This window comes from Mesorhizobium sp. M0633 (genome assembly GCF_040320645.1).
In the GTDB taxonomy this organism is placed as follows: domain Bacteria; phylum Pseudomonadota; class Alphaproteobacteria; order Rhizobiales; family Rhizobiaceae; genus Mesorhizobium.
On record NZ_JAMYQC010000002.1, the window covers coordinates 1 to 109,165 of the forward strand.

Below are 109,165 nucleotides of genomic sequence, written 5' to 3' on the forward strand. Positions count from 1 at the left end.
CAGGTGACATTGGCGGCGATCGCCTTCAACATGCGCCGATGGGCCGCCATCACGGGATAGGTGCGCCCGCAGCCCGGCCGCCCGGGCCGAAACCGCCGCCGAAACCCCAAACAAGGGAGCGGAGCTCACAAATACGAGCGAAATCCCTGCGATCCCGCCCCATCCAAACATCCCCGGTTACTGCGCAACAGGCCCACAAGGGGAGAAGGAAGGTTGTACTACCCCACCTTGGCCCCCGCCCGGCTGATCGGCTCCCGTACCGTTCCATACTGGCTGCCCCAGCGGTCGGTCATCGCCCAGCGTATGTCCCAGAGTTCCGGGAAGAAGCGGTGGCGGGCGCCGGCTTCCAGCAATTCGACCGGCCGGCCCTTCAGCGATTTCGCGCCGAGGCCGATCGTGCGGTGGATGAGATAGAGGTGGTTGGCACGGAATTTCTGGAACAGCTCGTCGAACTCGATCAGCGCTTCGGCAACGACATAGCTGTCGCCGTGATCGTAGCCGGTATCGTAGACATCCTCGACCGAAAGGCCGCGGTCGTCGAGGTACGACGCCTTGAAGGCCCGCCACAGATCGGGCGGCAGGCGCAGCAGCTGCTTGAAGCCCGGCGATTCCTGGCCGCTGCCATTGCCGAGCTGCAGCCGGATCTGCTGGTATTCCTTGGGCGACATGGTTTCGAGCAGGTCGAGCTGCGCCGTCATCAGCCGCATCAGCCGGTGCACGCGCGCCATCAGCGTGACGATGCGATGCGTGTCCTGCTTTTCCAGGAAATCGACGACGTCGATCAGCGTGTAGGCGATGAGCTTCATCCACAGCTCCTCGACCTGATGAACGATCTGGAACTGCAGCTCGTCGGCATTCACCATCTCGGCCAGCGGCTTCTGGCAGGCAAGCAGCCTGTCGCATTTGAGGTAGACGCCATAGTCGCGCATCTCAGGCGTTTCGATGCGGGCATAATAATCCTGCTTGTCCATGGCCATGCTCCTTGCCCCGGCCGTTGGGCCGCAGGCGCTTGTTGGATCCCGGTCCCCCGAGTCTAATCGCTTTCTTGCCGAACATTGTCCCTTCTGTTATTCGATTGGCGGGAACGAAGGACGAAAATTGTCGCTGAAGCAGATTGGAAGAACGAATGATGCTGGACGCGGTCGACCGGAAGATCGTCGCGGCGCTCGAACGCGAGGCCCGCATCTCCTTTGCCGCGCTCGCCGATGAGGTCGGCTTGAGCAAGACGCCGTGCTGGAAGCGGGTGAAGGCGCTTGAGGACGCCGGCGTCATCCGCGGCTACTCGACCCGGATCGACCCGGCCAAGCTCGGCTTCGGCATCGAAGCCTTCATCCAGGTGTCGATCGATTTCGAACTGTCGGACGCCTTCGAGGCGGCGGTCAAAAAGCATCCGCTGATCCGCCGCTGCCACGCCACGACTGGCGAGGCCGACTATCTCCTGCAGATCGTCACCGTCGACATGATGGCGCTCGACAGGATGCTGCGCGAGGAGCTCAGCCGGCTGCCCGGCGTGCGGCGCACGATCACCTCGATGGCGATGCGCGAGATCAAGGGCGGCATCTCGTTCGCCAATGCCGTCGGGCATACGCAGACCAAGCGATAGACCGGTCAGGCCCTGGTCATCAATTCGCGTCCCAGCCGCTTCGGTTGCTCGGCGCGCAGAACCACATTTGTCGTCACCGTGCCGTAGTGGCCGATGCTGTCGACGATGCTTTCAAGATCGGGCGGTGACGGGACCACGACCTTGACCAGAAAACAATCCTCGCCGGTCACCCGCAGCACCTCGACCACCTCCGGCAATTGGGCGAACCTCTTCAGGCAGGCCTGGATATGCTCATGCGTGGTGCGCAGGCGGATGACCGCCATGGTGCCGAGCCCGAGCGCTGCCGAATTGATCACCGCCTTGTAACCGGTGATGACGCCGCGCTCCTCCAGCCGCTTCACCCGTTCCGAGGTGGCGGGCTGGGACAGTCCGACGCGGCGGCCAAGCTCGGAGATGCCGATGCGGCCATCCTCCTGCATGATCTCAATGATCGCCAGATCGGTGGGGTCGAGCCTTGGCCGATAATCGCCGTTCCGCATGATCGCCTTTAATCCATCGGATTTCGTCGCTGCTTTCCGATGATCTCTCATTCCGCCACCTGGAAGAAGACCTAGAATTGCACGCGCTGCATCAGGAAAGAAGGGCTTCGCATGACCGACTTCATCATTGTGCCGGGCATCGGCGGATCGGGCAAAGCCCACTGGCAGACACGTTGGCAGCAGGCAAACCCGGCGATGCGGCGGTTCAACCCGGCGAGTTGGGACGCGCCGGACCTCGACGACTGGGTGGCCGCGCTGGAAACGGGTGTATGCCAGGCAAGGACACCGCCGATGCTCGTCGCCCATAGCCTCGGCTGTCTGCTCATCGTACACTGGCAGCGGATCTCCCCCCGCTCTATCGGCGGCGCGTTGCTGGTCGCGGTTCCGGACCCTGCGTCGCCGGCCTTCCCCTCCTCCGCCCGGGCCTTCGCCGACGCACCGCAACAACGGCTTCGCTTTCCGTCGCTGATTGTCGCCAGCACCAACGATCCCTACGGCTCGCTGGACTATGCCAGGGCGAAATCCGAGCGATGGGGCAGCGATCTCCATATCGCCGGACCGCTTGGCCACATCAATGGCGACAGCGGGCTCGGCAACTGGCCGGCGGGAATGGAGCTGCTGACAGCTCTAAGTCAAACGCAGGCAATCGCCCGAGGCGCCGTGCTTCAGCCGTAACCGCACCAGGACGGCTATCGCGCCGCCGTCCTGATCTGGTTTGCGCCGCGCCTCAGTTCGATGCTGCGGCAGGCGTGCTGAGTTCGAGGAACGGTACGGTCGAGCCCGGGATCATCGACTTCGGCAATTCGCCGTTCCATCTCTCCGCCTTGGTCAGTTCGACCAGCAGCGGATTGTTGGCGATTGCGGCGGCGCGAGCCTTGATGGCGCCCGCGGTCGCATCGCCTTCGACCCTGGTCTTGTAGGCGCTGGCCTCGGCTTCGGCCTTGACGCTGTCGGCGCGGCCCTTGGCCTGGGTGACGGCGATATCGGCCTTGATCTTTTCCTGCTGCAGGTTCTGTTCCTGCTTCTGCACCTCGACCTGAGCCGTCATCCTGGCTTCGACCGCCTGCTCGTAGGCGTCGGAGAAGTCGATGTTCTCGACCTGCACGCTGTCGATCATCACCGGGCCGTCGGTTACCGCCGCGATGGCCTCGGCGACGTCCTTGTTGAACTTCGCCCGGTTCTGGATAACCGACACCGCGTCGTACTGGCCGAACACCGTCTTGATCTCCTGCGGTGCTTTCCTGGCAATGACACGGTCGGCCAGTGCCTCGATCGATCCATAGTTGGTGTAGACGTTGCTGACTTCGGCGGCCGGCACGTGGAAGTTGACGGTGACGCGCATGTCGGCCGGCTGCTGGTCGCGCGAATAGGCCTGCATGGCCGGCAGGCCGCTGCAATCGTTCTGGTTCTCGCAGCCCCATTTGAGCACCTGCTGGCGCAGGCTGATCTTCTCGACACGCTGTAACCACGGCAGCTTGAAATGCAGTCCGGGATCAACGACCGAACTCAGCGCTCCGTTGGTCAAGAGCACGCCGCGGTCGCCCTGGTCGATCGTGTACCAGGATCCAAACAGCGCAAAGACGCCGAGCGCCACGATGACGAGTGCGATCAGGCCGGAACCGATCGACCCCGATGCCATCCCCGGCTTGCCCTGCGGACGGCTTGAATTACCTTGCGTTTCGGTCATCACCCCACCCCAACCTGATTGCCCGTGCTGCTTTTGCCCACAATAGTGGCGGCATTGCAATCCTCTGGATATGGAAGGACCTTCGCGCCAACCGGCCGGACCGGCGGGTGGTTCAGGCTGGCTAGCGGATTTCCCCTGCAGCCGCGGCAGCGGGCTGGGACGCGTTGCCTGGCGTCTCCTTCTGCCGTTCGGCATCGGTTTTGCGCTTCGGGCAATCCTCGTAGTCGTGGTCGCGCCCGCCGCAGTAGGAGCAGCATTTTGCTGGCGCGTCGGAGCGAAGCATCGTTGGCATGCACAAGAATGCACGAAACCCGACAGATTGCGAAGGCTTGCACACCGGCAAGGTCGATTTCGCCACGGAACCGCTGCCGCCGCATGAAAGTTATCCGCTCATTGCAACGGGAGCACAGGACATGGCCGACGACCCGAACCGCTACGAGACCGGAGCGAGGAAATATCCGGCAAAGACGAGCCCCGACGCGGCCGACGAATTTTCGCAGGATGCGGCCGGCAACAAGCCACCTCCCGGCGGCATGGGATTGACCAGGCCGGCTGACGATTTCGACGACAGGACCCTTCATTCGGAGGGCCAGAACCCGCCGCGCGCAGCGATCCGGCCAGACGGCAAGGCCACCGCCAAGAAGCCCGGCAAGGACGCAAGACGATGAACGTCGCCAATCTCCAGCTCGAAGGATTGATGATGGCGATCGCGGCCGTCAACAACGCGCTGGTCCACAAGGGCCTGCTGTCGGTCGACGAGGTCGACATGGCGTTGCGCCGGGCCGAGGCGGCGATGACCAGCGACGAGCGTCTCTATGAAGACATGTCGCCATCCAACCGCGACGCCGTCTGCTTTCCGCTCAGGCTGCTGCAGGCGGCCAACAACGCCCAGGGCGAAACCGGCGTGCCGACCTTTGCCGAACTGGCCAGGATGGTCGGCCGGACCAAGGAGCCCTATAACGACCAGATGTGATGGAGGACGCCATGGCCGACGACAAATCCAAGACCAAGCAGGATCGCAAACTGGTCTCCGGCGAAGAGCCATACGAGGTCGCTGCGTTTGCCCGCAAATACGGCATACCGCAAAGCGAGGCCGCGACCATCATCAAGCGTTACGGCCCCTCGAGGAGGAAGCTCGACGCGCATATGGCGAGCCGCAACGCCTGATCCAATTCTGGCGGCGGCCGCCGTTCACGCCGGAAGCGTCCCTGCCCTGCCGCCTTGTCGAGAGTATCCGCACCGCCGGGCGGCCCCTCGGGCCCGCCGCTGCGGGATTCAACGCCCGGTTTCGATAGCCGCGGAATACTACCGCGGCGCAACAACTCATTTACCTCGACGCTGTACCAGTCCGGTGAGCAAAGCCGGGGGTCGGATGCAGGAACAATTATTGCGCTACGAATGTGTCATGGAGCCGGACGGCCGTTGGATGGTGTGGGACATCGTTCACGATCTGCCGGCGCAATTTTCGGAAATCGCGCTGATCGGCCTGAGCCGTCGTGAAGCGGTTTCGCTCTGCCGGCTGCTCAACGAGACGAGCCGTTCCGAGACGCGGCAGAGCCGGGCCTCCTGAGAAGCGTGCTCTCAGGCCTGCCCAAGCGCGGGGGATCTACATGCGATCGACAATATTCGGTCTGGTCTTGCTGCTGCCGGCCGCCGCCCTGGCGGAGCCGATCGAGACCCAGAAGATCATCACGGCGGCGACCGGCGACTGGAACGGCGACGGCGCCGCCGATCTGGCGATGATCGTCGAGACCGAGCCCGGCTCTCCCATGGACCTGTATTTTTTCCTCAAAGATCGCGATGGCGATTTTCTAAAACCTGCCGGGATCGTGCATGATCAGATTGACGGGGAATGGAAGGATTACGACCGGCCGGGCCCCGCCACATCCGACACCGAGCCCGAACTCACCGGGCTCCCCAACGGTTCGATCAAGCTCGATATTCCGGCGATGGAGATCGGCAGCGAGCGGACCAACAAGACGCTGACGCTCGCCTGGCGCAACGGCACGTTCGTCGTCGCCGGTTTTGCCTACGAGTATTGGGATTACATGGACGACAATGTTGCCGGCGACTGCGACTACAATGTGCTGACCGGCAAGGGCAAAAGCAGCAAGAAGCTGGCGGACGGCAGCACCAGGCAAGCGACCGTATCGGTCGAAGGCAAGGTCATCCCATTTGCGGAATGGACCCCGGGCACTGGCTTCAGCGCTTGCGGAGAGTGAGAGGTTTCGGTTGCCTCACTGCAGCGGCGGCTTCCACAGCAGGCTGTTGCGATCGGCGGACTTGACGCGCAGCCAGGTTTCGCGGCCATCGCGCAGCACCCGGAGCGGGATCTCGGCACCGGCCGGGCCGCTCTTCCAAAGCTTGCGATAAAAATCGGCAAGCCCATCGACCGCCGTGTCGCGGACATCCGAGATGACATCGCCTTGGCGAAGGCCCGCCTGGGCGGCCGGACCGCCCTCGGCGACGCTCATCACCACGACCTTGCCGTCGCTCTCGGCCGAGAAGGCGCCGAGCCACGGCCGCGGCGGCCTGGCGACCTGCCCGCGCGTCAGCAGATCGTCGAGGATGGGCGGCAGAAGATCGATCGGCACCACCATGTTGATGTCGGCGACCTCGCCGTTGCGGCTCATCTGCAGGCGCAGCGAACCGATGCCGAGCAGCCTGCCATCCGCGCCGATGAGGCCGGCGCCGCCCCATGAGGGGTGAGCCGGCGCCGTGAAGATCGCCTCGTCGAGCAGATATTCCCAATAGCCGGCGAATTCCTGCTTGGTGACGATCCGCGCCCGCACGGAGCGGCCGACGCCGTCGGCGAGCACGACGGGATCGCCGATCTTGGCCCTGGACGCATCGCCGAGCGCAATGGCGGGCAGCCCGAGCGGCGCCAGCGCCTGCACCAGGCCGAAGCCCGACTCCTGGTCGTAGGCGAGCGCATGGGCGGGAACCACACGCCCGTCCTGGTCGGCCAGCCAGACCTCCTCGGCCTCAGTGATGAGATAGCCGATGGTAAGTACCAGCCCGTCGCCGCGGATGACCACGCCACTGCCCTCGCGGCGGGTGCCAAGTGTATTTGCCGTGAAGGCGTCCTCTGGCACGGTGGCGCGGACGGCCACGATGGATCGCAAAAGGGGTTCGATATTCATGCTTTGGTTCCTGGCAATGTTCGCAGGCTGATATGGGCTATAGGTATGGCGCAGGTGATCAGGCGCAAGAGGTGGCGCCGGCTTTGGCGTGGACCGGCGCCGCGCCGTTCGCGCCGGGGTTTTGCAACAGCGCCGGCAGCCCTATCTGTACCTACGGCTATCCCAAGCTGCCCTATGCAAAGTTCCTCCGCCATTACCCACGTTGATATCTGATATCCTCCCAACCCAACCCTTCCAAAGGCCTCCCAAATGAACGACTACGCAACGGACCAATACACGCCGCCAAAAGTCTGGACCTGGAACAAGGCAAATGGCGGCGCTTTCGCCAGCATCAACCGGCCGATCGCCGGCCCGACGCATGACAAGAAACTGCCGGTCGGCAAGCATCCGCTGCAGCTTTATTCGTTGGCGACACCGAACGGCGTCAAGGTGACGATCATGCTGGAGGAACTTCTGGCGCTCGGCCACAGCGGCGCCGAATACGACGCCTGGCTTATTAGGATCAACGACGGCGACCAGTTCGGCAGCGGCTTCGTCGAGGTCAACCCCAACTCGAAGATCCCGGCCATGATGGATCGCAGTGGGAAAAAGCCGGTCCGCATCTTCGAATCCGGCTCGATCCTGCTCTACCTCGCCGAAAAATTCGGCGAATTCCTGCCGACGGAGCAGCCGGCTCGCGCCGAGACCCTGTCATGGCTGTTCTGGCAGATGGGCTCGGCGCCCTATCTCGGTGGCGGCTTCGGCCATTTCTACACCTATGCGCCGACGAAGATCGAATATGCCATCGACCGCTTCGCCATGGAAACCAAGCGGCAGATGGACGTGCTCGACCGACGCCTCGCCGAAAGCGAGTATTTAGGCGGCAGCGACTATACGATTGCCGACATTGCGGTGTGGCCCTGGTATGGCGGGCTGGCCAAGGGCCGTATGTATGACGATTCCGGCGAGTTCCTGCAGGTGGAGCAGTACAAGAACGTGCAGCGCTGGGCCGACGCCATCGACGCGCGGCCGGCGGTCAAGCGCGGCCGCATGGTCAACCGCACCTTCGGCGAGCCTTCGATGCAGCTGCACGAGCGCCATGACGCCAGCGACTTCGAGACGAAGACGCAAGACAAGCTCGAGGCGGCCAAAAGCTAAGCGGACGACGCGCCGATCTCCCGCCTTGTAGGGGAGATCGGCAGCTTCGGCCGACTGCTCAAGCTCGCCTTCACCGCCGCCATCCACAGCCGGTCGATGTTGGCCAGGAATTTCTCGTCGAGTTTGTTGAGGTGCTTCCAGTACATGCCGTCCTCGAAGAAATAGCCGAGTTCCTTCTCGATCCTGTCGGCCTCCTCCGCCTGATCGAGCCGCAGGCCGGCAAGCATCTCCGCCTTCATTTCCGAAAGCTGCGAGGAAGAAAGCGCGCCGAGTTCATCGAGCGTCAGCCGCGGGAAGATCAGCCGGCTGCGCGGCAGGTCGGATAGGTTGACGCACAGGCAGCCGCGCCGAAGCGCATGGATGAGCAGGCGGGCCGACTTCGCCTCGAGGTTGCGCAGGGTGACGTCGTTGCGCAGCGGATCGGCGCGGCCGACGCCGTAAAAATGCGTGTTGCCGGGCTGGTCGTAGATCATGTCGCAGCCAAGGAATGCCAGCACGTCCGGCTTCTGACTGTGGATCGTCCAGTAGGCCGCCGTCATCGACATGGTGCCGCCGGCATAGACGAAGCCGCCAAAGCTGTTTTGCGCCGGCACGTAGTGCGAGGCGCTGAAGATCTGCGCCTGCTGCAGGGGACCGCCTTGCGGCATCCGCTCCGCCGAGAAATCGCCGGCATGGACGAGGAAATCCCAGTCGGGGCGCACGCGCCAGGCGTTGTTGATGGCGACGATCTTGCCGAAGGCCTGCTTGGGCCAGGCGGCGCAGCGCACCACATCGGGGGCGCTACCGATCAGCAAGATCACGTTTGGCGTTCCGTCGATCACCACAACCCTCTCGACCGGCCGAAATGCATCTCGATGCCGCCCGGTTGAACGGCTTTATAGCCTCAACGGCCCATCGAAAACACCAGCCGGATTTAAGCTGGCATCAACAAAAGGGAGCTTGCCAGCCGGTTGTAAAATGTGGCCTTAGGCACCGTCGTACAAGCAGCAGGCAGGTTTTCCCGCTAGCCCAAAAACGACGATATGAGTTGGGTGATATATATTAGTTGACTAAACTAGCGGAACGTCCAATGCACATTCCCAGAACCGAACATGTCCTGTCTAGACCATGATATCTATATGGGACATTACTACATAAGCTGAACGCGACCTCGACGGCTCGGCGGCACAGCCCTCAGACGCCGCGGCTTTGCCTCCGCGCTTTTCGCCCCAGATCCGTAGATCAACCGGACGACGAACAGGAAATATCCAACCTGCATGACGATCAAGGTCAAGATCGTCCAGGCCAGCGTCTTCCAGATTGAACCCGTCGCAAGGTAAGTCGAGATCGCCACGATGGACGATGTGGTGGTCAGCCCCACCAGGAACTGTGGAAAGTTCATGACTTTTCTGCGCCGCCCCGGAACTGGCAACAGCCGGGACGAACTCCCCTAACCCTTTACCCCGGACCAACGTTTTCACTATTTTAGCAATTGCGCAAGCACCAAATAGGACAGCAGTTAACGCATGCTTCCGTGATCAAGGGCTGCATGTCAGGTCACCAAGGTGGGCTGGCTTGGACGGCGGCTGCGCGTCCCCTCCTCCCCAACCAGCTCTCCATACCCCCTCACCGCCCCATCAAGCCCACGTATTCGCCACGTCTCCCCTTCCCGTGCCTCAAGATGGGACGGGCCGAGCGGCACTTTCCCTCCGCCGTCCGGCAGGTCCAGCACGTAGACGGGATTGCAGATGCCCGACAGGCGCGCACGCAAGGCGCTGACCAGCGCCTGGCCCTCGGCGATCGTGGTGCGCCGGTGCGCCATGCCGCGCACGAGATCGCCGTGGTGCAGGTAATAGGGTTTGACGCCAAGGCGATACATCAGCTCGCGGCACAGCTCTTCCAGCACCTCGACCGTATCGTTCACGCCTTTCAGCAGAACGCTCTGGTTCAGCAGCACGAAGCCGCCCTGCCGCAACGTGCGGCAGGCCCGCTCGGTCGCCTCCGTGATTTCGCGTGGATGGTTGAAATGGGTGACGACAGTGACCATCAGCCGACCCTGCAAGGCTTGAATCAACCCGCCGGTGACGCGCGACGGCAGCGCGACGGGTACGCGAGTGTGGATGCGCAACAGCCGCACATGCTGGATCGCCTCGACACGGGCGCGGATTTCCGCCAGCGCCCTGTCCGGCAGCGATAGCGGGTCGCCGCCGGTCAGGATCACCTCGCGGATTTCCTGATGGGCCGCGATATAGGCGAAGGCTTCGTCGAGAGCTTCGCGCGTGTAGCCGCGGCCGATCGACGTCAGCTGCTCCTTGCGAAAGCAGAACCGGCAATAGACCGCGCATTGATAGGTCGGGAACAACAGAACCCGGTCGGCATGTCGATGCGTCAATCTAGGCACGGGACTGAAGGCGTGGTCGGCGATCGGATCGTCGAGTTCGCCCTCCTGCTCTGCCAGTTCGTCGGGCGACGGGATGACCTGAAGCCGTATCGGATCGGCGGGGTCGTTCCAGTCGATCAGGTCGAGATAGGCCTTGGGAATGCGAACCTTGTGGCGCGTGGCCGCGGCTTCGGCCGCCGCCCGCTCGGCTGGCGACAGCGGCAGCGAATCCAGATCGCCTACATGCCGCACGCCCTCGCGAACATCGTCCCGCCATGCGGCATCCGCCTCGCGAGCGCGCCGGTCATCGGCTGCCACGCCGGCCGCATCGACCGCCATGCTGGCGTCGGGGATGTCGGGATGTGAGGTCATCGCAGGCTCCTTGAATTTCGGGCCGGGGTACAGCATTGGAGCCAGGACTTGAAGGCAATAAGCGGTGTTTGGCCGGGTTGGAGGGCGCGGCAGGAAGCCACAACCGGCCACTGATCAGAACAATCGTCCAACATCGCTGACGCAAAACATTAGCTTGCTCTTATATTAGCTTGAGCGTATACACATAAACGGCCGGTGATCTACCCCCCAACCGGTTAGGCTCGGCGCCAGTTCCCCTCCCTACCCCTCAGGTCAACGACGCCGGGCCGCTCGGGATCCGCCCGGTCGCCCGCGGTCGAGACCGGATCGTCGACCTCTTCGATGTCGATCATGCCCCCTGCTCAAGCCCCCAACTGAACATACCAGCTGAACACATCGGCGATGCCCGCGTCTCTCGGCCTTCCCGTCGCCGGCCGCGGTCGCTAATCTCGGATTGCGAAAAAGCTGGAGAAGAGCGTATGGCGAACGACTTGTCGCCAAGGCTTTTGGAGATCGTCAATGCGCTGCCCTTGCGGCAGGGCATGCGAGTGCTGGAGATCGGCTGCGGACCGGGTGCTGCAGCGCGCGAGATCGCGCGCCGGATCGGCGGTGGGCACGTGCTGGCGATCGACCGCTCGGCCAAGGCCATCGCGCAGGCCGGGGCCGCCTCGCGCGCCGAGATTGCGGCAGGCCGGCTGAGCCTTCGCCAGATCGCCATCGAGGATTTCGAGTTGGAAGCCGATGAGAAGCACTTCGACATTGCCGTTGCGGTGCGCGTCGGCGCGCTGGACGGGCGTCATCCCGAAGCAGGAAAAATTGCCCTGCGACGGCTCAAGGCGGCGTTGACCGCGCAAGGCCGGCTGTTCATCGACGGCGGCGATCCGCTGCGCGAAATTGCGATACATGGCTGAGCACCTCGTGCTTGGCCTCCGGAACCGAGCGTCTACGTGACCGTGAGCGGCAGAGCCGGCCTCAGCTCCGCAACCCCGGCGCCTCCTGCCCGGTGCGCTCGACATATTCGGTATAGCCGCCGCCATAGGTGTGGATGCCCTCGGGCGTCAGTTCCAGCACCCGGTTCGACAGCGCCGCTAGGAAATGGCGGTCATGCGAGACGAACAGCATGGTTCCCTCGTACTGCGACAGTGCCGTGATCAGCATCTCCTTGGTGGCGATGTCGAGGTGGTTGGTCGGCTCGTCCAGCACCAGCAAATTGGGCGGATCGAACAGCATCAGCGCCATCACCAGCCGCGCCTTCTCGCCGCCCGACAGCACGCGGCATTTCTTCTCGATCTCGTCGCCGGAAAAGCCGAAGCAGCCGGCCAGCGCCCTGAGCGGCGCCTGGCCGGCCTGCGGAAATGCATCTTCCAGCGTCTGGAACACGGTGCGCTCGCCCTCCAGCACTTCCATGGCGTGCTGGGCGAAATAGCCCATCTTGACGCTGGGCCCGCGCGCCACCGTGCCATTGTCCGGCTCGGAAGCGCCAGCGACCAGCTTCAGCAGCGTCGACTTGCCCGCACCATTGACGCCCATGATGCACCAGCGCTCGCGGCGGCGCACCTGAAAATCCAATCCCTCGTAGATCGAGCGGCTGCCATAGCCCTTGTGCACGTTCTTCAGCGTCACCACGTCCTCGCCGCAGCGCGGCGCCGGCTGGAAGTCGAACGACACCTTCTGGCGGCGCTTGGGCGGCTCGACACGGTCGATCTTGTCCAGCTTCTTCACCCGGCTCTGCACCTGGGCGGCATGTGAAGCCCGCGCCTTGAAGCGCTCGATGAAGGCGATCTCCTTGGCCAGCATCGCCTGCTGGCGCTCGAACTGCGCCTGCTGCTGCCGGTCGGCAATCGCCCGCTGCTGCTGGTAGAATTCGTAGTTGCCGGAGTAGGCGGTCAGCGAACCGCCGTCGATCTCGACCACCTTGTTGACGATGCGGTTCATGAACTCGCGGTCGTGCGAGGTCATCAGCAGCGCGCCGTCATAGTTCTTCAGGAACTGCTCCAGCCAGATCAGGCTTTCGAGGTCGAGATGGTTGCTCGGCTCGTCGAGCAGCATGGCGTCGGGCCGCATCAAAAGGATCCTGGCAAGTGCTACGCGCATTTTCCAGCCGCCGGACAGTTTGCCGACGTCGCCGTCCATCATCTCCTGGCTGAAGCCAAGGCCGTCCAGCACCTCGCGAGCACGCCCATCCAGCGCGTAACCGTCGAGCTCCTCGAAACGGTGCTGCGCCTCGCCGTAACGGGCGATGATCTCGTCCATTTCACCGGCGCGATCGGGGTCGCCCATGGCGTGCTCGAGCTCGCGCATCTCGGCCGCCACCTCGCTCACCGGGCCGGCGCCGTCCATCACTTCGGCAACGGCGCTGCGGCCGGACATGTCGCCGACATCCTGGCTGAAATAGCCGATGGTGACGCCGCGATCGACCGAGACCTGGCCTTCGTCGGGCTGCTCCTCGCCGTTGATCATGCGAAACAGCGTCGTCTTGCCGGCGCCGTTGGGCCCGACCAGCCCGACCTTCTCGCCCTTCTGCAAGGCGGCGGAGGCTTCGATGAAGACGATCTGACGGCCGTTCTGCTTGCTGATGCTTTCGAGACGAATCATGGTTTTCCGGAAAGGCCAAAGGAGCGTTCCCGCGCCAATACGCGATAGGCCGCGCCGGCGGAAGCCCGCAGTGGTGAGGCGCCCCGCGCCAAATTGTCTGAACCCGCCAGTTGCTTCCCGGCTGGATCAGGCTTTGACGGCGTAGGGATGAGCCGGCGGATCAGCTATCGGTCAGGGCTTTTGTCGTCGCAAGTTTGACCCCGGCGGCGGCAAATGCCGCATTGTGCCGGGCGATGATCTCCGCGGCGGTCTCGCTGGCGGCGTCGAGCGTGCTGTGGGCGTCGGAAACCACGGTGACGCCCAGGCCCGCTGCAAAGGCGCCCTTCACCGTGGCCGCCACGCAGAAATCGGTCTGCGCGCCGATCAGAACGACCTCGCCGGCGCCCTGCCCGACTACCCATTCTGCAAGCGCGGCATTGCTGAACGCGTCGCCGACACGCTTGGCGAACGTCGGCTCGTCCCCGGCCTGGCCGAGCGCCGGCCACACCGGCCAGCCCGGCTCACCCGGCGCCAGTGGATCGCCCTGCAGCCCGTCATGCCTGATGAAGGCGACCTTGCGCCCGCTGCGCCGTGCCCACTCGATCAGCGCGCGGGTGCGGGCAACCATGCCGTCGGCATCATGGATCGGCGGCTCGGCGACACCGTCGAACATGCCGGTCTGAAGGTCGATCACGATGAGCGGCGCAGCGGCCGCGGGGCTGGTCCCTGACATGGTTTTTTATAGCACGAGGGCGGAGCTGATCAAGGATCAGGGCCGCGATGGCGCGCACGGGCAACCGCAAGTGGCTGGAGTTCGAGATATGTGACAATCCGCTTGCGGCAGCGCTAACATAGCGCGCCATTGGGATGTGGGTCAGTTCGAAATTCTGGCTATCGGCCGTGACCGGATTGCATTCGTGGCAAGCTCCTGCGAAGAAATTACCATGACACATGCAGCCGTAGCTTTCCTTGCGATCGTGACTTCGGTGTTGGTCGCGATCCTACCCGCACAATCGCAAGAGTGGACGCCCTCGGAGGACGCGGTTCGAGATGCAACGGAAACGGTTGGTCGCTATTTCCTTTCGCTCGATAACCAAGAATATGGGCGGGCATACGAAATGAAAACTGATACCGCCAAAGCTTCGATCCCATCGAACGCCTTCGTGGAGCAAAGTAAACATTTTCATTCTCAGGCCGGCGCTGTGCGCGAGCGCCGGCCACTCAAATTCACGTGGTTGAAGGACCCGGCGAACGCTGCCTTTCCTGGCGTTTATGCCGCAGTCGACATAGCGGCGAAATTTGAAAACATCGATCGTTACTGCGGCTATATTGTTCTCTATCAGCGGCCGTCAGGTGGAAATTTTCGAGTCATGCGGGTCGAAAGCAACTTCATCGACAACGCTACCGCGAAAAGCATTGAAAAGACCCAATCGAAACTCGAATTGGATCGAGCATGGGCCGAGTTGTCGGCTAACTGTCCGAATTTTCCATCGTGAAGGTGAGGCAATTTTTTTGTACTTTCCGCGCACCATCGGCTCTCGGCTTCCCTCGCTTCGATCAGCGCAACGATGTCGGCGATCTCTTGCAGTTTGCCGGCCCTACGACGCGAACGCAGCGAGAGCGCAGCTTTTGTCCTCACCCAATCCGCCCGTCACGGCATAGGCGCCGGCGGTGCGCTTGTCACTAAACCCAAGCGCGATGTTATCTCGTCCGATCGCCCTTCGCAAAGTAGCCGGCGGCCCGGACGATCACACCCGGCCCGATGTCCCATCCTCGCCAAAAATCCCGGTCACCCAGTCGATGAACACGCGTACCCGTGGCGCCAGCTGGCGGTTCTGCGGGTAGAGCGCCGACAGCGGTGTCGGCGACGGCGGGTAATCCGGCAGCACTTCGACGAGCGTGGCCGCGTGCGAAATCCCCGGCGAAGCGGTAGTGCGGCGCCTGCACCAGGCCGAAGCCGAGACGCGCCAGCTCCGCCATGGTGTCGGAGCCGTTGACCGTCACCCGGTTGGGCAGGCTGACATAGCGCAACGCGCCGCCGACGGTGAATTCGAGCGGCATGACCTCGCCGGTCCGCGACGAGCGGAAGCCGACCATCAGATGGCCTTCGAGATCGTCGAGGGTTGCCGGCATGCCGAAGCGTTCGCCCGCGAAGCGGCGCGGCCAACCTGACTGGTTGCCGCCCGGAAAGGCGGCGCCAGCCTCCGTGCCTCACTTCAACTCCACCCAGACCGGCGCGTGATCGCTGGCGCCGGTCTCGCCGCGCACGTCGCGGTCGATGCCCGCCGCTACCAGCCGGCGCGACAGCTTCTTGCTGAGCAAGATATGGTCGAGGCGCAGGCCGGCATCGCGCGGCCAGCGGTTGCGGCGATAGTCCCAGAATGTGTAGAGCGTCTCGTTCGGGTGCTTCTTGCGCAGCGCGTCAAGCCAGCCCTGGTCGACCAGCCGCTGGAACGATGCGCGGCTTTCCGGCTGGACCAGCGCGTTGTCGTCATAGGAGCGGGTCGGGTAGATGTCGCGCGGCTCGGGCACGATGTTGTAGTCGCCCGCCAGTACCACCGGCAGGCCGGTGTCGAGCAACTGCGCCGCATGCGCCTCCAGCCTTTCGTGCCAGGCCAGCTTGTACTGGAATTTCGGGCCGGGCTGCGGATTGCCGTTCGGCGCGTAGAGGCAGGCGACGACGATGCCGTTGACCGCTGCCTCGATGTAGCGCGCCTGCTGGTCACTGTCGTCGCCGGGCAGCGCCTCGCGGGTCAGAACGGGTTCTGCGCCACGCGAAAGGATGGCGACGCCGTTCCAGGTCGGCTGCCCGACCCAAACTGCGCCGTAGCCGGCGGCCGCCAGCGCAGTGCGCGGAAACTGCGTCTGTCTGGCCTTGAGCTCCTGCAGGCAGGCGATGTCGGGTTTGGCGGTGGCCAGCCATGCGAGCAGGTTCGGCAGCCGGCTGTTGATGTTGTTGACGTTGAAGGTGGCGATCTTCATCGGCCTGCTTCAGCGCACGATGCGTTCGGTCCACGCCTTCACCGCATCAGCGAGCGTCTTCAGATGATCGGCGGTGGAGAAGCCGGAGATGTTTTTGCGCGGCTTCAGATCATGGTCGCCGTCTTCCAGCCAGAAGATCTCGATTGCGTCGGACAAAGCATAGGTCGCGACCTCGTCTTTGGTCCCGAACTCGTCGCGCGTGCCCTGGAAGATCAATGTCGGCGTCTTGAGATCGGCGAGGTGCTTTGTCCGAAGCTGCGTCGGTTTCCCCGGCGGATGGAAGGGATAACCGAGACACAGCAGCCCTGAAATCTCGCCCTTCGAAAACATCTCGTCGGCGATCATCGAAGCGACGCGTCCGCCCATCGACTTGCCGCCGATGATCAGCGGACCCTTCACGCCCTTCGCCCGGAGGTCGGCGATCGCCTTGACGTATTCCGGGTTAACCGTCTCGGCGCGCGGCGGCGGCTTGCGGTGGCCGTAGCGGCGAGCCGCCATGTAGTGGAATTCAAAGCGCGCAACGCGGAAGCCGGCCTCGGCCAGCGCTTTTGCCGTGGCTGTCAGCGAGGGGGAGTCCATAGGAGCGCCTGCGCCATGGGCGAGCAAGATGGTGATTGGGGCGGTGTCGGGGCCGTCGAAGAGGAAGGTTGTCATGGGGACTCCAACGCTGGTGACCCCTTCTCCCCTTGTGGGAGAAGGTGGCCGAGCGAAGCTCGGTCGGATGAGGGGTGTTCCAGGGAACGCCGACGCCTCATTTCTTCCGGCACCCCTCATCCGTCTTGGCGCGTCGCGCCAATCCACCTTCTCCCACAAGGGGAGAAGGAGGCGCTACTACCTCACCCCGCCGACATCCGCGCCAGCTGCAAATCCACGAACTGTATCCCCTTGGCGGCCGTGCGCGCCCATTCGGAGTTGGGATCGAGTTCGAGGTAGCGCACCCAGCGACGCCGCGCCTCGGCGAGATTGCCGGCGTCGAACTCCAGCCTCGCAAGGTTGAATACCGCGTCGGCATAATTGGGATCGAGTGCGATCGCCTTGAGCAAATGCCGTCTCGCCGACGCCACCCGCCCCTCTTCGCTCATCAGCCCGGCAAGATTGAACCAGGCCTCGACGAAGCCGGGGTCGCACTTGATGGCGCGGGCATAGTCGTGCGCCGCCTCGGCCGCGTGGCCGGCGGCGCGCAGGCAGTTGGCGCGGTTGAAGGCGGCGATGGCATCGCTTGGGTCGATGGCCAGGCAGCGCTGGTAGAGCGCCGCCGCCTGCTCGTGGTCTTCAACCCCTTCCGCCGCCTCGGCATCGGCGAACAGCTCTTCCAGCGTGTCGTCATCCTGCGTTCCCAGATCGAACAGCAACTGGCCGTCGAGTTCGCTCTGGCCGCCCTCAAGATAGATCGCATCGGCCCGCCCATGCTGCGAGCCGACGGCGAGCGACTTGGCGGTGAGCGAGGCGACCGGGCCCGAGCGGTGCACCGAGCGCGCAATCGCCCCCCACGAGGCGCCGCCGGCAACCAGCCCGGCATATTTGCGGGCGAGGATCAGGTCGCGAAAGGAATACGGTTCGCAATCATGCTCGAAGGCATCGAACAGCGACAAAAGGTCGAGATCCGCGCCGGTCAGCCGCGACTGGTCGATCAGCGACTGCCGCGACAGCGCCGAAGCCTCCGGCGCTTTCATCAGGCCGAGCAGGCGCAGGAATCCGTTCTCGCTGACCAGCTTGCGCCCGGCCGCACGCTCGGTGACGACGCGGCGCTCAATCTCGGCATCATCGGCCTTGGCGAGGAACGTCCGCCCGAATACCACATGGGTGGTCCGTCTGGTGACTCCGCGCCGCAATTGGCCCTGCCGGCGCGCGACCTCGCGCGCCGCCATGCGAAGCGGAAACGCCGCGAGCGCGCCGATAGTGCCGAAGATCGTGCCAGTGGGCGCCGTCACCCTTTGCTCTTACCGACGGCCTGCAGCAGATTGGCCTTGAGCGGGTTTTCCTTGGCGCCGCCCTTGGCGGACTTTGCTTTGGCTGCCGGTTTCGTCGCCTCATCGGCCTTGCTCTTGGACTTGGCCGGCGGCTTGGCCGATTGGGACAGGCTGGCCTTCAGCGCATCCATGAGATTGATGACATTGCCGCGCTCGGGGGCCGCCGCGATGATCGGCTTATGGCCCTTCAGCTTCTCGCGGATCATCGCCATCAGCGCGATCTCGTAGCGGTCCTCGTAATTCTTCGGATCGAAGGTGGTTTCCTTCTGCTTGATCAGCGCCTCGGCCAATTGCAGCATTTCGGGATCGGGGTTTCCGGCCGGGATATTGCCGAAATACTCAGCCGTGGCACGCACTTCGTTCGGATTCCTCAAGGTGCAGACGAACATGCCGTTCTCGCGCGCGCCGATCGTCACCACGCGCTCGCGGCTGGACAGCACCAGGCGGGCGATCGCCAGCTTGCCGGATTTGCGCATGGCTTCGCGCAGCACGGCGAAGGTCTCCTCGGCCATTGCGCCGTCCGGCGCCAGGTAATAGGGCGCGTCCTGATAGATGACGTCGACCGAATGCTCGTCGACAAAGGCCTCTATGTTCATCGTATGATTGGATTCGATGCGTACCGCATCGAGATCGGAGTCCTCGATGATGATGTACTGCTTGTCCTCGTATTCGTAGCCCTTGACCAGGTCTGAACGCTCGACCAGCCCGAGTTCGGGGTCGACCGGCTTCATGTTGATGCGGTTGTGCGTCTTCTTGTGCAGCTGGTTGAAGCTGATGCGCTCGCTGGCGCTGGTCGCCGGATAGAGCCGGACCGGACAGCTGACCAGACTGAGCTTGAGGTAACCTTTCCAACTTGCCCTGGGCGCCATGAAATACTCCTACGCGGCCTTGTGCTGTCGAACTGTTCGCAGCGTTCATTCGTCCGGAGGACGAACGGGACTGCCGAAATCCTACATTGCCCCTTACAATACCGGCAAATCCCTAGCGAAATCTTCCATCTCGGCTGAGGGGTCGGCGGTGGGACCCGGCGGGAAGAATAATTCAAATTTTCTGGAGCGTCGATGGAGTCTAGATGGGGCGGCTCGCAGGGTGCAGATGCCGGCGGGACAGCGCCCCCCTCTGTCCTACCGGACATCTCCCCCACTTGGGGGGAGATCGGCAGCTTCAGCGCTCCGCTCAATCCTGCGACGTTGGCGATTTGCGAAAGCCGAGGCGACGTCCAATCTCCCTCCTTGTGGGGGAGATGTCCGGCAGGACAGAGGGGGGCGCGAAGGATCGCGACGGATGTCATTTCGCGCCGTTGCGTTTACTTGTTCGAAAACGCCGGCAAATCCCTGGCGAAATCTTCCATGTCGGCCCAGGGATCGCCCGACGTCGCCAGCAGGCCCGGCAGCGACGAATAATTCAGATCCTGCGGAGCGTCGATGGATTCCAGATCACTCCAGCTCACCGGCGTCGAGGCCGGCAAATTGGTGCGGGCGCGCAGCGAATAGGGAGCCGCAGAAGTGTGGCCGCGCGCATTGCGGTGATAATCGATGAAGATGCGCCGCTTGCGGTTATCCTTGCCCATGGTGGTGGTGAAAGTGTCGGGCGCGGTGGCGGCAAGATGCGTCGAGATGGCGCTGGTCGCCTGGTGCAATTTCTTCCAGTTCTGCTTTTGCGTCACCGGCACTGATATGTGGATGCCGTGGCCGCCGGACGTCTTGGCGAACGGCACCAGCCCTAGCGCTTCCAGCTCGCCCTTAATGTGCACCGCCGCCTCAACCACCTCGCGCCAGGCGATCCCCTCGCCCGGGTCGAGGTCGAAAACGATCAGGTCCGGCTTGTCGAGCCGCGTGCGATGGGTGCCCCAGGTGTGGAACTCGACGACACCGAACTGCGCCAGCGCCAGATAGCCCTTGGCGTCTTCCACCGAGAGATAGGATTTGGTCTCGCCCTCCGAATTGGTCGCTTCGAAAGTCGCCACAGAGGACGGCATGCCGGTGAAGGCGTGGCGCTGGAAGAAACAGTCCTGCGGCCTGCCGGTCGGGCAGCGCACCAGCGACACCGGCCGGCCGAGAATGTGCGGCAGCATGAAATCGCCGACCAGCGCATAATAGACGGCAATGTCGAGCTTGGTCGGGCCGGTCTTGCCGAACAGCCGCCGCGTCGGGTTGGTCACCCAGATGGTGGCGAGGTCGGCCTCGGCGATCAGCCGCTTGCGCTTGGCCGAAACCGGCGTCGACAGGCCGACGTCGCGCAGGCCGCGGAACACGGCATGGCGCAGCGCATTGTCGGTGGTCCGGTTGGCGTAGTGGATATGCGCCGAAAGCAGCGGCCGCACCCAGTTCATCTCGCGCATGATTTCGCGGGGAACCCCTTCGGGCGCGGACGCCCCGGCGCGCAAAGGCTCCAGCCGGGCCAGCAACTCGGTGGCGGTGGCGGCATCGAAGCCGGTGCCGACCTTGCCGCGATAGTGCAATTCGCCATCCTCGAATTCGCCGAGGCCGAGTGCGGCCAGCCCCTCGGCCGCGTCGGAGACAGTGTAGCCGGCGATAACGAAGTCGCCGGTCTGAAGCGCCTTGGTCTTGGTCCAGGTCTTGGTACGGCCGCTCTGGTAGATTGCCGTAGCACGTTTCGAGACGACGCCCTCCAGCCCCATTTCCGATGCCTGGTCATAAAGCGCCTGGCCGTCGCCCTCGGCGTGATCGCTGTACTGGATGGCGGAGTTGGCGCCGAGACCGGACAGCAGCTGCGAAAGCAGCGTCTTGCGCCGGCGGAGCGGCACTTGCCTCAGGTCCCAGCCGTCGAGATAGAGAAGGTCGAAGGCATAGAAGTGGAGCTTGTTGCCGGCGCCTTCGGCCAGCGCATCCTGCAAAAGGGCAAAGCGGCTGATGCCCTTGGCGTCGAGCGCGACGACCTCGCCGTCGATGATCGCCTCGCGGCACGGCAGCCTGGCGAAGGCAAGCGGAAGGTCGCCATAGCGCTTCGTCCAGTCGAGGCCGGCGCGGGTGATCAGCCTGACTGCGCCGTTAGCGAGATGCGCCATGGTGCGGTAGCCATCGAATTTGATCTCGTGCAGCCAGACTTCGCCCGTTCGGGCCGCTGGGTCATCGCCGCCCGGCGGCTTCGGAACCTGCGTAGTCAGCTGCGGCTCGATCCGGGAAGGCGGCGGCGCCTTGACGGCGCCCGGCAAAGCGCCGGGTTTCAGCACCACCGGCCTGGCAGGTTTGGCGGCCGGCTTCGGCGTTGCCACCAGCTCCTCGATGCGGCGTCCGGATTTGACGCTTTCCGGGCGGGCTTCCAGTATGTCGAGCTTGGCGTCGGCGGCCAGATCGCGCTCCTTGAACAGCAGCCAGTTCTTCTTGCCCTCATCCTCGCCGGGCTTCGGTTTCAGCCGCGTCAGCATCCAGCCGCCATTGAGCTTTTCGCCGGCGAGGCGGAACTTGAAGGAACCGGTGCGCAGGCCCTTCTCGACATCGTCCATCGGCGCCCAGACGCCGGTGTCCCAGACGATCATCGGCCCGCCGCCATATTCGCCTTCGGGAATGACACCTTCGAAGTCGATATACTCGAGCGGATGGTCCTCGGTCTCGACCGCCAGCCGTTTGTCGGCGGGGTTGAGCGACGGGCCGCGCGGCACCGCCCAGCTCTTCAGCACGTCGCCGACCTGCAGGCGCAGATCGTAGTGATCGGCGGTGGCGTGATGCTTGTGGACAACGAAACGATTGCCCTCACCGGCAACCAGACCGCCGGCTGGTTCCGGCGTCCTCGTGAACTCGCGCTTGGCGCGATAAGGCTTGAGCTTCGAAGGAGCTGGCATGGACTAGGCGCGGGTGGTGGGCAAAAGCAACGAGCGCGGCATCAAAATCCCATCGCAGCGGCGCTCCAATGTCACGGCATGGATACCAGGGTCTCCGCGACGTCGCTTAGCTCCTGCTCCGCCCTGGGATGACGAAGGATGGCAGGTCACGCCGCTCAATCGTCGGTGGCCGGCGTCAATTCGAGCTCGGCCGGCGACAGGCCCTGCTGCAGCTGGCTGAGCCGGAATTCGTCGACCCAATAGGCCTCGCCGTCGACCAGCACGCGCGCGCTGTAGCTGCCGGCCGAAAAACGCTGCGCAGTGATGTACACCTTGTGGCGGTCGAGCGCGTTCCGCACCGCGGCGCGCTTGGATTTCTGACTGGCGACGGAACTGGCCATGCTGGTTACTCACGCACAAGCCGCAAGGCGGCGTGCCTTAAGGATGGCCGAGAGCGGCTCGGCTGTCAATTTGGCGGCCGTAGTGAGCCCTCGCGCGGTGGCGCCTCCCGCTCTGTGGAAACCGAGCCGGTGCGCTATATTGCCCTGGCGGCTTGGAACGCGATGCTGATCCGGAGAGCTTCACATGACATTGACGATGCGCAAACTCGGCAGCCAGGGGCTGCAAGTCTCGGCAATCGGTCTCGGCTGCATGGGCATGAGCCAGTCCTATGGCCCGGCCGACGAGGCGGAATCGACCGCCACGCTGCACCGCGCCATCGAACTCGGCTGCACCTTCCTCGACACCGCGGAAGTCTACGGGCCGTTCACCAACGAGGAACTGCTCGGCCGCGCACTGAAGGGCCGGCGCGATGAAGTGACGATCGCGACGAAGTTCGGCTTCCGCATCGAAAACGGCAAGCAAGTCGGCACCGAGCGCGACAGCCGGCCCGAACATATCCGCGAGGCTTTGGAAGGTTCGCTGAGGAGGCTCGCCACCGACCACGTCGACCTCCTCTATCAGCACCGCGTCGATCCGGCGGTGCCGATCGAGGATATGGCGGGCGCTGTCGGCGAGCTGATCGCTCAGGGCAAGGTCCGCTTCTTCGGCCTGTCGGAAGCCGGTGCCGGCAACATCCGCCGGGCGCATGCCGTGCATCCGGTGTCGGCAGTGCAGAGCGAATACTCGCTATGGGAGCGCAATCTGGAACCGGAAATCATTCCGCTGCTGAAGGAGCTCGGCATCGGCCTGGTGCCGTTCTCGCCGCTCGGCCGCGGCTTTCTCACCGGCGACGTCAGGCGCGCCGAAGATTATCCGGAGGGCGATTACCGGCGCGGCGACCCGCGCTACCAGGGCGCCAACTATGATGCCAACAGGCGGGCGGCGGCCACGGTACTCGACATCGCCGCGGCCAGGCGCGTCAAGCCAGGCCAGATCGCGCTGGCCTGGCTGCTCCACAAGGGGAGCGGCTTCGGCATCGACATCGTGCCGATCCCCGGCACCAAGCGCAGAAAATACCTCGAGGAGAACGTCGCCGCGGCTTCGATCAGGCTGGACCCAGCCGAGATGCAAGTGCTGGACGACGCGCTGGCGCCGGGAAAGGTCGCCGGGCCGCGCTACGGCGAGCGCACCATGGTGATGATCGATCGGTAGGTCTTGCCTGCTCCCGTTCTTGCGCAAAGCTCCGGCCTTGGCTAGCATCCGCCGGCAGGCACCGAGCGGAGGAGAACGTCGCGGTGGACCGGCTGGAGCGCCGTTGCGTCCCTTCAAACACGAGTTGGGCGCTCGAAGGACACTCCATTTTTGAATCGACGCAAGGAACCTTCCGGAAAACCCATTCCGGTTTCGGGGTCGTGCGCTCATCTGGGAGGAGACTAAATTGATCAACAGACGTGAATTCCTGCTGTCGACCGCGGCGATGGGCGCTTTGGCGCTGGCCGCTCCGCAACTGGCTTTTGCCCAGGACAAGCTGACCATCCTTGGTTCGGTGCCGAGCCTCGGCTTTCCGTTCTTCGTGCACATGCTGAACCAGATCAAGGCGGAAGCCCAGGCGCAGGGCGTCAACCTGGTCGAAAGCGACGGCCAGAACTCGGCGCCCAAGCAGACCGCCGATATCGAAGCGGCGCTGGTGCAGAAGGTCAACGCCATCGTCATCTCGCCGCTCGACGTCAACGCGCTGGCCCCAGCCATCGAGGAAGCGGTCAAGGCCGGCGTTCCCGTCGTCACCATCGACCGCCGCGTCGAAGGCGTCGAAGGCATCCTCGCCCATGTCGGCGCCGACAATGTCAAGGGCGGCGAGGCCGAAGCACAGGCCATGGTGGCGGCGTTCCCGAACGGCGCCAAGATCTTCCATCTGCAGGGTCAGCCCGGCGCCGGCCCGGCGATCGACCGTAACAAGGGTGTGCACAACGTCCTCGATCCGATGAAGGACAAGTACCAGATCATCTTCGAGCAGACCGCCAACTTCGCCCGCGCCGAGGCGCTGTCCGTCACCGAGGCCGGCCTTGCCGCCAACGGCAAGCCCGACGCGATCATCTGCGCCAACGACGACATGGCGCTTGGCGCGGTTGAAGCCTGCGCGGCGCGCAACTTCACCGACGTCAAAATCTATGGCTTCGACGCGCTTCCCGAAGCGCTGGTCGCCGTGCGCGACGGCAAACTGGCCGGCACGGTCGAGCAATTCCCCGGCGAACAATCGCGCACCGCCGTGCAGATCGCGGTCGCCTACGCCAGGGACAAGACCGAGCCAAAGGAAAAGTTGGTGCTTTTGACGCCGATCGTCATCGGCAAGGACAATCTCGACAAGGCGGAGAGGCTGGGCGAGACGAAGTAGGCGAAGCCGACGGGACAGCACCCCCCTTTGGCCTGCCGGCCATCTCCCCCTCAAGGGGGGAGATTGGATGTCACGTCGGCTTTCGCTAGTTTTCGATCTTGCAGAAGAGGCGAAGCCAATGAAGCTGCCAATCTCCCCACTTGAGGGGGAGATGGCCGGCAGGCCAGAGGGGGCGCTGCCCCGCCAGCCTTGCGTGACAACCGAATGATCGAGGAGCAAACTTTGCCCAAGGCAGCCGCCATCGCGCCCTCTCCCGCCCTGCTCACCGTCGAGGGCGTGACCAAGCGCTTTGCCGGCGTCACCGCGCTGAACGACGTTTCGCTCGAAGTCCGCCTCGGCGAGATCCTCGGCCTGCTCGGCGAGAACGGCGCCGGCAAATCGACGCTGCTCAAGATCCTGTCCGGCGTGATGCCGCCGTCCAGCGGCCGCATCGTCTTCGATGGGGTCGAATTCAGCCCGCACAATCCGCAGGATGCCAAGCGCCACGGCATCGTAACAATCTATCAGGAACTGAGCCTGATCCCGACGCTGACGGTGGCGGAGAATATCTTCATCGGCCGCGCACCGCTCGGCCGGTTCGGGCTGGTCAGTTGGCGGAAGATGGAGGAAGATTCGCGCGCGATCATCGCTCGCGTCGGCCTCGACCTCGACCCGGCGACGCCGGTGTCGGCGCTGTCGGTGGCCGAGCAGCAGCTGGTCGAGATCGCCCGCGCGCTATCGCTGAAGAGCCGGCTCATCATCATGGACGAGCCGACCTCGGCGCTGACCGAAACCGAAGTGCACAGGCTGATGTCGATCATGGACCGGCTGCGCAAGGATGGCGTCGCCATCATGTTCGTCACCCACCGGCTGGAGGAGGCCTCGGCGATCTGCGACCGCATGACGGTGCTGCGCGACGGCAGGCTGGCCGGCCATCTCGACCGCGAAGGCGGGCCGATCAAACTGCCGAAGATCATCGAGAAGATGGTCGGCCGCGCCGCTTCCGAGCTCTATGCCAGGCCGACGCAGCGCGACGTCGCCGGCGACGTCCGGCTCTCGGTGCGCGGCCTGCGCACGGTGCGCGATCCGCAGGCGCCGCACGCCATCGTGCTCGAAGGCGTCGATCTCGACCTCAAGGCGGGCGAAATCCTCGGCGTCGCCGGGCTCGTCGGCTCCGGCCGCACCGAGCTCGCCCGCGCCATCTTCGGCGCCGACCGCATTGCCGCCGGCACCATCATGCTCGACGGCAAGCCGATCGCGCCCGCCTCACCCGCCGACGCCATCGAGCTCGGCATCGGGCTGGTTCCGGAAGACCGCAAGCACCAGGCAATCTTCGCAGCACTCGCCATCCTCACCAATTTCTCGATCGCCGCGCTCGACCGCTACTCCAATGTCGGCTTCATGGCCGAGCGGCGAGAGCGCGAGGCGCTGGCGAACTATAGGAAGACGCTGTCGATCCGCATGGCCTCGCCCGAGCAGGCGATCGAGGGACTGTCCGGTGGCAACCAGCAGAAGGTCATCCTTGCCCGCTGGCTGGCACGCGATCCCAAGGTGCTGATCGTCGATGAACCGACGCGTGGTGTCGATGTCGGCGCCAAGGCGGAGGTGCACCAGATCCTGGTAGAGCTCGCGGCGCGCGGCATCGCCATCATGATGATCTCGTCCGAGCTGCCCGAAGTGCTTGCGGTGTCGGACAGGATCGTCACCATGCGGCGCGGGCGCATCACCGGCGAGATGCCTGGCATCGAGGCGACCGAGGAGAAACTGATGGAACTGATGGCGCTCGACCAGAAGCAGGAAGCAACGCAATGACCAGCACGACCGAACGGAGCCAGCGCCGCGGCGTCAATATTGCGCGCCTGCTGATGAGCTTCGGCCCGCTGATGTTCCTGGCGTTGCTGATTGTCGTCTTCACCGTGCTGAAGCCGAGCTTCATCGACCCGATCAACCTGTTCAACATCATGCGCCAGATCTCGATCACCGGGCTGATCGCGCTCGGCATGACCTTCGTCATCCTGACGGCCGGTATCGATCTGTCGGTCGGCTCGCTGCTCGCCTTCTGCGGCATGGTCGCGGCGGTGGTGGCCAAAGGCGGCACCGCCAACACACTGTCGCTGTCGACGTCTGGCACGCAAGGCTACGGCTGGTTCGCCGCCCTTCTCGCCGCCGTCGTCGTCGGCGCCATGGCCGGCGGCGTCCAGGGTTTTGCCATCACCAGGCTGAAAGTGCCGCCCTTCGTCGTCACGCTCGGCGGCCTCACCGTGTTTCGCGGCCTGACCTTGACGATTTCCAATGGCGGCCCGATCTCCGGCTTCGACGCCTCGATGCGCTGGTTCGGTACCGGCCTGATCGGCCCGGTGCCGGTGCCGGCGATCATCTTCGCGATTGCCGCGATCCTTTGCCATATCGTGCTGCGCTACACACGTTACGGCCGCGCGGTCTATGCCGTCGGCGGCAATGCCGAGGCGGCACGGCTCTCCGGCCTGCGTGTCGACCGCATCCTGATCTCGGTCTACATCATCGTCGGCTTCTTCGCCGGCCTTGCCGCCTTCGTTTTGTCGGCGCGGCTCAACTCCTCCGAAGCCGTCGCCGGCATCGGCTACGAGTTGACGGTGATCTCGGCGGTCGTTATCGGCGGCACCTCGCTGTTCGGCGGCATCGGCAGCGTCGGCGGCACGGTGGTCGGTGCAGGACTGATCGGCGTCTTGCAGAACGGGCTGCAGTTCAACAACGTGTCGTCCTACACGCAAAGCATCGTCATCGGCCTGATCCTCATCCTCGCGGTGGCCTTCGATCGCTGGCTGAAATCGCGGGTGAGGCGGTGATACAGGTGCCATACCTATCCAGGTCGGCGGGCCAGCACCCCCCCTCTGTCCTGCCGGACATCTCCCCCTCAAGGGGGGAGATTGGACGTCGCTCCAGCTTTCGCCAATCTCTAAAGAAGGGAGAACTTTCGGCGAAGCTGCCAATCTCCCCCCTTGAGGGGGAGATGTCCGGCAGGACAGAGGGGGTGTTCAAGCGCAGCATAGAGAAGATGGGCAAGTTTCGCGCTGAGGAATAGAAGTAGTGAATCACTATCCCGTACCTCCCCGTAACCGCGGCAATGCGCGCAAGATGCGCAAGGCCATGACGGCTGCCGAGCTGAAGCTCTGGAATGAGGTCCGGGCGCATCGACTCATGGGGCTGGCATTTCGGCGGCAGATGCCAATTGCAGGCCATATTGTCGATTTTGCCTGCCCGGACAAAAAGCTGATTGTCGAACTGGATGGCTCCCAGCATGCCCGGGCCGATGCCTCAATATGGGACGCTACCAGAAGCGCACGGCTTGAAGCGCTGGACTGGACTATCCTGCGGTTCTGGAACGACGACGTCATTCGCGATATCGATAATGTCTGCCAGCACATAGTCATGGTGGCCGGCGCGGATGTGCGCTGAACTCAGCCGTGCAGGGTCGGCGGGACAGCACCTCTCTGTCTTGCCGGACATCTCCGCTCAAAAGGGGCAGGTTTCTGAGGCGAGGTGCCAATGACCCAGATAAGAACCATGACCGAACAGGACGTTCCGGCGGTGTCGCGGCTGCTTGGAGGGTCCTGGCGCTACACCTATTCGCCGATCCTGGGTGCCGAGACCACGGCGCGGCTGTCGGATGAGAGGCACGCGCCGGAGCGGCTGGCGGCCGAGCTCAGGGACGACAGCAAGATGTCCTTCGTCGCCGAGCGGGCTGACGGCTCGCTCGCCGGTTATGCGATGGCCGCGATGGACGACAAAGGCGAGGTCATGCTCGAGCGGCTCCATATAGACAAAAGCGAGTACGGCACCGGCCTTGCCGCCGACCTGCTGCATGCCGTTCTTGCCGCGCATGCGGGTATTCCCAGCATCGCCCTGGAAGTGATCGAGGGCAACGACCGCGCAATCGCCTTCTATCGCAAGCACGGCTTCGAGGTCGTCGAGCGCCGGCCGGCTGCACACGGCGTGGGCGGCCACGCCTCGCTGATCATGCGCCGGCTGCTACCACGGGCTTAGCAAGCGAAAGCGGCTGAGCGCGTAATCTCCCCCCTTGAGGGGGAGATGTCCGGCAGGACAGAGGGGGGCGCCTCGCGTGAAGCGCCAACCTTCTCTTTCGTCCCACAGGGCGTCGCGCCAGGACGTACCGACCCTCTCTGTCGCCTTCGGCGACATCTCTCCCTCAAGGGGGAGATTGGCGACTTCTCCGACCGCTCAGACCGGCGTTAACGCGCTGTGCGCGCGTTGCCCAGTCGGCAACCGTCGCGCCAGCAACGCTCTCGCCGGCAACCATCCCGCTCGTCTGCGGCGCAAGCAGGTCGTTGCGGCGGGCGAGGGCGACGAAGGCGGACACGGTCCATCTGCCGTTTCGAAGTCGCGCTTTGGAAGCCTGGCCTTAGAAGTCCATGCCGCCACCGCCGGGCATCGGAGGCATGGGCGTTTCCTTCTTCGGCTTCTCGGCCACCATCGCCTCGGTCGTCACCAGCAGGCCGGCAACAGAGGCGGCACCCTGCAGGGCAGTGCGTACGACCTTGGCCGGGTCGATGACGCCTTGACTGTAGAGGTCGCCGAACTCGTTGGTCTGCGCGTTCCAGCCATAGCCGAAATCGGCCGTCTCGCGCAGCTTGCCGACGATGATCGAACCTTCGGCGCCGGCATTTTCGGCGATCTGGCGCACCGGGGCCTCGATCGCGCGACGCACGATCTCGACGCCGGTCTTCTGGTCCGGATTGTCGACCTCGATATTGTCGAGCGCCTTCGCCGCCCTCAGCAGCGCCACGCCACCGCCGGGCACGATACCTTCCTCGACCGCCGCGCGTGTGGCGTGCATTGCATCGTCGACGCGATCCTTGCGCTCCTTGACCTCGATTTCGGTCGAGCCGCCGACACGGATGACGGCGACACCGCCTGCGAGCTTGGCCAACCGCTCCTGCAGCTTCTCGCGGTCGTAGTCGGAGGTGGTTTCCTCGACCTGCGCCTTGATCTGGCTGACGCGCGCCTGGATTTCATCCTTGCGGCCGGCGCCGTCGACGATGGTGGTGTTTTCCTTCTCGATCAGCACCTTCTTGGCGCGGCCGAGCATCTCCAGTGTGACGTTCTCGAGCTTGATGCCGAGGTCTTCCGAGATCGCCGTGCCGCCGGTCAGGATGGCAATGTCTTCGAGCATGGCCTTGCGGCGGTCACCAAAACCCGGCGCCTTGACAGCTGCAACCTTCAGGCCACCGCGCAGCTTGTTGACGACAAGCGTCGCCAGCGCCTCGCCTTCGACGTCCTCGGCAATGATCAGCAGCGGCTTGCCGGATTGCACGGCGGCTTCGAGCACGGGAAGCATGGCCTGGAGGTTGGAGAGCTTCTTCTCGTGGATCAGCACATAGGGTTCTTCGAGTTCGACGCGCATCTTGTCCTGGTTGGTGATGAAATAAGGCGAGAGATAGCCACGGTCGAATTGCATGCCTTCGACCACTTCCAACTCGGTCTCGGCGGTCTTGGCTTCTTCGACAGTGATGACGCCCTCATTGCCAACCCTTTCCATCGCCTCGGCGAGGAAGCGGCCGATCTCGGCATCGCCATTGGCAGAGACGGCGCCGACCTGGGCGATTTCGTCGTTCCTGGTCACCTTGCGGGCATTGGATTTCAGGTCGGCGACGACGGCGTCGACCGCCTTGTCGATGCCGCGTTTCAGGTCCATCGGGTTCATGCCGGCAGCGACGGCCTTGGCCCCTTCCCTGACGATGGCCTGAGCAAGAATCGTCGCGGTCGTGGTGCCGTCGCCGGCGGTATCGCTGGTCTTCGAGGCGACCTCGCGCACCATCTGCGCGCCCATGTTCTCGAACTTGTCCTCAAGCTCGATCTCTTTCGCCACCGTCACGCCGTCCTTGGTGATGCGCGGCGCGCCGAACGATTTGTCCAAGACAACGTTGCGGCCCTTGGGACCGAGCGTCACCTTCACCGCATTGGCAAGGATATCGACGCCGCGCAACATCTTCTCGCGGGCTTCGGTATGAAATTTCACATCTTTGGCAGCCATTGGAACACTCCTCGATAGGCAGCTTTTCGTTGACTGGAATGCTTGTTCAGGCCCCGCTCAGGCAGCCTTCCTCATTTCGCCCGTGGCTTCGATCACGCCCAGCACGTCGCTCTCTTTCATGATGAGCAGATCCTCGCCATTGAGTTTGATCTCGGTGCCGGACCATTTGCCGAACAAAATGCGGTCGCCGACCTTGACGTCGAGCGGCTGCAACTGGCCGCTGTCGTCGCGCGCGCCGGGGCCGGCGGCAATGACCTCGCCCTCCTGCGGCTTCTCCTTGGCGGTGTCGGGGATGATGATGCCGCCCGCTGTCTTTTCGTCGACCTCGATGCGGCGGACTAGGATGCGGTCATGCAATGGACGGAACGCCATGTCGTTCTCCTCTCGGGACAAACAGATTTTCGAACATCCTCCTGACCGGACCGGCAATATCGGCCCGGCACGGGGTGCGCGACCCCTTCATCAGGCATCGCGCGCATACGAACTAGTCGCGCTTTTTTCAGCTTTCAAGAGGATAATGCAAAAATTTTAGCACTCGACGCCTGAGAGTGCCAATACGCTGTAATTGTTCGCACATTCGCCGTTTCCGGCGCGATGACCCGGCCGGATTTCCAAATCTGTCCGTCTCCTGAGCCGCTTGCGGCGGCTGGAACCTATGTGGAAGGCGAGGCGTTTTGCAGACCGAGGTTCATTGGGAAAGGAAGGATTGCATGACCAGCAGGGACTTTCAGCTCCAGATGCAAGGGTTTGGCCTCACCACGGCGGAGATCCACTACCGTCTGCCCGACCATCGAAGCCTGCTTCAGCTCTATATCTGGCAGGAATACGATATCGCCCCTGATTTCCCGACGCTGAAGCATTTCCTCGATTTCTGGGAGCGCGAGATCGAAGGCCCGCTGCATTCGGTGCGCGTCGCCCATCATCACCTGATCCAGCCCTCCGAATGGCGGGCCGTAAACGGCATTATTACCGTCCACTGAGGAGCAACCCGATCAGCCGCTAGACAGCGGACAAAGTCTCCGAAGCGGGGGAGAGAGGTAGCTAACTCTCCCCCACTTGTTTTGGGTCTCACAATGTCGGAGGGGTCCGGGCTAGCCGGCGTGGTCGACAGGCTTGCGGGCCGATGCGAGCAATCCAGCCTTGCGCGCCGCCCTGACGAAGGCCTTGCGCGCATCACGCGCGGTGCGCCAGCCGTCGAGCGCGTCGCGGCAGGTCCGATAGGCGGCGCGCCAACTCCGGCCGCGTGCACGGTCCGGCCACTGCTGGCGCATGCATTCGATAGCTTCCCAACTGCTGGCGACCTTGCGCTCGCTGGATTGGAATTTCAACGTGATTGGCTCGGCAAAGCGGACGTCGTCCATCACTTCCTCCTTGTTTTCTGATCGTCTTCTTGTTTGAGCAAGCAACGTTATGCTGGCAGGCACCGGCGGCCGGCCGGCGCCGCTGAAGGACATGGTTCGTCTCTCTGCGCGGTTCAAGAGCATCGCGGCAACAGCCGGTTATTCCTCCTCGTCGGGCCCTTGCAGCAGTTCGATCAGCGTCGCTACTCTTGCCGTCGGCAGCGGTCGGCCCTCGTTCACCAACGCCTCGTCGGCGGCGATCCAGGCCAGGGCCTCGCGCAATTCCTGGACCGTCCCGTCCGTCGCCGCAATGTCGGCGATCACGGCTTCGTCGACCGGGCCCAGCACAGAAATGATCTCGTCGCGTGTCATGGTCAGCTCCATCTGCGAGTGCCGGGAACGGGCCCGGCAACACAAGAAATCTGGGTCTTGACCTGCTGCTGACAATAACCGGCCGGGGAAGTCAGCGTTGGCGATTGAAACCAAACAGGCAATCTCCTGCCGGACATCTCGCCGCAAAAAGGGGGATTGGCAGCCTCGCCGAGCCGACCGAAAACCGGCCCGAAAAACCGGCAAAGCGAAAGCCACCGGGTCTTGACTTGCGGCGGACAATAACCAGATCGAAGGCACCGGTCGCCGAAATGGGGCCGGCGAAGCCAGGGAGCGCCAGCTCTTTGGCGCTCCTCGTATCTATGTTGCTCGATGGAGGATGTAGCTATGAGAACCGCATTCGACTTTTCCCCGCTCTATCGGTCGAGCATCGGCTTCGACCGCGTCTTCAACCTGCTGGAAAATGCGCCGCAGGCTTTCGACGCCTGGCCGCCCTATGACATCGCGCGCAGCGGCGAGAACAACTACCCCATCACTATCGCCGTAGCCGGGTTTTCCGAGGACGACCTCGAAATCACCCATGAACCCAACCTCCTGATTGTCTCCGGCCAGCACAAGGAGCCGGACAACGCGGAGTATCTGCATCATGGCCTCGCCACACGGCCCTTTACCCGCCGTTTCGAGCTTGCCGATCACGTCAAGGTCGCAGGCGCCTCGCTCGACAACGGCCTGCTCAGCATCGATCTGGTACGTGAGGTGCCCGAGGAGATGAAGCCTCGGCGCATCGCCATCGCGACCGATGTCGCCTCGCCGAAGACCGGGCCGAAGGTCGCGCAGGTCGAGCAGGCTGCCTGAATGCACCAGTCGAGAAAGGAGACTATGCAATGGCTATTCGTGATCTCATTCCCTGGGGCCGGGAGAACAATCAGGCCCCAGCCTGTTCCGTGACGCCGATCGCGATCCCTTCCTGACGCTGCATCGCGAAATGAACCGCCTGTTCGACGAGGCGTTCCGCGGCTTCGACACGCGGCTGCCGTCGCTCGGTGGCCTCTCCGCGGCCAGCGCCAGCTGGCCCAGTATCGACATCGCCGATGGCGAAAAGGAGATCCGCGTCACCGCCGAGATCCCCGGCATGGACGCGAAAGATGTCGAGCTGCTGCTCGATGACGGCGTGCTGACGCTGCGCGGCGAGAAGCGCGAAGAGACCGAGGACAAGGACAGGCAGTTCTCCGAACGCTTCTATGGCCGTTTCGAGCGGCGTATCCCGCTCGGCTACGAAGTCGACGAAAACAAGGTGAACGCCGCGTTCCGGAACGGTGTGCTCAGCGTGACGCTGCCCAAGACGGAGCGCGCCCAGGCAAAGGCCAAGCGTATCGCCATCAGCGGCGGCGACGGCAAGACCTGACAGCTCGCAGGACGACGCCCCCTTCTGCCTGCCGGTTCCGGCGGGCAGAAGCGGGCAAATGTCGATGACCCGTTCTCCCGACGCTCCGGTTCCGCCTGACCAGGCGCAGCACGCCCTGCAGTGCCTGACGACCGAGCATTTCGTGCTGCAAAACGCTCGCGCCGCGACCATTCAGGAAGCGAACCAGCGAGCCGATCTGTTCCTGACCTCGGTCTCGAGCGCAACGATTGCCTTGTCCTTCGTCGCGCAGGTCACGGAGATGGGCAGGCCGTTCATCCTGTTCAGCCTGATCTTGCTGCCTTGCCTGTTCTTCATCGGCCTGGTCACCTTCGTACGCGCTGTGCAGGTTGCCATCGAGGACATGGTGCATGCCCGCGGCATGGCCCGGATCCGCCACTATTTCGTCGAGCTGGCGCCCGTGCTGCAAAAATACCTTGTCAATTCCACGCATGACGACCCCTCGGCGGTGCTGGTCGACAAGGGCCTCAGACCCTCGCCGCTGCAATATTTCATGACCACCGCGGGGATGGTGGGCACGATCAATGGCGCCATTGCCGGCGTCTTCACCGGCATCGTTGTAAAGTCTGCTTTCGGCGGGGGCATGACGCCCGGCGTGATTTGCGGGCTGCTGGTCTTCGCCGCATGCATTCTCATCCTGCGGCGTTACCATAGTCGCGCCTGGGCGGCGGCCGAACAAAGTTTGCCCGCACTGTTCCCGGGCGACACGGTCAAAGCGAGGACATAGCCGTCCGGCAAGTTTGCGGAAAGTAGTGGGCGCCGCCCTTGCGTCTTGCGCGCCAATTGACCATCCTCGCCAACATCAATTTGCACCGCGGCCGGGGGGTTCGCATATGCCAACGCTTTATGCGCTGAAACCGGCCTTCCAGGCCAGGTTGCGGCCGCTTGCCGACGGACTGGCCAGAGCCGGCATCACCGCCAACCAGATCACGTTGCTGGCCGCGGCCCTCTCGCTCGCCACCGGCCTTGTGGTGGCAGCCCTTGCCGGCCACCGCGTGGTCTTTCTGCTGATGCCGCTCGTGCTGTTTACGCGAATGGCGCTGAATGCGATCGACGGTATGCTCGCGAGGGAACATGGCCAGGCCTCGAAGCTCGGCATGTATCTCAACGAGCTCTGCGATGTTGTCTCCGATCTCGCTTTGATCCTGGCCTTTGCCGTCATTTTTCCTGCCTGGGGCGTCGTTGCATTTGCGATCGCGGCTATGATCACGGAGTTCGCCGGCGTGCTCGGCATCGCCGCAGGAACCGGGCGCAACTATGCCGGCCCGTTCGGCAAAAGCGACCGGGCGCTGGCGCTCGGCATCCTCGCCGTGCTTATCGCGTCCGGCCTGTGGGTCCCGGCGCTCACGCCGCTCGTGTTTCCGGCCATGGCTACACTCTCGCTGGCGACCGCCATCAACCGGATACACAGCGGCCTTAACGGGAGCGGCAGCTGAATTCCGGTCTCGCCAGGGAGAACAACATGCTTCACCAACAGACGGTTGCGGCAGTGGCTTCAGCCAACATCGAGCGGGTGGCGCAGGAGCGCAGCTTCAAGAGCCATGACGGCACCGAGATCTTTTACCGCTGTTGGCCGGCGCTGTCGGAACACCGCAAGGGTGCCATCCTGCTGTTCCATCGCGGCCACGAGCATGGCGGCCGCATGGCGCATCTGGTCGACGAGCTTGAGATGCCCGACCACGCGTTCTATGCCTGGGATGCGCGCGGCAATGGCCGCTCCGCCGGCGAACGCGGCTATGCGCCGTCGTTTGCGACGCTGGTGCGCGACATCGATTGTTTCGTGCGCGAGATTGGCAGCGACGGCTTTGCCCGGCGCGACATCGCGCTGATCGCGCAATCCTTCGGCGCCGTGCTTGCCGCCGCCTGGGTGCACGATTACGCGCCCGACATTCGCGCCCTGGTGCTGGCCTCGCCGGCCTTCTCGGTCAAGCTCTACGTGCCCTTCGCGAAGCAAGGCATTGCGTTGTGGCAGAAGCTGAAGGGCCGCTTCTTCGTCAATTCCTACGTCAAGGCGAAATTCCTGACGCATGACCCCGAGCGCATCGCCTCCTTCGACGCCGACCCGCTGATCACCCGGCCGATCGCCTCCAACATCCTGGTCGAGCTCTACGACCATGCCGCGCGCATCGTCGCCGACGCCCGCGCCATCACCGTGCCGACACAGCTTCTGATCTCCGGCAGCGACTGGGTGGTGCGCCATGGACCGCAGCACGAGTTTTTCGTCAATCTGGCGAGCCCGGCCAAGGAGCGGCATATTTTGCCCGGCTTCTTTCACGACACGCTGGGCGAGCGCGACCGCCACAAGGCACTCGACCTGATCAGGCCTTTCCTCGAAAGGCAGTTCACAGCGCCGGAAAAGCCGGTCGACCTGACCGAGGCCGACCGTGCCGGCTACACACGCGACGAGGCCGACCGGCTGGCCTCGCCGCTGCCGCTGCTGTCTCCCAGGGGGCTCTACTGGACAATCAGCCGCGCTTCGATCCGCATGGGCGCCTGGCTGTCGTCCGGCATGAAGACGGGGATTGCCACCGGCTTCGATTCCGGCTCGACGCTCGACTATGTCTATGAGAACGAGGCGCGCGGCATCAGCCCCATTGGCCGCATGATCGACCGCACCTTTCTCGATGCCATCGGCTGGCGCGGCATCCGCCAGCGCAAGCTGCATCTGGAAGAGCTGATCGGCAGCGCCGCCGCCTCGCTCAAGGCCGCCGGCCGGCCGGTCCATATCGTCGATATCGCCGCCGGCCATGGCCGCTATGTGCTCGATGCCGTGCAGAAAGGCGCCGCGCCGCCGGCAAGCGTGCGGCTGCAGGATTTCTCCGAGCTCAACGTCTCGCTCGGCCGCAAGCTGATCGCCGAGCGCAAGCTGCCGGCGAGCGTCACTTTCCATCAAGGTGACGCCTTCGACGCCACGATGCTGGCCGGGCTCGACCCGGCGCCGGATCTCGCCATCGTCTCGGGGCTCTACGAATTGTTTTCCGACAATGCCATGATCGCCCGCTCGCTCGGTGGACTGGCCAGCGCCATGCAGCCCGGAAGCCTGCTCGTCTACACCAACCAGCCTTGGCATCCGCAGCTCGAGATGATCGCGCGCAGCCTGACCTCGCACCGCGGCGGCCAGGCCTGGGTGATGCGCCGCCGCACGCAGACCGAGATGGACCAGTTGGTGGCGGCCGCCGGCTTCGAGAAGCTCGACCAGCGCATCGACCAGTGGGGCATCTTCACCGTTTCGGTCGCGCGGCGCGTCTGAACATGGACTTGCCTGCCTCTGCCTTACCTCGCGATGCCCCTGCCCTTCCGGCCTTGCCGCACGAGCCGTATCCCGGGATAGTCCTGCGCGCCGCGCTGTGGCTGGCATTTCTGGCGCCGTTCTTCTACGCCACCTACGGCTTCGCCAACTGGCTGGCGTCGCGGCGCGACGACCTCGGCAGCATCGTGTTCGGCTGGGAGCATGGCGTCGCGTTCCTTGCCTGGACGATCGTGCCCTACTGGTCGATCAACCTGTTCTATGGCTTGTCGTTGCTGTTGAACAGTTCGAAGAGCGGCGTCGACCGCCTTGCCGGCCGCTATCTGACGGCACAGATCGTCGCCGTCGCCTGCTTCATCCTGTTCCCGCTGACTGCGACGTTCGTGCGCCCGCAGACGAGCGGCCTGCCCGGCTTCATGTTCGCCGTGCTCGGCGGCTTCGACAAACCCTTCAACCAGGCGCCGTCGCTGCATATTGCGCTGCTGGTCATCATCTGGGACCATTGGCGTCACCGATTGACCGGCATCGCCGGCGTCGCCTGGCATGTCTGGTGTTTCCTGATCGGCGCCTCGGTGCTGACGACGTGGCAGCACCATTTCATCGACATTCCGACCGGCGCGCTGCTCGGCCTTTTCGCGCTGTGGCTGTTTTCGCGCGACGGCGAGCTGCCGTTCGCCGGCTTCCGCCTGAGCACTGATCCGAAGGCGCGGCTTCTGGCGCTGTTCTATGCGCTCGGCGCAAGCCTTGCGCTGGCCGGCGCCGCTGCCGGCGCATTGGTCTCGGCGCTGTGGCTCATCCTGTTGTGGCCGGCACTGGCGCTGGCCATAGTCGCTTTCGCCTATGCCGGCGCCGGCGCCAAGGTGTTCCAGAAAACAGCCGATGGCCGCGTGTCGCTGGCCAGCCGTCTTCTGCTGTGGCCCTACCGGGTTGCCGCCAAGGTCAATGTGTGGGCATGGACGCGAAAGCTTCCGGCGCAGATCGTCATTGCCGACGGTGTTTCCCTTGGCCGTTTTCCGACCGCCGCCGAGGCCGACGCCTTCGGCACGGTGATCGACCTTGCCGGCGAATTGGAAAGGCCGCGCGGCGCCTCGATCCGCTGGTTGAGCCTGCCCATGGTCGACCTTTTGCCGCCGTCTCGCGAGGCGCGTGCGCAAGCGGTGGCGGCGATCGAGACGGCGCAGAGCAAGGGCACGGTGCTGGTCTGCTGTGCGCTCGGCTTCCAGCGCAGCGCCGCCGTCGTCGCCGAATGGCTGGTCGCCAGCGGCCGGGCCGCCACGCCGGATCAGGCGCGAGGCCAGCTCGCCGCTGCCGGCCGGCCTGTGCATCTTGGCATGGACGCGCCGACATGACCGCCTTTCGAGACAAGGCCGAGACGTTCGCCGCCGGACTGATGGTGCAGGTTGCGTGGCCGCTGCTGTTGATTGCTGCTGCCTTGCTGGCGGCGCCGGTCATCGGCCTGGCGGCTGCGCCGCAAACATCGTCGCTGTCCGCGGCGGCCTGGCTGATCGCCGCCGCGGGTGCCATAGCCACAATTATTCTCTCGGCCCTGCTTTTGTTCGACGCGCTGCTGTTCCGGCTGATGGCCAGCCACGCCAGCGAGGCAGGCGGTGGTGCGGCGATCGACGACGTGCTGGCGCGCATGCGGCTGAAACCCACGGCGGCCGCTGGCCGCTCGCTCGACCAGCGGATGGCCGGCACGCGCCGTCTGCTCGCCAAGCAGCGTATCGCCTTCAGCCTGTTCGCGGCGGCCTCGGTCGTCGCGGCATTCTTTTGAGCCCGTCCATGACAAAGCTTCGCGTCAGCACCTACACCTTGCTGCAGACGGTGACCTCGGTCGGCCTGTCGGCGCTGGCCTGGGTGGTCACCGGAGTGCGGCCGATCTGGAACGGCAGCCAGCCATCGGACCGGCAGCGCATCTACTTCGCCAACCATGCCAGCCACGGCGATTTCATCCTGCTGTCGGCCTGCCTCAGCGAGAAGGAGCGCGCCCGTACCCATGCGGTGGCGGCCGCCGATTATTGGAGCAAGACGCGGCTGCGCCGTTTCATTGCCGAGGACATGCTGTCTTCCGTGCTGATCCACCGGCAGTGGACGGATGAAACGCAGCACCCGATCTCGATCATGCTGTCGGTGCTCGACCAGGGCCATTCGCTGATCCTGTTTCCCGAAGGCACGCGCAACATGACCGACGAACCGCTGCTGCCGTTCCGCTCCGGCCTCTACAATCTGTCGATGGCGCGGCCCGATGTCGAACTCATCCCGTGCTGGATCGAGAACATGTCGCGGGTGCTGCCCAAGGGGCAATTCGTGCCGGTGCCGCTGCTCTGCCGCGTCGTCTTCGGCGCGCCGATCGCCATTCAACCGGGTGAGGAACGCCGCGCCTTTCTCGACCGCGCCCGCGAAACGCTGCTGGCGCTGAACCCCCGGCCGCAGCGAGACGATTGAGGACCAAGGCAAAATGCTGCCGATGATGCACGAAACCCTCATTCTGATTGTCGGCCTGCTGGCGGTGCTGATCAGCGCCAGCGTCGTCGCCGGCGTCTTGTCATGGCGCGCGCCAAAGCCGTTGTCGCCGACGCTGGTCAACCTCACCCAGCGCATCAATGCCTGGTGGGTGATGGTGGTGGCGATCACCGTTGCCTTCTTCTTCGGCCGCCCCGGCATGACCATCCTGTTCGCGCTGATTTCGTTCGCCGCGTTGCGCGAATTCGTGACGCTGACGCACAGCCGCCGCAGCGACCACTGGGTGCTGCTCGGCATGTTCGGCATCGTCATCCCGTTCCAGTACTGGTTGGTGTGGACCGCCTGGTACGGCCTGTTCACCATCTTCATCCCGGTCTACTGCTTCCTGCTGATGCCGGCGATCACCGCGCTGCACGGCGACACCGAACGCTTTCTCGAGCGCGTCTCGGCGCAGCAATGGGCGGTGATGATTTCGGTCTACTGCGTCAGCCACGTGCCGGCGCTGCTGACGCTCGAGGTGCCAGGCTTCGAAGGCCGCAACCTGTTGCTGATCGCTTTCCTGATCATCACCGTGCAAGGCAGCGACGTGCTGCAATATATTTTCGGCAAGCTGTTCGGCCGGCATCTCCTGGCGCCGACGGTCTCGCCGTCGAAGACTTGGGAGGGGCTGGTCGGCGGGCTGGCGGCATCGAGCCTGCTCGGCGCGCTGCTGTCGTTCCTGACGCCGTTCTCGCCGCTGCAGGCAGCCGGCGTCGCCTTCATCGCCTGCCTGATGGGCTTCCTTGGCGGGCTGGTCGCCTCCGCCATCAAGCGCGATCAAGGCGTCAAGGACTGGGGCCATCTGATCGAAGGCCATGGCGGCATGATGGACCGTGCCGACAGCCTGGTCTTCGCCGCCCCGGTCTTCTTCCATACGGTGCGCTATTTCTGGACTGTATGAAGGTTGGCCCCGTTTGCCGCGGCGGACGGTTCAGCGCGACCTTGCGAAGATAACCTGATCCGTTTCGTTATTACCACTTTCGCGAAAGCGGTAATAACCCGACCTGCCGCAGTCTTCGCCGCGCTCATTTTGCCGCGGCGAGCGGCTCTTTCTTGCGCGCCGGCGTCAGGCGGCGCATGCGGCGTTTGGCGGTGGTCTTCAGCGCCACCGGCGGAGCGCTGGACAACGCACCGAGCACCGCGCCTACCATGCCATGTGCGACGAAATCGGCGTTGATCTCGTTGGCCAATCTGGCATCTGCCTCCTGGTTGTCGCTGTCGGCTTCCGACCACAACACGATGCCCACTCGCAACCGTGGTTTGGCGCGTTTCAGCCGACGGACCAGGAACCGCCCGTGCTTGACGGAATCCCGGTTCAAAAATCCGACGACGACAGTATCGACGGCGTCGAGCTCAAGGCGGCGAATGCTCCCCGGTTCCATCTCGGCGAAGCTCGCTCTCAACACCGTAGCGCCCTGGACTTCGAGCACCTGCGCCAGCATGGCGGCAGCCGCGTCGTCGAGTTCGCCGCGCCCTCCGGCGCACAGCACCGACATGCCCGTGCCATCCGGCAGTTCGGTGTCTTCCTCGCCCTGAACCTCCCCCTGAACGTGCTTGTCCTCGCGTGAGCCGTGGTCCTCGGCCGCGGCCGTGTCGTCCGCTTCCGCCTCCTCCTGCGCGCTGTCGTCGAGGTTCGCCACCATCGTCAGCGCGCTGCCCGCGACCTGCTGTCTTTGCTCATCGCTCAACACACCACGCACCCGGTCCTGCTCGCCGAGCAGAAGTGCGGGAATCGCGACCTTGTCGTAGAACTCGACCAGATATTCTTCCTCCAGCATCTCCTCGGCATGGTCCGTCGCTTCCTCGGGATCGCCGGCCAGCAGCCGCTGGTAAAGCCGGGCGTGCGGTTCGAGCACGGGTTCGTTGCCGAACAGAACGTCGAGGAATTCGAACTGCGGCACATGGCGGCCGAGCACGACGAGGCAGACCGTGAGCGGCGTCGACAGAACCAGGCCCAATGGCCCCCAAAGCCAGGTCCAGAAGATCGCCGCAACGATGATGGCCAATGGCGACAGCCCGGTGCGCGAGCCGTAGAGCCAAGGTTCGATCACGTTGCCGGTGATCAGTTCCACCACGACGAAAAGCCCTGCGGTCCAGAGCACGAGCGACCAGCCGGGCGCCACGGCCAGCGCCAGGAACAGAGGCAACAGCGTCGCTATGACCGGGCCGATATAGGGAACGAAGCGCAGCGCCAGCGCCAGCAAGCCCCACAGCAATGGATTGGGTATGCCCAGCAGCCAAAGTCCGATTGCAATTGGGACGGCATAGACGATGTTCACGACCAGTTGCATGAGCAGATAGCGGCCGACGCGCTTGCCGGCATCCTGCAGCGCCTCGGTGGTTCGGTGCAGATCGCCGTAGCCGACGAGGCGTATGAAACGATCGCGCAGGTCCTCCCGCTCCAGCAGCATGAATATGACGACCACGACGATCAGTCCGGCCGATGCCAGCGGGCTCAGCAGCGGGCCGATCAGATTCTGGAGAACCTCGAGCGGTCGTTCGCGCGCGACGATTTCGACCGGGATCGGTTCCCGCGGAGGCTGATCGGCGGCGGGTTGTGCGGGCTCGGGTCTGTCGAGCTCCTGGCCGACGCGTTCGATCACCCGGCTCAATCTGGAAACGATGCCGCCGCCGACGCCGGTTTCCTTGAGCGACCGGACCTTGGTCAGGATATTCGCCTGGTAAAGCGGAATGTTCTGCGCCAGTTCACTGACCTGCGTGGCGACGATGAAGGAGAACAGAGCCAGCACCGTGAATGCGCCGAGCACACTGGCGATCACGGCAGGAAGACGCGGAATGCCGGCTCGCTTGAGTGCCGACACCATGGGCACGAGCGCAAAGGTAAGCAGCAGCGCGATTGCGATCGGCAGAAAGACCTCGCGCCCGAAATAGAGCGCCGCGACGGCCGTCACGACCGACGCTACGCTGGGCAACGATGTGCGCGGAAGCGCCCTGGCCGCGGAAACAATGCCCGCCCGCCGGGGCTCCGACAGGTGCGCGTCGTTTCGACGATTTGCCGCCACTTGATACCTCCGCCCCGCCGTCGCCATGATCGGGCATATTGAGCCGGCGTGCAACTTCGCAGCGTCTCACCCAGCTGGACGCCGATTGCCCTGGTCGGCAGCGCGGCAAATTCAGTCATGGTAGAATTTTTTGCATTAATGACGTCACGGGCAATCCTGTTCCATGTCTGCGCCAGAACGTGGAACTTTTGGGTCAAAACACCGTTCCTTCGTAGATCGCTGATGGACAACCTCAAAGCAGCAGCTCAGGAGGAATGATCATGAACATCAAGACGCTTTGCATGGGCGCGATGGCGCTTTCGATGATGACCGGCGCAGCGCTTGCCGCCGGTGCCACTGGCACTTCGGCGCTCGACGATCCGCAGAAAATGAACCCCTTCTTCACCGACGCCGGCATGAAGACCATGAAGTCGGAAGCCGAATTCAAGGCGGCATGGATGGCCATGTCCACGAGCGACCGGGCCATGATGTTGAAGGAATGCAGCGACGCAGGCATTGCCACGATGCATGCCGACTTCTGCAAGATGGCCAACCAGCTCGGTGGCGCCAACAAGTGATCGTTGCCAATTGAAATAACGCACCAAGCGAAAGGGCGGGCAGGTCTGTCACTGCGACCTTCCTGTCCGCACGGGCGGGCGCTCATCTATTTGAACTCGTGCCGGAATATCCGCGTAAAAGGCCACGACTTCGATTGCCGTGGCGCCATTGGCATGGCTTGGCCGGAGCGCATGTCGCGAAGCGGCAATGCCACTACCGCCCAGGGGGTCCCAGTCTGCTCACAATCCGGGTTTTCCGGTCGGCCGTCCGCCTGGCATTAGCGGTCGGCACGCTTGGTTACCGGCACGCTGCCCCCGGCACGCTTGACCTCGCCGCCAACCGTGGGATAGGCCGGGTAATGAGCCAACCACCTCCGCACCGGAGTCCCACGAAAGACCTGCCATGACCGACGCGATCATAAGAGACAGCAATGGTACGGCGCTGCACGAGGGCGACTCCGTGACCCTGATCAAGGATCTCAAGGTCAAAGGCACGTCGGAGACGATCAAGCGCGGCACGCTGGTGAAGAATATTCGCCTCACCGGCAATCCCGGCGAGATCGAATGCAGCACCAGGCAGGTGAAGGGCCTGGTGCTGAAGACCGAGTTTTTGAAAAAGGCGTGATCGCCTCGGCACCCTTCGCTTCGCTTCCATATCAGTCGCTCTCGAATCGCTCCTGTGAGTGAGCCGCCCACGCGAGGAACTGGAGGAGCCGCGCCCTCCCCCTATGTTGCACTGCGTTAGATTTGTTGCATTGCAATATCGTCGCATCGGGTCGAGCCTCTGCGAGGTGGGCATTCCTTGCATGAGGTGATTGTGTCGGCATCATTTCGGCCTGACATCGAAGGGCTGCGCGCGCTGGCGGTGGCGGGTGTCATCGCCTTCCATTTTGGTCTGTCCGGCCTGCCCGGCGGCTTTGCCGGCGTCGACATCTTCTTCGTCATCTCCGGCTATCTGATTACAAAACACCTGATTACGGAAATCACCGAGACCGGGCGGCTGAACCTCTGGCGGTTCTACGCCCGGCGCGCCCGGCGCCTGTTGCCGGCGGCACTGTTCGTCATCCTCGCCACGCTGTTCACGGGTTACTTCATCCTGTCGCCGGAGGAACAGGCGCTTTATTCGAAAGGCGCCATGTTCGCCTCCGCCTACATGATCAACCTTTGGCTGATCCGCTGGTCGTTCGACTATTTCGCCGCCGACGCCACCAACAACCCGTTCATCCACTTCTGGTCGCTCTCGGTCGAGGAACAGTTCTATTTGGCATGGCCGGCGCTGCTTCTTGCCGCCGCTTGGCTGCGTCCCGGCAAGCGCGCCGCTATAATCGTCATCGGCGTCGCCGGCGCGGCCTCCTTCGCCGCCTGCGCCTGGCTGACGGAAGTGTCGCAGCCCTGGGCCTTCTATTTCTCGCCGCTCAGGGCCTGGGAATTCGCCGCCGGCGGCCTCGCGACCATGGCGCCGGCAAAGATCTGGCGCGACCGGCCGCTGCTGGCCACGCTCCAGGCATGCCTCGGTCTGGCGCTGATCGCCTGGGCCTATCTGATGCTGGACGAAGACTCGCCGTTTCCCGGGGTGAATGCGCTGGCGCCTGTTGCCGGCACCGTGCTGCTGCTGCTCAGCGGCAGCGGCGGCCGCAATCTGGCGAGCGCCGTGCTGGCGCTGCCGCCCATGCAATGGTTGGGCCGGCTGTCCTATTCGCTCTATCTCTGGCACTGGCCGGTCATCGTCTATGCGGCGATGGTGGTTCCCAGCCTGTCCATCCTGGACCGCCTTGCCTGCGCGGCGCTGACGCTGCTTCTATCGATGTTCACCTATCATTTCATCGAGAACCCGATCCGCCGCAACGGCTGGCTGATGGCCGGAGCAGCGCGGGCGCTGGTGCCCGCCGTCGCGCTGACCGGCGCCGGCGTGGTCGCGGCCTATGGCAATGCGCGCTTTGCCGAGCACAATCTCAGCCCCGAACAGCACGTCATCGCCGACAGCGCCGCCCAGCTCTCCACCGTGCGCGCGACCAATGGCGGCTGCGTGCTCGATTTCGAGACCGTCAAGCCAAAACCCTGCATGTTCGGCCGCAAAGATGCCCAGCGCTCGGTCGTGCTGTTCGGCGACTCGCATGCCGACCATTGGTCGACGCCGCTGATCAAGGCGGCCGAGAAGAACAATTTTCGCGTCGTCACCTTTCTCAAATCCTCCTGCCGGGCTTCGCGGGTGACGACCTGGAACTGGCGGCTGAAGCGCGACTACACCGAATGCGATCAATGGCGCGAGCAGTCGGTCAAGGACATCATCGCGCTCCACCCGCAACTGGTGGTGATCTCGGAGTTCTCGATCGGCAATGTGATGAAAGAATCGCCCGAGGAGTTGAAGCACGCCGATTGGCAAGCGCAGTGGCGGACGGGCCTCACCTGGACGCTTCAAGCCTTCAGCCAGGCCGGCATCAAGGTCGCGGTCATCAGGGACGTTCCCTACAATGCAAGCTACGCCGACAAATGCGTGGCGCGGGCGCTGTGGCGGGGCCAGACGCCCGCGACATGCGACACGCCGAGGATCATGGCGGCAAACGACGACATCGCCACCATCGAGCGCGATATCGTGCGCTCGACACCGAACGCTGCTTACATCGACATGACCGACCGCTTTTGCGACCAGACCACCTGCCATGTCTTCATCGACGGCAAACTAGCCTTCCGCGACCGCCACCACCTGGCGACGCCCTTCGCCGAAACGCTGGAACCGGCAGTGGAGCGGGCGCTGTTTTCGGATGTGATGGCGGCGGCTGTAAAGTAACGGTTCCGGATCTTGTCGGATCCGACGCGGGGGTCAGCTAAGGATGAGACCCGCCAGGAAAACCGTAAGAATAAGCGACAGCGGAACTGCAAGAAGGCAGCACAGCTCGAAAGTATTGGCTCGCCAAGAAGTCATTGGGCGCTTTTCCATGTTGGCCTCCTCCCTCAAACGGCCAGACCGAGACGGCAGTTCCGCTTAGATGGTGCTCATCCCCACCACTCATCATGCAATTGGCGCAACTCGTTCCGCTTCCTGGTCATCCATCGTGCACGCGCCAGATGTGTCGCCCACGCCCGGAAAGCCCTCTCCGGCTCCTGCTCCGGATCAATGTGCAGAACGATGCGGGCGACCTCACGCCAATCGGTCCCTTCAGCCGACGCGTCGAGCAGCCGGATATAAGTAAGCATGCGATCTTCGTCATAACCGGTCGGCACTGAAGACGTCGGCGCTGCGTTCGCGATATGAGAGTTTGGCGGCTTTGGCATTGCGACCTACCAGCAATGGCGCACCGTAGCAGCCTATAAAGAAGCCCGCGCCGTTTGATCGGAGGATGCGCCGATCGAGATTCGCCTCGACGGTCGGCAAATGGCGGCCTCAGGCGGAGTTCACCGCCCAGCTGGGCTCACGCCTCACCACGTCGTGATCGGGTCGAGGCAATCTATCTATTTTAGTGGAACCTAATTTAGTCGACGCAATTATGCGTGCGTGAGAAAGCGTGAAATCCAGACCGTCACTGAAAGCCGGCTATCGCGAGATCAGTTGGCCGATGATCCAGTGATTGCAGTCGATTTGACGGAACGGATATTACAGGCGGCCGACAACGACAGGATTGTCTGCCTCGTTGTGGCAACGGAGCAACTGGAAACCGACCGCATCGAGAAAGCGGAGCCTAAGGAGACCAGGATTGCCACAAGCTTCGTCCGGGACTTTGAGGTAATTCTGCTTGTTCTTTATGCGGCCTACGCCCTCGCTGTGCTGGGTGCGACCGCGTTCGTTTTGCTGGAATTGGGCCATGTTCTGTAGGCAGACGTCGGCAAAAGACGGGACTGACGCGCGATTGCCGCTGTTTGATGAGAGGAGCGGCCACGCTGCGTCGACGATCCGACCCCGGCGCAGCCAGCGGCGTTTTCGCGCCAGCAGGCGCTAAACTTCGGGCCCGTCCGTTCCTTACATCTTGCCAATCTATGGAACGAGGCTGCCCCTCGGGGGTTTTTCTATTAGAGGGACGTTAAAGAAGGAGGTAGCTATGAAGAAGCTCCTGCTTGCCTCGGTGATCGCCATCGCCTCGGCGGCTTCCGTGATCGGCCCGGCGAATGCCGGCGGCAGCGTCACGATCGGCATCGGCAACGGCTATGACGACGACTATTATTATCGCCACCATCGGTATTCCGATTACGACGATGAGTACGTCCCCCGTTACCGCTATGATGTCTACGACGAGGACTACAGGCCGCGCTACCGGTACCACCACCGGCGCTGCCACACCGAAGTCATCAAGCACTGGCGTCATCACCACCGGATTATCGAAAGAATCCGTGTCTGCCGTCGTTGACGGATCGATCCGGCCGGTATTGCCGGCCGGATCGGCGGGGCTTCTCACCTCGGCTTGCGCATCAGCATCATGCCGTAATGCACGGCCAATATGTCGAGCCCGATCTTGAGTAGTTTCACCACCACGTCGCGCGGCTCGCCGGCCTGTTCGGCCAGGCTCTTGACCGTTGCGTCGGCACAGCAGACCTTTTGCACGATGCCGGCGATCTCCCAATGGACAAGCGCCCTGGTTGCCTCGGCATGGTCGCGGCCGGCGGACAGGATGTGTTCGGCGACGCCGCTGCCGGTACGGCCGCCGTCGACGCGCTCGGCCCAAGCCATCGGCTTGGCGGTTGCCTCGGACGAGTTGCGGAAATCCTGGCGGTAGCGCGTACCCGCCTCGCGCTGCTGGCGCGACAGCGAGGTGAGGCCGCTCAGCGGGTCGACGTTGCGCACCCGCACGATGCCGCCGGTCGCTGTGTGGCCGTCATTGGAGACCTCATAGAGGCGCGCTCCCTCCTGCGTCCCCTTCGCCAGCCGCTTGCGGCCGAACCGGTCGTCCTTCAGTGCGAAATCATGGCCGATCTCCTTGCGGATGCGCACCTGCTCGGCCTCGCCTTTCGGCAATCGCGGTGGCCTGGCTGTGGCCTTTTGGGCGGTTTTGGTGCTCATCGGCTCGGTCCTCCTAGGTTTTGGTCGTCGGGCTCTGGCGAACTTCCAGCCTCATTGCAGCGGGCTCAAATCGCTTCGGCCGGCAGCGTGCGCAGGAAGCGCGCAGCGTGATAGGCGCAGTAGCTTTTCGAAGGCTTTGTGCGCAGCCCGCAGCACAGCATGTCCAAACCGGGGCGGCTGCCGGGGGCGTCGTTTTCCGCATCCTCCTGCGGCGTCGTGTCGAGCGGCGCGCGGCAGCGCTCGAACAGGCAATCGATGAAGCGCATGGCAACGAAATGCGGCTGGCGACCGCCGGCGGCGATCGGGCGCGGCGCCGGCATTTCGAGCGGCGCGCCATCTGACCCGGTGATCCGAGTCGGACACGGCTGCCAGGCCGGCGGCGCCAGCCTGGCCGACAGCCTTGCCGGGCGGCAGCGTGGCTCGGCCTTCGGAGCCGACTCAGCTTGATCAGCAGTGCTTGATGGCTCAGGCGCCGAATTTCCGAGCCGGCCGCCAGAGCGTCCGCCACACCAGCCCTTGGATCCGGCAAGGCCGATGGCGCGCAGACGGGCGGTGCGGTGGACGATGCCGATGATGGCCGCGCGCGAGGCCGGGCGGCCGCGCAGCGCGGTCAACCGGGTGGCGATCTTCGCGGCCGACAGCCCGCTCATCAGCCAGTTCTCGATTTGTTCCAGTTCCGAGGCGGAATAGCGGGCGGCCATGATGTTTCATTTCCTGCAAAAATGGTTGTGTGCGGCGCCGGCTTCGCCGGCCTCAGGCTCGAAAGCCGGTCAGCCTTCGCGTGGTCTGCTGCGATCGAGCTTCATCTCGGCCGCCTGCCTTGTTGCGCCGGACACTGCCTTGCCCGTCCGCTCGTCGAAGGCGATGACCGCGCCGTCTTCGGTGCGGGTGCAGGAAACTGCGGCTTCCGCATTGCCGGCCGGCAGGCAATTCGTGGCCGGAGCCGTGAGGGGAACGGCTCCGGCCGTTCCGGCCGCTTGCGCTGCCGGATCCGAGGCGCGAGCCTCGGGCATCGTCCCGGCCGGGGAGGAGGACGGTCGGGACGAAGGGGACAGGGTTGGCACATGCATGGCCTTGGCGATCGGTGGCGCTACCGCCTCCAGGCGAGCGCTGCCGGCGCGCTGAAGGGCGGATTCGAGGACCGAAAGCTGGCGAAGCGACTTGTGCATGACCATATAAGAGCATAACTCAATCTATTATGCAAGCGATTCTTGCATAGACGAAACCGATTCTTATGCCTCAGATGGAGCCATGGCGAAAACTGCACTGTCGATCAAGGTCGGAGCGGCGATCCGCCGGGCGCGCAAGCAGCGCGGCCTGGTGATGCGCCACATTGCCGAGCACAACGACACCGACGTCGCTGCCGTCGGCAATTGGGAGACCGGGCGCAACCTGCCCAAGACCGAGAACCTTTTGAAGACCGCCGCTTTCCTGCGCGTCGACCCGGTGGCACTCGGCAAGGGCGAGGTCGTTTTCCTCGAAGATGCCGGACCGGTCGCCGATGCCGAGATCGTCACCGATCCCGGCCCCCTGCCCGCCGGGCCGATGGACATCCAGCTTCTCGGCACCGCCGTCGGCGGCGACGATGGCGACTTCACCTTCAACGGCCAGCCGGCCGGCTATGTCCAGCGGCCGCCGGGGATCCGGCATCTGCGCAATGTGTTTGCGCTGCACGTGCTGAGCGATTCGATGGTGCCGCGCTACGAGCCCGGCGAGATGATCTATTGCGGCGGCCGCGAAGCGTTGCCCGGCGACCATGTGGTGATCGAGACCCTGCCCGAGGAGAACGAGCAAAACGGCAAGGCCTTCATCAAGAAGCTGGTCAAGCGCACCGCCGCCGAGCTGATCGTCGAACAGTACAACCCGCCCAAGACGCTGTCCTTCAACCGCTACGCCATCAAGAACGTCTTCCGCGTCATCCCGCTCAAGGAACTGCTGGGGTATTGAGGCTTGTTGCCTTCTCCCCTTGTGGGAGAAGGTGGATCGGCGCGCAGCGCCGAGCCGGATGAGGGGTGCTGGAAGGAACGCGGCGGAGGAAATGTAGAAGCGATTTTTAAGCACTTACGCCATCAAGGTAGCGATCCGTCCAACACCCCTCATCCGACCGAGCTTCGCTCGGCCACCTTCTCCCACAAGGGGAGAAGGGAAGAGCAGCACGCCCGCCCCCTCAAGCCCGCCTCGACTGCAGCTCTCGACCGTTGAACAGGCGCGCCTCGGCGCGGGTCCGTTGCCGGTCGTCGATGAAGGCGGCCTGGATCGAGACGGCGGCGCCCGGCAGGCCGTCGGCCCGGCAGGCCTTGCAGATCAGGCGCCCCGAAAGTGCGGCCAGCGGTGTCTCCGGCATCACCCCATGCCGCTTGAGCTCGGCCGGCTTCCACCACCTGTTACGGCCGCAGTCGATGCATTCGACGGCAATCGAGACAACATCGGCGATCGTCGCTTCCTTGCCTGCCAATGCCATGGTCATCCCCGTCGTTGTTCCTGCTTTGTTCGCAACATTATCGGTTTTTGGAGCGGAGTCGAGTCGGTTCCGCTTACATCAACGTGAAAGTTTCACTTGTTCGATTATTTGAGTTATGCTTATACATGGTGTGGACTGGAATCGGCGCGAGCAACAGAACCGCGCCCGCTCCGTCCGCCGGCAGCAAGGGAATGACGATGGACCCAGCCCAGTTCGCCCATGCCTGCGGCTATAGCGGCGACAGCCCGGCCATGCTTGCCGCTTTCGCGGCCATCCGCCAGGACGGCATCCGCAAGGCACGCCAGGGTCATCGCCAGCGCAAGGCGGCGATTGACCAGATGAAGCCGAGCCGCGCTGTGTTCCTGGCGGCGATCCGCCCGGCGCAGTCAGCCGAGGAGGCACTCGAGGATGCCGCCCGCTTCCTGTCGATGTTCCGCGACATGCCGCGCTGGCGGCAGGAAAGGCGCGCCGCCGACCTCACCCGCGCCAGGCAGCAGCGCCTGTTCGCCCGCTTCTTCCGCCGCTACGGCCACCGCCTCTGGGCGCTCGAGGCCACCTGAAGGCGCGCGGGCCTCCCTTGCAAGTCAAAACGGATATTGCGATCGCTGACACCGCGCCGTATGTCTCCGCGCGATGAGCGAGATCGAATTCCGTCGCGCGCAGGCGCCCGACCTGCCGGCGATCGTTGCAATGCTTGCCGACGATGTGCTCGGCGCGAACCGGGAAGACCCGTCCACGCCGCTTGCGCCATCCTATCTCGATGCCTTCAGCGCAATCGATACCGATCCCAACCAGTTGCTGGCCGTCGCCGTCAACGCCGGGCAAGTGGTCGGAACGCTGCAGCTCAGCTTCCTTCCAGGCATTTCGAGAAAAGGCGCCTGGCGCGGCCAGATCGAAGGCGTTCGCGTCGCCTGGCAATGGCGCTCTCGCGGCGTCGGCAAGCTGATGATCGAATGGGCGATTGAAACATGCCGTTCGCGCAATTGCAGCTTCGTCCAGCTCACCACGGACAAAGGTCGACGGGAGGCGCACGCTTTTTACGAGCGCCTCGGCTTCACCGCCAGTCATCTCGGCTACAAGATGGCGCTGTAGAGATCAGCATTTCATCGCATTCAGCGCCGACCGCTCATCTTCGCAACCCACTCTGGATGGAGCATTGACAAGCCGGCCTTTCGCCCTGCTCCATCCGCCCATGATTTACGACCGAACCTGGCTTGAGAAAACCTTTCGCGCAAAGCCCCGGCAGAAGTTCCTGTTCTTCTGGGGCCATCAGCCGTCTAAGGACGGCCGCATAACCACGTCGTGCTTCAGCCAGTGGTGGCATGCGCCCTTTACCGTCGATGGCCTGAGCTATCCGACTGCCGAACACTGGATGATGGCCGAGAAGGCACGACTGTTCGGTGATGCTCCGACGGCAACACAAATCCTCAGGGCGGCGAGCGCCAAGCAGGCAAAGCAGCTTGGCCGCCAGGTGAGCGGCTTCGATGGCACCAAATGGGATGCAGACAAATATCGCATCGTGACTGAAGGGAGCTTTCAGAAGTTCCATCAGAACGCGGCGCTGCGCGAATATCTGTTGTCGACGCATGACCGGGTGCTGGTCGAGGCGAGCCCTGTCGACCGGGTGTGGGGTATCGGCCTTGCGGCGGATGACGAGAGGGCGGTGAACCCGCTGCTGTGGCGCGGCGAGAACCTGTTGGGATTCGCGCTGATGCAGGCCCGCGATCGGCTGCGCGGCTGAACATTGCCGTGCGCTCGTCATCTGCGGCAGCCTCCGCGCTGCTTGACAATCCACCCACAATGTTCTCTTTATGTTCTCATCACAACTCGACACAATGCGGCGTTCGAACCGCCGCGGGCGAACGGGCCGGATGGAAGCCAACATCCTCCACGCGGATCTGGATGCCTTCTATGCCTCGGTCGAACAGTTGCTCGACCCGGCCTTGCGCGGCAAGCCGATTGCCGTCGGCGGCGGGGTAGTGCTTGCCGCATCCTATGAAGCCAAGGCGTTCGGCGTGCGCGGCGGTATGCCGGGACGGCGGGCGCGGGAACTCTGCCCGCAACTCATCTTCGTCGGCGGCCATTTTAAGGACTATCAGCGGCTGGGCGATGCGGCAATCAAGGTGCTCGGCGATTTCACGCCGGTGGTCGAGCGGATTTCGATCGACGAGGCCTTTGCCGACGTCGCCGGCTGCACCCATTTGTTCGGCTCGCCGGCCGAGATCGCCGGCAAGATCCGCGGCCGCGTGCGGGCCGAGCTCGGCCTGCCGATCTCGGTCGGCGTAGCCCGCACCAAGCATCTGGCCAAGATCGCCTCACAGGTCGCAAAACCGGACGGGCTGGTGGTGGTCGATCCGCGCCACGAGCTGGAGTTCCTGCACCACCTGCCGGTCGAGCTGATGTGGGGCGTCGGCCCGGTCACCAGGCAGCGGCTGGCCGGCATCGGCGTCAACACCATCGGCGAGCTGGCGAAGACCAATGGTGGGGCGCTTGAGCGCCTGCTCGGGCCGGCGGCGGGAGAGAAACTCAACGCGCTGGCGTGGAACCGCGATCCGCGCAAGCTCGAGACGCAGCGCCGGGCGCGCTCGGCGGGTGCGCAGTCGGCGCTTGGCCGAAAACCGGCCGAGGAGCAGGTCTTCGTGCCCGCTTTGCTGCATCTGGCCGACAGGGTCGCCACAAGATTGCGGGCGAAATCCCGGCCCGGCCGCACGGTGACGGTTCGCGTCCGCTTTGCCGATTTGCGCTCGGTGACGCGCTCGATCACGCTCGACCAGCCGATTTCGGCAACAGCCATGCTGGCCGAGATCGCCGAGGCGCTGGTGCGCAAGGTGCTCATCGACTATCCGCACGAAAAGACAATCTCGCTGCTGGCGATCGCCGTATCGCATCTGGAGCAGCATGCCGGCCTGCAACTGGAACTGCCGCTCGGGCTCGACGACGACCGCCGTCGCCCCGGCACCAGCAAGGGCGCGGCGCGCTGGATCGCGGATCGCGCCGTCGACAAGATCCGCGACCGCTTCGGCTGGGAGGCGGTGGGCTACGCCTCGGTCGCGCTCGGGCTACAGCGGTCGGTTCCCGACGCGTTTCGCGAGCTGGCCGAAAAGGAACTGTGAGCCTCGATTACACTTTGGTTGCCAAGTCGCCGGAATGACCTTGAAGGCTGCGGACTTGTGAATTTATCTTCGGTCCAGTTGGTCGTGCACCGGTTTTGGTATCAGCCAGACAGGGCAGCACCCGCTCGCAAATCCTTCCGCCTTCATTTCGAACGACAGGGGATCGGCATGGGACAGAACGCCGGATATTTCGCACTCATCGTTGCCGGACTGGTGACCAATGCAACGACGCTGGCCAAGCCGCTCAACCCGGACCGGGCGATTCCATCCCTGGGCGATATCAACTCGCCGCTGGCCAGCCCGCTGTTCAAGCAGGTCAAGGCCGGCCCGCTGGAGATAAAGCTTGAGGAAACCACGCTTGCCGATGTCGAAAAAGCCTTCGGCGGAGCGATGCACGATGAAGGTGACGCCGGAGATTCACGCCACTGGCTTTGCTATGCCGGCCCCGACGCCGGCGGATCGCCGTCGATCTTCTGGTTCGTATCCGGCGAGATGGGCGGCTCCGACCACGGTGTCCTGTCCGTCGCCCTGCAGCCGAACCCGGAAGGCAAGGTGCCGGAAGGATGCGCCGGCGCGCCTGCCAGCTATTGAACTCGATACGCCCGGCGTCGGAGCGCCGCTGAGCGACGTGGCCGCGAAATTTGGCGCCGCCAAGCCCGATCGTTACGGCCATTTCGGCTTCGCCGCCTCTTATCCTCCTTCGTCTCCCGACCAGAAGGACGCCACGGTCACGCAGACGCTCACCTACACAGCCGGGAACGGCAGGATAACCGGCGTGGCGGTGACGCAAGTCACCACCAATTAGGGTGTCCCCGCTCGGTTGGCGAATGGTTCACGTGTGAATGATCTGCCGCGCCCAAGCCAGGCGGCCTGGTTGCTGGCCACCTCGTTATGCAGATTGGTTCTGATGTGCCGCCCGGGCCCGCCCTCCACCTGCAAATGCGACATTCGAGGCAGCCCTGGTCGTCAGACCAAAAGCGTTGCGCCGCCCCAAGCGATCAGGGCGGTGCCGGCCGCACGGCCAACCCACGGGCCGGCAGGAAACACCGGTTCGACGAGAACCCACGAAGGTCCGGAAATGACCCAGAAGCGGGCGATCGGCAGCGATCCGAGCAGCAACGATTTTGGCAGGACCGGAAATCGGCATGGAATGCTGCAATCATCATCATGTCCCGCCCAAGTTGTGGACAGTTCCTTCTCAAAGGCGCACTCTTAGCATGCGAAACGCGAGCTAGCGTTTCGTGCAACGCTTCACATGCTTGACTTGCGTCGGTGATTATCTGACCTACCCGGATACTTCCGGGTGGGCAGACCTCACATTGTGTCGCCTATCCGTGATCAGGCTACGGCCTAAGGCACGTTGCAGCCCGTTCCGGATCAACTGGGAGGTAAACAACATGCCTGATTTTCAGCGCAGAGAACTTCTTGTTCAAGGAAGCGCGGCTCTTGCCGCAATTGCTGCTCTCTATACCTCGCGCCGGGCTTACGCTTTTCCAACACGGCCGAACGAGGAAGTTATTCCGTGGCTGGATCAGCCGACCGAAAATCCCGATCCGGCGGGTATCCAGAAGCAGCTTGTCTGGGAGGATTTGGATAGCTGGATAACGCCAAACGACAAGTTCTTCAGCATCTCGCATTTCAACCGACCAACGATCGACGAGAAGACATGGTCGATGGAGATCGGAGGCCTGGTTAAGAAGCCCCTGGAGTTAACGCTCGCCGACATCAGGGCGCGACCGCGGCAGGAGGTCGTTTTCACAGTGGAATGCTCGGGCAACCATGGGTTTCCCTTTTTCACCGGCGGCATCGGCAATGCTCGCTGGGCAGGGACGCCGCTCGCCCCGATCCTCGAGGAAGCCGGCGTTCTGGAGAAGGGCATCGAGGTCGTCTTTTTCGGTACCGACACAGGCGAGATCCCGATACGCGACGTCAAGATGCGGCAGAACTTCGCTCGTAGCATGTCGCTCGCCGACGCGATGAACCCGGACAATCTCCTCTGCTATGAAATGAACGGGGCCGCCTTGCCGGCGCCCAATGGCTTCCCGGTACGGCTCATTGCGCCAGGCTGGTACGGGATCGCCAACGTCAAGTGGCTAAAGCGCATCGAGGTTCGCGATACGCGGTTCATGAGCCTTCTGATGGCCCGCGACTATGTCACCATCCGGGAGGAGGACCACAACGGCGAGACCGTATGGGCCGAGACGTCAGTCGGGCGAGCGCTGATAAAGTCCGCGCCTGCGAAGGTTACCCGGAAAGACTCGGATTACCGCATCGTTGGGGCAGCCTGGGGGGCGCCGATCGACCGGGTCGAAGTGCAAATCGATCAAGGGCCTTGGACACCAGCGACCATTGACCACAGTGAGGAGGCAGAACACGCTTGGAAAATCTGGTCCCTGGCTTGGGCAAATCCCTCTCCTGGAGAACACACGGTGACCTCGCGCGCGGTCAGCACCACAGGACAAATTCAACCGGCGATGGACGATCCCTTGATTGCCAAGAAGCACACATACTGGGAAAGCAATGGCCAGGTGACGCGCCGCGTGCGTATCGGCTAGAGCATTTTGCAGCCAAAAGGAAACATTTGGCGTCCGCATAGATGCGGGAAAACAGATAGTTAGAGCGAGTTACCGGTTCCAAGAGAACCGGAACCGCTCTAAGAACGTGCTGCCATGTGGCAATTGCGTTTGGGTCACCCAGGAGGAGGCTGCCTGATCGCCATCTCCGTACCATTCCAGCCTTCTACTCACCCGTCCACCGTTTCAATCTCCGCGTCGACCAGACACCAGGGCGCATAGCGGAAATCGCGGATCTGGATGACCTGATCGTCCCTCCATTCGACCAGCATGAAGCCGCGCACAGCGCCGTCGGCCGCCTGCGGGTCGCGGATGAGGATCGCCGGCCTGCCGTCGACGACGCCGAGCGACAATGTCCAGTCGCTGATACGGTCGTAATTGCCGAAATAGGTCGAAACCTCGGCCTTGCCGCGCAGGCGGACGCGGTTGACGACGTCGAGCCGCACGTCCTCGGCGATCAGTGCCCGCACAGCGTCGAAGTCGCGCGCGTTGAACAGGTCGACATAGCGCCGCAGCCGGCGCTCGTCATCGGCGTCGAGCCTCGGCGCGAGCGCCTGCTCGGGCTGCAGCGCCAGCACCTTGAGCTGCGCCCGCCCGCGATGCAGCGCGGCCTTGGTGGCGGCGAGCGTCGCGCCGGTCACTTCGCAGGTCTCATGCAGGCTGAGGCCGAGCACGTCGACCAGGATCACAGCGCTGCGCTGCGGCACCGAAAGCTGCATGAAGGAGCGCAGGCTGGTCTGGGCGGCGAGCCGGCTGTCGGCGCTGCCGGAGGGATCCTCGATGACGCTCATGTCGGCCTCGGTCATGCGCGACCTTTCCCGATTGCGCCGCCGCAGGTGATCCTGTGCGGCATTGTGGGCGATGCGAAACAGCCATTGCTCGGCACGTTCGACGATCGCACCCCCGTCGATCGCCTGCAGCGCCTTGATCAGGACCTCCTGGACGATGTCCTCGCCGTCGATCACCGAGCCGGCCATACGCGCGCAGTAGCGATGCAGCCTTGGCCGCAACCCGACGAGCATCGCCTCCAAAGTCGCCCTGTTCATTTTCGGCGTAGCGTCCCATTCCTGCGCGAGCGGCACGGCAGGCGCTACCCGGCTTTCTGATCCGCCAGCATACGGTAATTGCCGATGACTTTAACAGGCGATCGCAATGCCGGGGTCGAACGGCGCTCGGCGTGGTTTTCCGTAAACGCCCTGAAGGCCGCAAGCCCGGTCAGCGCCGACGAATCGCCGTCCTGGCCGACGATGTGGACGAACGAGCCGTCGTCCAGCTCGAGCACGAGATAACGCACCGTCGGCGGTGCCGCCTCGCCAAGCGCTTCGAACACTTTTTCGACCAGCGCGCGGTTATCTTCCAGGTCGGCTTGGTTCACACCGTATCGAATGAGCGCGTAGTTCATCGTCGTCTCCTGACTGGTTGGTATGAACGAAGGACGACCGGCTGCGCTGAAAAGATTCTCCTTGCCGAAGAATCTTTTCGGTTGCCCGCATCGTCTTTCCCGCGTGGGCGGCTGCGCGGCAGCCATCAAGCAGGAGAGACGATCATGCATATCCAGTTTGCCGAGCTTCCGGTGTTCGAGCAGGACCGCGCCAAGGCGTTCTACACCAGGCATCTCGCCTGCCAGGTCATGGCCGACCAGAAGATGGGTGATGGGGGCTGGCGCTGGATCGAGCTGGCATTTCCGCATGCCGTGACGAACCTGCATTTTGTCAGGCGCGCCGACGACGCACCCGGCGTGGAGCCGGTATTGGTGCTGGTCGACGAAAATGTCGGGGCAATGATCGCGGCCATGAAAGCGGGCGGCGTCGAGATCATCACCGAAGCGCATGAGGCGCCGTGGCAGCCGGGGCGCACGGTGGCGGAGTTTCGCGACAGCGAAGGCAACCGCATGGTCCTCGCCAGCCGATAAGGCACCGGAGCCCTCTGTCCGGCGGGGCGTCATACCTAAGTCCTACCTCCGGCCGGACCATCGGCCGTACTTCCTTCGTATTATTATTTCGTGACCTCTGCGCGCCGGAACCTTCCCTTGCATCGGGCGTTCGGGCGCTGTATCGCGATGCCTCATATTTAGGCAGGCGGAGGAAATACGAATAAGGGCGGATGGCAAAACAAACATGGGCCGGGGAGGAGCATCTTACCATGTCGAACCGTAAAATCGGAATGTCCCACAGTTTGGGGCTGCGCGTCGCTGACCTCAAATCCAGAATGCAAAGTGCCCAGATTACCGAGCATGAGATCAAGACGTTTCAAAAGGTTGCCGCCATCATGGGCGGCGCCAAAGGCTCACTGCGCCTCGATGCGGACGATCTGATCGCCGCGTCTTTCCTTGTCGATCCCTTGGAAGATCTCCCGCTCTCCAGTTGAAGGCGCCGAACGCAGGTCGAAATCCTATCGGGTTTGAACCTGCGATTGCCGCCGGCGGAGCATCCGCCAGCCCAAGCCGCATGCGAGGATGACGTTGGCCAGCGCCAGGCCGGAAAGCGCGGCCAACGTCCCGTGCGGGCCGAAGCGCTGCAGCAGCAATGCGCCGGCCGAGGGTGCCGCCGCCTGGGCGATCAGGCTCGGCATGGCGAGGCGGCCCATCAGCTTCGCGTAGCCGTTCGAGCCGAACAGCGCGAGCGGCAGCGTTCCCCGGGCGATGGATTCGAGGCCGATGCCCGCGCCGTAGAAGCCGAGCGCCAGCGGGATGATCGGCATGCCGGCCCAGAGCGTCGAAACGCCGATCGCCACAAACGTAACCGAGGCAAACTTGGTGAAAATCGGATGGTGATAGCGCGCGATCATCATCTCGATCGCGCGGGCCGCCACCTGGGACGGGCCAACCAGCACGCCGAGCCCGACGGCTGCGGCAAGCGCCATGCCGCTGCCTTGCAGGATGGTGAGCAGATGCACCGACAGCGTCGAGGAGATCACAGCCGCAAGTGTGAGGGTCGCGGCCAGAACGATCACGATCGACGGATCGGCTTGGTTGTCAAGAATGGGTGCCGCCTCCTTCAATCCTGGTTTGACTGCCGGTTGCGGCGGCTCCCGGGGCAGGATCACCAGATAGAGCGGAAGCGCAATTGCCAGCTGAAAGGCGGCGTAGACCAGGCAGGTGCCGCGCCAGCCGACCTCCCCCAGCAGCAAGGCTGAGATCGGCCAGCAGATGGTGCTCGCAAGGCCGCCGAACAGCGTCAGCATGGTGATGGCGGAGCGCGCGCCGTGGCCGTAGTGGCGGCCAAGCGTTGCGAAAGCGGCATCGTAGAGCCCCGCCCCCATGCCCAGGCCGATGACCAGCCAGGCCGCGATATAGGCCGCAAGATTAGGGGCAAGAGCCAGCCCGATCTGGCCGAGCCCGATGCATCCGGCGCTGAACGCCAGAACGTTGCGGCCGCCATGCCGCTCGATCGACGACCCGACGCGCGGTGAGATCAATCCGGCCACAAGCAAGCCAAGAGACAGGCCGCCGACAACCCATGCCAGCGGCCAGCCGGTATCGGAGGAGACTGCCGGCGCGATGACCGCGGGAAGATAGTAGGAAGAACCCCACGCCATGATCTGCGTCAGGCCAAGCGCGGTGATGATCGCGCCGCGGCTGCGCAAGATGGTGGGCGAAGGCGCCAGAAGGCTCATGCCGCGACGCTGCAGCCACAGCCGCCTTTGCCGACCGCCTTCGCCTTGGCGTCGGCGACACAGCACGCATCCACCGCTGCCGGCGCCGGACCGCCGCAGCACCCCTTGTCGGCCACGCCGATCCGCGGCACGGTGCAGACGCCGGTCTCGGGCAGCACGAGCTGGACATTGTCGGCCGCCACCATGTCGCCGGCGATCGCCGCCGCGACCGAGCGGACCTGCTCATAACCGGTCAGCAGCAGGAAGGTCGGCGCGCGGCCATAACTCTTGATGCCGACTGTGTAGAACCCGTGCTCGGGATGGCTGAGCTCACGGTGGCCGTGCGGCGGCACGTCGCCGCAGGAGTGCTCGTTGGGATCGATCAACGGTCCCAGTGCCTTGACGCTTTCCAGCCATGGATCGAGCTCGAGCCGAAGCTCACGGGTCAGCGACAGATCCGGGCGTTGTCCGGTCGCGGCGATGATGCGGTCGACCGGGCCAAGCGCCTGCAAACCGTCCCTGGTCTGGCCTTCGACGACCAGCCGGCCGTTGGCATCGCGGATCGAAACAGCCGCAAAGCCCGTCACCAGCCTGACGCCGCCGCTCTCGGCGAGTTCGCGCACTTCGGCGCCGAGTTCGCCGCGTGCCGGCAATTGGTCGGCATCACCGCCACCATAGATGCGCACCAGGTCGGTGCCGCGCGTTGTCCAGATGAAAGCGGTGCCGGCCTCCACATTTGCCAGGCTGGCGAGATCCAGCACCGCATTGGCGGCCGAATGGCCGGAGCCGGCGACCAGCGTCGTCTTCCCCGCGTAAAGGCTGCGGTCGCGGCCGAGAATATCGGGGATGCCGTAGGCGATGCGGTCGGCAAACTCGGCTTCGCCTTCGGCATGAATTCCGCCGGCGCCGAGCGGGTTCGGCATCTGCCAGGTTCCCGAAGCATCGATGACGGCACGTGCGCTGTCGCGTCTTGTACCATCGGCAGTCTCGACCGCCAGCATGAACGGCCGGTTCTCGCGTCCCTTGCTCAGCACCTTGTCGGCGCCCCAGCGCGAAATGCCGACGACGCGGGCGCCGGTTTCGATCGACGGCGACAATTGCGGAAGCTTTGCCAGCGGCTCGAGATAATCCGCGACGAGGTCGTCCGCGGTTGGGAATGCCTCGGGCTCAGGCATCCGCCAGCCATGCGCCTCGAGCAGGTTTCTGGCCGCCTGATCGACGCAATAGCGCCAGGGCGTGAACACACGGACATGGCCCCAATCCCTGAGATTGGATGCAACCGCATTGCCGGCTTCGTAGACTTTGACAGGAATGCCCCGCGCGATCAGGTGGACCGCTGCCGCCAGACCGACCGGCCCGGCGCCGATCACCGCAACGGGGAGCTTTTCGATCATCTCCATATCTTCTATCCTTCCGGTAATTTCGAATTATAATGGCAAAAAAAATCATGCCGCCGTTTTGGCGGCCGCTTCCGCCGATGCCGGCGCACAGGTGGCGTCGGCGCAGCATTCGTCTGCGAGGTATCCGATGAGCCCGTTCATGGCGGGATAGTTGGCCCGGCAGATCAGCGTGGTCGCCTGGCGCTCCTGTGTCACCAGGCCGGTGTCGACCAGCCGCTTGAGGTGATGCGACAGCGTCGAGGCAGCGATGCCCAATCTGTCCTGGATACGCCCGACCGGCAGCCCCTCATCGCCCGCCCGCACCAGCGTCCGATAGAGCTGCAACCGCGTCGGGCTGCCGAGGGCTTCAAGTTGCGAGGCTGCTTTTTCGAGTTTCATGGAAATAAGCTATTTCCAGAATCGCTGCACGTCAAGAGAATTTCGACAAAGATCGAAATAAGACGATATCTAGCCGACGCGCTTGCCGCTGGCGTCGATGACGACCTCGCCGTCCTCCTTGGTGAACGGGCCGATATCCGGATTGGGCAGGATATCGAGCACCGCTTCGGAGGGTCGGGCGAGCATGGTGCCGAGCGGCGTCACCACGATCGGCCGGTTGATCAGGATCGGATGCGCCAGCATGAAATCGAGGATCTCGTCGTCGCTCCACTTCGGGTCGCCCAGGCCAAGTTCGGCATAGGGCGTGCCCTTTTCGCGCAGCAATTGGCGCGGCGTCATGCCCATCGCTGCGATCAGCTCGACGAGCTTTTCGCGCGACGGCGGATTTTTCAGATATTCGACCACCTCAGGCTCCTCGCCGGACTGCCTGATCATGGCCAGCGTGTTGCGCGAGGTGCCGCAATCGGGGTTGTGATAGATGGTGATGGTCATTGCGCAGCTTTCATCTGTCCGGCTGGTTTCGGTTGGACGATCAGCCACCCTGCCAATGCCATGGCGAGCAACGCGCCCAAAAGTTCGGCGCCGATGAAGCCCGGCAGATCGGCGGGGCGGATCCCGGCAAAAGTGTTGGAGAACGCACGGGCGATGGCGACGGCCGGATTGGCGAAGGATGTCGATGCGGTGAACCAGTAGGCGGCGGTGACATAGAGCCCGACCAGCCAGGGGATCGAATCCGGACGGGAACGCAGGCCGGCGAGGATGGTGAAAACCAGCCCGAAGGCGGCGACCAGCTCCGCAATCCATTGCCCGCTTCCGGTCCGCACCGTCGCCGACACTTGCAGGATCGGCAGTTCGAACATCGCATGCGCGAGCAACGTTCCAGCGATGCCGCCGGCAATCTGGGCGGCGACGTAAGCCAGCGCTGCGTTCGTTTCGATCTCGCGTCGAAGCGCGAATACCAGCGTCACCGCCGGGTTGAAGTGCGCTCCGGATATCGGCCCGAATATGGTGATGAGCACGACCAGGATCGCCCCGGTCGGCATGGTGTTGCCGAGCAGGGAGACGGCGACATCATTGCTCAGCCTGTCAGCCATGATGCCGGAACCGACCACGGTGGCGACCAGCAGAGCTGTGCCGAGGGCCTCGGCAACAAGGCGGCGGGGAAGATTGCCGGAGCTCATCTAGCTAGCAGTTGCAGGTCACAGCCTGGATGACAGGCTGGCAAAGTTCCGGCGCGCCATTGCAGCAATCCTCCATGAGATAGGCCAGCAGATCGCGAAACCTGGTCATGTCGGCGAAGTAGCGCACGCTGCGGCCCTCTCGTTCGGTCCGCACCAGGCCGGCATGCGATAGTATCTTGAGATGGGCCGACATCGTATTCGGGAACGCGGCGAGCCGTGAGGCGATCTCGCCCGCAGCCACGCCCTCGGCGCCGGCCCGCACCAAAAGGCGAAAAACGTCCAGCCGGGTCTCCTGGCCGAGCGCGGCAAGCGCCGAAAGGGCGAGCGTCTTATCCATGTTTCCAGATTTCCAGAAATGGGGAATAGAGTCAACGCGCGAAGACTGTGTTGAGCAACGAAATCTCACCGAAGGCGGGGAAGTCCGTAGCGGCGGCAGCTAAGGCGACAGCTCGCGCAGGGCTGCGTTGGCGGCAACAAATTCGTAGGAGTTTTTGGGGCAATCGCTGGCGGCGAGCCGATAGAGCCGCAAAGCTTCATCGCTGTGCCCCTGCAGTCGGCTCAGCTCGGCGCTGAACATATTTGTCTCGCACAGGTTTCCGCGTTTCTTTATCGCATCAGGGTCGTCGGCTTCTGCAATTGTCGCGGCGAGAGTCTGCTCGCCAAGCAGCATTCGAACAGCCGGCGCCGGCCATCGCGTCATGTCGAGCTTCTTGGTCGCTTCCTGCAAATGCCCTGTTGCGCCATTGCGACGCTCGGCAAAATCGAGCCAGATCGCAACATACGCATCCTCTGGTTTGACTGTGGCGGCTTGCGCGAAATCGGCTTGGGCTTTCTCCATGGCACCGGAGTAGAAATGGACGATACCCCGGCCCAAATAGGCGTAGACAATCGTCGGATCGAGGCTGATCGCCTGGTCGTAATCTGCCGTTGCACGTACGTATTCGCCTTTTATTGACCAGACGAGACCTCTGCTGAGATAAGCATGGGCATATTTCGGATCGAGCCCAATTGCTTTGCCATAGTCCTCGAGGGCGCGGTCGTATTCGCCATTCTTGTCCCATATCCAGCCGCGCTTCCTGTAGGCACTGGCGTGTTTCGGGTCGAGCAGGATTGCCTGATCGAAGTCGGCAATCGCGCGGTCGTCATCGCCTTTGTGTGCCCAAGCCGTACCTCGATCGTCGTAGGCATTGGGGTCTTTCGAATCGAGGCCGATCGCCTGGTCAAAGTCGGCGATGGCGCGGTCATAGTCGCCTTTGTCAGCCCAAACGTTGCCTCTGTTGTAGAAGGCACTGGCGCGTTCCGGATCGAGACTGATCGCCTGGTCGGCGTCGGCGATGGCGCGGTCGTAGTCGCCCTTATATTTCCAGGCCCGGCTTCGATTGCCATAGGCACTGGCGTCTTTCGGGTCGAGGCTTATCGCTTGGTCGTAGTCGGCGATCGCACGATTGTAATCGCCTTTGATTGTCCAAGTCAGGCCTCTATCGAGGTAGGCACGGGCGTTCTTCGGATTGAGGCTGATTTCCTGGTCGTAGTCGGCAATGGCGTAATCAGAATCGCCTCTGAGTGACCAGGCCATGCCTCGATGATGATGGACTCCGGCGACATTCGGATCGAGGCTGATCGCCTGTCCGAAATCGGAAATGGCATGGTCATAGTCGCCCTTGAGTAGCCAGGCCATGCCCCGATTGTCGTAGGCGCTGGCTTCCTTCGGATCGAGGCTGATCGCCTGGTCATAATCGGCGATGGCACGGTCGTAGTCCCGCTTCCTTTTCCACACGAGACCTCGGTTGTTATAAGTTCGGCCATCGCGGGGATCGAGGCTGATCGCTTGGCCGAAATCGGCGATAGCGCGGTCGTTGTCGCCCTTGCGTGCCCAGGCCAGGCCCCGGTCGCCATAAGCTCCGGCATTCCGGGGCTCGAGGGTGATGGCCTGATCGTAGTCGACAATAGCTCGGTCGTTGTCGCCTTTGTCGAGCCAGGCAGAGCCTCGGATGCGGTATGCATCGCTCTTCGGGTCGAGGCTGATCGCCTGGTCGAAATCGGCGATAGCGCGATCAGCGTCGCTCTTGAGTGCCCAGGTGATGCCTCGGTAGTAATAAGCACTGGCATCTTCCGGATCGAGGCTGATCGCCTTATCGAAATCGGCAATGGCGCGATCATAATCATTCAGCCTCGCCCAGGCGACGCCGCGCTTGAAATAGGCCGTCAAACGGCTGCTGGCGGGCTCCGTCACATCCTCTATCATGAGTGTACAAGCGGCAATTCGCCGAGCCGCATCGGCCTCGTCGTCCCCGACACAATCGCTGCTGGCAGCCAAAGCTGGGCCGCTCAGGGCAAACAAGACCACGAGCCCACGCAGCAGCGACCGACAAAAAGACCTATGCCATTTTCGAATCATCGGCTCACGGATCATGTCGTTTATTTGCATCGCAGTGCGCTTGATCAAGAAGGCCTTGATCTTTGCAACCCAACACTGCAACCATTCTTGGGTCAAGGTGAGACTTGATTTTTTTGACCTTTGCCAAACCGACACCCGCCCGTGACATTCGGCGGAGACAGCGGCGGCTCGCCTGGTCCAAATCAGCCAGGCACTGTGGCGGCGACCGCATCAGCGCGACCAAGGCCGGCAACCGCTTTTCTGACCCGCTGCAGATGCGCCTGGCGTCCGGCGGCCGAGACGCTGTCCATCCGGTAGAGCGCCAGGAATTTGGTCCGGCACAGCGGATGGCAGACGGAGCGGAAGCCGCGCAGCAGGGTCCGCCGGCCGGGCTGTCCCATGATCCACGACATCAGCGGCGTGGCGCCACATGTGGTCATTGCCATCACCCGGCGTATGTGCCGCAATTTGGGCCGCGGGCCGCGTCGTGCCGTCGGCATCTCGAAAGCGAAGCCTGGTACCAGCACACGCTCCAGCCAGCCTTTCAGCATCGCCGGCAGGCCATACCACCAGGTCGGATAGATGAAGACGACCGCCTCCGCCCAGAGCAGCTCCTGCGCATGTTCGTGCACCGGTTGCAGGTTCGCCGCCTTGTCGTGGTAACCGCGCCATTCCCGCGTGCGCATGACTGGATCGAAGCCGGTCGCATAGAGGTCGAGCAGGTGGACCTGATGGCCGCTTTCGGCAAGCGTCTCCAGCACCGTGTCGCGCACGGCGCCGTTGAAGCTGTCGGTGCAGGGATGGCAATAGACGACGAGGACCTTCATCTTGCGCTCGGTCGCGAGAGTGCATGCAAGCGCGTCGCATGCAAACAAGCCACCCGCAGACGTAGTCGATCAGCTGTTTTCATGCGAAGCCCCGCAGCCCCCGTATCAAGACGCAACAGCTCCAGTCACGTCAAGGCCCGCTCGTCAGCTCAAAGGAAATTGCGCGCACATGGGCTTGCCGGCGGGCACTGTCCCGCATGCCTTGCGGTACTCTGCGAGAAACGGGCGCTGCCGCGTATTGCGCCCAGGAACTCCAACAGTGGATTCGGTTTTCGATCAGCATTGTTGCCCGAAAGCCTGCGCCCTAGCTTCACGGCGTGTCCAAAGCGTCAGGAGAGAAAACATGCACACAGGAAAACTGAGCGGCAAGATCGCCTTAGTGACGGGCGCCTCTTCCGGCATCGGCGAGGCCACCGCCTTGGCGCTGGCGGCCGAGGGCGCCACGCTGGTGATTGCCGCGCGGCGCGCCGAGCGCCTAGACGACCTGGCGAGGCGGATCCGTGAGACCGGCAGCGCGGCGCTGCCGATTGCGGCCGACGTGACCGACGAAGCGCAAGCCGCGGCCATGGTCGAACGCGTCCTGCGGGAGTACGGCCGGCTCGACATGCTGCTTGCGGTTGCCGGCGTCGGCGTCGCCGCGCCGTTCCGCAACACGACGCCGGAAGAATACCGCCGGATGGTCGACGTCAACATCCTGGGCCTGCTTTATCCGATCCATGCGGCACTGCCGTCGATGCAGCGGCAAGGCGCCGGCCACATCGTCGTGGTCTCGTCCGGCACCGGCCGTTACATCCACCCTTCGGTGGTCTATTCCGGCACCAAGCACGCGGTGAGCGCGATGGCGGAATCGCTGCGCCGCGAGATCGGCAAGGATGGCATCCGCGTCACCTGCATCGAGCCTGGCGCCGTCAAGACCGAGTTCACCCAGAATATGCGCGCCGATGTGCGCCAGGCGGTCGAGCAAAGGCTGGGCGACATGGAGCAGCTGGAAAGCGAGGACATCGCCGCCGCCATCCTGTATGCGGTGAGCCAGCCGCCACGGGTCAACGTCAACATCCTGACGCTCTATCCGACCGAGCAGGCGTGAGGGCCGCAAAGGTGGTACCCTGCGCCCCCGCAGCCCTGCAGCATCATCCGCCGGTCATCAGCGTGAACACAAGCTGCCGCAACTTGCCGCCCGGGCCGAATTCGACCCGGTCGAAATCGCGGCTCGCCTGCCGTTGTGCCTGCGAGATTCCGGCGAGCCGTCTCGTCACTTCGATCCTGATCTTGCTGCAGCCACGGTCATCGGCGACGGTCAGGCCAATGGTGGCCGCCTCGATCTTGTGCACCATGTCGACGATGCTGGCGCCGTGCACCTTCTCGTGGGCGGCGAGGCCAGCTGCGAAAACCTCCCAGTTCTTGTGGATTGCGCCCGGCAGCCGCGCGGCCGGCTTCGGCAAGGTGTAGGTGATGATCAGCTTCGGCTGCGCCGACACCAGCACGCAGGCGTCGCCTTGCGGCTGGTAGTCCCTCACCCAGGTCAGCTTGAAATTGGTATGCGCGATGACGCGGCGTTCGCCGAGCAGCGGCCCGCGCCCGCCGATCGAGGCGTAGAGCTCCGGCCCGGATTGCCCTGAGATGGCATAGGTCTCGACCTTCTCGACCGCCTGCCAGCCGGCATGCGCCGGCGATGTCGGCAGGAAGGCGAGCAGCAGGCAAAGGCGAATGGCTGTTTTCATGCAAGTCCTCGCAGCCGCTGCGCGCGACGCAAACGATATGCAGTTCCCTTCCGTGGACATAGCCGGCGGCCGGCTATAGTGGGATGCTCGTATACAAGAATCCACAGGCAACATCATGTCGCCGCGACCGAACATTGCCCGGCAACGCCCTGCCCCCGGGGCCCAGCCTCCCGGCGTCAGCCTCTGTCGCGCGCTGTCGAAGCTTGGCCTGTGCTCGCGCAAGCAGGCCGAGCTTCTGGTTGCTGAGGGGCGCGTGCGGGTTGCCGGCAAGATCGTGCGCAACAGCTCGATGCGCGTCGATCCAGGCCGCGATCGCATCGAGGTCGACGGCCGCCGCGTCGCCGCCGAGCGCAAGGTCTATCTGATGCTCAACAAGCCGCGCGGGCTGGTCACCACTCGCGACGACCCGCAGGACCGCGGCACCGTCTATGATTGCCTGGCAGGCCTCGACCTGCCTTTCGTCTCGCCCGTCGGCCGCCTCGACAAGGCAAGCGAAGGCCTGCTGTTGATGACCAACGACACGCGCTTCGCGCAGCGCCTGCTCGATCCCGCCTCGCATGTCGCCAAGACCTATCACGTGCAGATCGGCGCGCTGCCCGACGAGGCCATGCTGGCGCGGTTGCGCGCCGGCGCGACAGTCGACGGCGAATTGCTGACGGCCAAGTCCATCGAGCTGCTGCGCGGCGGCACCAGCACCGCCTGGCTGGAGATCGTGCTCGACGAGGGCCGCAACCGCCATATCCGCCGGCTGCTCGCCGCCCACGATATCGAGGTGCTGCGCCTGGTGCGGGTCGCGATCGGCTCGCTGCGGCTCGGCGACCTTGCCAAGGGCAAGGCACGCCATCTGAGCGCGGAAGAGCAGGCGCTGCTTCAGGCCTGAGCGACCAGGCACTGGAGGCCCCTCGAACCGAAGCGGCAATTGACATTTGCATCTCTGTTTCATATTTTCCATTTGTGAAACCGAAATGCGCCAATGCAGTCAAAGTGTCAGGCTGACACGCATGGGCGAAGCTGGCTTGGAAGCCGGAGAGAAAACATGGCTACGGCGTTGCGGGCGGTTCCCAGATTCCTGGACGAATTGGGCACGTTTGGCGGTCTCAAGGGAACCGATATTGCAAACATCACCGACGTGTCCAAGGCCACGGTTTCGAGGTGGAAGGCCGGCGACATCAAGCCCCAGCCGCGCAGCGAGCTCATTCTATCGGACCTGCACTATATCGTCGGCCGACTGCAGGAATTCTACGAGCCAAGCGATATCCGCACCTGGCTTTACGCTCGCCACCCGCAATTGAACGGCGAAAGAGCAATCGATCTCATTCACGACGACCGTGCTCTCGACGTGCTCAAAGTCATCGATCGGCTTGAGAACGAGGTCTTTCTCTAGTTGGCGATCGCCAGGCGGAAACGACGCGATAGCCGGCTCATCGACGCTATCGAGGCAATAGTTCCGGTCGAATACTCCGGAACGGTTTGGCGTGTGGTGCGCCAGGGCCGCAGCCCGATCCAGTGCTCGAGCTCCGGTGGCCGTTGGGACGATGGAACATTCGACGTGCTCTACACCTCGCAAGAGCGCGAAGGTGCCTTGAGCGAGATGAGATTCCACCTGACGCGGGGGCAGCCAGTGGTCCCTTCGCGTGTCAGATACCATCTCTTCGAGATCGATCTTGCTTTGGACCGGACGCTCAGACTGCTCGACCTGGCAGCCTTGCAGATCCTTGGCCTCGACACCTCGCGCTACGGGCAGCTTTCGTATCAGGAAAAGGACGCCGAATATCCGAGGTCGCAAGACATCGGCGAGGCCGCGCATTTCCTCGATTATGACGGTCTGATCGTGCCCGGCGCGCGATATGACTGCCTGAACGTCGTCGCGTTTTGTGATCGGCTGCCGGCCGGAGCGATAACGACAAGAACCGATCACGGGGAAATCGACTGGACTTAGCGGCGGCCCCGCCGCCGTCGGGTGCGGCCGCCGACCTCGTCTATATGGCGCAACATGCCGTCGGGTCTGCACAGCCGCGGAACGTGCCCGATTGGCGGAGCTTCTCGGTGCCGTAGCCGCCGCTGAGCAGGCCGACGCCCAGCAGGACCGTGCGATGCGTCACCCGCCGCGAAGCATCATGGATTTCGGCAAAATCCAGCCCATATTCCTAGATGTGGAGCTTTGAGCGTGAAACTCGCGCGTGTGGTCCTGCTTGCCGCGGCTTTCGTGGCTGTTGCGGCCGTTTGTCCCTCTTCCGCAACCGGAGAGGCGGACGGCCGGGAGAAAATTGTGTTGCGCGTCGAGATAGACGGCGCCATCGGTCCGGCGAGTGCCAGGCAGCTCGAGGAAGCGCTGGCGGTGGCCGCGGACCGAAACGCCCAGGCTCTCATCCTGCAGATGGACACGCCCGGCGGGCTGGTCACCAGCATGCGCGAGATGATCGCCGGCATTCTCGCCTCGCCGGTTCCCGTCATCGGCTATGTCGCGCCCGCCGGCGGGCACGCGGCGAGCGCCGGAACCTACATCCTCTACGCCACCCATCTGGCGGCGATGGCGCCCGGCACCAATCTGGGCGCGGCAACGCCGATCGAGATGGGCGGGCCGCTGCCATCGTTTCCCGGCGGCAAGAACGATGGCCCCGAGGCGGACAAGGACAAGAAGAACGCACCCGCGGGCGATGCGATGATCGCCAAGGCGACGAACGATGCCGTTGCCCTGATCCGCAGCCTGGCTGAATTGCGCGGGCGCAATGCCGAATGGGGAGAAAAGGCCGTGCGCGAGGCGGCCAGCCTGTCGGCCGGCGCGGCGCTGCAGCAGCATGTCATCGATTTCGTCGCCCGCGACACCACCGAACTGCTTCAACTGGCCGACGGCCGGACCGTCGAGATCGCCGGCAAGAAAGAGGCATTGGCGACGAAAGGGCTGCCGGTCGAAACGCTCGAGCCAGGCTGGCTCATCCAGCTTCTCGCCGTCATCACGGACCCAAACATCGCCGTCATCCTGATGCTGGTCGGCGTCTATGGCCTCGTCTTCGAATTCACGAGCCCGGGCGCGGTCGCGCCCGGCGTGATCGGCACGATTTGCCTTCTGCTCGGACTCTATGCGCTCAATCTCCTGCCGATCAGCTATGCCGGCCTTGCCTTGATGCTGCTTGGCATCATCTTCCTGGTCGTCGAAGCCTTGAACCCGACTGTGGTCCTTGGGCTGGGAGGCATGGCTGCGTTTCTGCTGGGCGCAGCCATGCTGCTCAGGATCGAGGGGCCCGGCTTCGAGATGTCGTGGGCCGTTATCGGCACCGCCGCCGCCCTGACGCTCGGCCTGGCGCTGCTGACCGGCAGCTATCTGTGGGCGGCCCGCAAGAACGTTCCGCGTGTTGGCGCACAGGCCATGCAGGGGCTGCCGGCGGAGGTCCTCGACTGGCAGGGCAGCGAGGGCCACGTGCTCGCCCGGGGCGAGCGCTGGCGGGCAAAAGCCGACGAACCGCTTGCTGTGGGCGACAGCGTCGAGGTGGCTGATGTCAGGGGTCTGGTGCTGACGATACGGCGCCGCAATGTGAGAAGCGATGGAGCAAGGCAATGATCATCGGTTATGTGGCCTATCTGGCAGCAGCGCTCGTCGTGGTCATGTTCCTATCCGCGGCCATTCGCATCCTGCGGGAATATGAGCGCGGCGTGGTCTTCACGCTCGGCCGCTTCACCGGGGTCAAGGGCCCCGGCCTTATCATCCTCATCCCCTTCGTGCAGCAGATGGTGAAGGTCGATCTGCGAGTGGTGGTCCAGGACGTGCCGCCGCAGGACGTGATCTCGCGCGACAACGTCTCGGTGAAGGTCAACGCGGTGCTGTATTTTCGTATCGTCGACGCCGAGCGGGCGGTGATCCAGGTCGAAGACTTCATGACCGCCACCAACCAGCTGGCACAGACCACGTTGCGCTCGGTGCTCGGCAAGCATGAGCTCGATGAAATGCTGGCCGAACGTGACAAGCTCAACAGCGATATCCAGGAGATTCTCGACCAGCGCACCGATGCCTGGGGCATCAAGGTCTCCGATGTCGAGATCAAGCATGTCGACCTCAACGAGAACATGGTCCGCGCCATCGCCAAGCAGGCCGAGGCGGAACGGCTGCGGCGTGCGAAAGTGATCAATGCCGACGGCGAACAGCAGGCGGCGGCAAAGCTCGTCGAGGCCGGCAAGATGCTGGCCGAAGCACCGCAGGCCATGCAGCTACGCTACTTCGAGGCTCTCCATGACATCGCCGGTGAGCGCTCGTCGACGGTCGTGTTTCCGGTGCCGATGGATCTGCTCGGTCATTTCATCAAGCAGGGTGGTGGAGGCGGAGGCGGCTGAGCGCGTAATCTCCCCCCTCCGAGGGGGAGATGGCCGCGAAGCGGCCAGAGGGGGTCGTCTCACATAGATCGCCGACGCCTTCCTCCACGAGAGATGGCGCTGACGCTCCATGCGCCGCAACCCCCTCTGTCGCCTTCGGCGACATCTCCCCCTCAAGGGGGGAGATCAGCACCCTCACCTCCGCCACGGCGGGACCGGCGCAAAGCGTTTGCCGATCCAGTCGGCGAAGGCACGTGTCTTGGCGGCTTGCCCCTTGGCCGAAGGCATGACGACATAGACGGCGCCTTCATCGGCGAGTGTCCAGTCCTCCAGCACTGGCACCAGCCGGCCGTCGGCGAGTTCGCGTCCGACCAGCCAATCCGTGCTCATCATCAGTCCGACGCCTTGCACGGCGGCTTCGACCAGCACCTCGGCGTCGTCGGTGACCAGCGGCCCGGAGACCTCGATACTGACGCGGCGACCCGTGCTGTCGGTCATCTCCCAGGCCGGAAAGGTCTGGAAACCCGAGAAGCCCAGGCAACTGTGTTCCAGCAGTGCTTCAGGTTCAGTCGGCGTGCCCCGGCGGGCGAGGTAGGACGGCGCGGCGCACAGCAGCCGCCGCCGTGTCGCGACTTTGCGCGCCACCAGCCGCGAATCCTCCAGTGCGCCGAGACGCACGGCGACATCGAAATTCTCGGCGACGAGATCGACGAAACGGTTGGAGAACTCGGCCTCGATACGGACTTCGGGAAATTCGGTGAGAAACTGCGGCAGCAGGGGGCCGATCCACATGCGCCCGAACGAGCCGGGCAGCGCCAGCCGCAGCACGCCGCGCGGCCCGCCGCCGGCATGCGCCGACGCGACAGCCTCGGCCTCGTCGACCGCAGCCAGGATGGTGCGGACCCGGACGAGAAATTCCGAACCCGCCTCGGTCAGCGACACGCTTCGTGTCGTCCGGTGCAGCAGGCGCACGCCCAACCGCTCTTCCAGCGAGGCAAGGCGCCGCGACAGGATCGTCGCGTCGCGGCCGATGCGAGCAGCCGCCTTGGTGAAGGAGCGTGCTTCGGCGATCGCCGCGAAGGCGGCCATTTCGACCAATGCTGCCGGTTCGTGCGATTGCTGCATCAGGCGCAGAGCTCAAATGTAAAAGCCAAGGATTATATACCAATAGCGCAGCAGCTAGTTTCACTCAATCCCGGCCCATCAATCGGCCATCAACCGGAGTGAGACATGAAAGCGATCGAACTGACTGCCCCGAGACTGGACGCGTTTCGCGCGGCCACCGTTCCCACGCCTGAACCGCAGCGCGGCGAAGTGCTGATCCGCCTGCGCGCCGCAAGCCTCAATTTTGTCGATGTCGCGATAGCGAGCGGCAACTATCCAGGCCCGAGCTTTCCGCTCATTCCCGTCGTCGACGGCGCCGGCGAGATCGTCGGCATCGGCGAGGGCGTGTCGAGGCTCGCCATCAACGACCGCGTCATCGCCCATGCAAAACCGCGCTGGATCGGCGGCCGTCCGCGGCCTTATGAAACCAGAGAGATGCGCGGGCTGACACTGCCCGGCTCGCTCGCCGAATATGTCGCGCTGCCGGCCAATGCCGTTGTGCCGATGCCGGCGCATCTGTCCTTCGAAGCGGCAGCGACGCTGCCGATCGCCGGCACCACCGCGTGGAATGCGCTTCGCGCCGCCGATGCCGGGCCGGGGTCGGTCGTCGTCCTGCTCGGTACCGGCGGTGTCTCGATCCTGACCCTGCAGCTGGCCAAGGCAGCCGGCGCGACGGTCATCATCACCTCGTCGTCGGACGAAAAGCTGGCCCGCGCCAAGGCTTTGGGTGCCGATCACCTCATCAACTACCGCGAAACAACGGACTGGGACGCCAAGGTGCTCGAATTGACCGACGGGCTCGGCGCCGACCTGATCGTCGAAACCGGCGGCGCGGCGACCTTCGGCCGCTCTATCAATGCCGCGGCGCCCGGCGGCACGGTGTTCGCCATCGGCTTCGTCACCGGCGCCGAGGCCACCACGAACCTGCTGCCGATCATCATCAAGGCACTCAAGGTGGTGGGCAACAACACCGGTTCAGTATCCGACCTGCGCGACGCGGCGCGCGCCATCGGCGCCGCCCGTATCGATCCGGTCATCGACACGGTCTACGGCCAGCACCAGGCGACCGAGGCCTACGCCCACATGGCGGCCGGCGGCCGGCATTTCGGCAAGCTCGCGTTCAGTCTGTCGTGGTGAGCCTGAAAAAGGAGCGGCGTTGAAGCTGCCGATCTCCCCCTCGTGGGGGAGATGTCCGGCAGGACAGAGGGGGCGCTCTCCCTCCAGCCTATCAGGCAATAGCAGTTCGCGCACCGACGTGAGGTTCTCAGCTCATCAAGTTGAACTGAACGCCGGCGATCCTTCACGCCCCCCTCTGCCCTGCCGGGCATCTCCCCCACGAGAGGGGATTGGCAGTTCTACCGCCTCCGCCTAAATCAGCTTCTCCAGCGTGATCGGCAGATCCCGCACCCGTTTCCCGGTGGCGTGGAATACCGCGTTGGCGATCGCCGGCGCCACGCCGACGATGCCCAGTTCGCCGACCCCCTTGCCGCCCAGCACCGAGGAATGCGGATCGGGAATGCCGACCGAGATCACCTTGATGTCGGGAATGTCTGCATTGGTGGCGATGAGATAGTCGGCGAGGTTGTTGTTGACGATGCGGCCGTGGCGGCGGTCGACGATGCCCTCCTCGAGCAGCGCCTGGCCGATGCCCATGATGATGCCGCCCTTCCATTGGCTTTCGGCGAGCTTGGGATTGTAAAGCCGGCCCGAATCCAGCGCCGACACCACGCGGGAGACGCGAACCGTGCCAAAGTCCTCGTCGACGCGGACTTCGATGAAATGCGCGCACCAGCTGTGGCGGGAATAGTCGCCCTCGGTGTGCGGCAGCGCCATGGCTATGGTGGTGTAGTTCTTGTAGCGGTCCTCGACCGTCGAATTGGCCGGCATGGTGTCGCCCTTCGCCTCGATATGCTCGCGCCCGACGCTGCTGAGCAGTTCGGCGATGGAAACTTCAGGGCCGTTGCCGCGCGGTGAAGCGATGCGGCCATTGGCGACGACGAGCGTGTTGGCCTGCAGCGCATGGAACGGCGAAGCCGGATCGCTGATGGCGAGCCCGATCAGCTGGTCGAGCGCGGCACTCGCCGCCTTGTGGACGGCGCCGGTCATCACCCCGGCCAGCCGCGAACCGCCGGTGACGCCGGCACGGGCATAGCGGGAATCGCCAAGCTTGACGACGACGTTTTCCGCCGGCACGCCCACCACCTCGGCGGCGGTCTGCGCCAGGATCGTGTAGGTGCCCTGCCCCATGTCGATCGATGAGCTTTCGACCTCGACCGAGCCGTCGGCGAGAATGCGCACGACCGCCTCGCCATAGGCGCGCCGGACCGGGTAGGTGCCTGCCGCGACACCCCAGCCGATCAACTGGTTGCCGTCGCGCATCGAACGCGGCCGGGGGTTCCGCTTCGACCAGCCAAAGGCTTCGGCGCCGGCCGCGAAGGCCTCACGCAGTTGCCGTGTCGACCACGGCTTCTTCGCATGCGGGTCCTGCTCGGCATAGTTCCTGAGACGGATTTCCAGCGGGTCGATACCGACCTCGTAGGCGAGCTCGTCGATGGCGCTTTCGATGCCGAAGGCGCTCGGGTTCTCGCCCGGCGCGCGCAATGCCCCTGGCACCACCGTGTTGACCCGCACGACGTTCTGCCGCGACGAGAAATTCGGCGTCGCGTACATGACCGAGGTGACCGAGCCGAGCGGCTCGACCCACATGCCGTCGACCGAGGTCTCGTTGACGCCGCGATGCACGATCGACTGGATCTGGCCCTCCGCGTTGGCGCCGAGCGCCACGGTCTGGCGCGTCGCCGCCCGTCCGCCATAGGCGGTGAAGGTCTGCGGCCTGGTGACCGCCAGCTTCACCGGCCGTCCCAGCATTTTCGCGGCGACTGCCGCTACAGCGCCGTAGCCATAGGCAAACGCCTTGGAGCCGAAGCCGCCACCAATATAGGGCGAGACCAGTCGTACATTCTCGAACGGCACGCCGAACCATTCGGCATAGGTCCGCGCCATGCCGTCGAGCCATTGGCTCGGCTCCCAGACCGTCAGCTGGTCGCCCTGCCACTTTGCGATCAGGCCATGCGGCTCTATCGGCGCCTGGTATTCGCGCGGCGTGTTGTAGGCGTTGCAGATCCTGACCGGAGCCGAGGCGAACGCTGTCTCCGCCTCGCCCCATTCCTTGGTCATCGCATCGACCGGGATGCCGTCGCCGGCCTTTGGATCGCTGAGGTCGACGATCGCCGCCGCCTCGTCATAGGCGATCTTGACCAGCGCCGCGGCGGCGACCGCCTGCTCGAAAGTCTCGGCCACCACCGCCGCGACATGCTGGCCGCTGAAGGTGATGTCGCGCGCCAGCGGGCAATAGGCGACATCCGGCGGCGGCGTACCCAGCCAGTCCGTTGCGGTTCTCAGCGGCAGGATATTGTCGGGCGTCAGCACCAGCAGCGCGCCGGGCGACGCCTTGGCCGCGGCCGTGTCGATCGAACGCACCCGGCCGGCGGCAATGGTGCTCTCGACCAGCACCGCATGCGTAAGCCCCTCGAGCTGCTGCTCGACGGCGTATTTGGCGGCACCGGTGATCTTGGCCGGGCCGTCGACGCGCGACAGCCGGCCGCCAACCTGATCGGCGAGGACGGCACCGTCCGAAGCGTCGCCGCGTTTGGCATCGCCGGGTCTTGTTCTCAACTCGTGAACGGTCATGCCGTTTCTCCCATTTTGAGGATGGCGCGGGCGACGACGCGCGGCGCCAGTTCGATCTTGTAGTGGTTGGCGCCACGGTCGACGGCGCCCTCGACGGCGAGCAGGCTGGCTTGCCTGACGACCTCCGGCTCGAGCACCTTGCCGTTCAACGCCTCTTCGACGGCACGGGCGCGCCATGGCTTGGTGGCGACGCCGCCAAGCGCGACGCGCAGATCGCGAATTGTCCTTCCGTCGGCCTCGAATTCGATGCCGACGGCGGCACTTGCCGCGGCGAATTCATAGGACTGGCGGTCGCGGACCTTGAGATAGGTCGAGCGGCGGGCGGCCGCCGAAGCGGGAATGCCGATCGCGGTGATCATCTCGCCGGGCTCGATCGCATGTTCCCTTTCGGGCGTGCTGCCCGGCAACAGGAAAAAATCATCGACGGCGATCTGACGGTCGCCGAGATGGACGATCGCGTCGAAGGCGACGAGTGCAACCGCCAGGTCGCCGGGATAGGTGGCGACGCAGGCCTCGCTGGTGCCGAGCACGGCATGGCCGCGGGTGACCCCGCCGATCGCCGAGCAGCCGCTGCCGGGCCAGCGCTTGTTGCAAGCGGGGAAATTCGCCGGATCGCGGAAATAGGGGCAGCGCGTACGCTGCATCAGATTGCCGCCGATCGTCGCCATGTTGCGCAGCTGCGCTGACGCCGCCTGCCACAATGCTTCCGAGACGGCGGGGAACCGGCTCTTGATATCGGCATGGTCAGCGACGCGGCTCATCCTGGCCAGCGCGCCGATCGTGGCGCCCCGGTCATCAACGGCAATCGTGTCCAGTCCCTTGAGATGGGTGATGTCGACCACGGTCTCGGGTTCGGCAACGCCGCATTTCGCGAGATCGACAAGCGTCGTGCCGCCGGCCAAAAGCATGGCGCCGGGAAGTGCTGCTGCCTCACGGGCTGCATCGACGGAGCTGGCGCGGAGATATGAAAAGTCCCTCATGACGCGGCCTCCACGGCCGCCTGGCGCACGGCGGCGACGATATGCGGATAGGCGCCGCAGCGGCAGAGATTGCCGGCCATGTATTCGCGGATCTCCTCATCCGAGCCGGCATGGCCTTCGCGAATGCAGGCGACCGCCGACATGATCTGGCCCGGCGTGCAATAGCCGCACTGGAAGGCATCCTGTTCGAGGAAGGCGGCCTGCACCGCATGCAGCGTGCCATCCTCCCCGGCAAGCCCTTCGATGGTGGTGATGTCCCTGCTTTCAGCCTGAGTGGCGAGCGTCAGGCAGGCCAGCACGCGCTGGCCGTCGATATGAACGGTGCAGGCGCCGCACTGGCCCTGGTCGCAGCCCTTCTTGGTGCCGGTCAGGCCGAGATGGTCGCGCAAGGCGTCGAGCAGGGTAACGCGCGGTTCGACCTCCAGCTCATGTCGATGTCCGTTGATTCGAAGTTGGATTGGAGTTCGGGTTTTGCTTGTCATGGGGCGTCTGGCTCCGGTTGCTTGACGCGGGAGGGGATGATCTGGTGCCCGCGGCCGGCGAGCGGCAAGATCAGCTTATGGCTGGGTGAGCTAATCTCCCCCCTTGCGGGCGAGATGCCCGGCAGGGCAGAGGGGGTCGGTTCGACTTGGCGCGAGCTCCGGGAGGGCTGCGGCTTGGGAGGTCGAAAGACGTGACATACCCGATCCCGTGATTACATGAGAAAGGCACTCCACAATCGGAGGCGCCTCCGCTTATTACCTAAGGGCCTGCTCCGCCCTGTTCAAGCCCAGGATCGAAAATGATCAAAATTGGAGGAAATTGGCAGGGCAGCCGGCCGTCATGCCTGGAGACAAAAAAGCACCACCGGCCCAAGCCGGTGGTGCTCTCTGAACTGTCTGTAGGGGCAGGACAGTCCAATGATCCTGAGGGGATCGTGCTCAACGTGGGCTCATTTTTGCCCCACGGCATCGGCCGAACAGATGACGAGTGCCGGCCGCGAGGAAATATCCTCCGTCGTCATCCACCGGACGTCATCCACCGGCCGTGCACCGGAGGCGGGCAAGATGCCTCCGCCTGCCGGAACGCCGGCCCAGACTCGATCCTGTGATTATATTTACTTGCGATTATATTTGTCGGAGACGTAACGAAGGTGGAAGCGTCTGCGTTCTTGAAACGGGGCCTGCCTGTTCGGTTATGCTTCGGATCAACACTGGAGAAAAAATTGGCCGCGGAGCCGCCCGTCATTTCTGGAGACAAAACCGAAGCCGCCGTTGCAAAGCCGCTGCGCGCCGACGCGCAGCGCAACCGCGATGCGCTGGTCGAGGTCGCGGCAAAAGCCTTTGCCGCCCAAGGCGTCGATGCCTCGCTGGAGGAGATTGCGCGCCAGGCCGGCGTCGGCATCGGCACGCTCTACCGGCATTTCCCAACCCGCGAGCACCTGGTCGAGGTGGTTTATCGGCGCGAAGTGGAAGGACTGTGCCAGGCGGCCGACGAACTCGCCCGCGATCATGCGCCCGACATGGCGCTCGAACAATGGATGCAGCGCTTCGTCGACTACATCGCCACCAAGCGCGGGCTGTCGACAAGCCTGCGCATCCTGCTCACGACCAACTCAACCCTATTCTCCGACGTTTCGGGCAGGGTGACGCTCGCCTTGCGGCGGCTGATCGATGCCGCGGTCGCCGACGGCTCGATCCGCGGCGATGTCGATGCCTCCGACGTGCTGCATGCGTTGGGCGGCATCTATTCGGCCCCGGACACCAAGGACTGGCGCGACCGCTCGCGCCGATTGGTGTCGCTGCTGATGGATGGGCTGCGGTTTGGAGCGGCCAAATCCGACCCATCCAAGGAATAACGAATGCAGTGACTGTCCTTATTTCAGCGAGATGCTCATACCGCTGAGATCGGCATTGACTTGCAGGCCTACCTGCCTGCCCGTGAGTTCGAGTTGGGCGCCCTTGTCATTTGTCATGACGATCACCTGGGCTCCTTTGCCGAGCGCGCCGCCACCGCCCGCTGCACCGTACACCCCCGTCACATCCCGGGCGCGGCGTATGTGGCGCACGGTACCTTTGAAATAGGTCTTGGAGGCGCCGAAGGCGAGGCCGCCCGAGATGCCGCCGACCGAGATGGGATATCGGCGACCATGGAAGGTCAGTGTGCCCTCGCCTCCGGAGCCGCCGATGAAAAAGGCCGCCTTGTAGACGGCGAAGCGGATCGTACCGCTGTCGGCATGCGCGACGCTGGCAAAGCTAACTGCCGCCGCAGCGATGACGGCAACTGCGACTGAACGAAATCTGGACGAAATCTTCATGATGAGAACTCCTCAAGATCGCCGCATGCCCAGCCGGCCGGGCACGTCGGCGTCGTATCAAAGTCATAGCTGAACAGTCTCGCCCGTCATTGGTTCCAAGCACGCGGCCTGAATTCCGGCCGCGAGAAGACCGCCACGAAACGAGGCGGATGGCGAGCATAGTCCTGGCTGTAAGAACAGTGGCCGACCAGCGGGGATCTGTCGCCGGCGTTCCTAGGAAACGTATGTGTATTGAAGCGGAATGGTATTAGTCTGCGCCCGTCTGGGGTTTCGGGGAGCGCGGCAAAGCAATGGACTTCAACTCACGCCATGGCTACCTGCTGATCGGCGGTCTGATCCTGGTCGGTGCCGGGCTCCTGGTCGTTTCGCTGATCGTCAATCTTCGCGTGGCGCACAGTGTGCGTGACGACGTACGCCATCGTGAAAAGCTGCTGGAATATTATCGCAATATCTTTTCGCAGCTGGGCGTGATCCTGATCGGGATTGGCGTGTCCCTGTTCATCTTCTTTTTCCAGCAGAATTATCAGGACCAGCGCAAACGCGAAGCGGAGCTCCAGCAGGTTCTCGCCAAACTGGCGGCGCGTGTTGCCCGCGGCAGCGCTGTCGTGGAGGCCCTCGGCGAATTCGACGCGCTGCTGGATGATGGCGGCGCCTATGTCAGTCCGGAACACGGCGGAAACAATGCCGCCGTCAGCGCCCACGGAACGGCGCTCGCCAAGCAGGTTTCGCAGATCCTTCTGGTCGAGCGCGACGTCGATGTTCAGGGGTTCGATATTCTCAATCTGTCACGCGATTTCGAAGCATCGTTCGTCGTCAACGAGCTCAACCCAATGCTATGGTTCAACATCGTCCGGGACGAGAGCGACATCAAATATGCCACTACCCAGATCGCCCTGGATTACAAGGACCTGCAGGATGCGATCGGCGGCGAGCCGATCGAGGTTGCGATCGCCAATCCCGAAAAGGAGCGGAAGATCAAGCGGGAGGTGCTCGACGTCTTTTATGATGCCGATCTGCTGCGCCAGCGCAGCAGGCGGTTTCTCGGCCGCGCGTGCTGGCTTTTCAGCAACGGGCGCGGCTTCGTCAAGCTTGCACCGGCCAATGAAATCGAAGCCGATGCCAGATCGCACCAGGAATGGCTCGACCGGTCGAAACCCTTCCTGACGAAGGCGACATCGGGCAGCGGCGATTGCTTCAAATTGCTTCAGTACGGCCCGGCGTCTTTGAGTTGAGAACGAGCCAAACACTCAACGACCAGGTTCGACCCATTGCGGACGATCAGTCAGGCGCCACAAACGCGTATGACTTCATCAGATCAAGTGTTGTCTCGGCGCGTACAGAAAGGTTGTCTGGCACCTCGATCCGAACGAGTAAAATGTCTGTTCCTTGATCAATTCCGAACAAAGCGGCAATCGGTCGGGGACCATCGAAATGGCACGATGCCCATCGCTGTGGAGATGCATCTGTATCGGTTTCTTTGAGCTCGTCTTCGAGAATCCTACGCAATCCGACATCAAGGGCCTCGCCAGCCATGTGACCGAGTTCATCGATCAGCGGGTTCCAATTAACTAGCCAGACCCAATTCTGCACCCAGGCCACCTGCTGGTCTCCAATTTGGGACGAAAGCCGACTGGTCTCGTTAGTCGGTCTTTGCATGATTTGTCGAATCCGCTATCGGCGATTCCTACCATAATAAGCTTGACTGCTTTTTGACCATCTCGGCTGTTGGCGGCAGCCAGCTGATTGAATTTTGACCTAAAGCGGTTCAGCTTTTGATAGTCGCTGACCCGCTCCAAATATCTGTTTTTACGCAATTATGGACGGAAAGCCGCTCCGCACTTTCCTGGAATTGCTCTAATCTCCCACGCGCCGCAGCGTGCCGAGATGATTGTCGTCGAGAAATTCGACGGTCATGGCCGACGCCTTGCCGTCGGGGCCGACCGCAAAGCTGACGGCCGAGGGCCTGTCCGGCATCTCGGCATCAGGGAAGGTCACGAAGAGCTCGCGGTCGAAATGCTTCAGGGAATAGGACCGCGCACCGGCAGGCCCGACCTTGAGGACAAGAGTGTCTCCTTCGCCCGATACAATAGCTTCGCCGAAGAAGTCGTTGAAGTAACGGCCTGCATAGGCCCTGGCCGGCTCGACGGGACTTGCTGGAGAGGGCGGCGCGGCATAGGTGGCCTTGGCCGCCGCAATCACCGGGCCGAACATGCTCGCATAGATATTATTCCATGCCTTTACCTTATCCTTCCCCAGCGTTCCGTCGAAAACGAGATCGGCGAAGCTGTCGGACAGCCCCTCCGGCACGCCTGTCGGAAAGGCGTTGGCGACGACGACGATGCCAAGCTTCTCCTCGGGGAAGAGCATCACCAGGCTGCGTGCGCCGGCGCTGAAGGCGCCCGCGTGACCCCAGATCGGCCCGTGCCGGCCGAATTCGATATTCCAGCCGAGGCCGTAGAAGGCCTCGCCTCCGGAGACGGGATTCTTGCCGCGAGCCGTCAAGGGAATATGTGTCTGGTCCAGCGCATCGGCGGCAATGAGTCTCTTGCCGGCATAGACCCCGTTGCCGAGCACAAGGCGCATCCATTGCGAGAGGTCGCGTGCGGTGGAACTGACGCCGCCTGCTGGCGCCTGCGCATCCGGATAGCGCTGGACTTTCGCGGTCCAGGCGCCATCGATTTTGGCGTGAAGCTCGGCGCGGTTGGCGTGCTTGATGAAGTCCGAATGACGGGAGCTGGTCGAGGCCATTCCAAGCGGACGGTAGAGCTTCTCTTCGGCGACCTCTTCCCATGATTTGCCCGTCGGCTTCGCGGCCGCGACGGCACCCTCGGTCAGTCCGAAATTGCTGTAGGAATAGCCGGCACGAAAGCTCGATGACGGCAACACGAACCGCAGCCGGCGCAGGATCTCCGCGCGGTCATAGCCGATGTCCTCGAGGTCGTCGCCGGCGGTGCCGGGAAGCCCGCTGCGGTGCGCAAACAGGTCGCGGACCGTGAGTTCGCTGGTCGGATAGGGCTGGGCGAGCCGGAAAGCCGGATCGAGGTCGGCGATCTTGGAATCCCACGAAGCGATCCCGTCGCTGACCAGCGCCGCCACGACGGTGGCGGAGACCGGCTTGGAGAGCGAGGCGATCTGGAAGACCGTGTCGGCGTCGACGGCCTCCGGCTTACCGGCCTCGCGATGTCCGAATCCCTTGAGGAAGATCACCTCGTCGCCGTGCACGACGCCGATGGCCAGACCGGGCACGCTACCATCCGCGACGACGCCTTCGGCAAGCAATTCGAGCTTCGCAAGGGCCGCGGCGATCCTGTCTAGTGGGATGGTATCGGCCGACGCCGCTTTCGGCAAAAGCACCATGATTGCGATGAAGGCCAACCTCCAACGGAGGTGGTTCCGGTTTGTGAATAGCCGCATGCTCAGCCCCCTCCGCCTCCCCGGCGTGCACTATCGCAGGCCGGCGCCGGGAAGGCCAGCCTCACGCTCGACCCACCATCCATTGACGGATGTCCGCTTCACACCAGTCGAAATTCAGACAGCCGCCGCCTGAGCTAGGATGCAGCACGCAGGCGGAGGCGCCGTCTGCTGGCGCGGGCCTTCTCCGCCACCGCGGCGGTGATCTCGACCACGCCGTCTTCACGCGGTCTGGCGTTGGTGACCTTGTGGAGCCGCTCATAGGGTAACAGTTCCTTGACCCGGGCTTGAAGCGACGCGACTTCGGCTCGCAGATCCTCGCATTCCTGCCTCTGGACGTCGAACTGTATCTGTTCGGAAGCCTGCTGCAGGGAAAGCTGCGAAAAATTCGCGCTGATTGCGGAAAGGTTCATCTTGTCGTTTTCGCTCTCCTTCGTGAGAGCGGACAATTTTTGCTCGACAATTTGCTTTTCGGCCACCGCGTCGCTCGCTTGGGCCTTGAGCCTGGCGATCTCGCTGGCGGCTTCGCTGTTCTGGTTGGAGGCGGCCTCCAGCCGCGATCGAAGGTCCTCGATTTCAGAACGCAAGCCGGTCATCTCCGCGACACTGCGTGAAAGCTCGGCTTCCCTGTCACCGTCCCTGAGGCGGGCCGCTTCCGTTATTTCCGATAGCTTTGCCTGCGCCATATCGAGCGATTTCTGCAGCCGCATCTCCTCTTTCTCGCTCTTGCCAAGTGCGGCCAGCAGTTCCGAAACCTGCGCGGCGTCATTGGCATGGACAGTCGAGAGTTCGTCCAGCCTGTGCCGGGCCTCGGCCTCCCGTTTCAGCGCCTTGTCGAGGTCGATCGACAGGCTGACATGTTTTTCCCGCAGCATCTCGTTCTCGCGCGAGCGTCTGTTGGCCTCGACCGCTCTGGCCGAGAGCGTTTTGACAAGCTCGCCGAACTCGGCTTCGCGTTTTGCGCTCGCATTGCCTGCCACGACGAGTTCCAGCCTTGCCGCCGCCAGCGCGCCGCGAAGTGCTTCCTTGTCCTCGACCAGGCTCGCCTCGTGCTGCTGCAGGGCCTCGATAGCGCTGTCGCGCTCGCGCTGCTTTCTGGTCGCTTCGTGGAGCTGTTCGGACAGCACTCTTTGCTGCGCGGTCAGGCCGGTATTTGCCAGCTCCAATTCGTTGGCGCGAAGAATGTCGCCGTGGAGGAGTTTTAGGAATTCGCCTGTCAGATGATGCGAGGTCGCGATCTCCGACAGTTTCGCATTGATCTCCCCCAGATACTCCTGCGCGTCGTGAAAGAGCCCATCGACCGCACTTAAGGCAGCCAGCCGGGTTTGCGTATGGGGGGACAGCCGTCGTGCGGTCTCGAAGGCGTCCGCATTGGCCTCGAGCTGCGAGCTGTCATCCGTTGCCGCGAGATTCTCATCCGACACAGTCTCATCCGGAACAGTGACGTCGTTCAACGGCGACTGATCGTCCACGTTGAGACATTCGCTAAACGCATCCGCCAAATCGGTTTCGAGCTCCTTGAACGCTCTCTCCACAGTCTCGGCACGCTTGATCAAACCTTTGAAATTCATGACCGAATATCCCTCTCGTGCAGCGCCGTTAAGGAGCGGACTTTCAACACTTGACCCTCGCCTCCCCCGAATGCGGGTTCATCTCCTGACGTGCGCTCTGGCCGACGCACGCTAGGGACAGGCTTGGCCACTGTCCTCGTGTGTTTGAATGACGTGTTCTGCCGCGCTCCATGCCCGAGGCGTTGGCACCGCTCGAAAAATGCCCACTCATTTCACCCGAAACGGATATGAACCGGCGCAAGCATGAGGATCGCCTGGTGACTGTTGTAAGGATCGGCCGAGCGCCTCGGTGCTCTGCAGCAGCTACAAGTCACACTCGGACGAGGCGCGTTACGGCCGGGAGGCCTGACCTAATAAATGATTGTGTTGAATACGTTTCGCTGATTAGCTGCTGTGCATTGACCAGGGACAAGACCGATAAATGTTGTCCCGGGAGGACCGCGATGCCGGTGCTTGAGGTTCGCCACGTCTCCAAGAATTTCGGGGCTATCCAGGCCCTGACTGACGTCAGCTTCCAGGTGGAGCGAGGCGAAGTCGTTGGTCTGATGGGGGACAACGGGGCCGGCAAGTCGACGATAGTCAAGACTGTGGCCGGGAATTTTCCTCCGAGCGACGGCGAAATTGTAGTCGAGGGCGAGGTGTGCCACTTCCACCAGCCCGTGCAGGCCCGCGCCAAGGGGATCGAAGTTGTTTATCAGGACCTGGCGCTCGCCGATAATCTGACGGCCGCGCAGAACGTCTTTCTGGGGCGCGAGATCAAGAAAGGCTTCTGGCCGATCAGGATTCTTGACAAGCAGGCGATGATCGATCGCTCGGCAGCGCTGTTCAAGGAACTCAAATCGGAAACCCGGCCGCGCGACCTCGTCAGGAAGATGTCGGGTGGGCAGCGCCAGGCGGTCGCCATCGCGCGGACCCGGCTTTCAAATGCTAAGCTGGTGCTGATGGACGAACCAACGGCCGCCATCTCCGTGCGCCAGGTGGCGGAAGTACTCGAACTGATCCGACGCCTCAAAGCACAAGGAGTCGGCGTCATGCTGATCAGTCACCGAATGCCTGACGTGTTCGCCGTGGCAGATCGCATTATCGTCCTCAGGCGGGGCTCGAAAGTTGCCGACAAGCCAGCCGACAAAACATCGCCCGAGGAAATCACTGGACTGATAACGGGGGCCATCCGTGGCGAATAGTGTTCAGGAGTCAGTTGGCGTTCAGGGCTCAGTCGAAGAACATGGCCGGCCGGCCATGTCGGATTTCGTTCCGACCAAGGAAAAAACAGTTCTCCAACGTGTGATTTCAAGTCAGCCCTTCTGGGTGACGATCGCGCTCATCGCGCTCGTCATGTTGATGACTGCGATGGAGCCGAGCTTCGGCACCTCTGAAAACGTCGCCAATGTGACGCGCAATTTCGCACCTTTCGGCATCATGGCCCTCGGCATGACGATCGTCATCATCACCGGCGGTATCGATCTGTCGGTCGGCTCCGTCATGGGTCTCGTGGTCATCGTCGCCGGCCTGTTCCTCACCTGGCATTATCCCTGGTATGTCGCCTTCGCCATGGGCCTTTTCTCCGGTCTGGCCTGTGGCGCGGTCAACGGATTCTTTGTCGCCTATGTCGGGATGCCGTCCTTTGTGGTCACCCTCGGTATGCTGTCCGTCGCGCGCTCGCTGGCGGTCGTATTCTCGGCCAACCAGATGCTCTACCAGTTCGGGCCCGATGCTCCGATCGTGAAGGCAATCGGTCAGTGGAAATGGCCGCGGCATGGTCCGAACGACTGGGCACCGCATTGGATACCAGAACTGTCGTCACAATTCTGGACCATGGTGATCTTGGCCCTGATTGTCGGCTTCGTATTCAACTTCACAGCCTGGGCCCGGCATCTCTTCGCCATCGGCGGCAATGAGGAGGCGGCACGGCTCACCGGCGTTCCGGTCAACTGGATTAAATTCCAGGCCTATGTCTTCTCGGCTTTCACCGCCGCGCTCGCCTCGCTCCTGCTCCTCGGCTATAACGGCTCGGCCATCAATGCCATGGGCCAAGGCTACGAGCTGCGCGTTATCGCCGCGACAGTCATTGGCGGCGCCAGCCTCATGGGCGGCGCCGGCACGGCCTTCGGTGCGATCATCGGTTCGGCCTTCCTCGAGGTGATCAGGAATGCGCTGCTGATGGCCGGCATCGATTCAAACTGGCAGGGTGCCTTCGTCGGCGCCTTCATCGTTCTTGCGGTTCTTTTGGGCATGCAAACCGGCGGCAAATCGATTCTCGCCGCGTCGCTGGCAGTCTTGATGCCCAAAAAACGCCGCTAGAAACCCGCCGGCGGGAGGCTTGCGGGATCACACCCAGGAGGAGAACGTCACATGAAAAAACATCTGCTGACGGCCGCCGTGGCGCTTGGCGCAATGGTGCTCGCCGTTTCCGGCGCCCAGGCGAAATACACCTTCGCCCTGGTGCCGAAGAACATGAACAATCCTTTCTTCGACCAGGCACGCGACGGCTGCAAGAAGGCCGAAGCCGAATCCAATGGCGCCGTGGAGTGCATGTATATTGGCCCCGGCGAGCATGGCGGCGGCGACGAGCAGGTACAGATCGTACAGGATCTCGTGGCCAAGAAGGTGGACGGCATCGCCGTGTCGCCATCGAACGCCGCGGCGATGGCGGTTGCGCTGCAGGCCGCCAAGGAAGCCGGCATCCCGGTCCTCACCTGGGATTCCGACCTCCTGCCCGAAAACAAGGATCTGCGCGTCGCCTATATCGGCACGCACAATTATGAGATCGGCGAGAACCTCGCCAAGCTTGTCATGCAGATCAAGCCCAAAGGCGGCACGATCTGCATCCAGTCCGGCGGCGCCGCGGCGGCCAACCACAACGAGCGCATGCAGGGCATTCGCGATACACTTTCGGGCACCAAATCGGCGGCCTCGCCCGGGGATCGGCTGACGGGCCAGAACGGCTGGACCGAAATCGAAGGCTGTCCGCTCTACACCAACGATGATTTCCCGCTTTCGGTGCAACAGTTCGAGGATATCATGGCGAAAAACCCGAACCTCGACGCATTCGTCCCAACCGGTGGCTTCCCGCAGTTCATTCCCGATGCCAACCGCGCCGCGGTCGCACCGTACAAGGACAAGATCGCCTCGAAAGCCCTGGCCCTTGTCGTTGCCGACACGCTTCCGGTACAGATCGACCAGATGAAGGAAGGTTTCTCCCTTGGCCAGGTCGGCCAGCGGCCGTTCGAGATGGGCTACAAGACGATGATGGCGCTGAAGGAAATGAAGGAGGGCAAGGCTCCGCCGGCCGACCCGACCTACACGGGCCTCGATGTCTGCACTCCGGAGACAGCCGACACTTGCGTCGCCAAATAGTGCTTTTGGGCGGGAGGAAACTCCCGCCCTTTTCATAGGGGATCTCAATGCCGGAATTGTTCTCGCTCAAGGGCCGTGTCGCATTGGTCACGGGTGCCTCGCGTGGTCTTGGTTTTGCCATGGCCAAGGCACTTGCGGAAAACGGCGCGACGGTGATCGTCAATGCGCGCGACATGGCCGCCCTTTCCGCGGCCGCCGAAAGGATCGGTGCAGAAGCCCTGCCGTTCGATGTCACCGACGCGGCGATCTCAAGGGCGTCGCTCGAAGGAATCGTCGAACGCCACGGCCGCCTCGATATTCTGGTCAACAACGCCGGCATCCAGCATCGGAAACCGCTGGTCGAATGGCAGGACGAGGATTTCAACCATGTGGTTGCCGTCAATCTGTCGGCTTGCTTCCGCATGATGCGCGACGCGGTGCGCCTGATGCTGCCAAACAAGTTCGGGCGCATAATAAACACCGGATCGGTCGCAGCGATCCTTGGCCGTCCCACCATTCACGCCTATGTGGCGGCAAAGGCGGGCCTGCACGGGCTGACACGCTCCACTGCCGCTGAGCTGGGCCGTCACGGCATCACCGTCAACGCGATCGCCCCCGGCTATTTCGCCACCGAGCTCAACACCGCACTTATGCGCGACGAGGCCTTCACCAAATGGGTCGAGGCACGAACCCCCGCGGGCCGCTGGGCCCAGCCTGAGGAGCTCGGCGGAGCCGTGGTGTTTCTCGCCTCCGACGCTGCCGCTTACGTCAACGGGCACGTGCTGGCGGTTGACGGCGGGCTATCGGTTTCCCTGTGATTTCAACCGGCGACACCGTGCCGGCAGGGCGTGCCTGCTAGCCGCCTGAAATGACGACTTGCTGCATGCGCTGCTGGCCCGGTCCCCTGCACGGACGCCGACGCCACACGATTGGATGGCGCGCCGTATTGCAGCCGCCGACTTTCGATTCGCAACGGGTTATTTCGACGTCCGGCGGCATCGATGCTTGATGCCGCCAATATTTCATTCCACACACCGGTCACAATGAGAGACGACATAAGGGATCAGCGCCGGGTATTCGGGTGGGCCTTGCCTGCCTCCGCGGTCGTGCATTTGCTCGCCGCCGCGCTTCTTTTGTCCGCACTGCCGCTGTCGCCCCCGCAGCCGCAGAAGGAGCAGCCCATCGCAGTGGATATTGTGCCGCCCCCTAAACCGCCGGAAAAAACCAAACCTCCGTCCCCCGCTGAACCGCCCAAGCCGGAAAAGCAGCCGGAAGCCAAGGTCGAGACGCCGACGAGCCGTGAGGTCGCCGCGCAGAGAGCTGTCTTCGAATTCGGTGAGAAGGACGCCGGTCCTCGCAAGTCTCTGGACGGCAACAGTGCGGAGGATGGTTCGGAACAACCGCCAGCGCCGCAAGATCCCAATAAACAGGACCTTGCACAGGCGCCGGACGTGACCGCGGTCGGCGGCAAAGTCTCGGCTCCGCCGCCTGGCGTATCCGCGCCGCCTAAGCCCAAGCCAGCGAACGTCGCCAAGGAGCAAAAACCCTTGAAGCTTCAGCAAGCCAAGACGTTGTTCTCGGAAGCAGCAACCGGTGATCCGATAGCGACAAGCGCAATGGGTAATATACCCCGCCCCGTGCGGATCGGTCAGCTCTGCCTCACGGAATTGCGCGAACAGTTGCGCCGCGCCTCGCCCCCCTATTTTCCCGACCTCTTGCGTTCATTCAGGCTGAAGGAAGGCACTATCATGCAAGTTCCCAGGACCGCCTTCCGTGCCAACGGGCAGTGGTACGATTTGAGCTATCGTTGCGAGGTCGATCCGGACGCGACGAAAGTCATTTCCTTCGCCTTCCGTGTCGGAGATCCGGTGCCGCGCAGCGAATGGAAGCGCCGCGGGTTGCCCGCCGAATAGGTGGTCGAGGCCACGGAGGCTGGCTGGCCGGCGCCATCAAATCCGGCCGGCGATGTCTTCGCGCGCTCCGGGCTGCCGAACCAACACGCGCCAAAAGTGGCTTTCGTCAGCGGCTGCCGAAGTCTAGCATACGGCTTTGGGAGGAGGCTTCGATGACTTCAAGTTTCAACGTTCACCATGCTGCCGGCTATGAGCAGCTCATGGGCCGCTGGAGCCAAAAGCTCGCGCCGCTGTTCATCGGCTTCGCGGGCCTCAAGGACGGCGAAAAGATCCTCGACGTCGGATGCGGCACCGGCAGTCTGACCTTCGCGCTCGTCAAGGCCGCTGACCTCGGTGAGGTCGCGGCGATCGACTTTTCGGCCGTTTTCGTCGAGGAGGCAATCCGGCGCAACACCGATCCGCGGATAAAAATCCGTCAGGCGGATGCCTGCGCCCTGCCCTTTGAGGATGGCGCGTTCGACCGTGCCCTAGCCCTGCTCGTGCTCCATTTCGTGCCGGAAGCCGGCAAGGCAGTCGCCGAGATGCGCCGCGTCGTGCGGCCGGGCGGCGTCGTCGCGGCGACGGTATGGGACCATCTCGGCGGCATGCCGGGGATGCGCATGATGATCGACACGGTGGCGGTGCTCAGTGAAGGCGGACGCCAGCTGCGTGCCCGCTATTGCACGCAGCCGATGATGCAGCCGGGTGAAATGAAACGGACCTTTGTCGAACAGGGTCTCCGCGACGTTACGGAAACCCAGTTGATGATCCGCATGGACTACCAAAATTTCGATGATTACTGGGCGCCGATTGCCGCCGGCGAAGGGCCGCTCGGTAAGTATGTGGCCACGCTCGACCCGGAAGAGCGGGCGCGCACCGACGCCGCCATGCGCGACGCCTATGAGGCCGGCCGGCCCGACGGCCCGAGGTCCTTTGCCAATGTCGCCTGGGCCTGCCGCGGCGTCGTTGCCTGACCTTGGCGCTAATGCATGCCGCGCAAAAAGCGCGTCGCATGAGGCCGATCGAACGCGACGCGCTTTAGCCGATCCCGTAGACCAGCCCGACGCGGCCGTCCGAAAGCTGCTCGACCTTGCGCAGTTCGAGCCCACGACGATTCTTCGCCGTTCCAAACAGCGCCTTTCCGTCACCGGCGAGCAGCGGATAGACGATCAGCCTGAGTTCATCGACCAGCCCGGCATCGATAAGGCTCGCGGTAATTCGGGCGCCGCCCATAAGGTAGATGTCCTTGCCGGGCTGCTGTTTCAGCGCAGCGATATCCTCGAAATTCCGCACGAAGCGCGTCTTTGGCCAGGCCGCCGAAGTCATTGTGTTCGACAGCACATAATGCGGCGTCTGCGCGGCGAAGCGGGCCCATTCGAGCTCGGCCGGCTTCGGCAATTTGCCGGTCATCGGCAGCGGCTTGTCGGGCTCGTTCTGGATGGCGCTCCAGTAGCGCTCGTAGCCGGCATACATGACGCTGCCAAGCAGGCAAGCGTCGATTTGCGGCGTCAGGCCGTATTCGTCCGACCACGCGTCGACCCAATCGGCATAACCCTCGGGCCCCTCCATCTTGCCGTCGATGGAAATCTTCATTCCAGCGATCAATTTGCGCATGACTTCCTCCATCAGGCTTGCGGGATGCAAGCACGTTTCATCGTTTCAGCGTTGCTTCGTGTTGCTGGCGGCGACCTCAGGGATGGCCGCCGCGAGTTACATCAGGCCGGCAGGCGGCGGTCGTATTCTTCCCGCAGGCGGCTCCAGCCGTCCCAGAACGAGGTCGGCGTCTTGCCCGCCAGGCGGGCGGCCAGCAGGTCGAGGTGTATGTGCCAGCCGGCCGTGATGTTGAGCTGGATTGCACGTTCCGGCAGGCGGCGATGAACGACGGTGAGCAGCACATCGCTACCCTTCGCCTCCAGCAAGAAGGAGACGCCGCCGGTGTTTCCCCAGGTGATGGAAAGCTTGCGCGGCGGATCGAGTTCGGTGATCCGGCCCGCCATCCGATGCTCTTCGGGAAAGCCCGCGGGTCGCTGGCCAGGCGGGTCCGTCAGCTCGTCGTTACGCCAGACCAACTCGAACGAGCTGCCGGCCTTCATTTCCATCTGGCCCGCGGCCATCCATTGCCGGCGCAAGTCACTCTCGGTGAGATAGGCCCAGACGCGCTCGATGGGGCCGGGCAAGAGGCGCTGGATGGTGAACGTGGCGGGCTCGCTCAGCTCGCCATAGGCGTCGATGGTTCTCATCTGGTTCATTGCTCGTCTCCTTCTTTCGGGTTGGGCGATTTCCTGGACTCATCCTGGGCTTTGCGTGCGTCCTCTTCGCGAAGAAGGCGTTCGAGAACATCGAGACGACCGGTCCAGAAGCGCTCGTAGAAGCTGAGCCACTGATGGGCGCTGGCCAGCGGTCCAGGGGCTAGTCGGCACAGATGCGTGCGGCCCCTCACCTCTCGACGAATAAGCCCTGCGTTCTCCAGCGCCTTGATGTGCTTGGAGGCCGCCGCGAGCGACATCACGAAGGGTTCCGCCAGCTGGCTTACCGTTTTCTCGCCATCGGCGAGATCGCGAAGCATGTGCCGCCGGGTGGCGTCGCCAAGGGCGTGAAAAACCGCGTCCATCTGGGGTGTCTCTAATTCAACCATGTAGTTGAATATAGACGCACGCTTTGAGATAGTCAACCGTTTGGTTGAATAATTTTTGTGAAGCGCCGCGGGGCCGTTTGCGCCATCGAGCGTGTCGACGTGACGGGAGATACGGACGCGCCCCGCGACAGCAAGGGCGAGGCCCTTATTTGCCGTCGAAGAAACTGTGGATCGCGGCTTCCAGCTTTTCGATAAGCTGAGGGTTGTGGCAGCTGCCAGCCCAGATCAGGGCGTTTAGCCTCATCTCTTTGTTGATAAAGCTCACTTTCCCAGAATCCAGCAGGTATTCCGCGATCTCGTAGTGCCGCCCCTTGATAGCCTCGATGAGCGCGTTGTTTCTCCCCGTCTTGTCGGTCAGATTTACTTCCGCGCCATTCACCACGAGCAACTTGACGACTTCGAGATGCCCGTTCTTCGCCGCCTCGATAAGAGCCGTTCTGCCGTAGTAGTCAGCTCGCGCGTTGATCTCTATTTGGGGGTGTCTCACGAGGACAGAGATACACGCGTAATGTCCCTTGGCCGACGCAAGGCTCAAGGGCGTGCTCTTCCACTTGTTTCTGGAATTCACGTCGATTTCCGGGTCTTCGATCAGCGCCTCCACCACAGCTGTGCGGTCATTGAGGGCTGAAAGGTGAAGTGCAGACCAGCCGCCGTCGTCCGACTGATTGATGTCGGCGCCAGCCGCCAATTCCGATCGAACCGCCTCCGCATCGCCTTGTTCTGCCGCGACCAGCAGGGGCGACCAGTCTCTTGCCCCTTCGGCTTCCAAGCTGTTGGTCAACGCAGTCGCCTCCTCGGATAGTTCACAGAATACCACAGAATCCGCGATAGTGGGGTCGTCCTGCATTGAGTTCCCTGGAGCCCGTGGGTCACAGAGAGCTGTCGGCCCGAAGCGGAGGATCAGCGCTTCACGTCCGTCTCCTCACATTCTCCTGATATCGACTGGCTTTGGCGGCCATTCAGACTAGATAGAGCCTGCGCCGGGCGGAACGATGCAGAAGGACCTGAACATGCCTGAACAGATTACCCTGAATAGACCTGAACAGATCAGATTGAACGACGGCTCCGCCATTCCGCAAATCGGCCTCGGCGTATGGCAGGTCGATCCAGCCATCACCGCCAAGGTGGTGCGCTGGGGAATCGAGGCCGGCTACAGGCTGATCGACACCGCCGAAGGCTATCAGAACGAGGAAGGTGTCGGGCAGGCGATCCGCTCGGCCGGCGTGCCGAGAAGCGAGTTGTTCATCACCTCGAAACTGCGCAACGGCGCACATCAGCGCGACGCCGCCTTGCGCGCCTTCGACGAGACGATGAGCAAGCTCGGCATCGAACAGATCGACCTGTTCCTGATCCATTGGCCGGTGCCCAGCCAGGACAGATATGTCGAGGCCTGGAAGACGCTGATCGAACTCAGGCAATCAGGCCGGATCAAGTCGATCGGCGTTTCGAACTTCAACCAGAACCACCTCGAACGGATCATCGGCGAGACCGGCGTCACGCCGACCGTCAACCAGATCGAGCTCCACCCCCGCTTCCAGCAGCGTGACAAACGTGAATTCCACGACAGGCACAACATCCGCATTGAGAGCTGGAGCCCGCTGGGCAGCGGCCGGCTGTTGAGCAATCCGACGCTTGAAACCATCGCCAGGAAACACGGCAAGTCGGTGGCGCAGACGATCGTCAGGTGGCACCTTCAGGAAGGGCTGATCGTCATTCCAAAGTCGATCCACCAGGACCGCATCGCCGCCAATTTCGAGGTCTTCGATTTCGAGTTGGAAGCGAAGGACCTCGAGCTTATCCGGGGCATGGATTCGCCCGACGGCCGCACCGGCCCGAACCCCGCCACGGCCGCATTCCTGTTCTAACGAGGCGGGCCAACCCGGACGTTGGCATTCCTTCACACCCCCCTCTGCCCCGCCGGACATCTCCTCAAGGGGGGAGATCGGCAGCTTCAATAGCCGCGCCCTTCTTGCAGCGTCGGAGATTAGCGAAGGCCGCGATGAGGGCCAATCTCCCCCTTGTGGGGGAGATGTCCGGCAGGACAGAGGGGGGCGCTGTCCCGGCAGCGATCAAAACTACCCTTCCCGCTAGCTCATATCCCGGAGCCATCCACCAGCGGCACATCTTCGCCCTCCCAGGGGCTCGGCATCGATCCCTTGCTGAGATTGGCCGACGGCAGCGGCATCCAGCACTTCAGTTCGGGTTCGGCATATTCGACGATGCGTCCTGGAGACGAGTCGGAGGCGCGCCAGCCTTCGCTGCCGAACTGATCGGCGCGGGCCCAGTAAGCCATGTCGACCTCGGCCGGACCCTGTTCGGACGGCCGAACCGTGACAAGGATTCTGCTGCCGTCCCTTGGCGCGCTCGACATGTGGCGCCACTGACCGGGCTCGTCCATTGCATTTCCTCCTGCGATCTTCGCCTCGAACGAATAGTCGCTTCGCGTTCGGAAGCGGTCAACCCGAACTTTTTTGCCTGAGACAAAACCCCTGTCCCGTCGTCGCGGAACAAGTCATGGCACGCCGGGTTTGGGCAAGTTGTGAAGGAAGCAAAATGAGACCAGCGCCGCGACCGATCCTTACCATTATTGCATGGCAGGCCGCGTCTTTCGTTCGCAACCCGGTCCGGTCGCAATGAGGCAGGCCGGTTCCGATCATTCCATCCCACCGAAGGAGGGCAAAGGTGGCATAGGACGAGCGCTCGGCCTCGGACTGATAACAGGGGCGGCCGACGACGATTGTTCCGCAATAGGCACCTATGCCAGTGCCGGCGCCCGTTTCGGACCCGACCTGCTCTGGACGGCTCCGGTGACGTTGCCGATGATGTACGCGGTCGTCTACCTGTCGTCGAAGCTCGGCCAGGTGTCGGGGCGCGGATTGTTCCACGTCATCAAGGACTTCTACCCGCGGTGGCTGCTCTGGTCGGTGCTGTTGGGTGTGCTCGTCGGCAACACCATCGAGGCAGCGGCCGATCTTGGTGGAATGGCGGCGGCGATCAACATATTCGTGCCGCTTCCCATTCCGCTGATCGTGCTGTTCGTCGCCGCCCTCATCTTCGCCCTCCAGGTCTTCGGCTCCTATACTTTGATCCGCAACATCTTTCGCTGGCTGGCGCTGGCGCTGCTCGCTTATGTCGGTGCCGCCATTCTGGCCAAGCCGGATGCCGCGGCGGTGCTGCGCGGAACGCTGCTTCCCAGGATCGAATTCAACCGGGAGTTCCTGTCGATCCTGGTCGCCATCATCGGTACGACGCTGTCCGCCTATCTCTATACGTGGCAGTCCAATGAGGAGGTCGAGGAGGAGATTGCCCAAGGGCGAACGACGCTCAGGCAAAGGAAGGGCGCCACCGCCGGCGAACTCCGCCGCTCGCGCCGGGACATCCTCATCGGCATGACGTTTTCAAATCTCATCATGTATTTCATCATCCTGTCGACCGGGGCGACGCTCTACAAGGCGGGGCATCACGATATCGACACGGCCGCGCAAGCCGCGGAGGCGCTGCGCCCACTCGCCGGCCAGGCCGCAAGCGTTCTGTTCGCCGCAGGCGTGATCGGCGTCGGTTTCCTAGCGGTTCCTGTCATGACCACCGGCGCTGCCTATGACGTGGCACAAGCCATCGGCTGGAAAAACAGCCTGCACGCCCGGGCTCGAGAAGCGCCCAAATTTTATCTCGCCATCGGATTTTTTACGGCGATCGCCGCCGGCCTCAACTTCCTCGGCTTCAATCCGATGAAGGCGCTGGTCTGGTCCGGCATCGTTCAGGGCTTCTCGACGCCGCCCTTGCTGCTGCTCATCATGCTGATGACGAACAGCCGCAGGATCATGGGGGAGCAGGTGAACAGCCGCAGCACCAACATACTCGGTTGGGCAACGACCGCCGCCATCTTCTCGGCGACGATCGGCCTGGTGGCCACCTGGTTCATGTAAATCCGGCAGGACAAGGGACGCCGCTAGTTGGATTACCCGTTCCCGCTTGCGGATTGCCCCAGCTTTGCCGACCTTGGAAACTCCACAACATCTCCCACCGGCCGCTTGTATTGCGCTGCGACAATTGCATCGATCAGGAGATCCAGAGCCGCACGAGCCGTGCGGCTCGTCTCGTCCTCGCCGCTCAAATAGTGGCAGGCTCGTTCAAGGTGCAGGTGTGCGGCGGCAAAGTCGCTTGTCATAGGCATCTCCCTGTTGCCCGCCCGCCGGCAAGATGACCGCCTCGATTTAGCCAAAAGCAAATATCCACAGCCGGATTTAAATCAAATTGACCTGATTCACCGCAGCCGCGGAGCCACTCCAGCGCCGTGGCCTGTGCCTTGCTTGCATCCTCCCCGAGGACCGCTAGGCCGTCGAGGGATTGTACCACAGGCACATGGTTCCCCGACGTCTCGCCGGGAGCGCCCGAGGGCGACTTGCCTGATATGTCCGGCCGGCTGTTTATGCGCTCTATCCGACGCGCTGCGCCATCGCGGCTGAAGGCGCTGCGGCGGATCTTGCAACGCGCTGCGGCGCGTTGAATGAACCAATTGCGGGCGATGTGCCGCAAACTCAGTTCGCTCATCACCCAGCTTTTGAAATTTTCTCGCTCTTTTAATTCTACAAACTCTCTAGACTTAAAATAGATCGCTAGACCCAAGATCTTGAAATAGAGCGCTTGAGAGGGAGCCAGGAATGTCGAAAAAGCTCGTGGTGGGGCTGTCGGGCAACTTGACCCGGCCATCGAAGACCAAGGCGTTCGTCAGCCACATTGTCGGGCAGGCCGCCGAAAGCATCGGCGCGGCCTCGGCCGTCTTCGACATCGAGGATCTCGGCGCGTCCCTGCCGCAGGCAAGGCGCCTCGGCGATCTCGACCCGGCGGCGCGCAACATCGTCGAACGGCTGCTGGGCGCCGACATCCTGGTGGCCGGCTCGCCGACTTTCAAAGGCAGCTATACCGGGCTTTTCAAGCATTTCTTCGACCTGCTCGATCCGTCATCGCTGAGGGGCAAGCCCGTCATCCTCGCCGCGACCGGCGGCGGCGAGCGCCATTCGCTGATCGTCGAGCACCAGTTGCGGCCGCTGTTCGGCTTCTTCGAGGCGCTGACCGTGCCGACCGCGATCTACGCCTCCGACAAGGATTTTGCCAATGGCGTGCTGGTGTCGGAAGCCATCCACGCCCGCGCCCGGCAGGCGGTCGCCGAGGCATGCCGTGTAACCGGGGTGCCCTACGGCGTCGGCCTTGCCGCCTGAACGCACCACTGACCCGAGATCCCCTTTCCGATCCGTCCAGGAGCACGCCGCGATGACCAGATCCACCAAATCCAGGCAAATCAAACTGGGCGCTTTCCTGCCCGGCGGCGGACAGCATATCGCCGCCTGGCGCCACCCCGAGGCGCCGGCCGACGGCGCCACCAATTTCGAGTTCCACAAGCAGCTCGCCCTGACCGCCGAGCGCGGCCTGTTCGATGCCTATTTCCTCGCCGACAATCTGACGGTCGGGCTCGGAGCCCGCGAAGGCGGCAATGCCAAGATCGCCGGCTTCGAGCCGGTGACGCTGTTTGCAGCGCTGGCGCCGCTCACCACGCATCTCGGCTTCATCGCTACCGCCTCGACCACCTACGAGGAGCCCTACACGCTCGCCCGCAAATTCGCCTCGCTCGATCATCTGTCGAATGGCCGCGCCGGCTGGAACGTCGTCACCTCGGCCGGCGACGAAACCGCGCGCAACTTCAATCGCGAGACGCAGCCTGCCCACGCCGAGCGCTATGCCCGCGCGCATGAGCATGTCGAGACGGTCAAGGCGCTGTGGGACAGCTGGGAGGACGATGCCTTTATCCGCGACAAGAAATCGGGGCGCTTCTACGACAAGGACAAGCTCCACGACATCGACCACAAGGGCGCGCATTTCAGCGTGAAAGGGCCGCTCAACGTGCCGCGCCCGGTGCAGGGGCACCCGGTCGTGGTGCAGGCGGGGCAATCGGAAGACGGTCGCAAGCTCGCCGCCCACTCGGCGGAAGTCATCTTCACCGCCCATCAGAACCTGGCGTCGGCGCAGGAATTCTATCGCGATATCAAGGCGCGCGTGACGGCCGTCGGCCGCGATCCCGAGCAGGTGCTGATCATGCCGGGCGTGGCACCCTTCGTCGGCCGCACCGAAGAAGAAGCGCGTGCCAAGTACCAGCAACTGAATGATCTCATCCTGCCCGAAGACGGCGTCGCCCTGCTCAATGGGCTGGCCGGCCAGACGCTCGACATCACCGGCTATCCGCTCGATGGACCGCTGCCGCCGAGCAAGGAGACCGAAGGCATGAAGAGCCGCCAGGCGCTGATCCGCCAGATTGCCGACGAGCACAACTTCACCATCCGACAGCTCTACCAATGGGTGGCAACGGCCCGCGGCCATTATACCGTCATCGGCAGCGCCACGCAGGTCGCCGATCAGCTGGAGGAATGGTTTGGCAACGAAGCCGCCGACGGCTTCAACATCCTGCCGCCCTGGCTGCCCGGCGGGCTCGACGACTTCGTCGAGCTGGTGATCCCCGAACTGCAGCGCCGCGGTCTGTTCCGCACCGCCTATGAAGGCAGGACACTGCGCGAGAACCTCGGCCTCAGGCGGCCGGAAAACCCCTGGACCGCCGCCCGCTCGGCGGTGCTGGCCGCCGAATAATCCCGAGAAGCCCGATATTTTCCAAGCAGGAGGCAAGACGATGACCTTGCAGCACATCGAACAGGCCGCCAGCCTCGGCACGCCTGACAGCACGACAAGCCTCGGCACGGACTTCCTGCGCCTCGGTGGCCGGGCGGGCATCCGCTTCCTGTCGCGCTACGGCGTCCTCATCGCTTTCCTCGCAATCTGGCAAGTGTCGAGCAGCGCGGGCTGGGTCAACGCGGCCGTGCTGCCGCCGATCGACATGATTGTCGCAGCACTTTGGAAGGGGCTGGCCGGCGGCACTCTGCTCGGCGACATCGCCATCAGCCTGCAGCGCGCCGGTCTCGCTTTCGCGGCCGCCGTGCTGGTCGCCATCCCGCTCGGCCTGTTCATGGGCCAGGTGCGGGCGGTCGAGACCGCGCTCGATCCCATCCTGCAGGTCTTCCGCCAGACCTCGGCGCTGGCGCTCTATCCCGTCTTCATCCTGCTGCTTGGGCTCGGCGAAGCCTCCAAGGTGTTCGTCATCTTCTGGGCGACGCTGTTCCCGTTGCTGCTCAACACCATCGGCGGCGTCAAGCAGGTCGATCCGAAACTGCTGGAGATGGCCCGCGTCTATGGTGCCAGGCAGCTCACCGTCTTCCGTCGCGTCGTGCTGCCCGGCGCCGTGCCGTCGATCTTCGTTGGGCTTAGGCTCAGCGCCACCACGGCGCTGCTCCTTCTGATCGCCTCCGAAATGATCGGCGCCAACAAGGGCATCGGCTTTCAGGTGATGAACGCGCAGTACAACTTCCAGATCCCGCTGATGTTTGCGGCAATCGTCATCCTCGCCGGCCTCGGCCTGATCGCCAACCAGGCGCTGGTCAGCCTGCAGCGGCGGCTCTGCCGCTGGAGCAATGCCGTCGACTGACCACCCGCGCTTACCAATCTCAACCAGGCCAGAACTCAAATCAGGAAAGACCCGGACCATGAAAATCTCCCGCCGTTCCCTGCTTGCCGGCGCGCCCTTCGCCGCCGGCCTTCTCGCCGCCGGCCTGCCGCGCTTCGCCTTTGCCGAAGCGGCACCCGTCAAGTTCCGCTCCCTCGCCAGCCGTGGCAGCATCTCTCCGCATGAGCTGGCCGGCGAGCTCGGCTATTTCAAAGGCCTCGGTATCGAGGTCGAGAATGTCGGCTATTCCGGCGGCGGCCCGGAATCATTGTTTGCGCTCGCCTCCGGCAGCGTCGATATCGGCTCGGCTGCAACCGCAGCCGTGATCAACTCGATCTCCGGCGGCAACGACTTCGTCGCCGTCTATCCGAGCAACGGCATCAACAGCAAGGTGCGCAGCGTCTTCTACGTGCTCGATGACAGCCCGATCAAATCGATCGCCGACATTGCCGGCAAGACCATCGCCGTCAACACGCTCGGCGCCCATCTCGACTATACCGTGCGCGAGGCGCTGCACAGCGTCGGCCTGTCGCCGGACGCCGCCAATCTCGTCGTCGTGCCCGGACCGCAGCTCGAACAGACCTTGCGGTCCCGCCAGGTCGACATCGCGGCGCTGGGCTATTGGCAGGCGACATTTGCCGGGGCGCTGGTCGACAATGGCGGTGTGCGTGGCGTGTTCAACGACACCGACGTGCTGGGCGAGCTGGCGGGCGGCTTCGTCGTGCTCAGGCGCGACTTCATCGCCGCGCATCCCGACGCCGCCCGCAATTTCGTCGAGCAATCGGCGCGCGCCTCAGACTGGTCGCTGCAGAACCCCGACGAAGCGCGCAAGGTGCTGGCAAACATCCTCGACAAGCGCGGCGAAAACGGCGAGCTGGCGCGTTACTGGACCGGCTTCGGGCTGCGCCAGGGGGCAAAGGCGACGGATCGCGACATCGACTTCTGGGTCAGCGTGCTCGAGCGCGACGGCCGCCTGCCAAAGGGTAAGCTGAGGGCAGCGGACATCCTCTACCGGCCGGGCGAAACCAAGACCAACTGACAAAGGCAACCGACCAACCAGTTGGGAGACGAGCGCGATGAGCAGCACAAGCGGCGGTCAGGTCAGCATACGCGACCTGTCCAAATCGTTCAGCATCAGTGGGCGTTCGCTTGCCGTGCTGAGGACCCTCAACCTCGACATCCGCTCGGGCGAGTGCCTTGTCATCGTCGGCGCCAGCGGATCGGGCAAGACCACGCTGCTGCGCATCCTAGCCGGGCTGGAGGCTGCCGACAGCGGCGGCGTCGCCATCGACGGCAAGCCGGTGCACGGCGTCGGTGCCGAGCGTGCGGTGATCTTCCAGGAGCCGCGCCTGCTGCCCTGGCTGACCGTGCTCGGCAATGTCGCCTTCGGCCTCGAAGTGCGCGGCGTGCCGAAGGCCGAGGCCGAGGAACGGGCGCGCTTCTATATCGCGCTCGTCGGCCTCGCCGAATTCAGCGATGCGTTTCCAAGGCAGCTGTCGGGCGGCATGGCGCAGCGCGTCGGCATTGCCCGCGCGCTGACCGTGCAGCCCGAAATCCTGCTGCTTGACGAGCCGCTGGGCGCGCTCGACGCGATGACCAAGATCGGCATGCAGGAGGAACTGGCGCGCATCTGGAGCGAGGAGAACGTCACCATGGTGATGGTGACACACGACCTCGAGGAAGCGATCTACCTTGCCGACCGGGTGCTGATCCTGCCCAAGGAGAAAGGCGGCGCGGCGCGGCTGATCGACATCGACCTGCCCCGCCCGCGCGAGCGCAGCGAAAGCCGCTTCGTACGCTACCGCGAGGAACTGCTGCGCGAATTCGGCCTGCACTGAAAGCCGCCTAAGAGGCCTTGGTTCCTCGCCCCGCAAAGCGGGAGAGGTGTCTCGGCGAAGCCGAGACGGAGAGAGGGTCCTCCTTATAAGTGCCCTTAAGTGCCCTGCCCCCACGCTCTTCCTGGAACCGGATTCCCCGCCCCCGCATTTCCTTAACCGGGAGGCGAAGGAGCGCGGCATGAAAGCTTTGTTCGCAATCTTTGGCGGCTTCGTGCTGACGCTCGCCGTATTCGCCAGCGGCCTCGCCTTCGCCACCTGGCTTACGGCCGGCCGCCCCGGTCTCCAGCGTCGCCGAACTGTGGACCAGGGACCCGCGACCGGTGAACCCGGCCTCGCAGCGCCTCGAGCGCCTCCCGGCCCGCCCGGTCCCCGTTCGCACCTCGGAAGTTGATCGCAGCTCGAAACCCGCCGATGCCGCAGCGTCGACAACCGACATCACCGCGACCGGCTCTATCCAGCCACCAGCGGAAGAGCAGCAGACGCTACCCGCCGCCCATGTCGAATGGTGCGCCAGCCGCTACCGCTCCTACCGGCCGGACGACAACCGCTACACGTCCTACAGCGGACAACAGCGCCCCTGCATCTCGCCCTATCTCGGCGCCGCCGATGACGGCAGCTACGTCGAGGCGAGCGATAGGTCGTCGGTGGAGGGCTACCCGCCATCGGACGAAACCGGCGCCGCCGAGCTCTCATCCGATCACGTGCAATACTGCTTCAGCCGCTACCGGTCATATCGACCGGAGGACAACAGCTATCAGCCGTATTCCGGGGGGCCGCGCAGGCAGTGCGAGTAGGCAGGCCGGGGGGTGGCTGGCGGCCGCAGTGCATGGCGCCTTGTGCGACCCACCCAACGATCACGCAGATTTCTTGGATCGTTCGGGTTGGCGCGGCGTTCATCCGATACCCAAAGGAGAAATCAACATGGGCGACGACCGGGAAGACAAGATTCGTGAGCGCGCATACCAGATCTGGGAACGCGAAGGCGGGATCCATGGCGATCCCGAGCGGCACTGGCACCGGGCCGAGGCCGAGATCGACAGGGAGGCAGCCCTGCCACTGACGGCAGGCGATGCCCTGCCGGAAACCCGCGAGGTCGCGAGCTCCGACGTTTTGACGGTAGAGGCCCTGGCGGTGCGCACCGGCATATCGGGCGAACAGGCGCAGGAGCTGATCGACAGGCTGGGAAACGACAGGGCGGCTATCGAACAAGCCGCACGCAACCTTAAGGGGAAGCAGCGGCTCGGGGAGTGACAGATGATCAGAAAACTCAAAGACGGAAAATACCGCCTCTATTCGCGCAAGAAGGACGAAAAGACCGGCAAGCGCCGCAATCTCGGCACCTTCGATACCCGCGAGGCCGCCGAAAAGCACGAACGCGAGGTGCAGTATTTCAAGAGGCATTGAGGGGCGTGCTGTCGCTTCCCAGGCAGCCGCGCCGGACGCCTGGCGGAACCTGAATTCCAGCCCGCAACAAGCCGTCGCGAAGCCACTACCGCTCCCACAGGCCAAGCGACGACCACTACACATCCTACAGCGAAGGGCAGCGCCCTTGCATCTCGCCCTATCTCGACGCCGCCGATGACGGCAGCTACGTCGAGGCGAGCGATACGTCGTCGGTGGAGGGCTACCCGCCATCGGATGAACCCGGCGGCGCAGAGCTGTCATCCGACCACGTGCATACTGCTTCAGCCGCTACCGGTCATATCGACCGGAAGACAACAGCTATCAGCCCTATTCCGGGGGGCCGCGCCGGCAGTGCGAGTAGGTGGGGCGTCGCGGACACGATGGTGAGGTGAGGGCACGCCTGGAATAGGAACACGGCCCGCGCCCACGGCACCTGACCGACTTCGAATCCAGCTCCTTGCCGAGTGGCCGAGACTGCAGCATGGCAATCCTGAAACGAACATCGCGGCGAGATCAGCGGGTTCGGCACCGCACACCGGATCGATTAGCGCTCACACACGCGCCGATCAAACGTGCTCGGCTCTATCGAGACTTTAACATACGCTTCTCATGCAATTCTGTATGTCAATAGGACGTCAGCGGACAAGCCGCTTTAAGGCATTGATTTCATGGGGATAATTTTCGCATATAATGTCTTGCATACAGACTTCTACCCGGCATCACTATACACATTGAAACATTGCAGAAGAGCATTGGATCATAACTCGCTGTAACAAAAGCATTTTATCTAAGACAATATCAGATATCCACAGACATGTAGAAAACTTTAACGTCGGCGCGTTGACATTGAACGACGGCGACGATACAGCTTTAGATTGTCGCGATAGGGATAGTGCTGAAATGGCTGATAATGAAGGGCTGGAGCAGTTCACACTGACGCTAAAGGGGAATGGGGTCGAGATCAAGCGTGAGATCAGCCCAGATCAATTTGCTGCGATCATGAGCGTGGTTATTGGCAGAGATATGTCTGCCAGTAATACTTCGACCGCATCCACGGGAGCGCCGGTAGAGCTACCAGTTAAAATCTCGCTCAGAGAATTTCTCGACGAGGTCAAAGCAGTGCGTAAGCCGGATCAAATTGTGGCAATAGGTCATTATATTGGCCTTCATGAGGGTCAGCCCACCTTCTCCCGTGAGGACATAAAGGACCGCTTTGCTGCTGCGAGAGAACCTATGCCCTCGAATTTCCCGCGAGATTTCGGGGTGGCCATCAAAGCTGGGGCAATCGCCGGGGCACATCAAAAGGCGGGCCACTACTACGTGACCAAAACCGGAATACAGGCTGTTGATCGGCACTTCGGGGCCGACGCGAAGAAGTAAGAGGACACGCATCCATGGCTCTCAAGGATTTGGTTGCGGATCGTGGCAAGATCACGGAGGAGATGATCGAGAAGATCATAGCCGATTATATCCGGTATGATCCAGGAACCTACGAAATCGTATTTACCCGGGCCGGCATGGCATTGGGGAACGACGCCAAAGTTCTAGTAATGCTTGTTGCGATTGTGGGCTGGAAGTACGTGACCGACGAAACTCGCTCGGTCGACACGCGACCTGCTGCTTTGGAAGCGCTTACTGGCATCCATGGCGGCTCTTTGCGCCCCACGCTCAAGAAATTGAAAGATTCCCGCCTTCTTGCAGTTGTTGATGGCCATTATTCGGTCAAGGTAGCCAACCTCGAGGCAATTGCGAGCACGGTTGCGGGGGAGAAGGCGTTGGCTCCCGCCAAGCGCACTGCCGGTAAAGCTGACAAGATAGCGAAAACGCTTTCGCCAGATGAACAGGCGACCATCCAGACTGGTCAAACAAGCAGGCGGAAATCGGTTGTGCCGATCCGGGCATCGCTAGACCGGTTAGTAAAAGATGACTTCTTCTCAGAGGTGCGGACCTTGCCACAAGTCTTGGCTGAGCTACATGAGCGCGCAATTATAGCCAAGACAACATCCCTATCTGGACCCATCGCCGATCTGGTTCGAAACGGCAAGTTGAAGCGCAAAAAGGTCATCAACGGAAACAAGGAAATATGGGGCTATAGGGCGGCTTAACATGCGCGACACCATCATCGCGAACCTGTCCGCACATATCCAACCCCTGCTGGTAACTGAACTGGTCGACGCTTACGAGCAATTATTAGCAAAACATCGCGCTGGAGACTTGGAGGGCGCGCTGGTGAAAGGCGGCCGGCTCGTCGAGCAGGTGTTTCGGACGATCGAACATCTCCGTACGGGCACCACGCCCGTCGAGATAAAACAGGTCGCCCAAACTATGAAGCAGATAGAAAACGACACGTCACTTTCGGATTCGCTGCGATTCCTCATACCTCGTGCCGCTTATGGCATGATCTACGACCTCCGCAGCAAGCGAAACGCCGTGCACGTGAAGGAAATTGATCCAACTTCCATTGACGTATCCCTAGCGGTGGCAGGGGCGAGTTGGATCATCGCAGAGTTCCTACGGCTCTATCATGTCAGTGATGACAAAGCTGTGGCCCAGGCGATGCTTGCGCTGACGCGAACGTCGATCCCATTGATCGAGGCCATCGATGGAGAAGTGTTTGTGGGTAAACCCGTCGCGGCAAAGTATGAGCTGCTGTTACTACTGGCCCATGCAAGGCCGGCAGGATTGACGCGCACCGAATTAGGTACCGCTGTCAAGTGCAGTCAGCCCTCGGTCAGCAACGGACTTAAAGACCTAGTCAAGAAACGCTATGTTCATTTGTCTTCAACAGGCCAGTATTTCGTAACCAGTGCCGGCGAACAAAGTTAGCGGAGTGGCTCATTTCTGTTCAATGAAGGTCGAGCGGCACCCTTCTAGCCTCTCACCCGGCGCGATCCCTCCACCGTATCAAGCCGTTCCTGCAAATGCCCATTCAGCACAATCATCTCCTTGAGCGCCTTCACCGCATCGCCCTGGTGCTGGGCAATGAACTTGTCGGCGATGGCCTGCAGGGCTGCCTCCTGGCGGCTGTCCAGCCTCACGATGTGGTCCATGACGACGGCTCCGATCGTTCCTGTTGAAATTGAACAAAACGGGAACAAAAGTGTCAAGAGCGAATTGACTCTGCGAGGAATGCCTTCCTATTTGTCAGTAGGTGGGGCGGTTGCTCACAAATCGAGGAGAGCCGCGATGGGCAGACGAAAAAGCCGGTTCGACAGGCTGTCGGCGAGGGATGCGGAGGCAATCATCAGGGACACTTTGAGCCTGCGCCGGACGGTGCTGTCGTCGCAGCTGCATCTGAAGGCGCATGGCGAGCTGTTCTGGCAGCTTTGCGGGCTTGTCGAGAAATTGCACGAGGTGCTGGCCAGCGTCGCGGAGAAGGAGCCCGATTACCGGATGGCGGAGCTTGGCCTGCTTCCCCTCCCCGAGGATTACTCGACCCGGAAATGAGCCATGGCCGGGCCGATGGACAGCGTTGGGCGTGCCGCCAAGGCCAACATGCTGCTCATCGTGGAGTGCGGCCATTGCTACCATGTCGGACGCTTCAGGGCGAATGACGTGGCCCAGGTGGTGGGCTGGAACAAGCCGCTGGAAGCGATCAGGTTCAGGTGCAAACGATGCAGCCGCAAGGACACGACGGTGAAGACGCAGTTCATCGACCAGGACCATCCACCCAAGGGCTACATCTGGGTGCTGCAGAAGTTCAAGCGCTAAAACAACGAGCCTTGCACCGGCGCCTGCTGCGGAAACTTGATCTGTGTCGCCGGCTTGTCGACGATCACCAGCGCGTCATCGGGCGCCGTGCGCTGCAGGTGCCTTGCCTCCGACCACGGCGCGGTGAGCCAGGCCTCGGTTTCTTCCGGCGTGGTCAGGATCACCGGCATCGCCTTCTCGTGGATCGGCGCGATCAGCGCGTTGGGCTGGGTCGTCATGAAGCCATAGACCTGGTGATCGGCGGGGCCGTCCTTGATCTTGCGAATGCCCTGCCAGCGCGTCCACAGGCCGGCAAAGAAGAATAGCGGGCGGTCCTCGCCGAGTGCAAACCAGTAGTTGCGCTGAATGCCGGTCTCGGGGTCCTTGTCGCCGGGCGTCGGGCTGGGCTCGGCGAAGCTGGTGACAGGCACCACGCAGCGGTTCTCGATGCCGAGATATTGCTGCCAATGGCCATATTGCGGATTGCGGATATTGGTGGTGCCGTAGTCGGCCTTGCCCTTGACCCGCTCCAGTGGCGTCGGCATGCCCCACAGCAGATTGGCCAATTCGCGTTCGCCGTCCGGCGCGTTGCGCACCACCGGGCCGGGCTGGTTGGGATAGATGTCGATGGAGGGTTCGAGATTGCCGAGGATGTCGCGCAAGGCGCGGGTCCACTGGCGGATAGCCTCCTGGCTGGTCGTGATGTTGTAGAGATTGCACATTTTCAGGCCGTTCCCGGATGCTCAGGCATCTTGTTGGAAACGGCCCGGAATTTCCAGCGCTGTCCGTTGAGTTGCTGACACGGCAGGCCGTGTCAGCAATGGCTTTGTGAGACCTACCGCGCCGATTGTCTCATAGCTTGTGCGGCTACCGCCGCGAGAAAAGCCCTCGCCGCGGCATCGCAGGCCGCTCGAGACGGGCCTTTGGCGAAAAGAAGAAGCTCGGCGGCTCGAATGTTGAGCCCGTGCTTCCTTGCGAATGTGGCTAGATCGTAAGGCTTGTTGTCGTAAGGTTCGTCGTAATCGATCGTCAGATCGTAGTTTTCTTTCATTTTCTTCCTCCCGTTAGCGATCTCCCCCCTCCTGTCGCTAACGCAAAATTAACGTCGATGGCGGCGGGCGAGTCCACCAATCACAGATTGTGTAAAAAACGTACGAGCTCGCATGCTCGCCCTCGCAACGGGCCTGCGAGCAATCGCCGCCGACCGGACCGGTCGAAAGAGCCGATTATGATGGCAATGTTGGAAAGGCTGCCACGGCCTGGTGCTACGAGGTGTCCGCGACGCCTAGCGTGCCTAAATGGCCGGCATTTTCATCTTCCGGGCCCCGGTCCGCAGCCGGCCTCGTTGGGTCCGGCTAAAGGATAAATCCGGCTAATAATACCGTAAGGAGTAGTGATAGCGGAACGGCCGCAAGACACCAGATCTCCAACGTGTTGTTTTGCATCGGGTCCATCATCAGCCTCACTTTTTGGTTTGTCATTGTGACACTAACGGTTGGTCGGAGGTAGCGGTTCCAAGCGACCCCGTTCATAGAGCGCTGCCTGTGCTGCATATTAGCAACAGCTTGACGACCGCTGAGCCCGTACCGCTTGGACAACTTCACT

At 63.3% G+C, this 109,165-nt stretch carries 123 protein-coding genes and 4 pseudogenes; 73 read left to right on the top strand and 54 right to left on the bottom strand.

Features of this window, described 5'->3' with window-relative positions; genetic code table 11:
- Positions 1–218: 218 nt before the first annotated feature.
- On the bottom strand, positions 219–971 hold the full coding sequence (locus NKI47_RS01840; protein WP_352586961.1) for a tryptophan 2,3-dioxygenase family protein: 753 nt from the start codon (positions 969–971) through the stop codon (positions 219–221).
- A 155-nt stretch (positions 972–1,126) separates the two neighbouring features.
- On the opposite strand from NKI47_RS01840, the gene NKI47_RS01845 reads away from it, so the two are divergent.
- Positions 1,127–1,603, top strand: a complete 477-nt coding sequence (locus NKI47_RS01845; protein WP_245274655.1) for an Lrp/AsnC family transcriptional regulator — start codon at positions 1,127–1,129, stop codon at positions 1,601–1,603.
- A 5-nt stretch (positions 1,604–1,608) separates the two neighbouring features.
- Here the strand turns inward: NKI47_RS01845 and NKI47_RS01850 are convergent, their stop codons facing one another.
- Positions 1,609–2,082 carry an Lrp/AsnC family transcriptional regulator gene (locus NKI47_RS01850; RefSeq protein WP_352465358.1) on the bottom strand — a complete coding sequence of 158 codons (474 nt, stop codon included), beginning with the start codon at positions 2,080–2,082 and terminating at the stop codon, positions 1,609–1,611.
- Positions 2,083–2,193: 111 nt separating this feature from the next.
- Between NKI47_RS01850 and NKI47_RS01855 the strand changes: the two genes are divergently transcribed.
- Complete coding sequence (locus tag NKI47_RS01855) at positions 2,194–2,757, top strand: RBBP9/YdeN family alpha/beta hydrolase (protein WP_352465359.1); 564 nt, start codon at positions 2,194–2,196, stop codon at positions 2,755–2,757.
- Between the two features lie 52 nt (positions 2,758–2,809).
- On the opposite strand, the gene NKI47_RS01860 is transcribed toward NKI47_RS01855, so the two are convergent.
- A complete protein-coding gene (locus NKI47_RS01860) occupies positions 2,810–3,769 on the bottom strand; it encodes a prohibitin family protein (RefSeq protein WP_352465360.1) in 960 nt (319 codons plus the stop codon).
- 290 nt (positions 3,770–4,059) lie between these two features.
- Between NKI47_RS01860 and NKI47_RS01865 the strand changes: the two genes are divergently transcribed.
- The 5 genes from NKI47_RS01865 (at position 4,060) to NKI47_RS01885 (ending at position 5,991) form a co-directional block, all read left to right on the top strand.
- On the top strand, positions 4,060–4,437 hold the full coding sequence (locus tag NKI47_RS01865; protein ID WP_352465361.1) for a hypothetical protein: 378 nt from the start codon (positions 4,060–4,062) through the stop codon (positions 4,435–4,437).
- Positions 4,434–4,742, top strand: coding sequence for a hypothetical protein (locus NKI47_RS01870; RefSeq protein WP_352571348.1), 309 nt, complete (start codon positions 4,434–4,436; stop codon positions 4,740–4,742). The genes NKI47_RS01865 and NKI47_RS01870 overlap by 4 nt, the downstream gene beginning before the upstream one ends.
- A gap of 11 nt (positions 4,743–4,753) precedes the next feature.
- Complete coding sequence (locus NKI47_RS01875; protein WP_023675702.1) at positions 4,754–4,936, top strand: DUF3606 domain-containing protein; 183 nt, start codon at positions 4,754–4,756, stop codon at positions 4,934–4,936.
- Positions 4,937–5,156: 220 nt separating this feature from the next.
- The gene (locus NKI47_RS01880; protein ID WP_352571349.1) at positions 5,157–5,339 is read left to right on the top strand and encodes a hypothetical protein; all 183 of its coding nucleotides are present in this window, start codon (positions 5,157–5,159) and stop codon (positions 5,337–5,339) included.
- 40 nt (positions 5,340–5,379) lie between these two features.
- The gene (locus tag NKI47_RS01885; RefSeq protein WP_352571350.1) at positions 5,380–5,991 is read left to right on the top strand and encodes a hypothetical protein; all 612 of its coding nucleotides are present in this window, start codon (positions 5,380–5,382) and stop codon (positions 5,989–5,991) included.
- A 15-nt stretch (positions 5,992–6,006) separates the two neighbouring features.
- On the opposite strand, the gene NKI47_RS01890 is transcribed toward NKI47_RS01885, so the two are convergent.
- A complete protein-coding gene (locus NKI47_RS01890; RefSeq protein ID WP_023675699.1) occupies positions 6,007–6,912 on the bottom strand; it encodes a S1C family serine protease in 906 nt (301 codons plus the stop codon).
- 249 nt (positions 6,913–7,161) lie between these two features.
- On the opposite strand from NKI47_RS01890, the gene yghU reads away from it, so the two are divergent.
- A complete protein-coding gene (gene yghU / locus NKI47_RS01895; RefSeq protein ID WP_352586968.1) occupies positions 7,162–8,049 on the top strand; it encodes a glutathione-dependent disulfide-bond oxidoreductase in 888 nt (295 codons plus the stop codon).
- Here yghU and NKI47_RS01900 read toward each other — a convergent pair.
- The 3 genes from NKI47_RS01900 to NKI47_RS01910 all read right to left on the bottom strand — a co-directional run bounded on the left by NKI47_RS01900 (position 8,046) and on the right by NKI47_RS01910 (position 10,747).
- Entirely contained in the window at positions 8,046–8,849 is an 804-nt protein-coding gene (locus NKI47_RS01900) for a hypothetical protein (RefSeq protein ID WP_352586971.1), read from the bottom strand. The genes yghU and NKI47_RS01900 overlap by 4 nt on opposite strands.
- 329 nt (positions 8,850–9,178) lie before the next feature.
- Positions 9,179–9,430, bottom strand: coding sequence for an exopolysaccharide production repressor protein (locus NKI47_RS01905; protein WP_352586973.1), 252 nt, complete (start codon positions 9,428–9,430; stop codon positions 9,179–9,181).
- A 150-nt stretch (positions 9,431–9,580) separates the two neighbouring features.
- Positions 9,581–10,747 (bottom strand): KamA family radical SAM protein, encoded by a 1,167-nt coding sequence (locus NKI47_RS01910; protein WP_352824265.1) that lies wholly within the window; start codon positions 10,745–10,747, stop codon positions 9,581–9,583.
- 491 nt (positions 10,748–11,238) lie between these two features.
- Here NKI47_RS01910 and NKI47_RS01915 point away from each other — a divergent pair, with 491 nt between their 5' ends.
- A complete protein-coding gene (locus NKI47_RS01915; RefSeq protein WP_023675692.1) occupies positions 11,239–11,670 on the top strand; it encodes an SAM-dependent methyltransferase in 432 nt (143 codons plus the stop codon).
- A 61-nt stretch (positions 11,671–11,731) separates the two neighbouring features.
- Here NKI47_RS01915 and NKI47_RS01920 read toward each other — a convergent pair whose 3' ends face one another.
- Together NKI47_RS01920 and NKI47_RS01925 are read right to left on the bottom strand one after the other, a co-directional pair.
- The gene (locus tag NKI47_RS01920) at positions 11,732–13,354 is read right to left on the bottom strand and encodes an ABC-F family ATP-binding cassette domain-containing protein (protein ID WP_023675691.1); all 1,623 of its coding nucleotides are present in this window, start codon (positions 13,352–13,354) and stop codon (positions 11,732–11,734) included.
- 160 nt (positions 13,355–13,514) lie between these two features.
- Positions 13,515–14,066: an isochorismatase family protein gene (locus NKI47_RS01925; RefSeq protein ID WP_023675690.1), complete on the bottom strand. Its 552-nt coding sequence runs from the start codon at positions 14,064–14,066 to the stop codon at positions 13,515–13,517.
- A gap of 211 nt (positions 14,067–14,277) precedes the next feature.
- Between NKI47_RS01925 and NKI47_RS01930 the strand changes: the two genes are divergently transcribed.
- The gene (locus NKI47_RS01930; RefSeq protein WP_352586978.1) at positions 14,278–14,829 is read left to right on the top strand and encodes a DUF4019 domain-containing protein; all 552 of its coding nucleotides are present in this window, start codon (positions 14,278–14,280) and stop codon (positions 14,827–14,829) included.
- A gap of 252 nt (positions 14,830–15,081) precedes the next feature.
- On the opposite strand, the pseudogene NKI47_RS01935 reads toward NKI47_RS01930, so the two are convergent.
- The 7 genes and pseudogenes from NKI47_RS01935 to NKI47_RS01965 all read right to left on the bottom strand — a co-directional run.
- Positions 15,082–15,478 (bottom strand): annotated as a pseudogene (locus tag NKI47_RS01935) (LysR substrate-binding domain-containing protein); the annotation flags it as partial.
- Positions 15,479–15,544: 66 nt separating this feature from the next.
- Entirely contained in the window at positions 15,545–16,315 is a 771-nt protein-coding gene (locus NKI47_RS01940) for an exodeoxyribonuclease III (RefSeq protein ID WP_352586981.1), read from the bottom strand.
- A gap of 9 nt (positions 16,316–16,324) precedes the next feature.
- Positions 16,325–16,969 carry an alpha/beta hydrolase family protein gene (locus tag NKI47_RS01945; protein WP_352490950.1) on the bottom strand — a complete coding sequence of 215 codons (645 nt, stop codon included), beginning with the start codon at positions 16,967–16,969 and terminating at the stop codon, positions 16,325–16,327.
- Positions 16,970–17,151: 182 nt separating this feature from the next.
- The gene (locus NKI47_RS01950; RefSeq protein ID WP_352587505.1) at positions 17,152–18,183 is read right to left on the bottom strand and encodes a tetratricopeptide repeat protein; all 1,032 of its coding nucleotides are present in this window, start codon (positions 18,181–18,183) and stop codon (positions 17,152–17,154) included.
- Positions 18,184–18,242: 59 nt separating this feature from the next.
- Positions 18,243–19,154: a non-homologous end joining protein Ku gene (ku, locus tag NKI47_RS01955; RefSeq protein WP_352586985.1), complete on the bottom strand. Its 912-nt coding sequence runs from the start codon at positions 19,152–19,154 to the stop codon at positions 18,243–18,245.
- 437 nt (positions 19,155–19,591) lie between these two features.
- Positions 19,592–22,087 (bottom strand): DNA ligase D, encoded by a 2,496-nt coding sequence (gene ligD / locus NKI47_RS01960; RefSeq protein ID WP_352586988.1) that lies wholly within the window; start codon positions 22,085–22,087, stop codon positions 19,592–19,594.
- Between the two features lie 155 nt (positions 22,088–22,242).
- On the bottom strand, positions 22,243–22,467 hold the full coding sequence (locus NKI47_RS01965) for a hypothetical protein (protein ID WP_023675682.1): 225 nt from the start codon (positions 22,465–22,467) through the stop codon (positions 22,243–22,245).
- Between the two features lie 184 nt (positions 22,468–22,651).
- Here NKI47_RS01965 and NKI47_RS01970 point away from each other — a divergent pair, with 184 nt between their 5' ends.
- From NKI47_RS01970 to NKI47_RS01995, 6 genes are all read left to right on the top strand, one after another.
- On the top strand, positions 22,652–23,659 hold the full coding sequence (locus NKI47_RS01970; protein ID WP_352586991.1) for an aldo/keto reductase: 1,008 nt from the start codon (positions 22,652–22,654) through the stop codon (positions 23,657–23,659).
- A gap of 229 nt (positions 23,660–23,888) precedes the next feature.
- Positions 23,889–24,839, top strand: coding sequence for a substrate-binding domain-containing protein (locus tag NKI47_RS01975; protein ID WP_023718110.1), 951 nt, complete (start codon positions 23,889–23,891; stop codon positions 24,837–24,839).
- 222 nt (positions 24,840–25,061) lie between these two features.
- Positions 25,062–26,630 (top strand): sugar ABC transporter ATP-binding protein, encoded by a 1,569-nt coding sequence (locus NKI47_RS01980; protein WP_502898016.1) that lies wholly within the window; start codon positions 25,062–25,064, stop codon positions 26,628–26,630.
- Complete coding sequence (locus tag NKI47_RS01985; RefSeq protein ID WP_352586997.1) at positions 26,627–27,643, top strand: ABC transporter permease; 1,017 nt, start codon at positions 26,627–26,629, stop codon at positions 27,641–27,643. Before NKI47_RS01980 ends, NKI47_RS01985 begins: the two co-directional genes overlap by 4 nt.
- Positions 27,644–27,884: 241 nt before the next feature.
- Entirely contained in the window at positions 27,885–28,253 is a 369-nt protein-coding gene (locus NKI47_RS01990; RefSeq protein WP_352571365.1) for an endonuclease domain-containing protein, read from the top strand.
- A 90-nt stretch (positions 28,254–28,343) separates the two neighbouring features.
- Positions 28,344–28,841: a GNAT family N-acetyltransferase gene (locus tag NKI47_RS01995; protein WP_352571366.1), complete on the top strand. Its 498-nt coding sequence runs from the start codon at positions 28,344–28,346 to the stop codon at positions 28,839–28,841.
- A 376-nt stretch (positions 28,842–29,217) separates the two neighbouring features.
- On the opposite strand, the gene groL is transcribed toward NKI47_RS01995, so the two are convergent.
- Both groL and NKI47_RS02005 read right to left on the bottom strand, forming a co-directional pair.
- A complete protein-coding gene (gene groL, locus NKI47_RS02000) occupies positions 29,218–30,849 on the bottom strand; it encodes a chaperonin GroEL (RefSeq protein ID WP_352587000.1) in 1,632 nt (543 codons plus the stop codon).
- Between the two features lie 57 nt (positions 30,850–30,906).
- Complete coding sequence (locus NKI47_RS02005) at positions 30,907–31,221, bottom strand: co-chaperone GroES (protein ID WP_352587003.1); 315 nt, start codon at positions 31,219–31,221, stop codon at positions 30,907–30,909.
- A 338-nt stretch (positions 31,222–31,559) separates the two neighbouring features.
- Between NKI47_RS02005 and NKI47_RS02010 the strand changes: the two genes are divergently transcribed.
- A complete protein-coding gene (locus tag NKI47_RS02010) occupies positions 31,560–31,829 on the top strand; it encodes an usg protein (RefSeq protein WP_023718102.1) in 270 nt (89 codons plus the stop codon).
- Positions 31,830–31,940: 111 nt separating this feature from the next.
- Here NKI47_RS02010 and NKI47_RS02015 read toward each other — a convergent pair whose 3' ends face one another.
- Together NKI47_RS02015 and NKI47_RS02020 are read right to left on the bottom strand one after the other, a co-directional pair.
- The gene (locus NKI47_RS02015; protein WP_352569186.1) at positions 31,941–32,210 is read right to left on the bottom strand and encodes a DUF982 domain-containing protein; all 270 of its coding nucleotides are present in this window, start codon (positions 32,208–32,210) and stop codon (positions 31,941–31,943) included.
- 138 nt (positions 32,211–32,348) lie between these two features.
- Positions 32,349–32,561, bottom strand: a complete 213-nt coding sequence (locus tag NKI47_RS02020) for a hypothetical protein (protein ID WP_245274651.1) — start codon at positions 32,559–32,561, stop codon at positions 32,349–32,351.
- A 345-nt stretch (positions 32,562–32,906) separates the two neighbouring features.
- Between NKI47_RS02020 and NKI47_RS02025 the strand changes: the two genes are divergently transcribed.
- The 9 genes and pseudogenes from NKI47_RS02025 (at position 32,907) to NKI47_RS02065 (ending at position 40,592) form a co-directional block, all read left to right on the top strand.
- The gene (locus NKI47_RS02025) at positions 32,907–33,374 is read left to right on the top strand and encodes an Hsp20 family protein (protein WP_352587006.1); all 468 of its coding nucleotides are present in this window, start codon (positions 32,907–32,909) and stop codon (positions 33,372–33,374) included.
- Positions 33,375–33,403: 29 nt separating this feature from the next.
- Positions 33,404–33,924: pseudogene (locus NKI47_RS02030) on the top strand (Hsp20/alpha crystallin family protein).
- A 64-nt stretch (positions 33,925–33,988) separates the two neighbouring features.
- Positions 33,989–34,669 (top strand): hypothetical protein, encoded by a 681-nt coding sequence (locus NKI47_RS02035; protein ID WP_031211478.1) that lies wholly within the window; start codon positions 33,989–33,991, stop codon positions 34,667–34,669.
- A gap of 106 nt (positions 34,670–34,775) precedes the next feature.
- Positions 34,776–35,378 (top strand): CDP-alcohol phosphatidyltransferase family protein, encoded by a 603-nt coding sequence (locus tag NKI47_RS02040; RefSeq protein ID WP_023675668.1) that lies wholly within the window; start codon positions 34,776–34,778, stop codon positions 35,376–35,378.
- A gap of 26 nt (positions 35,379–35,404) precedes the next feature.
- A complete protein-coding gene (locus NKI47_RS02045) occupies positions 35,405–37,192 on the top strand; it encodes a bifunctional alpha/beta hydrolase/class I SAM-dependent methyltransferase (protein WP_023675667.1) in 1,788 nt (595 codons plus the stop codon).
- 2 nt (positions 37,193–37,194) lie between these two features.
- On the top strand, positions 37,195–38,538 hold the full coding sequence (locus tag NKI47_RS02050) for a phosphatase PAP2/dual specificity phosphatase family protein (RefSeq protein ID WP_352587009.1): 1,344 nt from the start codon (positions 37,195–37,197) through the stop codon (positions 38,536–38,538).
- Entirely contained in the window at positions 38,535–38,963 is a 429-nt protein-coding gene (locus NKI47_RS02055) for a hypothetical protein (protein ID WP_352587012.1), read from the top strand. The genes NKI47_RS02050 and NKI47_RS02055 overlap by 4 nt, the downstream gene beginning before the upstream one ends.
- An 8-nt stretch (positions 38,964–38,971) precedes the next feature.
- Complete coding sequence (locus NKI47_RS02060) at positions 38,972–39,634, top strand: lysophospholipid acyltransferase family protein (protein WP_031211476.1); 663 nt, start codon at positions 38,972–38,974, stop codon at positions 39,632–39,634.
- A gap of 22 nt (positions 39,635–39,656) precedes the next feature.
- Positions 39,657–40,592, top strand: coding sequence for a phosphatidate cytidylyltransferase (locus NKI47_RS02065; protein WP_023675663.1), 936 nt, complete (start codon positions 39,657–39,659; stop codon positions 40,590–40,592).
- A gap of 124 nt (positions 40,593–40,716) precedes the next feature.
- Here NKI47_RS02065 and NKI47_RS02070 read toward each other — a convergent pair whose 3' ends face one another.
- Positions 40,717–42,714, bottom strand: a complete 1,998-nt coding sequence (locus NKI47_RS02070; RefSeq protein WP_502898017.1) for an AI-2E family transporter — start codon at positions 42,712–42,714, stop codon at positions 40,717–40,719.
- Between the two features lie 260 nt (positions 42,715–42,974).
- On the opposite strand from NKI47_RS02070, the gene NKI47_RS02075 reads away from it, so the two are divergent.
- The 3 genes from NKI47_RS02075 (at position 42,975) to NKI47_RS02085 (ending at position 46,038) form a co-directional block, all read left to right on the top strand.
- Positions 42,975–43,271, top strand: coding sequence for a hypothetical protein (locus NKI47_RS02075; protein WP_023675661.1), 297 nt, complete (start codon positions 42,975–42,977; stop codon positions 43,269–43,271).
- Positions 43,272–43,653: 382 nt separating this feature from the next.
- Positions 43,654–43,875, top strand: coding sequence for an alkylphosphonate utilization protein (locus tag NKI47_RS02080; RefSeq protein ID WP_023675660.1), 222 nt, complete (start codon positions 43,654–43,656; stop codon positions 43,873–43,875).
- Positions 43,876–44,067: 192 nt separating this feature from the next.
- Entirely contained in the window at positions 44,068–46,038 is a 1,971-nt protein-coding gene (locus NKI47_RS02085; RefSeq protein WP_352587015.1) for an acyltransferase family protein, read from the top strand.
- Between the two features lie 206 nt (positions 46,039–46,244).
- On the opposite strand, the gene NKI47_RS02090 is transcribed toward NKI47_RS02085, so the two are convergent.
- Positions 46,245–46,523, bottom strand: coding sequence for a hypothetical protein (locus tag NKI47_RS02090; RefSeq protein WP_352453505.1), 279 nt, complete (start codon positions 46,521–46,523; stop codon positions 46,245–46,247).
- A gap of 274 nt (positions 46,524–46,797) precedes the next feature.
- Here NKI47_RS02090 and NKI47_RS02095 point away from each other — a divergent pair, with 274 nt between their 5' ends.
- Positions 46,798–47,061 carry a hypothetical protein gene (locus NKI47_RS02095; RefSeq protein WP_352587017.1) on the top strand — a complete coding sequence of 88 codons (264 nt, stop codon included), beginning with the start codon at positions 46,798–46,800 and terminating at the stop codon, positions 47,059–47,061.
- Positions 47,062–47,284: 223 nt separating this feature from the next.
- Complete coding sequence (locus NKI47_RS02100) at positions 47,285–47,590, top strand: hypothetical protein (RefSeq protein WP_023675656.1); 306 nt, start codon at positions 47,285–47,287, stop codon at positions 47,588–47,590.
- Between the two features lie 44 nt (positions 47,591–47,634).
- On the opposite strand, the gene NKI47_RS02105 is transcribed toward NKI47_RS02100, so the two are convergent.
- The 3 genes from NKI47_RS02105 to NKI47_RS02115 all read right to left on the bottom strand — a co-directional run bounded on the left by NKI47_RS02105 (position 47,635) and on the right by NKI47_RS02115 (position 49,415).
- Complete coding sequence (locus NKI47_RS02105) at positions 47,635–48,240, bottom strand: DUF6456 domain-containing protein (RefSeq protein ID WP_352587019.1); 606 nt, start codon at positions 48,238–48,240, stop codon at positions 47,635–47,637.
- A 65-nt stretch (positions 48,241–48,305) separates the two neighbouring features.
- Positions 48,306–48,941, bottom strand: coding sequence for a high mobility group family protein (locus NKI47_RS02110; protein ID WP_352587021.1), 636 nt, complete (start codon positions 48,939–48,941; stop codon positions 48,306–48,308).
- A gap of 69 nt (positions 48,942–49,010) precedes the next feature.
- Positions 49,011–49,415, bottom strand: a complete 405-nt coding sequence (locus tag NKI47_RS02115; protein ID WP_352587024.1) for a hypothetical protein — start codon at positions 49,413–49,415, stop codon at positions 49,011–49,013.
- 76 nt (positions 49,416–49,491) lie between these two features.
- Here NKI47_RS02115 and NKI47_RS02120 point away from each other — a divergent pair, with 76 nt between their 5' ends.
- Positions 49,492–50,187 carry an XRE family transcriptional regulator gene (locus NKI47_RS02120; RefSeq protein ID WP_352457320.1) on the top strand — a complete coding sequence of 232 codons (696 nt, stop codon included), beginning with the start codon at positions 49,492–49,494 and terminating at the stop codon, positions 50,185–50,187.
- A gap of 220 nt (positions 50,188–50,407) precedes the next feature.
- Here the strand turns inward: NKI47_RS02120 and NKI47_RS02125 are convergent, their stop codons facing one another.
- Positions 50,408–50,707, bottom strand: coding sequence for a hypothetical protein (locus tag NKI47_RS02125; RefSeq protein ID WP_352587028.1), 300 nt, complete (start codon positions 50,705–50,707; stop codon positions 50,408–50,410).
- A 185-nt stretch (positions 50,708–50,892) separates the two neighbouring features.
- On the opposite strand from NKI47_RS02125, the gene NKI47_RS02130 reads away from it, so the two are divergent.
- From NKI47_RS02130 to NKI47_RS02155, 6 genes are all read left to right on the top strand, one after another.
- Positions 50,893–51,261, top strand: coding sequence for a hypothetical protein (locus NKI47_RS02130; RefSeq protein WP_352587031.1), 369 nt, complete (start codon positions 50,893–50,895; stop codon positions 51,259–51,261).
- A 73-nt stretch (positions 51,262–51,334) separates the two neighbouring features.
- On the top strand, positions 51,335–51,793 hold the full coding sequence (locus tag NKI47_RS02135; RefSeq protein WP_352587034.1) for a GNAT family N-acetyltransferase: 459 nt from the start codon (positions 51,335–51,337) through the stop codon (positions 51,791–51,793).
- Positions 51,794–51,893: 100 nt separating this feature from the next.
- Entirely contained in the window at positions 51,894–52,442 is a 549-nt protein-coding gene (gene ybiA / locus NKI47_RS02140; protein WP_352587037.1) for a riboflavin biosynthesis intermediates N-glycosidase, read from the top strand.
- 130 nt (positions 52,443–52,572) lie between these two features.
- On the top strand, positions 52,573–53,814 hold the full coding sequence (gene dinB / locus NKI47_RS02145) for a DNA polymerase IV (protein WP_352587040.1): 1,242 nt from the start codon (positions 52,573–52,575) through the stop codon (positions 53,812–53,814).
- 168 nt (positions 53,815–53,982) lie between these two features.
- Positions 53,983–54,405: a hypothetical protein gene (locus tag NKI47_RS02150; RefSeq protein WP_352587043.1), complete on the top strand. Its 423-nt coding sequence runs from the start codon at positions 53,983–53,985 to the stop codon at positions 54,403–54,405.
- Positions 54,406–54,442: 37 nt separating this feature from the next.
- Complete coding sequence (locus tag NKI47_RS02155; protein ID WP_352587046.1) at positions 54,443–54,619, top strand: hypothetical protein; 177 nt, start codon at positions 54,443–54,445, stop codon at positions 54,617–54,619.
- A gap of 161 nt (positions 54,620–54,780) precedes the next feature.
- On the opposite strand, the gene NKI47_RS02160 is transcribed toward NKI47_RS02155, so the two are convergent.
- Positions 54,781–54,933: a hypothetical protein gene (locus NKI47_RS02160; RefSeq protein ID WP_352587049.1), complete on the bottom strand. Its 153-nt coding sequence runs from the start codon at positions 54,931–54,933 to the stop codon at positions 54,781–54,783.
- A 278-nt stretch (positions 54,934–55,211) separates the two neighbouring features.
- Between NKI47_RS02160 and NKI47_RS02165 the strand changes: the two genes are divergently transcribed.
- Entirely contained in the window at positions 55,212–56,369 is a 1,158-nt protein-coding gene (locus NKI47_RS02165; RefSeq protein ID WP_352569169.1) for a sulfite oxidase, read from the top strand.
- 188 nt (positions 56,370–56,557) lie between these two features.
- Here NKI47_RS02165 and NKI47_RS02170 read toward each other — a convergent pair whose 3' ends face one another.
- Positions 56,558–57,433 carry a sigma-70 family RNA polymerase sigma factor gene (locus NKI47_RS02170; RefSeq protein WP_352587052.1) on the bottom strand — a complete coding sequence of 292 codons (876 nt, stop codon included), beginning with the start codon at positions 57,431–57,433 and terminating at the stop codon, positions 56,558–56,560.
- A gap of 44 nt (positions 57,434–57,477) precedes the next feature.
- Positions 57,478–57,789 carry a hypothetical protein gene (locus NKI47_RS02175; protein ID WP_352587055.1) on the bottom strand — a complete coding sequence of 104 codons (312 nt, stop codon included), beginning with the start codon at positions 57,787–57,789 and terminating at the stop codon, positions 57,478–57,480.
- A gap of 144 nt (positions 57,790–57,933) precedes the next feature.
- On the opposite strand from NKI47_RS02175, the gene NKI47_RS02180 reads away from it, so the two are divergent.
- Positions 57,934–58,299, top strand: coding sequence for a VOC family protein (locus NKI47_RS02180; protein WP_352587058.1), 366 nt, complete (start codon positions 57,934–57,936; stop codon positions 58,297–58,299).
- 230 nt (positions 58,300–58,529) lie between these two features.
- Entirely contained in the window at positions 58,530–58,754 is a 225-nt protein-coding gene (locus NKI47_RS02185; protein ID WP_031213090.1) for a hypothetical protein, read from the top strand.
- Positions 58,755–58,778: 24 nt separating this feature from the next.
- On the opposite strand, the gene NKI47_RS02190 is transcribed toward NKI47_RS02185, so the two are convergent.
- The 8 genes from NKI47_RS02190 to NKI47_RS02225 all read right to left on the bottom strand — a co-directional run bounded on the left by NKI47_RS02190 (position 58,779) and on the right by NKI47_RS02225 (position 66,144).
- Positions 58,779–60,002: an MFS transporter gene (locus tag NKI47_RS02190; protein WP_352587061.1), complete on the bottom strand. Its 1,224-nt coding sequence runs from the start codon at positions 60,000–60,002 to the stop codon at positions 58,779–58,781.
- Positions 59,999–61,375, bottom strand: a complete 1,377-nt coding sequence (locus NKI47_RS02195; RefSeq protein WP_502898018.1) for an FAD-dependent oxidoreductase — start codon at positions 61,373–61,375, stop codon at positions 59,999–60,001. The genes NKI47_RS02190 and NKI47_RS02195 overlap by 4 nt, the downstream gene beginning before the upstream one ends.
- Positions 61,376–61,426: 51 nt before the next feature.
- Complete coding sequence (locus NKI47_RS02200; RefSeq protein WP_352490030.1) at positions 61,427–61,759, bottom strand: ArsR/SmtB family transcription factor; 333 nt, start codon at positions 61,757–61,759, stop codon at positions 61,427–61,429.
- A 69-nt stretch (positions 61,760–61,828) separates the two neighbouring features.
- A complete protein-coding gene (gene arsC, locus NKI47_RS02205; protein WP_352587067.1) occupies positions 61,829–62,251 on the bottom strand; it encodes an arsenate reductase (glutaredoxin) in 423 nt (140 codons plus the stop codon).
- Entirely contained in the window at positions 62,248–62,940 is a 693-nt protein-coding gene (locus NKI47_RS02210) for an aquaporin (protein ID WP_352587070.1), read from the bottom strand. Before NKI47_RS02210 ends, arsC begins: the two co-directional genes overlap by 4 nt.
- A 4-nt stretch (positions 62,941–62,944) precedes the next feature.
- The gene (locus tag NKI47_RS02215; RefSeq protein ID WP_352457336.1) at positions 62,945–63,277 is read right to left on the bottom strand and encodes an ArsR/SmtB family transcription factor; all 333 of its coding nucleotides are present in this window, start codon (positions 63,275–63,277) and stop codon (positions 62,945–62,947) included.
- A 99-nt stretch (positions 63,278–63,376) separates the two neighbouring features.
- Positions 63,377–65,434, bottom strand: a complete 2,058-nt coding sequence (locus NKI47_RS02220) for a tetratricopeptide repeat protein (RefSeq protein WP_352587073.1) — start codon at positions 65,432–65,434, stop codon at positions 63,377–63,379.
- Between the two features lie 86 nt (positions 65,435–65,520).
- The gene (locus NKI47_RS02225) at positions 65,521–66,144 is read right to left on the bottom strand and encodes an NAD(P)H-dependent oxidoreductase (protein ID WP_352587076.1); all 624 of its coding nucleotides are present in this window, start codon (positions 66,142–66,144) and stop codon (positions 65,521–65,523) included.
- Positions 66,145–66,487: 343 nt separating this feature from the next.
- On the opposite strand from NKI47_RS02225, the gene NKI47_RS02230 reads away from it, so the two are divergent.
- A complete protein-coding gene (locus NKI47_RS02230) occupies positions 66,488–67,231 on the top strand; it encodes an SDR family oxidoreductase (protein ID WP_352587079.1) in 744 nt (247 codons plus the stop codon).
- 43 nt (positions 67,232–67,274) lie between these two features.
- On the opposite strand, the gene NKI47_RS02235 is transcribed toward NKI47_RS02230, so the two are convergent.
- Positions 67,275–67,865 carry a DUF922 domain-containing Zn-dependent protease gene (locus NKI47_RS02235; RefSeq protein WP_352587082.1) on the bottom strand — a complete coding sequence of 197 codons (591 nt, stop codon included), beginning with the start codon at positions 67,863–67,865 and terminating at the stop codon, positions 67,275–67,277.
- Between the two features lie 115 nt (positions 67,866–67,980).
- Between NKI47_RS02235 and NKI47_RS02240 the strand changes: the two genes are divergently transcribed.
- The 6 genes from NKI47_RS02240 to NKI47_RS02265 all read left to right on the top strand — a co-directional run bounded on the left by NKI47_RS02240 (position 67,981) and on the right by NKI47_RS02265 (position 72,191).
- Positions 67,981–68,745 (top strand): pseudouridine synthase, encoded by a 765-nt coding sequence (locus NKI47_RS02240; RefSeq protein WP_352587085.1) that lies wholly within the window; start codon positions 67,981–67,983, stop codon positions 68,743–68,745.
- Positions 68,746–68,901: 156 nt separating this feature from the next.
- Positions 68,902–69,249 (top strand): antitoxin Xre/MbcA/ParS toxin-binding domain-containing protein, encoded by a 348-nt coding sequence (locus NKI47_RS02245; RefSeq protein ID WP_254819704.1) that lies wholly within the window; start codon positions 68,902–68,904, stop codon positions 69,247–69,249.
- Complete coding sequence (locus NKI47_RS02250) at positions 69,250–69,804, top strand: RES family NAD+ phosphorylase (RefSeq protein ID WP_352587087.1); 555 nt, start codon at positions 69,250–69,252, stop codon at positions 69,802–69,804.
- Positions 69,805–69,895: 91 nt separating this feature from the next.
- Positions 69,896–70,030 carry a hypothetical protein gene (locus tag NKI47_RS02255; RefSeq protein WP_352587535.1) on the top strand — a complete coding sequence of 45 codons (135 nt, stop codon included), beginning with the start codon at positions 69,896–69,898 and terminating at the stop codon, positions 70,028–70,030.
- Positions 70,031–70,032: 2 nt separating this feature from the next.
- Positions 70,033–71,424 (top strand): NfeD family protein, encoded by a 1,392-nt coding sequence (locus tag NKI47_RS02260; RefSeq protein ID WP_352587090.1) that lies wholly within the window; start codon positions 70,033–70,035, stop codon positions 71,422–71,424.
- Positions 71,421–72,191: a slipin family protein gene (locus tag NKI47_RS02265; RefSeq protein ID WP_023680344.1), complete on the top strand. Its 771-nt coding sequence runs from the start codon at positions 71,421–71,423 to the stop codon at positions 72,189–72,191. The genes NKI47_RS02260 and NKI47_RS02265 overlap by 4 nt, the downstream gene beginning before the upstream one ends.
- A 174-nt stretch (positions 72,192–72,365) precedes the next feature.
- Here NKI47_RS02265 and NKI47_RS02270 read toward each other — a convergent pair whose 3' ends face one another.
- On the bottom strand, positions 72,366–73,295 hold the full coding sequence (locus tag NKI47_RS02270) for a LysR family transcriptional regulator (protein WP_352587093.1): 930 nt from the start codon (positions 73,293–73,295) through the stop codon (positions 72,366–72,368).
- Between the two features lie 105 nt (positions 73,296–73,400).
- On the opposite strand from NKI47_RS02270, the gene NKI47_RS02275 reads away from it, so the two are divergent.
- Positions 73,401–74,411 carry a zinc-dependent alcohol dehydrogenase family protein gene (locus NKI47_RS02275; protein ID WP_352587096.1) on the top strand — a complete coding sequence of 337 codons (1,011 nt, stop codon included), beginning with the start codon at positions 73,401–73,403 and terminating at the stop codon, positions 74,409–74,411.
- Between the two features lie 231 nt (positions 74,412–74,642).
- On the opposite strand, the gene NKI47_RS02280 is transcribed toward NKI47_RS02275, so the two are convergent.
- From NKI47_RS02280 to NKI47_RS02290, 3 genes are read right to left on the bottom strand one after another with little or no spacing between them, the layout of a single operon-like run.
- Entirely contained in the window at positions 74,643–76,964 is a 2,322-nt protein-coding gene (locus tag NKI47_RS02280) for a xanthine dehydrogenase family protein molybdopterin-binding subunit (protein ID WP_352587099.1), read from the bottom strand.
- Positions 76,961–77,944 carry an FAD binding domain-containing protein gene (locus NKI47_RS02285; protein WP_023677327.1) on the bottom strand — a complete coding sequence of 328 codons (984 nt, stop codon included), beginning with the start codon at positions 77,942–77,944 and terminating at the stop codon, positions 76,961–76,963. Before NKI47_RS02285 ends, NKI47_RS02280 begins: the two co-directional genes overlap by 4 nt.
- Positions 77,941–78,426 (bottom strand): (2Fe-2S)-binding protein, encoded by a 486-nt coding sequence (locus tag NKI47_RS02290; protein WP_031211962.1) that lies wholly within the window; start codon positions 78,424–78,426, stop codon positions 77,941–77,943. The genes NKI47_RS02285 and NKI47_RS02290 overlap by 4 nt, the downstream gene beginning before the upstream one ends.
- A 722-nt stretch (positions 78,427–79,148) precedes the next feature.
- Between NKI47_RS02290 and NKI47_RS02295 the strand changes: the two genes are divergently transcribed.
- Positions 79,149–79,781 carry a TetR/AcrR family transcriptional regulator gene (locus NKI47_RS02295; protein WP_352587101.1) on the top strand — a complete coding sequence of 211 codons (633 nt, stop codon included), beginning with the start codon at positions 79,149–79,151 and terminating at the stop codon, positions 79,779–79,781.
- An 18-nt stretch (positions 79,782–79,799) separates the two neighbouring features.
- Here the strand turns inward: NKI47_RS02295 and NKI47_RS02300 are convergent, their stop codons facing one another.
- Positions 79,800–80,240 (bottom strand): lipid-binding SYLF domain-containing protein, encoded by a 441-nt coding sequence (locus NKI47_RS02300; protein WP_352451439.1) that lies wholly within the window; start codon positions 80,238–80,240, stop codon positions 79,800–79,802.
- 290 nt (positions 80,241–80,530) lie between these two features.
- Here NKI47_RS02300 and NKI47_RS02305 point away from each other — a divergent pair, with 290 nt between their 5' ends.
- A complete protein-coding gene (locus NKI47_RS02305) occupies positions 80,531–81,472 on the top strand; it encodes a hypothetical protein (protein WP_352587105.1) in 942 nt (313 codons plus the stop codon).
- A gap of 46 nt (positions 81,473–81,518) precedes the next feature.
- Here the strand turns inward: NKI47_RS02305 and NKI47_RS02310 are convergent, their stop codons facing one another.
- The 3 genes from NKI47_RS02310 to NKI47_RS02320 all read right to left on the bottom strand — a co-directional run bounded on the left by NKI47_RS02310 (position 81,519) and on the right by NKI47_RS02320 (position 85,222).
- Positions 81,519–81,839, bottom strand: a complete 321-nt coding sequence (locus NKI47_RS02310) for a hypothetical protein (RefSeq protein ID WP_352569150.1) — start codon at positions 81,837–81,839, stop codon at positions 81,519–81,521.
- A 255-nt stretch (positions 81,840–82,094) separates the two neighbouring features.
- Entirely contained in the window at positions 82,095–83,654 is a 1,560-nt protein-coding gene (locus tag NKI47_RS02315) for a serine hydrolase (protein ID WP_352587108.1), read from the bottom strand.
- A 134-nt stretch (positions 83,655–83,788) separates the two neighbouring features.
- A complete protein-coding gene (locus NKI47_RS02320; RefSeq protein WP_352587111.1) occupies positions 83,789–85,222 on the bottom strand; it encodes a coiled-coil domain-containing protein in 1,434 nt (477 codons plus the stop codon).
- A gap of 443 nt (positions 85,223–85,665) precedes the next feature.
- Between NKI47_RS02320 and NKI47_RS02325 the strand changes: the two genes are divergently transcribed.
- The 6 genes from NKI47_RS02325 to NKI47_RS02350 all read left to right on the top strand — a co-directional run bounded on the left by NKI47_RS02325 (position 85,666) and on the right by NKI47_RS02350 (position 91,424).
- Positions 85,666–86,406 carry an ATP-binding cassette domain-containing protein gene (locus tag NKI47_RS02325; protein WP_254819718.1) on the top strand — a complete coding sequence of 247 codons (741 nt, stop codon included), beginning with the start codon at positions 85,666–85,668 and terminating at the stop codon, positions 86,404–86,406.
- A 55-nt stretch (positions 86,407–86,461) separates the two neighbouring features.
- Positions 86,462–87,523 (top strand): ABC transporter permease, encoded by a 1,062-nt coding sequence (locus tag NKI47_RS02330; RefSeq protein ID WP_023677317.1) that lies wholly within the window; start codon positions 86,462–86,464, stop codon positions 87,521–87,523.
- Positions 87,524–87,574: 51 nt separating this feature from the next.
- On the top strand, positions 87,575–88,579 hold the full coding sequence (locus tag NKI47_RS02335) for a sugar-binding protein (RefSeq protein WP_023677316.1): 1,005 nt from the start codon (positions 87,575–87,577) through the stop codon (positions 88,577–88,579).
- Between the two features lie 47 nt (positions 88,580–88,626).
- A complete protein-coding gene (locus tag NKI47_RS02340) occupies positions 88,627–89,376 on the top strand; it encodes a glucose 1-dehydrogenase (RefSeq protein WP_352451446.1) in 750 nt (249 codons plus the stop codon).
- Positions 89,377–89,559: 183 nt separating this feature from the next.
- Positions 89,560–90,471: a DUF930 domain-containing protein gene (locus NKI47_RS02345; RefSeq protein ID WP_352587114.1), complete on the top strand. Its 912-nt coding sequence runs from the start codon at positions 89,560–89,562 to the stop codon at positions 90,469–90,471.
- 152 nt (positions 90,472–90,623) lie between these two features.
- A complete protein-coding gene (locus tag NKI47_RS02350; protein ID WP_023677312.1) occupies positions 90,624–91,424 on the top strand; it encodes a class I SAM-dependent methyltransferase in 801 nt (266 codons plus the stop codon).
- A gap of 64 nt (positions 91,425–91,488) precedes the next feature.
- Here the strand turns inward: NKI47_RS02350 and NKI47_RS02355 are convergent, their stop codons facing one another.
- From NKI47_RS02355 to NKI47_RS02370, 4 genes are all read right to left on the bottom strand, one after another.
- A complete protein-coding gene (locus tag NKI47_RS02355) occupies positions 91,489–92,064 on the bottom strand; it encodes a dihydrofolate reductase family protein (protein ID WP_031211957.1) in 576 nt (191 codons plus the stop codon).
- A gap of 101 nt (positions 92,065–92,165) precedes the next feature.
- The gene (locus NKI47_RS02360) at positions 92,166–92,699 is read right to left on the bottom strand and encodes an SRPBCC family protein (protein WP_352587117.1); all 534 of its coding nucleotides are present in this window, start codon (positions 92,697–92,699) and stop codon (positions 92,166–92,168) included.
- On the bottom strand, positions 92,696–93,085 hold the full coding sequence (locus NKI47_RS02365; RefSeq protein WP_023677309.1) for an ArsR/SmtB family transcription factor: 390 nt from the start codon (positions 93,083–93,085) through the stop codon (positions 92,696–92,698). The genes NKI47_RS02360 and NKI47_RS02365 overlap by 4 nt, the downstream gene beginning before the upstream one ends.
- A gap of 145 nt (positions 93,086–93,230) precedes the next feature.
- Positions 93,231–93,866 carry an ankyrin repeat domain-containing protein gene (locus tag NKI47_RS02370; protein ID WP_352587120.1) on the bottom strand — a complete coding sequence of 212 codons (636 nt, stop codon included), beginning with the start codon at positions 93,864–93,866 and terminating at the stop codon, positions 93,231–93,233.
- 229 nt (positions 93,867–94,095) lie between these two features.
- On the opposite strand from NKI47_RS02370, the gene NKI47_RS02375 reads away from it, so the two are divergent.
- Positions 94,096–94,950: an aldo/keto reductase gene (locus NKI47_RS02375; RefSeq protein ID WP_031211956.1), complete on the top strand. Its 855-nt coding sequence runs from the start codon at positions 94,096–94,098 to the stop codon at positions 94,948–94,950.
- 227 nt (positions 94,951–95,177) lie between these two features.
- Here the strand turns inward: NKI47_RS02375 and NKI47_RS02380 are convergent, their stop codons facing one another.
- Positions 95,178–95,483 carry a hypothetical protein gene (locus NKI47_RS02380; protein WP_023677305.1) on the bottom strand — a complete coding sequence of 102 codons (306 nt, stop codon included), beginning with the start codon at positions 95,481–95,483 and terminating at the stop codon, positions 95,178–95,180.
- Positions 95,484–95,718: 235 nt separating this feature from the next.
- On the opposite strand from NKI47_RS02380, the gene NKI47_RS02385 reads away from it, so the two are divergent.
- The 13 genes and pseudogenes from NKI47_RS02385 (at position 95,719) to NKI47_RS02445 (ending at position 106,696) form a co-directional block, all read left to right on the top strand.
- Positions 95,719–97,011, top strand: coding sequence for an Nramp family divalent metal transporter (locus tag NKI47_RS02385; RefSeq protein WP_031211955.1), 1,293 nt, complete (start codon positions 95,719–95,721; stop codon positions 97,009–97,011).
- Between the two features lie 735 nt (positions 97,012–97,746).
- Positions 97,747–98,304: an FMN reductase gene (msuE, locus tag NKI47_RS02390; protein WP_023677302.1), complete on the top strand. Its 558-nt coding sequence runs from the start codon at positions 97,747–97,749 to the stop codon at positions 98,302–98,304.
- A 52-nt stretch (positions 98,305–98,356) separates the two neighbouring features.
- The gene (locus NKI47_RS02395; RefSeq protein ID WP_352587123.1) at positions 98,357–99,721 is read left to right on the top strand and encodes an LLM class flavin-dependent oxidoreductase; all 1,365 of its coding nucleotides are present in this window, start codon (positions 98,357–98,359) and stop codon (positions 99,719–99,721) included.
- A gap of 40 nt (positions 99,722–99,761) precedes the next feature.
- Entirely contained in the window at positions 99,762–100,610 is an 849-nt protein-coding gene (locus NKI47_RS02400) for an ABC transporter permease (RefSeq protein ID WP_023677300.1), read from the top strand.
- A 58-nt stretch (positions 100,611–100,668) separates the two neighbouring features.
- Positions 100,669–101,667, top strand: coding sequence for an ABC transporter substrate-binding protein (locus NKI47_RS02405; RefSeq protein WP_352587126.1), 999 nt, complete (start codon positions 100,669–100,671; stop codon positions 101,665–101,667).
- A 37-nt stretch (positions 101,668–101,704) separates the two neighbouring features.
- Positions 101,705–102,466, top strand: coding sequence for an ABC transporter ATP-binding protein (locus tag NKI47_RS02410; RefSeq protein ID WP_352472198.1), 762 nt, complete (start codon positions 101,705–101,707; stop codon positions 102,464–102,466).
- A 178-nt stretch (positions 102,467–102,644) separates the two neighbouring features.
- A pseudogene (locus NKI47_RS02415) lies at positions 102,645–103,260 on the top strand (BA14K family protein).
- A gap of 127 nt (positions 103,261–103,387) precedes the next feature.
- The gene (locus NKI47_RS02420; protein ID WP_287286361.1) at positions 103,388–103,717 is read left to right on the top strand and encodes a DUF2934 domain-containing protein; all 330 of its coding nucleotides are present in this window, start codon (positions 103,388–103,390) and stop codon (positions 103,715–103,717) included.
- 3 nt (positions 103,718–103,720) lie between these two features.
- Positions 103,721–103,870: a hypothetical protein gene (locus NKI47_RS02425; RefSeq protein WP_023677295.1), complete on the top strand. Its 150-nt coding sequence runs from the start codon at positions 103,721–103,723 to the stop codon at positions 103,868–103,870.
- Between the two features lie 263 nt (positions 103,871–104,133).
- Positions 104,134–104,231: pseudogene (locus tag NKI47_RS02430) on the top strand (BA14K family protein); the annotation flags it as partial.
- Between the two features lie 539 nt (positions 104,232–104,770).
- Positions 104,771–105,250 (top strand): hypothetical protein, encoded by a 480-nt coding sequence (locus NKI47_RS02435; RefSeq protein WP_352587129.1) that lies wholly within the window; start codon positions 104,771–104,773, stop codon positions 105,248–105,250.
- Positions 105,251–105,264: 14 nt separating this feature from the next.
- Positions 105,265–105,975 (top strand): hypothetical protein, encoded by a 711-nt coding sequence (locus NKI47_RS02440; RefSeq protein ID WP_352587132.1) that lies wholly within the window; start codon positions 105,265–105,267, stop codon positions 105,973–105,975.
- 1 nt (position 105,976) lies between these two features.
- Complete coding sequence (locus tag NKI47_RS02445) at positions 105,977–106,696, top strand: hypothetical protein (RefSeq protein ID WP_352587135.1); 720 nt, start codon at positions 105,977–105,979, stop codon at positions 106,694–106,696.
- Between the two features lie 44 nt (positions 106,697–106,740).
- Here the strand turns inward: NKI47_RS02445 and NKI47_RS02450 are convergent, their stop codons facing one another.
- Positions 106,741–106,920, bottom strand: coding sequence for a hypothetical protein (locus NKI47_RS02450; RefSeq protein ID WP_352587138.1), 180 nt, complete (start codon positions 106,918–106,920; stop codon positions 106,741–106,743).
- Positions 106,921–107,056: 136 nt separating this feature from the next.
- Here NKI47_RS02450 and NKI47_RS02455 point away from each other — a divergent pair, with 136 nt between their 5' ends.
- The gene (locus tag NKI47_RS02455) at positions 107,057–107,317 is read left to right on the top strand and encodes a hypothetical protein (protein ID WP_352587141.1); all 261 of its coding nucleotides are present in this window, start codon (positions 107,057–107,059) and stop codon (positions 107,315–107,317) included.
- Between the two features lie 3 nt (positions 107,318–107,320).
- Positions 107,321–107,581 carry a hypothetical protein gene (locus NKI47_RS02460; RefSeq protein WP_023677293.1) on the top strand — a complete coding sequence of 87 codons (261 nt, stop codon included), beginning with the start codon at positions 107,321–107,323 and terminating at the stop codon, positions 107,579–107,581.
- On the opposite strand, the gene NKI47_RS02465 is transcribed toward NKI47_RS02460, so the two are convergent.
- Together NKI47_RS02465 and NKI47_RS02470 are read right to left on the bottom strand one after the other, a co-directional pair.
- Positions 107,578–108,282, bottom strand: coding sequence for an SOS response-associated peptidase (locus NKI47_RS02465; protein WP_352587144.1), 705 nt, complete (start codon positions 108,280–108,282; stop codon positions 107,578–107,580). The two genes, NKI47_RS02460 and NKI47_RS02465, sit on opposite strands and share 4 nt — an antisense overlap.
- 113 nt (positions 108,283–108,395) lie before the next feature.
- Entirely contained in the window at positions 108,396–108,611 is a 216-nt protein-coding gene (locus NKI47_RS02470; RefSeq protein WP_023677289.1) for a hypothetical protein, read from the bottom strand.
- Positions 108,612–109,165 lie beyond the last annotated feature (554 nt).

Bases quoted from the DNA above. Each gene is read 5' to 3' on its own strand.
- NKI47_RS01910 (WP_352824265.1), bottom strand. From the start codon at position 10,747: ATGGCGGTCGATGCGGCCGGCGTGGCAGCCGATGACCGGCGCGCTCGC.
- NKI47_RS01865 (WP_352465361.1), top strand. From the start codon at position 4,060: ATGCACAAGAATGCACGAAACCCGACAGATTGCGAAGGCTTGCACACC.
- NKI47_RS02045 (WP_023675667.1), top strand. From the start codon at position 35,405: ATGCTTCACCAACAGACGGTTGCGGCAGTGGCTTCAGCCAACATCGAG.
- ybiA (WP_352587037.1), top strand. From the start codon at position 51,894: ATGATTTACGACCGAACCTGGCTTGAGAAAACCTTTCGCGCAAAGCCC.
- NKI47_RS02275 (WP_352587096.1), top strand. From the start codon at position 73,401: ATGAAAGCGATCGAACTGACTGCCCCGAGACTGGACGCGTTTCGCGCG.
- NKI47_RS01855 (WP_352465359.1), top strand. From the start codon at position 2,194: ATGACCGACTTCATCATTGTGCCGGGCATCGGCGGATCGGGCAAAGCC.
- NKI47_RS02190 (WP_352587061.1), bottom strand. From the start codon at position 60,002: ATGAGCCTTCTGGCGCCTTCGCCCACCATCTTGCGCAGCCGCGGCGCG.
- yghU (WP_352586968.1), top strand. From the start codon at position 7,162: ATGAACGACTACGCAACGGACCAATACACGCCGCCAAAAGTCTGGACC.
- NKI47_RS02165 (WP_352569169.1), top strand. From the start codon at position 55,212: ATGCCTGATTTTCAGCGCAGAGAACTTCTTGTTCAAGGAAGCGCGGCT.
- NKI47_RS02380 (WP_023677305.1), bottom strand. From the start codon at position 95,483: ATGGACGAGCCCGGTCAGTGGCGCCACATGTCGAGCGCGCCAAGGGAC.
- NKI47_RS02405 (WP_352587126.1), top strand. From the start codon at position 100,669: ATGAAAATCTCCCGCCGTTCCCTGCTTGCCGGCGCGCCCTTCGCCGCC.
- NKI47_RS02210 (WP_352587070.1), bottom strand. From the start codon at position 62,940: ATGAGCTCCGGCAATCTTCCCCGCCGCCTTGTTGCCGAGGCCCTCGGC.
- NKI47_RS02025 (WP_352587006.1), top strand. From the start codon at position 32,907: ATGAGAACCGCATTCGACTTTTCCCCGCTCTATCGGTCGAGCATCGGC.
- NKI47_RS01890 (WP_023675699.1), bottom strand. From the start codon at position 6,912: ATGAATATCGAACCCCTTTTGCGATCCATCGTGGCCGTCCGCGCCACC.
- NKI47_RS02240 (WP_352587085.1), top strand. From the start codon at position 67,981: ATGTCGCCGCGACCGAACATTGCCCGGCAACGCCCTGCCCCCGGGGCC.
- ku (WP_352586985.1), bottom strand. From the start codon at position 19,154: ATGGCGCCCAGGGCAAGTTGGAAAGGTTACCTCAAGCTCAGTCTGGTC.
- NKI47_RS02060 (WP_031211476.1), top strand. From the start codon at position 38,972: ATGACAAAGCTTCGCGTCAGCACCTACACCTTGCTGCAGACGGTGACC.
- NKI47_RS01850 (WP_352465358.1), bottom strand. From the start codon at position 2,082: ATGCGGAACGGCGATTATCGGCCAAGGCTCGACCCCACCGATCTGGCG.
- dinB (WP_352587040.1), top strand. From the start codon at position 52,573: ATGGAAGCCAACATCCTCCACGCGGATCTGGATGCCTTCTATGCCTCG.
- NKI47_RS02385 (WP_031211955.1), top strand. From the start codon at position 95,719: ATGAGGCAGGCCGGTTCCGATCATTCCATCCCACCGAAGGAGGGCAAA.
- NKI47_RS02175 (WP_352587055.1), bottom strand. From the start codon at position 57,789: ATGAACTACGCGCTCATTCGATACGGTGTGAACCAAGCCGACCTGGAA.
- NKI47_RS02425 (WP_023677295.1), top strand. From the start codon at position 103,721: ATGATCAGAAAACTCAAAGACGGAAAATACCGCCTCTATTCGCGCAAG.
- NKI47_RS02065 (WP_023675663.1), top strand. From the start codon at position 39,657: ATGATGCACGAAACCCTCATTCTGATTGTCGGCCTGCTGGCGGTGCTG.
- NKI47_RS02465 (WP_352587144.1), bottom strand. From the start codon at position 108,282: ATGTGCAATCTCTACAACATCACGACCAGCCAGGAGGCTATCCGCCAG.
- NKI47_RS02195 (WP_502898018.1), bottom strand. From the start codon at position 61,375: ATGATCGAAAAGCTCCCCGTTGCGGTGATCGGCGCCGGGCCGGTCGGT.
- NKI47_RS01840 (WP_352586961.1), bottom strand. From the start codon at position 971: ATGGACAAGCAGGATTATTATGCCCGCATCGAAACGCCTGAGATGCGC.
- NKI47_RS02215 (WP_352457336.1), bottom strand. From the start codon at position 63,277: ATGGATAAGACGCTCGCCCTTTCGGCGCTTGCCGCGCTCGGCCAGGAG.
- NKI47_RS02040 (WP_023675668.1), top strand. From the start codon at position 34,776: ATGCCAACGCTTTATGCGCTGAAACCGGCCTTCCAGGCCAGGTTGCGG.
- NKI47_RS01950 (WP_352587505.1), bottom strand. From the start codon at position 18,183: ATGGCGGCGCGCGAGGTCGCGCGCCGGCAGGGCCAATTGCGGCGCGGA.
- NKI47_RS01930 (WP_352586978.1), top strand. From the start codon at position 14,278: ATGACACATGCAGCCGTAGCTTTCCTTGCGATCGTGACTTCGGTGTTG.
- msuE (WP_023677302.1), top strand. From the start codon at position 97,747: ATGTCGAAAAAGCTCGTGGTGGGGCTGTCGGGCAACTTGACCCGGCCA.
- NKI47_RS01945 (WP_352490950.1), bottom strand. From the start codon at position 16,969: ATGACAACCTTCCTCTTCGACGGCCCCGACACCGCCCCAATCACCATC.
- NKI47_RS02005 (WP_352587003.1), bottom strand. From the start codon at position 31,221: ATGGCGTTCCGTCCATTGCATGACCGCATCCTAGTCCGCCGCATCGAG.
- NKI47_RS02050 (WP_352587009.1), top strand. From the start codon at position 37,195: ATGGACTTGCCTGCCTCTGCCTTACCTCGCGATGCCCCTGCCCTTCCG.
- ligD (WP_352586988.1), bottom strand. From the start codon at position 22,087: ATGCCAGCTCCTTCGAAGCTCAAGCCTTATCGCGCCAAGCGCGAGTTC.
- NKI47_RS02325 (WP_254819718.1), top strand. From the start codon at position 85,666: ATGCCGGTGCTTGAGGTTCGCCACGTCTCCAAGAATTTCGGGGCTATC.
- NKI47_RS02335 (WP_023677316.1), top strand. From the start codon at position 87,575: ATGAAAAAACATCTGCTGACGGCCGCCGTGGCGCTTGGCGCAATGGTG.
- NKI47_RS02345 (WP_352587114.1), top strand. From the start codon at position 89,560: ATGCTTGATGCCGCCAATATTTCATTCCACACACCGGTCACAATGAGA.
- NKI47_RS01875 (WP_023675702.1), top strand. From the start codon at position 4,754: ATGGCCGACGACAAATCCAAGACCAAGCAGGATCGCAAACTGGTCTCC.
- NKI47_RS02265 (WP_023680344.1), top strand. From the start codon at position 71,421: ATGATCATCGGTTATGTGGCCTATCTGGCAGCAGCGCTCGTCGTGGTC.
- NKI47_RS02450 (WP_352587138.1), bottom strand. From the start codon at position 106,920: ATGGACCACATCGTGAGGCTGGACAGCCGCCAGGAGGCAGCCCTGCAG.
- NKI47_RS02075 (WP_023675661.1), top strand. From the start codon at position 42,975: ATGAACATCAAGACGCTTTGCATGGGCGCGATGGCGCTTTCGATGATG.
- NKI47_RS02285 (WP_023677327.1), bottom strand. From the start codon at position 77,944: ATGAGGGACTTTTCATATCTCCGCGCCAGCTCCGTCGATGCAGCCCGT.
- NKI47_RS01860 (WP_352465360.1), bottom strand. From the start codon at position 3,769: ATGACCGAAACGCAAGGTAATTCAAGCCGTCCGCAGGGCAAGCCGGGG.
- NKI47_RS02170 (WP_352587052.1), bottom strand. From the start codon at position 57,433: ATGAACAGGGCGACTTTGGAGGCGATGCTCGTCGGGTTGCGGCCAAGG.
- NKI47_RS02245 (WP_254819704.1), top strand. From the start codon at position 68,902: ATGGCTACGGCGTTGCGGGCGGTTCCCAGATTCCTGGACGAATTGGGC.
- NKI47_RS01985 (WP_352586997.1), top strand. From the start codon at position 26,627: ATGACCAGCACGACCGAACGGAGCCAGCGCCGCGGCGTCAATATTGCG.
- arsC (WP_352587067.1), bottom strand. From the start codon at position 62,251: ATGACCATCACCATCTATCACAACCCCGATTGCGGCACCTCGCGCAAC.
- NKI47_RS02105 (WP_352587019.1), bottom strand. From the start codon at position 48,240: ATGAGCACCAAAACCGCCCAAAAGGCCACAGCCAGGCCACCGCGATTG.
- NKI47_RS02445 (WP_352587135.1), top strand. From the start codon at position 105,977: ATGCGCGACACCATCATCGCGAACCTGTCCGCACATATCCAACCCCTG.
- NKI47_RS02400 (WP_023677300.1), top strand. From the start codon at position 99,762: ATGACCTTGCAGCACATCGAACAGGCCGCCAGCCTCGGCACGCCTGAC.
- NKI47_RS02435 (WP_352587129.1), top strand. From the start codon at position 104,771: ATGGCTGATAATGAAGGGCTGGAGCAGTTCACACTGACGCTAAAGGGG.
- NKI47_RS02225 (WP_352587076.1), bottom strand. From the start codon at position 66,144: ATGAAGGTCCTCGTCGTCTATTGCCATCCCTGCACCGACAGCTTCAAC.
- NKI47_RS02185 (WP_031213090.1), top strand. From the start codon at position 58,530: ATGTCGAACCGTAAAATCGGAATGTCCCACAGTTTGGGGCTGCGCGTC.
- NKI47_RS02100 (WP_023675656.1), top strand. From the start codon at position 47,285: ATGAAGAAGCTCCTGCTTGCCTCGGTGATCGCCATCGCCTCGGCGGCT.
- NKI47_RS02460 (WP_023677293.1), top strand. From the start codon at position 107,321: ATGGCCGGGCCGATGGACAGCGTTGGGCGTGCCGCCAAGGCCAACATG.
- NKI47_RS01940 (WP_352586981.1), bottom strand. From the start codon at position 16,315: ATGAAGATCGCCACCTTCAACGTCAACAACATCAACAGCCGGCTGCCG.
- NKI47_RS02200 (WP_352490030.1), bottom strand. From the start codon at position 61,759: ATGAAACTCGAAAAAGCAGCCTCGCAACTTGAAGCCCTCGGCAGCCCG.
- NKI47_RS02375 (WP_031211956.1), top strand. From the start codon at position 94,096: ATGCCTGAACAGATTACCCTGAATAGACCTGAACAGATCAGATTGAAC.
- NKI47_RS02365 (WP_023677309.1), bottom strand. From the start codon at position 93,085: ATGGTTGAATTAGAGACACCCCAGATGGACGCGGTTTTTCACGCCCTT.
- NKI47_RS02280 (WP_352587099.1), bottom strand. From the start codon at position 76,964: ATGACCGTTCACGAGTTGAGAACAAGACCCGGCGATGCCAAACGCGGC.
- NKI47_RS01915 (WP_023675692.1), top strand. From the start codon at position 11,239: ATGGCGAACGACTTGTCGCCAAGGCTTTTGGAGATCGTCAATGCGCTG.
- NKI47_RS02115 (WP_352587024.1), bottom strand. From the start codon at position 49,415: ATGGTCATGCACAAGTCGCTTCGCCAGCTTTCGGTCCTCGAATCCGCC.
- NKI47_RS02320 (WP_352587111.1), bottom strand. From the start codon at position 85,222: ATGAATTTCAAAGGTTTGATCAAGCGTGCCGAGACTGTGGAGAGAGCG.
- NKI47_RS02150 (WP_352587043.1), top strand. From the start codon at position 53,983: ATGGGACAGAACGCCGGATATTTCGCACTCATCGTTGCCGGACTGGTG.
- NKI47_RS02010 (WP_023718102.1), top strand. From the start codon at position 31,560: ATGACCAGCAGGGACTTTCAGCTCCAGATGCAAGGGTTTGGCCTCACC.
- NKI47_RS01965 (WP_023675682.1), bottom strand. From the start codon at position 22,467: ATGGCCAGTTCCGTCGCCAGTCAGAAATCCAAGCGCGCCGCGGTGCGG.
- NKI47_RS02120 (WP_352457320.1), top strand. From the start codon at position 49,492: ATGGCGAAAACTGCACTGTCGATCAAGGTCGGAGCGGCGATCCGCCGG.
- NKI47_RS02410 (WP_352472198.1), top strand. From the start codon at position 101,705: ATGAGCAGCACAAGCGGCGGTCAGGTCAGCATACGCGACCTGTCCAAA.
- NKI47_RS02055 (WP_352587012.1), top strand. From the start codon at position 38,535: ATGACCGCCTTTCGAGACAAGGCCGAGACGTTCGCCGCCGGACTGATG.
- NKI47_RS02355 (WP_031211957.1), bottom strand. From the start codon at position 92,064: ATGCGCAAATTGATCGCTGGAATGAAGATTTCCATCGACGGCAAGATG.
- NKI47_RS01995 (WP_352571366.1), top strand. From the start codon at position 28,344: ATGACCCAGATAAGAACCATGACCGAACAGGACGTTCCGGCGGTGTCG.
- NKI47_RS02360 (WP_352587117.1), bottom strand. From the start codon at position 92,699: ATGAACCAGATGAGAACCATCGACGCCTATGGCGAGCTGAGCGAGCCC.
- NKI47_RS02110 (WP_352587021.1), bottom strand. From the start codon at position 48,941: ATGGCCGCCCGCTATTCCGCCTCGGAACTGGAACAAATCGAGAACTGG.
- NKI47_RS02235 (WP_352587082.1), bottom strand. From the start codon at position 67,865: ATGAAAACAGCCATTCGCCTTTGCCTGCTGCTCGCCTTCCTGCCGACA.
- NKI47_RS02015 (WP_352569186.1), bottom strand. From the start codon at position 32,210: ATGGACGACGTCCGCTTTGCCGAGCCAATCACGTTGAAATTCCAATCC.
- NKI47_RS01905 (WP_352586973.1), bottom strand. From the start codon at position 9,430: ATGAACTTTCCACAGTTCCTGGTGGGGCTGACCACCACATCGTCCATC.
- NKI47_RS02455 (WP_352587141.1), top strand. From the start codon at position 107,057: ATGGGCAGACGAAAAAGCCGGTTCGACAGGCTGTCGGCGAGGGATGCG.
- NKI47_RS02350 (WP_023677312.1), top strand. From the start codon at position 90,624: ATGACTTCAAGTTTCAACGTTCACCATGCTGCCGGCTATGAGCAGCTC.
- NKI47_RS02440 (WP_352587132.1), top strand. From the start codon at position 105,265: ATGGCTCTCAAGGATTTGGTTGCGGATCGTGGCAAGATCACGGAGGAG.
- NKI47_RS01925 (WP_023675690.1), bottom strand. From the start codon at position 14,066: ATGTCAGGGACCAGCCCCGCGGCCGCTGCGCCGCTCATCGTGATCGAC.
- NKI47_RS01845 (WP_245274655.1), top strand. From the start codon at position 1,127: ATGATGCTGGACGCGGTCGACCGGAAGATCGTCGCGGCGCTCGAACGC.
- NKI47_RS02270 (WP_352587093.1), bottom strand. From the start codon at position 73,295: ATGCAGCAATCGCACGAACCGGCAGCATTGGTCGAAATGGCCGCCTTC.
- NKI47_RS01970 (WP_352586991.1), top strand. From the start codon at position 22,652: ATGACATTGACGATGCGCAAACTCGGCAGCCAGGGGCTGCAAGTCTCG.
- NKI47_RS02305 (WP_352587105.1), top strand. From the start codon at position 80,531: ATGGACTTCAACTCACGCCATGGCTACCTGCTGATCGGCGGTCTGATC.
- NKI47_RS02080 (WP_023675660.1), top strand. From the start codon at position 43,654: ATGACCGACGCGATCATAAGAGACAGCAATGGTACGGCGCTGCACGAG.
- NKI47_RS02420 (WP_287286361.1), top strand. From the start codon at position 103,388: ATGGGCGACGACCGGGAAGACAAGATTCGTGAGCGCGCATACCAGATC.
- NKI47_RS01870 (WP_352571348.1), top strand. From the start codon at position 4,434: ATGAACGTCGCCAATCTCCAGCTCGAAGGATTGATGATGGCGATCGCG.
- NKI47_RS02330 (WP_023677317.1), top strand. From the start codon at position 86,462: ATGTCGGATTTCGTTCCGACCAAGGAAAAAACAGTTCTCCAACGTGTG.
- NKI47_RS02035 (WP_031211478.1), top strand. From the start codon at position 33,989: ATGACCCGTTCTCCCGACGCTCCGGTTCCGCCTGACCAGGCGCAGCAC.
- NKI47_RS01920 (WP_023675691.1), bottom strand. From the start codon at position 13,354: ATGATTCGTCTCGAAAGCATCAGCAAGCAGAACGGCCGTCAGATCGTC.
- NKI47_RS02340 (WP_352451446.1), top strand. From the start codon at position 88,627: ATGCCGGAATTGTTCTCGCTCAAGGGCCGTGTCGCATTGGTCACGGGT.
- NKI47_RS02125 (WP_352587028.1), bottom strand. From the start codon at position 50,707: ATGACCATGGCATTGGCAGGCAAGGAAGCGACGATCGCCGATGTTGTC.
- NKI47_RS01885 (WP_352571350.1), top strand. From the start codon at position 5,380: ATGCGATCGACAATATTCGGTCTGGTCTTGCTGCTGCCGGCCGCCGCC.
- NKI47_RS02020 (WP_245274651.1), bottom strand. From the start codon at position 32,561: ATGACACGCGACGAGATCATTTCTGTGCTGGGCCCGGTCGACGAAGCC.
- groL (WP_352587000.1), bottom strand. From the start codon at position 30,849: ATGGCTGCCAAAGATGTGAAATTTCATACCGAAGCCCGCGAGAAGATG.
- NKI47_RS02090 (WP_352453505.1), bottom strand. From the start codon at position 46,523: ATGCCAAAGCCGCCAAACTCTCATATCGCGAACGCAGCGCCGACGTCT.
- NKI47_RS02470 (WP_023677289.1), bottom strand. From the start codon at position 108,611: ATGAAAGAAAACTACGATCTGACGATCGATTACGACGAACCTTACGAC.
- NKI47_RS02315 (WP_352587108.1), bottom strand. From the start codon at position 83,654: ATGCGGCTATTCACAAACCGGAACCACCTCCGTTGGAGGTTGGCCTTC.
- NKI47_RS02180 (WP_352587058.1), top strand. From the start codon at position 57,934: ATGCATATCCAGTTTGCCGAGCTTCCGGTGTTCGAGCAGGACCGCGCC.
- NKI47_RS02230 (WP_352587079.1), top strand. From the start codon at position 66,488: ATGCACACAGGAAAACTGAGCGGCAAGATCGCCTTAGTGACGGGCGCC.
- NKI47_RS02135 (WP_352587034.1), top strand. From the start codon at position 51,335: ATGAGCGAGATCGAATTCCGTCGCGCGCAGGCGCCCGACCTGCCGGCG.
- NKI47_RS02300 (WP_352451439.1), bottom strand. From the start codon at position 80,240: ATGAAGATTTCGTCCAGATTTCGTTCAGTCGCAGTTGCCGTCATCGCT.
- NKI47_RS02130 (WP_352587031.1), top strand. From the start codon at position 50,893: ATGACGATGGACCCAGCCCAGTTCGCCCATGCCTGCGGCTATAGCGGC.
- NKI47_RS02290 (WP_031211962.1), bottom strand. From the start codon at position 78,426: ATGACAAGCAAAACCCGAACTCCAATCCAACTTCGAATCAACGGACAT.
- NKI47_RS02395 (WP_352587123.1), top strand. From the start codon at position 98,357: ATGACCAGATCCACCAAATCCAGGCAAATCAAACTGGGCGCTTTCCTG.